This window comes from Thermomonospora sp. CIF 1, from assembly GCF_001896795.1.
Taxonomy (GTDB): Bacteria; Actinomycetota; Actinomycetes; order Streptosporangiales; family Streptosporangiaceae; genus Thermomonospora; species Thermomonospora curvata.
On record NZ_MOYN02000007.1, the window covers coordinates 1 to 115343 of the forward strand.

101 protein-coding genes and 2 tRNA genes (1 of these 103 running past the window's edge) are annotated in these 115343 nt (G+C 70.7%); 67 read left to right on the forward strand and 36 right to left on the reverse strand.

Annotation, left to right across the window (positions count from 1 at the left end; genetic code table 11):
- Positions 1–110: 110 nt before the first annotated feature.
- Together BUE48_RS02715 and BUE48_RS02720 are read left to right on the forward strand one after the other, a co-directional pair.
- Positions 111–183 (forward strand) — tRNA-Glu (locus BUE48_RS02715).
- Positions 184–1339: 1156 nt separating this feature from the next.
- Complete coding sequence (locus BUE48_RS02720; RefSeq protein ID WP_012850927.1) at positions 1340–2620, forward strand: NYN domain-containing protein; 1281 nt, start codon at positions 1340–1342, stop codon at positions 2618–2620.
- Between the two features lie 472 nt (positions 2621–3092).
- On the opposite strand, the gene BUE48_RS02725 is transcribed toward BUE48_RS02720, so the two are convergent.
- The gene (locus BUE48_RS02725) at positions 3093–3398 is read right to left on the reverse strand and encodes a hypothetical protein (RefSeq protein ID WP_148232905.1); all 306 of its coding nucleotides are present in this window, start codon (positions 3396–3398) and stop codon (positions 3093–3095) included.
- A 222-nt stretch (positions 3399–3620) separates the two neighbouring features.
- On the opposite strand from BUE48_RS02725, the gene BUE48_RS02730 reads away from it, so the two are divergent.
- The gene (locus tag BUE48_RS02730; protein ID WP_286988688.1) at positions 3621–4655 is read left to right on the forward strand and encodes a tyrosine-protein phosphatase; all 1035 of its coding nucleotides are present in this window, start codon (positions 3621–3623) and stop codon (positions 4653–4655) included.
- Positions 4656–4683: 28 nt separating this feature from the next.
- Here the strand turns inward: BUE48_RS02730 and BUE48_RS02735 are convergent, their stop codons facing one another.
- From BUE48_RS02735 to BUE48_RS02745, 3 genes are all read right to left on the reverse strand, one after another.
- Positions 4684–5802, reverse strand: a complete 1119-nt coding sequence (locus BUE48_RS02735) for a class I tRNA ligase family protein (RefSeq protein ID WP_012850930.1) — start codon at positions 5800–5802, stop codon at positions 4684–4686.
- A gap of 143 nt (positions 5803–5945) precedes the next feature.
- The gene (locus tag BUE48_RS02740) at positions 5946–7016 is read right to left on the reverse strand and encodes a class I SAM-dependent methyltransferase (RefSeq protein WP_286988690.1); all 1071 of its coding nucleotides are present in this window, start codon (positions 7014–7016) and stop codon (positions 5946–5948) included.
- A 143-nt stretch (positions 7017–7159) separates the two neighbouring features.
- Positions 7160–8023: a PhzF family phenazine biosynthesis protein gene (locus BUE48_RS02745; RefSeq protein ID WP_012850932.1), complete on the reverse strand. Its 864-nt coding sequence runs from the start codon at positions 8021–8023 to the stop codon at positions 7160–7162.
- Between the two features lie 189 nt (positions 8024–8212).
- On the opposite strand from BUE48_RS02745, the gene BUE48_RS02750 reads away from it, so the two are divergent.
- From BUE48_RS02750 to BUE48_RS02775, 6 genes are all read left to right on the forward strand, one after another.
- Entirely contained in the window at positions 8213–9055 is an 843-nt protein-coding gene (locus tag BUE48_RS02750) for an oxygenase MpaB family protein (RefSeq protein ID WP_286988693.1), read from the forward strand.
- Positions 9056–9075: 20 nt separating this feature from the next.
- Positions 9076–10659, forward strand: a complete 1584-nt coding sequence (locus BUE48_RS02755; RefSeq protein ID WP_286988695.1) for an AMP-binding protein — start codon at positions 9076–9078, stop codon at positions 10657–10659.
- Positions 10660–11068: 409 nt separating this feature from the next.
- The gene (gene qcrB / locus BUE48_RS02760; RefSeq protein WP_012850935.1) at positions 11069–12724 is read left to right on the forward strand and encodes a cytochrome bc1 complex cytochrome b subunit; all 1656 of its coding nucleotides are present in this window, start codon (positions 11069–11071) and stop codon (positions 12722–12724) included.
- A 380-nt stretch (positions 12725–13104) separates the two neighbouring features.
- Positions 13105–14247, forward strand: coding sequence for a GH25 family lysozyme (locus BUE48_RS02765; protein ID WP_286988697.1), 1143 nt, complete (start codon positions 13105–13107; stop codon positions 14245–14247).
- 529 nt (positions 14248–14776) lie between these two features.
- Positions 14777–16006, forward strand: coding sequence for a helix-turn-helix domain-containing protein (locus BUE48_RS02770; RefSeq protein ID WP_286988700.1), 1230 nt, complete (start codon positions 14777–14779; stop codon positions 16004–16006).
- Positions 16007–16218: 212 nt separating this feature from the next.
- Positions 16219–16410, forward strand: a complete 192-nt coding sequence (locus BUE48_RS02775; RefSeq protein WP_245536959.1) for a hypothetical protein — start codon at positions 16219–16221, stop codon at positions 16408–16410.
- Between the two features lie 306 nt (positions 16411–16716).
- On the opposite strand, the gene BUE48_RS02780 is transcribed toward BUE48_RS02775, so the two are convergent.
- A complete protein-coding gene (locus BUE48_RS02780; RefSeq protein WP_012850940.1) occupies positions 16717–16905 on the reverse strand; it encodes a rubredoxin in 189 nt (62 codons plus the stop codon).
- A 21-nt stretch (positions 16906–16926) separates the two neighbouring features.
- Entirely contained in the window at positions 16927–18117 is a 1191-nt protein-coding gene (locus BUE48_RS02785; protein ID WP_217265442.1) for an alkane 1-monooxygenase, read from the reverse strand.
- A gap of 160 nt (positions 18118–18277) precedes the next feature.
- Between BUE48_RS02785 and BUE48_RS02790 the strand changes: the two genes are divergently transcribed.
- Both BUE48_RS02790 and BUE48_RS02795 read left to right on the forward strand, forming a co-directional pair.
- Complete coding sequence (locus BUE48_RS02790; RefSeq protein WP_012850942.1) at positions 18278–18871, forward strand: TetR/AcrR family transcriptional regulator; 594 nt, start codon at positions 18278–18280, stop codon at positions 18869–18871.
- Positions 18872–18954: 83 nt separating this feature from the next.
- Positions 18955–19839, forward strand: coding sequence for a hypothetical protein (locus BUE48_RS02795; RefSeq protein ID WP_012850943.1), 885 nt, complete (start codon positions 18955–18957; stop codon positions 19837–19839).
- Positions 19840–19938: 99 nt separating this feature from the next.
- Here BUE48_RS02795 and BUE48_RS02800 read toward each other — a convergent pair whose 3' ends face one another.
- The 4 genes from BUE48_RS02800 to BUE48_RS02815 all read right to left on the reverse strand — a co-directional run bounded on the left by BUE48_RS02800 (position 19939) and on the right by BUE48_RS02815 (position 22498).
- Positions 19939–20868 carry an FAD-dependent oxidoreductase gene (locus BUE48_RS02800; protein WP_217265443.1) on the reverse strand — a complete coding sequence of 310 codons (930 nt, stop codon included), beginning with the start codon at positions 20866–20868 and terminating at the stop codon, positions 19939–19941.
- Positions 20869–21513: an NAD(P)/FAD-dependent oxidoreductase gene (locus BUE48_RS02805; RefSeq protein WP_245536960.1), complete on the reverse strand. Its 645-nt coding sequence runs from the start codon at positions 21511–21513 to the stop codon at positions 20869–20871.
- 35 nt (positions 21514–21548) lie between these two features.
- Entirely contained in the window at positions 21549–21758 is a 210-nt protein-coding gene (locus tag BUE48_RS02810; RefSeq protein WP_217265445.1) for a hypothetical protein, read from the reverse strand.
- Between the two features lie 128 nt (positions 21759–21886).
- Complete coding sequence (locus BUE48_RS02815; protein WP_012850944.1) at positions 21887–22498, reverse strand: TetR/AcrR family transcriptional regulator; 612 nt, start codon at positions 22496–22498, stop codon at positions 21887–21889.
- 122 nt (positions 22499–22620) lie between these two features.
- On the opposite strand from BUE48_RS02815, the gene BUE48_RS02820 reads away from it, so the two are divergent.
- The 7 genes from BUE48_RS02820 (at position 22621) to BUE48_RS02850 (ending at position 29625) form a co-directional block, all read left to right on the forward strand.
- On the forward strand, positions 22621–23181 hold the full coding sequence (locus BUE48_RS02820; protein WP_012850945.1) for a flavin-containing monooxygenase: 561 nt from the start codon (positions 22621–22623) through the stop codon (positions 23179–23181).
- 288 nt (positions 23182–23469) lie between these two features.
- Positions 23470–26571 (forward strand): DUF6531 domain-containing protein, encoded by a 3102-nt coding sequence (locus BUE48_RS02825; protein ID WP_083789752.1) that lies wholly within the window; start codon positions 23470–23472, stop codon positions 26569–26571.
- Between the two features lie 22 nt (positions 26572–26593).
- A complete protein-coding gene (locus tag BUE48_RS02830; RefSeq protein WP_169312982.1) occupies positions 26594–27211 on the forward strand; it encodes an RHS repeat-associated core domain-containing protein in 618 nt (205 codons plus the stop codon).
- A 278-nt stretch (positions 27212–27489) separates the two neighbouring features.
- The gene (locus BUE48_RS02835; protein ID WP_012850946.1) at positions 27490–27978 is read left to right on the forward strand and encodes a S1 RNA-binding domain-containing protein; all 489 of its coding nucleotides are present in this window, start codon (positions 27490–27492) and stop codon (positions 27976–27978) included.
- A 455-nt stretch (positions 27979–28433) separates the two neighbouring features.
- Positions 28434–28649, forward strand: a complete 216-nt coding sequence (locus BUE48_RS02840) for a hypothetical protein (protein ID WP_012850947.1) — start codon at positions 28434–28436, stop codon at positions 28647–28649.
- A 39-nt stretch (positions 28650–28688) separates the two neighbouring features.
- Positions 28689–28946: a hypothetical protein gene (locus BUE48_RS02845; protein WP_148232906.1), complete on the forward strand. Its 258-nt coding sequence runs from the start codon at positions 28689–28691 to the stop codon at positions 28944–28946.
- Positions 28947–29448: 502 nt separating this feature from the next.
- Positions 29449–29625 (forward strand): hypothetical protein, encoded by a 177-nt coding sequence (locus tag BUE48_RS02850; protein WP_169312984.1) that lies wholly within the window; start codon positions 29449–29451, stop codon positions 29623–29625.
- 576 nt (positions 29626–30201) lie between these two features.
- On the opposite strand, the gene BUE48_RS02855 is transcribed toward BUE48_RS02850, so the two are convergent.
- Positions 30202–30277: transfer RNA gene (locus tag BUE48_RS02855), tRNA-Lys, on the reverse strand.
- A 126-nt stretch (positions 30278–30403) separates the two neighbouring features.
- Entirely contained in the window at positions 30404–30886 is a 483-nt protein-coding gene (locus BUE48_RS02860) for a C40 family peptidase (protein WP_012850949.1), read from the reverse strand.
- Positions 30887–31827: 941 nt separating this feature from the next.
- Here BUE48_RS02860 and BUE48_RS02865 point away from each other — a divergent pair.
- Genes BUE48_RS02865 through BUE48_RS02880 form a run of 4 tightly spaced genes read left to right on the forward strand, consistent with a single transcriptional unit; the run spans position 31828 to position 33662 of the window.
- Positions 31828–32403, forward strand: a complete 576-nt coding sequence (locus BUE48_RS02865; protein ID WP_012850950.1) for a nucleotidyltransferase family protein — start codon at positions 31828–31830, stop codon at positions 32401–32403.
- The gene (locus BUE48_RS02870) at positions 32400–32654 is read left to right on the forward strand and encodes a BON domain-containing protein (protein ID WP_012850951.1); all 255 of its coding nucleotides are present in this window, start codon (positions 32400–32402) and stop codon (positions 32652–32654) included. Before BUE48_RS02865 ends, BUE48_RS02870 begins: the two co-directional genes overlap by 4 nt.
- The gene (locus BUE48_RS02875) at positions 32651–33415 is read left to right on the forward strand and encodes a metallophosphoesterase family protein (protein WP_012850952.1); all 765 of its coding nucleotides are present in this window, start codon (positions 32651–32653) and stop codon (positions 33413–33415) included. The genes BUE48_RS02870 and BUE48_RS02875 overlap by 4 nt, the downstream gene beginning before the upstream one ends.
- 49 nt (positions 33416–33464) lie before the next feature.
- Complete coding sequence (locus BUE48_RS02880) at positions 33465–33662, forward strand: hypothetical protein (protein ID WP_012850953.1); 198 nt, start codon at positions 33465–33467, stop codon at positions 33660–33662.
- A 14-nt stretch (positions 33663–33676) separates the two neighbouring features.
- Here the strand turns inward: BUE48_RS02880 and BUE48_RS02885 are convergent, their stop codons facing one another.
- On the reverse strand, positions 33677–34525 hold the full coding sequence (locus BUE48_RS02885; protein WP_286988708.1) for an SDR family oxidoreductase: 849 nt from the start codon (positions 34523–34525) through the stop codon (positions 33677–33679).
- 188 nt (positions 34526–34713) lie between these two features.
- Here BUE48_RS02885 and BUE48_RS02890 point away from each other — a divergent pair, with 188 nt between their 5' ends.
- The 5 genes from BUE48_RS02890 (at position 34714) to BUE48_RS02910 (ending at position 40081) form a co-directional block, all read left to right on the forward strand.
- Positions 34714–35487, forward strand: coding sequence for an SDR family NAD(P)-dependent oxidoreductase (locus tag BUE48_RS02890; RefSeq protein WP_012850955.1), 774 nt, complete (start codon positions 34714–34716; stop codon positions 35485–35487).
- Between the two features lie 17 nt (positions 35488–35504).
- Positions 35505–36269, forward strand: a complete 765-nt coding sequence (locus BUE48_RS02895; RefSeq protein ID WP_012850956.1) for a crotonase/enoyl-CoA hydratase family protein — start codon at positions 35505–35507, stop codon at positions 36267–36269.
- 142 nt (positions 36270–36411) lie between these two features.
- Positions 36412–37146 carry a response regulator transcription factor gene (locus BUE48_RS02900; RefSeq protein ID WP_012850957.1) on the forward strand — a complete coding sequence of 245 codons (735 nt, stop codon included), beginning with the start codon at positions 36412–36414 and terminating at the stop codon, positions 37144–37146.
- Positions 37143–38660: a sensor histidine kinase gene (locus BUE48_RS02905; RefSeq protein WP_286988711.1), complete on the forward strand. Its 1518-nt coding sequence runs from the start codon at positions 37143–37145 to the stop codon at positions 38658–38660. The genes BUE48_RS02900 and BUE48_RS02905 overlap by 4 nt, the downstream gene beginning before the upstream one ends.
- Before the next feature lie 116 nt (positions 38661–38776).
- Positions 38777–40081, forward strand: a complete 1305-nt coding sequence (locus BUE48_RS02910) for a S1C family serine protease (RefSeq protein WP_148232908.1) — start codon at positions 38777–38779, stop codon at positions 40079–40081.
- A gap of 28 nt (positions 40082–40109) precedes the next feature.
- Here BUE48_RS02910 and BUE48_RS02915 read toward each other — a convergent pair whose 3' ends face one another.
- Positions 40110–40940, reverse strand: a complete 831-nt coding sequence (locus BUE48_RS02915; RefSeq protein ID WP_286988712.1) for an oxygenase MpaB family protein — start codon at positions 40938–40940, stop codon at positions 40110–40112.
- A 143-nt stretch (positions 40941–41083) separates the two neighbouring features.
- Between BUE48_RS02915 and arfB the strand changes: the two genes are divergently transcribed.
- A complete protein-coding gene (gene arfB, locus BUE48_RS02920; protein WP_286988713.1) occupies positions 41084–41515 on the forward strand; it encodes an alternative ribosome rescue aminoacyl-tRNA hydrolase ArfB in 432 nt (143 codons plus the stop codon).
- 306 nt (positions 41516–41821) lie between these two features.
- On the opposite strand, the gene def is transcribed toward arfB, so the two are convergent.
- Both def and BUE48_RS02930 read right to left on the reverse strand, forming a co-directional pair.
- Positions 41822–42358 (reverse strand): peptide deformylase, encoded by a 537-nt coding sequence (def, locus tag BUE48_RS02925; protein WP_286988715.1) that lies wholly within the window; start codon positions 42356–42358, stop codon positions 41822–41824.
- Between the two features lie 124 nt (positions 42359–42482).
- Positions 42483–43460 (reverse strand): coiled-coil domain-containing protein, encoded by a 978-nt coding sequence (locus tag BUE48_RS02930; RefSeq protein WP_286988716.1) that lies wholly within the window; start codon positions 43458–43460, stop codon positions 42483–42485.
- 252 nt (positions 43461–43712) lie between these two features.
- Here BUE48_RS02930 and BUE48_RS02935 point away from each other — a divergent pair, with 252 nt between their 5' ends.
- The 5 genes from BUE48_RS02935 (at position 43713) to BUE48_RS02955 (ending at position 50805) form a co-directional block, all read left to right on the forward strand.
- Complete coding sequence (locus BUE48_RS02935; protein ID WP_041439267.1) at positions 43713–44252, forward strand: gamma carbonic anhydrase family protein; 540 nt, start codon at positions 43713–43715, stop codon at positions 44250–44252.
- Positions 44253–44455: 203 nt separating this feature from the next.
- Complete coding sequence (locus tag BUE48_RS02940; RefSeq protein ID WP_286988718.1) at positions 44456–48133, forward strand: AAA family ATPase; 3678 nt, start codon at positions 44456–44458, stop codon at positions 48131–48133.
- A gap of 194 nt (positions 48134–48327) precedes the next feature.
- The gene (locus BUE48_RS02945; RefSeq protein ID WP_012850966.1) at positions 48328–48510 is read left to right on the forward strand and encodes a hypothetical protein; all 183 of its coding nucleotides are present in this window, start codon (positions 48328–48330) and stop codon (positions 48508–48510) included.
- Positions 48511–49033: 523 nt separating this feature from the next.
- A complete protein-coding gene (locus BUE48_RS02950; RefSeq protein WP_012850967.1) occupies positions 49034–49651 on the forward strand; it encodes a DUF47 domain-containing protein in 618 nt (205 codons plus the stop codon).
- A complete protein-coding gene (locus BUE48_RS02955) occupies positions 49648–50805 on the forward strand; it encodes an inorganic phosphate transporter (RefSeq protein ID WP_012850968.1) in 1158 nt (385 codons plus the stop codon). The genes BUE48_RS02950 and BUE48_RS02955 overlap by 4 nt, the downstream gene beginning before the upstream one ends.
- 108 nt (positions 50806–50913) lie before the next feature.
- Here the strand turns inward: BUE48_RS02955 and pstB are convergent, their stop codons facing one another.
- From pstB to BUE48_RS02985, 6 genes are all read right to left on the reverse strand, one after another.
- Positions 50914–51690 (reverse strand): phosphate ABC transporter ATP-binding protein PstB, encoded by a 777-nt coding sequence (gene pstB, locus BUE48_RS02960; protein WP_012850969.1) that lies wholly within the window; start codon positions 51688–51690, stop codon positions 50914–50916.
- Positions 51691–51702: 12 nt separating this feature from the next.
- Positions 51703–52602 (reverse strand): phosphate ABC transporter permease PstA, encoded by a 900-nt coding sequence (gene pstA / locus BUE48_RS02965; protein ID WP_012850970.1) that lies wholly within the window; start codon positions 52600–52602, stop codon positions 51703–51705.
- Positions 52599–53585, reverse strand: coding sequence for a phosphate ABC transporter permease subunit PstC (gene pstC / locus BUE48_RS02970; RefSeq protein WP_012850971.1), 987 nt, complete (start codon positions 53583–53585; stop codon positions 52599–52601). Before pstC ends, pstA begins: the two co-directional genes overlap by 4 nt.
- Positions 53586–53694: 109 nt before the next feature.
- Positions 53695–54801: a phosphate ABC transporter substrate-binding protein PstS gene (gene pstS, locus BUE48_RS02975; protein WP_012850972.1), complete on the reverse strand. Its 1107-nt coding sequence runs from the start codon at positions 54799–54801 to the stop codon at positions 53695–53697.
- Positions 54802–55013: 212 nt separating this feature from the next.
- The gene (gene mshD / locus BUE48_RS02980; protein WP_012850973.1) at positions 55014–55907 is read right to left on the reverse strand and encodes a mycothiol synthase; all 894 of its coding nucleotides are present in this window, start codon (positions 55905–55907) and stop codon (positions 55014–55016) included.
- 67 nt (positions 55908–55974) lie between these two features.
- The gene (locus tag BUE48_RS02985) at positions 55975–56688 is read right to left on the reverse strand and encodes a response regulator transcription factor (RefSeq protein WP_012850974.1); all 714 of its coding nucleotides are present in this window, start codon (positions 56686–56688) and stop codon (positions 55975–55977) included.
- 148 nt (positions 56689–56836) lie between these two features.
- Here BUE48_RS02985 and BUE48_RS02990 point away from each other — a divergent pair, with 148 nt between their 5' ends.
- The 8 genes from BUE48_RS02990 (at position 56837) to BUE48_RS03025 (ending at position 61738) form a co-directional block, all read left to right on the forward strand.
- Positions 56837–57091, forward strand: a complete 255-nt coding sequence (locus tag BUE48_RS02990; protein WP_012850975.1) for a MoaD/ThiS family protein — start codon at positions 56837–56839, stop codon at positions 57089–57091.
- Positions 57092–57315: 224 nt separating this feature from the next.
- Complete coding sequence (locus BUE48_RS02995) at positions 57316–58014, forward strand: LmeA family phospholipid-binding protein (RefSeq protein WP_012850976.1); 699 nt, start codon at positions 57316–57318, stop codon at positions 58012–58014.
- A 33-nt stretch (positions 58015–58047) separates the two neighbouring features.
- Positions 58048–58605, forward strand: a complete 558-nt coding sequence (locus BUE48_RS03000) for a sigma-70 family RNA polymerase sigma factor (RefSeq protein ID WP_012850977.1) — start codon at positions 58048–58050, stop codon at positions 58603–58605.
- On the forward strand, positions 58602–59345 hold the full coding sequence (locus tag BUE48_RS03005; RefSeq protein WP_286988723.1) for an anti-sigma factor family protein: 744 nt from the start codon (positions 58602–58604) through the stop codon (positions 59343–59345). Before BUE48_RS03000 ends, BUE48_RS03005 begins: the two co-directional genes overlap by 4 nt.
- A 105-nt stretch (positions 59346–59450) precedes the next feature.
- Complete coding sequence (locus BUE48_RS03010; protein ID WP_502694592.1) at positions 59451–59825, forward strand: TlpA family protein disulfide reductase; 375 nt, start codon at positions 59451–59453, stop codon at positions 59823–59825.
- A gap of 264 nt (positions 59826–60089) precedes the next feature.
- Entirely contained in the window at positions 60090–60527 is a 438-nt protein-coding gene (locus BUE48_RS03015; RefSeq protein ID WP_012850980.1) for a DUF4395 domain-containing protein, read from the forward strand.
- Positions 60524–61363 carry a sulfurtransferase gene (locus BUE48_RS03020; RefSeq protein WP_012850981.1) on the forward strand — a complete coding sequence of 280 codons (840 nt, stop codon included), beginning with the start codon at positions 60524–60526 and terminating at the stop codon, positions 61361–61363. Before BUE48_RS03015 ends, BUE48_RS03020 begins: the two co-directional genes overlap by 4 nt.
- A 66-nt stretch (positions 61364–61429) precedes the next feature.
- Positions 61430–61738, forward strand: coding sequence for a DUF1416 domain-containing protein (locus tag BUE48_RS03025; protein ID WP_012850982.1), 309 nt, complete (start codon positions 61430–61432; stop codon positions 61736–61738).
- Between the two features lie 401 nt (positions 61739–62139).
- Here the strand turns inward: BUE48_RS03025 and BUE48_RS03030 are convergent, their stop codons facing one another.
- Positions 62140–62970, reverse strand: a complete 831-nt coding sequence (locus BUE48_RS03030; RefSeq protein ID WP_286988727.1) for a hypothetical protein — start codon at positions 62968–62970, stop codon at positions 62140–62142.
- A gap of 347 nt (positions 62971–63317) precedes the next feature.
- Here BUE48_RS03030 and mycP point away from each other — a divergent pair, with 347 nt between their 5' ends.
- The gene (gene mycP, locus BUE48_RS03035; protein WP_286988729.1) at positions 63318–64613 is read left to right on the forward strand and encodes a type VII secretion-associated serine protease mycosin; all 1296 of its coding nucleotides are present in this window, start codon (positions 63318–63320) and stop codon (positions 64611–64613) included.
- Positions 64614–64694: 81 nt separating this feature from the next.
- Here the strand turns inward: mycP and BUE48_RS03040 are convergent, their stop codons facing one another.
- Both BUE48_RS03040 and BUE48_RS03045 read right to left on the reverse strand, forming a co-directional pair.
- Complete coding sequence (locus BUE48_RS03040) at positions 64695–65315, reverse strand: hypothetical protein (RefSeq protein WP_286988731.1); 621 nt, start codon at positions 65313–65315, stop codon at positions 64695–64697.
- Between the two features lie 35 nt (positions 65316–65350).
- The gene (locus tag BUE48_RS03045; RefSeq protein WP_012850986.1) at positions 65351–69298 is read right to left on the reverse strand and encodes a type VII secretion protein EccC; all 3948 of its coding nucleotides are present in this window, start codon (positions 69296–69298) and stop codon (positions 65351–65353) included.
- Positions 69299–69820: 522 nt separating this feature from the next.
- On the opposite strand from BUE48_RS03045, the gene eccD reads away from it, so the two are divergent.
- The 11 genes from eccD (at position 69821) to BUE48_RS03100 (ending at position 80633) form a co-directional block, all read left to right on the forward strand.
- Entirely contained in the window at positions 69821–71227 is a 1407-nt protein-coding gene (eccD, locus tag BUE48_RS03050; RefSeq protein WP_012850987.1) for a type VII secretion integral membrane protein EccD, read from the forward strand.
- Between the two features lie 6 nt (positions 71228–71233).
- Entirely contained in the window at positions 71234–72637 is a 1404-nt protein-coding gene (eccB, locus tag BUE48_RS03055; protein ID WP_012850988.1) for a type VII secretion protein EccB, read from the forward strand.
- A 297-nt stretch (positions 72638–72934) separates the two neighbouring features.
- Positions 72935–73249 carry a WXG100 family type VII secretion target gene (locus BUE48_RS03060; RefSeq protein WP_012850989.1) on the forward strand — a complete coding sequence of 105 codons (315 nt, stop codon included), beginning with the start codon at positions 72935–72937 and terminating at the stop codon, positions 73247–73249.
- Positions 73250–73295: 46 nt separating this feature from the next.
- On the forward strand, positions 73296–73589 hold the full coding sequence (locus BUE48_RS03065) for a WXG100 family type VII secretion target (protein WP_012850990.1): 294 nt from the start codon (positions 73296–73298) through the stop codon (positions 73587–73589).
- Positions 73590–73764: 175 nt separating this feature from the next.
- Positions 73765–74157, forward strand: a complete 393-nt coding sequence (locus BUE48_RS03070; protein WP_286988736.1) for a DUF2563 family protein — start codon at positions 73765–73767, stop codon at positions 74155–74157.
- A gap of 33 nt (positions 74158–74190) precedes the next feature.
- Positions 74191–75564 (forward strand): WXG100 family type VII secretion target, encoded by a 1374-nt coding sequence (locus BUE48_RS03075; RefSeq protein ID WP_286988738.1) that lies wholly within the window; start codon positions 74191–74193, stop codon positions 75562–75564.
- A gap of 178 nt (positions 75565–75742) precedes the next feature.
- The gene (locus BUE48_RS03080) at positions 75743–77113 is read left to right on the forward strand and encodes a S8 family serine peptidase (protein WP_286988959.1); all 1371 of its coding nucleotides are present in this window, start codon (positions 75743–75745) and stop codon (positions 77111–77113) included.
- 263 nt (positions 77114–77376) lie between these two features.
- Positions 77377–77751, forward strand: a complete 375-nt coding sequence (locus tag BUE48_RS03085; protein ID WP_286988740.1) for a WXG100 family type VII secretion target — start codon at positions 77377–77379, stop codon at positions 77749–77751.
- Positions 77752–77816: 65 nt separating this feature from the next.
- Positions 77817–79178: a WXG100 family type VII secretion target gene (locus BUE48_RS03090; protein WP_286988742.1), complete on the forward strand. Its 1362-nt coding sequence runs from the start codon at positions 77817–77819 to the stop codon at positions 79176–79178.
- Between the two features lie 140 nt (positions 79179–79318).
- Positions 79319–80038 (forward strand): S8 family peptidase, encoded by a 720-nt coding sequence (locus BUE48_RS03095; RefSeq protein ID WP_286988744.1) that lies wholly within the window; start codon positions 79319–79321, stop codon positions 80036–80038.
- Entirely contained in the window at positions 80007–80633 is a 627-nt protein-coding gene (locus BUE48_RS03100) for a hypothetical protein (RefSeq protein WP_286988746.1), read from the forward strand. Before BUE48_RS03095 ends, BUE48_RS03100 begins: the two co-directional genes overlap by 32 nt.
- Before the next feature lie 172 nt (positions 80634–80805).
- Here the strand turns inward: BUE48_RS03100 and BUE48_RS03105 are convergent, their stop codons facing one another.
- The 6 genes from BUE48_RS03105 to BUE48_RS03130 all read right to left on the reverse strand — a co-directional run bounded on the left by BUE48_RS03105 (position 80806) and on the right by BUE48_RS03130 (position 87908).
- Entirely contained in the window at positions 80806–81972 is a 1167-nt protein-coding gene (locus BUE48_RS03105) for an amidase (RefSeq protein WP_286988747.1), read from the reverse strand.
- A gap of 83 nt (positions 81973–82055) precedes the next feature.
- Entirely contained in the window at positions 82056–83825 is a 1770-nt protein-coding gene (locus tag BUE48_RS03110) for a serine/threonine-protein kinase (protein WP_012850998.1), read from the reverse strand.
- A gap of 67 nt (positions 83826–83892) precedes the next feature.
- Positions 83893–84831 carry a trypsin-like serine peptidase gene (locus BUE48_RS03115; RefSeq protein WP_169312986.1) on the reverse strand — a complete coding sequence of 313 codons (939 nt, stop codon included), beginning with the start codon at positions 84829–84831 and terminating at the stop codon, positions 83893–83895.
- A gap of 160 nt (positions 84832–84991) precedes the next feature.
- Entirely contained in the window at positions 84992–85927 is a 936-nt protein-coding gene (locus BUE48_RS03120; RefSeq protein WP_012851000.1) for a DUF6177 family protein, read from the reverse strand.
- Complete coding sequence (locus BUE48_RS03125; protein WP_012851001.1) at positions 85924–86277, reverse strand: hypothetical protein; 354 nt, start codon at positions 86275–86277, stop codon at positions 85924–85926. Before BUE48_RS03125 ends, BUE48_RS03120 begins: the two co-directional genes overlap by 4 nt.
- On the reverse strand, positions 86274–87908 hold the full coding sequence (locus BUE48_RS03130) for a nucleotide-binding protein (RefSeq protein ID WP_286988750.1): 1635 nt from the start codon (positions 87906–87908) through the stop codon (positions 86274–86276). The genes BUE48_RS03125 and BUE48_RS03130 overlap by 4 nt, the downstream gene beginning before the upstream one ends.
- Before the next feature lie 282 nt (positions 87909–88190).
- Between BUE48_RS03130 and BUE48_RS03135 the strand changes: the two genes are divergently transcribed.
- Positions 88191–89636 (forward strand): LCP family protein, encoded by a 1446-nt coding sequence (locus BUE48_RS03135; RefSeq protein ID WP_286988752.1) that lies wholly within the window; start codon positions 88191–88193, stop codon positions 89634–89636.
- Between the two features lie 172 nt (positions 89637–89808).
- Positions 89809–90729 carry a glycosyltransferase gene (locus BUE48_RS03140; protein WP_012851004.1) on the forward strand — a complete coding sequence of 307 codons (921 nt, stop codon included), beginning with the start codon at positions 89809–89811 and terminating at the stop codon, positions 90727–90729.
- A gap of 4 nt (positions 90730–90733) precedes the next feature.
- Here the strand turns inward: BUE48_RS03140 and BUE48_RS03145 are convergent, their stop codons facing one another.
- Positions 90734–91858: an alpha/beta hydrolase gene (locus tag BUE48_RS03145; RefSeq protein WP_012851005.1), complete on the reverse strand. Its 1125-nt coding sequence runs from the start codon at positions 91856–91858 to the stop codon at positions 90734–90736.
- Between the two features lie 180 nt (positions 91859–92038).
- On the opposite strand from BUE48_RS03145, the gene BUE48_RS03150 reads away from it, so the two are divergent.
- The 4 genes from BUE48_RS03150 (at position 92039) to BUE48_RS03165 (ending at position 97296) form a co-directional block, all read left to right on the forward strand.
- The gene (locus BUE48_RS03150; protein WP_286988960.1) at positions 92039–93451 is read left to right on the forward strand and encodes a sulfatase family protein; all 1413 of its coding nucleotides are present in this window, start codon (positions 92039–92041) and stop codon (positions 93449–93451) included.
- Positions 93427–94944 carry a family 43 glycosylhydrolase gene (locus tag BUE48_RS03155; RefSeq protein WP_286988754.1) on the forward strand — a complete coding sequence of 506 codons (1518 nt, stop codon included), beginning with the start codon at positions 93427–93429 and terminating at the stop codon, positions 94942–94944. The genes BUE48_RS03150 and BUE48_RS03155 overlap by 25 nt, the downstream gene beginning before the upstream one ends.
- A 97-nt stretch (positions 94945–95041) precedes the next feature.
- Complete coding sequence (locus BUE48_RS03160; protein ID WP_286988756.1) at positions 95042–96352, forward strand: hypothetical protein; 1311 nt, start codon at positions 95042–95044, stop codon at positions 96350–96352.
- On the forward strand, positions 96349–97296 hold the full coding sequence (locus BUE48_RS03165) for a glycosyltransferase (RefSeq protein WP_286988757.1): 948 nt from the start codon (positions 96349–96351) through the stop codon (positions 97294–97296). The genes BUE48_RS03160 and BUE48_RS03165 overlap by 4 nt, the downstream gene beginning before the upstream one ends.
- Here the strand turns inward: BUE48_RS03165 and BUE48_RS03170 are convergent.
- The 4 genes from BUE48_RS03170 to BUE48_RS03185 all read right to left on the reverse strand — a co-directional run bounded on the left by BUE48_RS03170 (position 97229) and on the right by BUE48_RS03185 (position 101380).
- The gene (locus tag BUE48_RS03170; protein WP_286988758.1) at positions 97229–98248 is read right to left on the reverse strand and encodes a glycosyltransferase family 4 protein; all 1020 of its coding nucleotides are present in this window, start codon (positions 98246–98248) and stop codon (positions 97229–97231) included. The genes BUE48_RS03165 and BUE48_RS03170 overlap by 68 nt on opposite strands.
- A 182-nt stretch (positions 98249–98430) precedes the next feature.
- Complete coding sequence (locus BUE48_RS03175) at positions 98431–98874, reverse strand: hypothetical protein (protein ID WP_286988760.1); 444 nt, start codon at positions 98872–98874, stop codon at positions 98431–98433.
- 11 nt (positions 98875–98885) lie between these two features.
- Complete coding sequence (locus BUE48_RS03180; protein WP_286988761.1) at positions 98886–100115, reverse strand: hypothetical protein; 1230 nt, start codon at positions 100113–100115, stop codon at positions 98886–98888.
- Positions 100112–101380, reverse strand: a complete 1269-nt coding sequence (locus BUE48_RS03185) for a hypothetical protein (protein WP_286988762.1) — start codon at positions 101378–101380, stop codon at positions 100112–100114. Before BUE48_RS03185 ends, BUE48_RS03180 begins: the two co-directional genes overlap by 4 nt.
- 396 nt (positions 101381–101776) lie before the next feature.
- Between BUE48_RS03185 and glf the strand changes: the two genes are divergently transcribed.
- The 8 genes from glf to BUE48_RS03225 all read left to right on the forward strand — a co-directional run.
- On the forward strand, positions 101777–102946 hold the full coding sequence (glf, locus tag BUE48_RS03190) for a UDP-galactopyranose mutase (RefSeq protein WP_012851014.1): 1170 nt from the start codon (positions 101777–101779) through the stop codon (positions 102944–102946).
- Positions 102943–104919, forward strand: coding sequence for a glycosyltransferase (locus BUE48_RS03195; RefSeq protein WP_286988765.1), 1977 nt, complete (start codon positions 102943–102945; stop codon positions 104917–104919). The genes glf and BUE48_RS03195 overlap by 4 nt, the downstream gene beginning before the upstream one ends.
- Positions 104916–105779 (forward strand): ABC transporter permease, encoded by an 864-nt coding sequence (locus tag BUE48_RS03200; protein ID WP_012851016.1) that lies wholly within the window; start codon positions 104916–104918, stop codon positions 105777–105779. The genes BUE48_RS03195 and BUE48_RS03200 overlap by 4 nt, the downstream gene beginning before the upstream one ends.
- 6 nt (positions 105780–105785) lie before the next feature.
- The gene (locus BUE48_RS03205) at positions 105786–106574 is read left to right on the forward strand and encodes an ABC transporter ATP-binding protein (RefSeq protein ID WP_012851017.1); all 789 of its coding nucleotides are present in this window, start codon (positions 105786–105788) and stop codon (positions 106572–106574) included.
- 114 nt (positions 106575–106688) lie between these two features.
- Entirely contained in the window at positions 106689–109577 is a 2889-nt protein-coding gene (locus tag BUE48_RS03210; RefSeq protein WP_286988769.1) for a hypothetical protein, read from the forward strand.
- Positions 109578–109927: 350 nt separating this feature from the next.
- Positions 109928–110893: a glycosyltransferase family 2 protein gene (locus BUE48_RS03215; RefSeq protein WP_012851019.1), complete on the forward strand. Its 966-nt coding sequence runs from the start codon at positions 109928–109930 to the stop codon at positions 110891–110893.
- Positions 110890–112239, forward strand: coding sequence for a polysialyltransferase family glycosyltransferase (locus tag BUE48_RS03220; protein WP_286988771.1), 1350 nt, complete (start codon positions 110890–110892; stop codon positions 112237–112239). Before BUE48_RS03215 ends, BUE48_RS03220 begins: the two co-directional genes overlap by 4 nt.
- A 110-nt stretch (positions 112240–112349) precedes the next feature.
- On the forward strand, positions 112350–115343 hold the 5' portion of the coding sequence (locus tag BUE48_RS03225) for a bifunctional glycosyltransferase/CDP-glycerol:glycerophosphate glycerophosphotransferase (RefSeq protein ID WP_286988773.1). It continues 480 nt past the right edge of the window; only the first 2994 of its 3474 coding nucleotides appear in the window; it begins with the start codon at positions 112350–112352; the stop codon falls past the right edge of the window.

Consider the following 115343-nt stretch of genomic DNA (forward strand, 5'->3'; position numbering starts at 1 on the left):
CCACCACGCCCCCACCCGCGTCACCGACCCCCGGCCCGTCCCGCTAGAGTTTTTGTTTAGGCGTGAGGACAAGTTCTCCCCTATGCTGACGGAGACGACGCAGCCGTCAGGCCCCCATCGTCTAGCGGCCTAGGACGCCGCCCTTTCAAGGCGGTAGCACGGGTTCGAATCCCGTTGGGGGCACACACCGGGTGACTGCACGATCGCGGCCGGACCCCTGTGGTCGCTGTGGATATGAGCAGCGGATGCGGCTCTACTCGTTCGTGCGTGACTCGTCGCCGGGGGAGCATCTTGGCTTGCCGGGCTGCCACCTCTCCCATTGATGGATTTCCAGTCGGAATGCTTGGGACGGCTGCCTGAGCGGCGACTGGGCGCCCGGAGACGGGCAGGGTCGGCTGGATCTGCTTGGAGCTCCCGTCGTCCAGTGAATTCTTCGGCATGCCATGTTCACAGCTCGTATGCGGGTGTTGGGCGGGACGGCTGGAGTAGGTCCCTGCTTTGGGGATTGCACTGCCACTGGCGGTCTCGGCGGCTTGCCGGTTGAACGCACTGAACCTTTTCAACACGCCGTCTCGGTAGGTCGAGACGAGGACGTCGCGGTCAGGGGCGATGCCGTGACCTAGAAGGTCGCAGTACAGGGCCCTGTCGCGACCTTCTCGGTGTCTTGGGCCCGTATTGGCGAAGGTTCACCGGTTGGGGCGGGTGAATGATCTGCTCACGATCGGGATGCGCAGCGGCTCCGGTGGCAGAGTTCGCCTGAACGCTCCTTGTCTCCTGGCGGACGGGGCCGGGTGCGGAATCCCATGCGCGAGGTGTCCGCAAGGGCGTTCGCCGGGATCGAACCTGGCCGGTGCGGCCTTGAAGCCATCCCAAGATCTCTCTGAGACCCCAGCAGGTACCGTTCGGCCACGCCTTGCTTCGCCCAGTGGAATCAGGGCCTGAGGCGCACACTCTTCAGAGTCGCCGTCCAGCCTGCGGCCACGTGATCTCGTACCGGCTCCCAGACCATGATCCGCATTGTCAGGACCGTTCTTGTACGCCATTGCCGGTGGAACCCTCCTTGATCACCTGGACGGCTGGCCGGAGTCAACGCAAGCATGAGGTGAGTGATCTGTTCACTATGCCCGTGGCCGGCTCTTGTTCTTCTTCCGTGATCCTTTCTGGGCGGCCATCGAGTCTCCGGCAGGGGTGCCGGATTTGGGAATTCCCGTTCTGCTGTATACGGACGGCCAAAACAATGGAAGCTCGGAGTGGGGCCGCCAAGGGGCGGGTTCTTGTGGGTGGGGGTTTTGAAGAACTGGGCATTGATTTTTCTGTCATCCTGTTGTAGATTATTTTTGTGCGATACTCTCGGGCTGCATTTTATCTTGACTTTGATAATGTGTTCGGTGGGCTTTTTAAGCTGGATCCGGATGTGGCGATCCAGTTCGCAAGCAACCCGGGAGTATGGCTGCAACGTCTGTCGACCACGCTGACGGTGGATGCTCCGCGGCGTTGGCTGGTGCTGCGCTGCTATCTCAACCCGGCCGGCTGGGTGGATTACCATCCCCCGCTGGGAGAGCCGTCACGGCTGCAGTTTTTTCGATTCAGATCCTCGTTTATTAGTGCCGGTTTCGAAGTCATTGACTGCCCTCGCTACAACGCCACGAAGAACGGTGCGGACATCAGGATCGCCGTGGACGTCGTCGATGCGCTATCGGCCGACGTCACGTACGATGAGTTCGTCATCGCCTCCGGCGATTCCGACATGACACCATTGCTGCAGCGGCTGCGCAGGGCCGACCGGCGGACCGTGGTCATGTCATCGGTGGACGCGGCCGAGGCGTTCATTTCGATCGCCGACCGCACGATAAATGGTCAGCAGCTACTGGAGCTGGTTCAAGGCGAACCGGTCGGCGTCGAGGACGATGAGTACGATGCCGTGGCCGCCGAGCTCGATGGCATCGGCGGTGATCACACATACGCCGGTGCTGTGCCGAGCGACCATGCCAGGGCGTATGAATACTTCCGCTCAGTGGTCGCCGACAAATACAATAATGCTTCCGAGCCCCTGAACATGGCGAATTTGGCGGCCCAGCTGCGCAGTGAGCTGGGACCGGTGATCGACGAAACCGGCTGGTTCGGCTTCGGCGGTTTCGCACGGGCGGTGGAAAGTTTGAAACTTCCCAATCTGCGAATGTCGAAGCATGAGATATGGGATGAGAGTCGGCACTCTCCCCCCGCGGACGCGGTGGCCACGGTACCGCGCGTCACCCTGCCGGAGCCCGTGGAACGCCTGACGGCGTTGATCAATCTGCCCCGGCTGCCACAGGGCTGGTGGCCGATGATCTATCAGACGCTGGCCGACTATGCCAGTTCCCATCAGTTCAATTTGACGCAGTGCACGAGCTGGACGCGAGACCGGCTTCGGGAACAGGGGTTCGCCATCAATCGCAACAGCGTCTCCTTCGTTGTGCGGGGAGCCGCGTTCGGCGGATGCCCGCTGTACCGTCAGCCCCCGCCCACTGCGGCGGAGATCGGAGAGGCTTTCGTGAACAATGTTCTCACTCGCGTCGATGGGGAAATCTTGACGGAAGAAGAGATCGAGATGGTCCGGACCTGGCTTGGGGGATATTCCTAGAGTGAGGGGAATCTGTCGGGTTCTGAGCTCGGGGTAGACGGCTCTCACAAGGTGGCACTGAGGTGGCATTTTGTGGGCAACCAGAGGAAATGTGTGGAACGGTGCGGCGTTCACCCTGAGTGCTGTTGGGGTCGTTTGTCCTGCGAGGAATCCCATATCAGTGATCGCGGTCGCTCGCCCAAGCGTCATATTGGGCTGAGACGCCCGTCCATGCATGTATCGGAAAATCTGGCGCCACGACCGGTGGCCGTGCTCTCCCGGGGTGCCCGGCTTCACTCGGCCTCAAGAGCGACGCGGATCGGGTGCGCTTGAGATCGCTCCCGCCCTGCCCGGCGGCCCGTTTCGTCATCCGGCCCTACCTGGATGCAAGCGCCCTGCAGTGCTAGACCATGCCGAATAGCAGGGCGTTGAGGGTGTCGGTCGCCGGGGGATTTCCCGGAGAGCCATATGGCGGTGGACGCGGCGAGGTCGGTCATGATGAGCCGGGCGGCAGGGGAGTGGTGGGCTCGCCTGAGGCTTGGCCCTCGGCGACGATGCCGATGATGAGGTCGAACAGGGGCCGGTAGACGGCGTCACCGACCGCGGCGATGGTGCCTTCGGTGGCGAAGGCCAAGGCCATGGCGCGTGCGCCGTGATCCGCCGAGGTCCAGTGCTCGACCAGGATCCTTTGGGGAATGCGGTGCCGTTCGAGGGGCCCGAGCGGATTTTCCGTACGGGCAGCCTGTCTGTCGAGGACGCCGTGGACCGGCTCGGCAGCCCTCTCGTACGGGGGTGGCACGAGCCGGGTGATGCTGAGATGGCCGGCTCAACAGAGACGTATGTCGCGGTTTGTCTGCAAGGATCGTTCGTCTCGAGCGCCGGTGCGTCTGGCGCTTGCCGTTGCAGGCGGAATTTCCCGTGAGGGGGCGGAAGAGAGGAGACTGCAGTCGGTCGGGCGGTCGGGCCCGATCTGAGGTGTTTTCAACGGGAGGGTCGCGGAGCTCGCCAAGGCGGTGAACCGGTGGGCGAGTGCGGCCTGGGGAGGCTGATGCGGGCGATGGTGGTGCACGTCGAGGTCGTCGGGAACGGGCGGGGCGATCTTGAGGTGTCCTGGGAGCCCGCCTGGGACGGGCCGGTTGAGGTCGCGGTCGGGCCGTCGCCGGAGTCGATCCGCTGCGATGAGCCGGTGGCCCGTGTCGAGGGGGCCACGCGGGTGTCGCTGCAGGGGCTGGGGCCGGGGCGTCATTACGTGTCGGTGGCGCCGGTCGGGGGTGCCGCGGTCGTGGCCGCTGAGCGGTTGCTGAGAATGGAAGGGCTCAGCAATTTCCGTGACCTCGGGGGTTATCGCACGGCCGACGGTGGGCGCGTCCGCTGGGGGCTGGTCTACCGGTCGGACGTCCCGCACCTGCTGACCCCGGCCGATCTGGAGGTCATCGCCCGGCTCGGGCTGCGCACCGCCTACGACCTGCGTACCGACGAGGAACGAGCGCACGCCCCTTCGGCGCTGCCGGAGGGCGTTCGCCGGGAGTGGATCGCCATCAGCGGGGCGGCGGCGAAGACCGAGCAGATCGTTCAGGAGGTCATCGCGGGGCAGAGGACGGCGCTGCCCGGCGATTTTCTCGTCCGGGTCTACCACGCCATGGCCGAGACCGAGGCGGCGGCGTTCGGGCGGCTGCTGACCGGTCTGGCCGAGCCCGGTGGGCTGCCCGCGCTGATCCACTGCACCGCGGGCAAGGACCGCACCGGGATCGGGGCGGCGCTGCTGCTGTCGGCGCTGGGCGTCGATGAGCGGACGGTGCTGGACGACTATGAGCTCAGCGCCGTCTACTACAGCGCGCCCCAGCTGGAGCAGCTGCGGACGGCGCTGGCGGGCACCGGCATCGACGTCGAACGCTTCCGCGCCGCCCTCGACACCTCCCGCCAGGCCATGGCCGCCGTGCTGGCGACGCTGAAGGAACGGCACGGGACGATCGAGAACTACCTGCTGCGGGAGGCGGGCGTGTCCCCGGACGTTCTCGCCGGGCTGCGGGCGCGCCTGGTCCAGCGGCCGGGCTGACGGCGGCCGTCCGCGGGCACCGGCGGGCTCACTCCAGGGCGAGGACGCTCAAGGCGGTGCGGGCGGTGCGGCCGCCTTCCTGTTCGGCGATGTTCAAGGCGGCGTCGACGTTCAGGTCGTCCAGCAGCGCGGCGGTGACGGCCTCGTCGGCGGCGGGGGAGGAGCCTGGGCGGCCGGCCGCGGTGTGCAGGCGGTCCAGGCGGGCGGCCGCGGCCGACAGGTCGCCCGGGGTGTAGTGCCACTCCTGCGCCCACGGGGTGGACAGCAACGCCAGCCGCAGCACCGAGGCGGGGTGCTCTTTCAGCAGGTCGGCGACGAAGACCAGGTTGCCGGTGGACTTGGCCATCTTGGCGCCGTCCTTGCTGACCATGCCGACGTGCAGCCAGGCGCGGGCGAAGGGCCGCACGCCCGTCATCGCCTCCGCCAGGGCGCTCTCGTAGGCGTGGTGGGGGAAGCGCAGGTCGGCGCCGCCGGCGTGCAGGTCCAGGGCGGGGCCGAAGATCGCCAGGGCCATGGAGGCGCACTCGGCGTGCCAGCCGGGGCGGCCCGCGCTCCACGGGCTGGGCCAGGCGGGCTCGCCGGCTTCGGAGGGACGCCACAACGCGATGTCGAAGGGGTCGTCCTTGCGCGGGTCCTCGGGGTCGTCGCCGTACTCGGCCAGCAGGTCCAGGGCGGTCTGCCGGTCCAGGCCGGCCTGCCCGGGCACGTGCGCCCCCCGGAAGTAGACCGCGCCCTCCCGCAGGTAGGCGTGGCCGAGGTCGAGCAGGGCCTGGGCGAGCGCGATCGTCTCCCGGATGTAGTTGTGGGCGCGCGGCTGGTGGGTGACCGAGTGCACGCCGAGAGCGGCCATGTCCTGCTCGAAGTAGTACTGCTGGACGGCCGCGAAGCTGTCATACGGGCTGCCGGCCCGCTGCGCGGCGCGGGTCAGCACGTCGTCCACGTCGGTGACGTTGCGGCAGACCTTCACGGTGTTGCCGGCGTGGCGGAGAACCCGGGCGGCCACGTCGGCCCACACGAACGTCCTGGCGTGGCCGAGGTGGGTGGTGTCGTACGGGGTGATCCCGCAGACGTACATCCTGGCGTGCCCGATGGCGGGCAGCGGCCGCCCGCCGAGCCGCAGCGATGGGACGGTGGAATCTGGACGCACCGGCGATCTCCTTTTGCACACGGCGAATGCCCTCTCCCCACCGTACGTCCCGCATCGCCGCGGCCCGGCATCCCCCTCGCGGACGTGGAACATCGGCGGCCGGGAGCCCCGCACCCGGCCGCCGATGGGGCTTGCGGGCCGCTTTAGGGGTTGAGCCGGTACAGGCGGAAGAAGTCGTTGTCCACGTCCAGGATCTGCACCTGGGAGTAGCCGGCCTCCTCGGCGAGGCGGCGCAGGGTGCTCGAGCGCAGGACGGTGCCCAGCGCGGCCGAGCCCGGCTCGGCGAGCTGGCTGGGCAGGCAGTGGGTGACGCTCCAGCCGTACATCATGCGTTCCACCTCATCGCCGGGGGCGGTGAACTCCTCGGCGACCCGCTCGTCCACCACCAGCACGGCGCCGCCGTCGGCGAGCGCGGCGCGGGCGGCGCGCAGCGCGTCCACGGGACGGGCCATGTCGTGCAGGGCCTCCAGGATGACGATCAGGTCGTAGGGGCCGTCGGCGAGCTTGGCGGCGTCCTCGCAGCGGAAGCGGAGCCGGCCGTCCAGCCCGGCCTCGGCGGCGTGGCGGCGGGCGTCCTCGATGGAGGCGGCGTCGGCGTCGATGCCGTCCACCCAGGCGTTGGGGAAGGCGCGCGCCAGCGCCAGGCTCGACCAGCCCTGGCCGCAGCCCACGTCGGCGATGCGCGGACGGTCGGCGCCGTTGATCCGCTCCGCCACGTCGGGCAGCGCGGCCAGCCAGGAGGTGGGCAGCTCGTGGGTGAAGGCGGGCCGGTTGATGCGGCCCTGCCCGTGGCGGAAGGCGGTCCCGTAGGACTCGTACGGCACCCCGCCGCCGGTGCGGTAGGCCTGGACGACTTGGGGCAGCACCCCGCCGATGCCGGCCAGCATGTGGGCGAACGGCGCCACGTGCGACAGGTCGTCGGCGTGCAGCAGCACCCGGGCGTGGTCGGGGGCCAGCAGGTAGCGGCGCTCGCCGGAGCCGGGGGCGAGGTTGAGCAGCCCGGCGACGGCCTGCTGCTCGAGCCATTCGCGGGCGTAGCGGGGGGCGATGCCGGTGCGGTCGGCCAGTTCGCCCGCGGTGAGCGGGCCGTGCTCGGCGAGGGCGGCGTACAGGCCCAGTTCGCCGCCCAGGTAGATGGAGTAGAGCTCCAGGGCGCCGAGCGCAGCACTGAACAAGCGCTCGACCAGGGCGTCGCTGCGGTCGGTCGTGGTCATCGCGGTGTCTCCTTGCCGGAAGCGGTGTCACAAGGTCGGCACCTACGACGATTCCGCAGCTCAGGGACGGTTCGGTAGCGGTGAGCACCCCTAAAGAACCCCCTAATTCGGGCGGTGCCCGCCCCTATGTTTGAAGGGGCGCTTCAGCGGGGGATGCGGACGGCCGTGCCCGACACGCGTACTCGCCGGTCCCCTTCGTGCAGGTCCACGCGCAGCAGGGCGGGGCGTCCCATGTCCTGTCCCTGGTGCAGCGTCACCGTGGCCGTTGCGTCCACCAGTCCCAGTTCGCGCAGGTAGGCGCCGAACGCCGCGGCGGCGGAGCCGGTCGCCGGGTCCTCCCGCACGCCGCCGACCGGGAAGGGGTCGCGGACGTGGAAGACGTGCTTCGACTCCCGCCAGACCAGGTGCAGCGTGGTGAGGTCCCGGGCGGTCATGAACGCCCGCAGGGCGTCGAAGTCGTAGTCCAGTGCGGCCAGCCGCGCCCGGGTGGCCGCCGCGAGCACCAGGTGCCGGGCTCCGGCGAAGGCGATGCGCGGCGGCAAGGCGGGGTCGAGCTCGTCCGGCCTCCAGTGCAGGGCGGCCAGCGCCTGGGACACGTCCTGGTCGGGCACCTGTTCCACGTAGGGCTCGACGCTGGTCAGCGTGGCCCGCAGCGTCCCGTCGGCCTCTTGTTCCACCTCGACCGGGACGGGGCCTGACCGTGTGGCGAACTCCAGCGGGCCGGGTCCGATCCGTTCGGCCAGGGCGACCGCGGCGGCGACGGTGGCGTGCCCGCAGAACGGCACTTCCGTTTCGGGGGCGAAGTAGCGGACGGTGAAGGACCGCCCGGGGCCGTCCGGCGGGGCGGTCAGGAAGGCGGTCTCGGAGTAGCCCACCTCGGCGGCGATGGACAGCATCTCCTCCTCCCGCAGGCCGGCGGCGTCCGGCACCACGCCGGCCGGGTTGCCGCCGGCGGGGTCGCGGGTGAAGGCCGCATACCGCAGGACCTGGGGCCGTGTGCCGTCCATCTCCTCCCTTTCTTCGGAAACACCGTCAGGCAAGCACACCGGGCGCGGCGTGTCGATCCGGCGGCCGTCCGGCATGGGGGAGGTCACGTTGACAGCGCCGAGACCGGTGAGACATTTTTGAGTAAATGTCCACTTACCTTCCTGTCGGATGAGCCCGCCGCCCGCGGCAGTACCGGAAAGGCCTGCAAGGTGCCCTCGACCGAAGTGACCCCGCTCGGCCCGGACTCGCTGACCTGGCGGTTCTTCGGGGACACCCGGCTGCTGCTGGTCGGTCCCCGGGCCGCCGTGCTGCAGAACATGCTGCCCGCCCTCGGCCAGGGCGTGCTGGAGCACTCGGTGTTCTTCTCCGAGACCTTCGCCCGGCTCAAGCGCTCGGCCGGCCCCATCCTCAACACCGTCTACGGCGGCGAGGACGCCCCCGCCATAGGACGGCAGGTCCGCGACTACCACCACCACGTCAAGGGCGAGCTGCCCGGCGGCGGCCGCTACCACGCCCTGGACCCGGAGACCTACTACTGGGCGCATGCCACGTTCGTCGACCACATGATCTACGGGGTCGAGACGTTCATCCGTCCCCTCGACGAGGCGGAGAAACGGCGGATCTACGAGGAGTCCAAGACCTGGTACCGCATGTACGGGGTCAGCGACCGGCCCATGCCCGAGGACTGGGAGGGCTTCCAGGCGTACTGGAAGCACATGCTCGAAGAGGTCCTCATCGCCCACAAGACCGCCCGCTACGGCGTCGGCTACACCACCAAGGGCCTGCCCGCCCCCCGCCGCTTCCCCAAAAAGCTGTGGCGGGCCGTCAGCCCGCCGCTGAACAAGGCCGCCTCCTTCCTGACCATCGGCGGCCTGCCGCCACGGGCCCGCGAGCTGCTGGAGCTGCCCTGGAGCGCCGAGGACGAACGCCGCTACCGGCGCTTTGCCGCCCGGGTGCGGCGCGCGGGCCGCCACTGGCCGCTGCTGCCGGAGGCGGTGCGCTACTTCCCGCAGGCCCGCAAGGCCTTCGCCCGCGCCCGCGCCGCCCGCTGAACGTCCGGAAAGGCCCGTCCATGTCCCGCATCCGCCAGGTCCTCGAAGGGCTGACCGCCGCGCGGCGAGCCGGGCTGCTCGGCCTGCCGCCGCGGGCGGTGGCGCCGTCGATCCGCGCGCTGCGCGCCTACGGGCCGCTGGGCGCGGCCGCCACCATGAACGCGCTGCGCTTCGGCTCCCGCACCGCGCTGGTGGACGAGCACGGCACGCTCACCTTCGCCGACCTGGAACGCCGCTCCAACGCGCTGGCGAACGCCTGGCGGGCGCGCGGGCTCGGCCCCGCCAGCCGCGTCGGCATCCTGTGCCGCAACCACCGCGGCCTGCTGGACGCCATGACCGCCGCCGCCAAGATCGGCGCCGGGGTGCTGTTCCTCAACACCGACTTCGGCGGCCCGCAACTGGCGCAGACCGTCGAACGCGAAGGCGTCACCGCCCTCGTCCACGACGAGGAGTTCACGCCGGTGGCCGCCGGCGCCCCCGCCCCGCAGGGCCGTTTCGTCGCCTGGACCGACCGGCCCGGCGGCGGCGATCTGGAACGGCTCATCGCCGAAGGCGACCCGGCCCCGCCCCCCGCCCCCGGCCGGCACGGCTCCCTGGTCATCCTCACCAGCGGCACCTCCGGCGCCCCCAAGGGCGCCCCGCGCTCCTCCGGGCCGAGCGCGGCGTGGCTGCCCGTCGGCATCGTGCACCGCATCCCCTTCCGCCCCGGTGAGAGCGTCTTCGTCGGGCCGCCGATGTTCCACGGCTGGGGCCTGACCGCCATGCTGGTCACCCTGGGCACCGGCTCGGTGCTGCTGCTGCGCCGCCGCTTCGACGCCGACGCCGTGCTGGACCTGCTGGAACGCCACCGGGTCCGGGCGCTGGTGGCGGTGCCGGTGATGCTGTCGCGGCTGCTGGCCGCCGACGCCCGCCGCGAGAACCGGCCGAGGCTGCGGCTGCGGATCATCGCCACCGGCGGCGCCGCGCTGTCCCCCGCCCTGGCCGAACGGGTCATGGCCCGCTTCGGCCCGGTGCTCTACAACTTCTACGGCTCCACCGAGGCCTCCAGCATCAGCATCGCCACCCCCGAGGACCTGCGCGCCGCCCCCGGCTGCGTGGGCCGTCCCACCCTCGGCACCACCGTGAAGATCCTGGACGCATCCGGCCGGGAGGTGCCGCCGGGCGTCACCGGGCAGATCCACATCGACAGCCCGCTGCGCTTTGCCGGCTACACCGGCGGCGGGACCAAGCCCACGGCCGGGAAGCTGATGGCGGTCGGCGACCTGGGACATCTGGACGCCGCCGGGCGGCTGTTCATCGACGGCCGCGCCGACGACATGATCGTCTCGGGCGGGGAGAACGTGTACCCGGCCGAGGTCGAGGAGCTGCTGGCCGGCCACCCCGGCATCCGGGAGGCCGCCGTCGTCGGCGTCCCCGACGAGGAGTTCGGGCAGCGCCTGCGCGCCTATGTGGTCGCCGCCGACACCGCGCTGGGCGAGGAGGAGGTGCGCCGGTACGTCTCGGCCAACCTGGCCCGCTACAAGGTCCCCCGCGACGTGGTGTTCGTCGAGGAGCTGCCCCGCACCTCCACGGGCAAGGTCCTCAAGCGGCTGCTGCCCCGGTGAGGGGGCCTCGACCAGGACGTCCCGCCCCCTGCCCGCGGGAACGGCAAGGCGGTGAGTGCTCCCCGCCGTTCCCGCGGCCCGGCCCGGGATCGCCGGAGCCTACGAACCCGGACGCCGGAAAGGAGGCGGTGACGCGGGGCCGGCGGGCTTTCACGGGCGGCCCGCCGGCCCCGTCCCGGCGACTCTTTGCCGGTCGCAGAGAAAACGATGACCTTCCGGATCTGCGAACGGGCACCGCCGCGGCCGTTCCGGAAAGGGCGCCGGCAAGGGACGTTCCCGCGCCTGCGTGTTCCGGCGGCGACTTTCGGTGACGGTGGCGTGTTCGGTCCCCTCCCGGTCCGGGTAGGAGGCGAAAACCGCGGTGCTCCGCAGGCCGCGGCCACGTATCCGCAGGTCGGGAGGGGCTGGCGTGACGAATCCGCAAAAGCCCGGACAGGCCCCCGCGGCGCTGAGGGGCATGGGCCGGGCGATCGATGACCGGCTCGGCGGTGGACGCTGGGGCGTCAAGGCGATCAAGAAGGCGTTCCCCGACCACTGGAGCTTCCTGCTGGGGGAGATCGCGCTCTATTCCTTCGTGATCGTCCTGCTGACCGGGGTGTTCCTGACGCTGTTCTTCAAACCCAGCATGGCCCCGGTCGTCTACGAGGGCTCCTACACCAAGCTGCGCGGGGTGGAGATGTCGGAGGCCTATGCCTCGACCCTGCACATCTCCTTCGACGTGCGCGGCGGGCTGCTGATGCGGCAGATCCACCACTGGTCCACCGTCATCTTCATCGCCGCGATCCTGGCCCACCTGCTGCGCAACTTCTTCACCGGGGCGTTCCGCAAACCCCGCGAGCTCAACTGGGTGATCGGGGTGACGCTGCTGCTGCTGGTGATGCTCAACGGATTGTTCGGCTACTCGCTGCCGGACGACCTGCTGTCGGGCACCGGCCTGCGCATCCTGCACGGGGTGGTGCTGGGCATCCCGCTGGTCGGCACCTACCTGGCGATGTTCATCTTCGGCGGCCTGTACCCCGGCGAGGAGATCATCCCCCGCCTGTACGTGGTGCACATCCTGCTGATCCCGGCCCTGCTGCTGGCGCTGATCCCGCTGCACGCGGTGATCTTGACCTGGCGGCAGACCCACACCACCTTCCCCGGCCGGGGCGCCACCAACACCACGCAGCGGGGCTACCCCTTCATGCCGGTGTTCATCGCCAAGACCACCGCCTACCTGTTCTGGACGTTCGCGGTCGCCGCGTTCATGGCGACGTTCTTCCAGATCAACCCGGTGTGGCTGTACGGCCCCTATGACCCGGGCGCCATCAGCGCCGGTTCCCAGCCGGACTGGTACATGGGGTTCCTGGAGGGCTCGCTGCGGCTGATGCCGGCCTGGGAGATCACATTGTGGGGGCACACCGTGCCGCTGAGCGTCCTCATCCCCGCGCTGGTCGTGCCCGGTGTGCTGTTTGTGGGGCTGTATCTGTATCCGTGGATCGAACGCTGGATCACCGGCGACCACGGGACCCACCACCTGCTGGACCGGCCCCGCGACGTGCCCGCCCGCACCGGCATCGGCATGGCCGGGGTCACCTTCTACGGACTGCTGTGGCTGGCCGGCGCCAACGACGTCATCGCCGACCGGTTCAACTTCAACCTGTACGGCACCACCTGGTTCTTCCGGTTCGCGATCTTCATCGGCCCGGTGCTGGCCTACATCGTCGCCTACCGCGTCTGCCTGGGCCTGCAGCGCCGCGACCGGCAGCTCATCGAGCACGGCCTGGAGACCGGCGTCATCCGCATGGCCCCCGAGGGCCGCTTCAGCGAGCTGGAGGTGCCGCTGTCGAAGGAGGCCGCCTCGCCGATCACCGACGAGCGCCCGCCGGCGGCGGTCCCGCTGGAGGCCCCCGCTCGTGCCGGCGTCCGGCCGCCCGCCGAACGCGGGCGCATCGGCAGGCTCAGGCTGAGCCTCAACCGCCACTTCCTGCGCGACCTGTACAGGCCGGTCGCCCCGCACCCCAACGGCGACCGGGCCGTCCGCGAGGAGGAACGCCGCGCCGAGCAGCGGGCACTGAAGGAGTGACCCACCCCGTCCCGAAGCGTCGGGGAGCGGAAACCTCCGTGGCGTCCGACCGGCTGGTTTGCGCGTTGCGGCGCTCCCGGTGGATCTCATGCGGCCGCCTCGCCGGCGCCATCGGGGCCGCCCGTGGCAGGGCGGCGGTAGCACGTCGTCTGTAGGCGGTCGTCCCGGATGCCCGGATTCCGGACGGCCGCATCCGGCCGCCGTACGGCCGCACTTTTCGCATAAGTTTCATTACTCTTCAATCGTCACAGGTTCATCGCTCCTGGCATCTCTCGCTCAGCGGGCGCCGGTCTTCGGCGGCCGGCGGGACCTTGCGTCCATTCGGGCCGTCGCCCCGCAGGCCCGGAGCGGTTCATGGTTCCCCGACGATTGGAAAGTGGATGAAGCGTCTGACAGCCGTTGTCGCCATGGGCGTCTCCGCCGCCGTCATGGCGGCCGGTGCGGCGGCCGCCGCGCCGACGCCGGGGCACGGGCTGCGTCCCGGTGAGGCGTACGCCGGGGCCGGCAACCCCGAGCGACGGGCCGGCGGGGTCGGGGCCGCGCAGGTCCCGGCCGGGCTGAAGGGCGTGGACGTCTCCAGCTACCAGGGGCCGAACGTCGACTGGGCGGCGCTCAAGCAAAGCGGCGTGCGCTTCGCCTTCGTCAAGGCCACCGAAGGCGCCAAGGTCAAGGGCGACCCCGACAGCGGCTACGTCAACCCCTACTTCAAGGACCAGTACAACGGGGCGCGCAAGGCCGGCCTGATCCGGGGCGCCTACCATTTCGCCCTGCCGCACAAGTCGGGCGGCGCCCGGCAGGCGGACTACTTCATCAACAACGGCGGCGGCTGGAGCACGGGAGGCGGGACGCTCCCCGGTGTGCTCGACATCGAGTTCAACCCCTACGACAACGGGCTGGACACCTGCTACGGCCTCAAGCCCGCCCAGATGGTCGGCTGGATCCGCGCCTTCAGCAATCGTTACCGCAAGCGCACCGGCCGTTACCCCATCATCTACACCAACGCCTACTGGTGGAACAAATGCACTAACAACAACACCAGTTTCGGCAACCACCCCCTCTGGCAGGCGCACTACGGCTCTGGGCCCGTCACCCCGCCCGCCGGATGGAAGACCTACACCTTCTGGCAGTACGCGGCCGGCACCGGCGCCACCGGCAACCCGAGCGTCTTCAACGGCTCCCTGAAAGCCCTGCGCAAGCTCGCCGCCCAGGCCCGCACCGGCTTCACCAAGGTGAACGCCGGCCCCGAGCCCAGGAAGAAGGGCAAGAAGCTGACCGTCGTGGGCCGGCTTCACTACCACAACGGCACCGCCTGGCGTCCCCTGGCCAAGCGGAAGGTCTCCATCTGGTTCCGGGCGCGCGGCACCTCCAAGTGGGTCCGCAAGGCCGTCGTGACGACCAACGGCAAGGGCTGGTTCCGCCGGAAGTTCATCGCCCGGAAGGACGGCTACTGGCGCGTCAAGTTCGCCGGCGGCCCCAAGTTCTTCGGCGTCACCAGCGGCAGCGACTACGTCGACGTCCGCTGACGCCCGTTCCTCAGCCCCCCGGTGGACGGCGCCGTCCACCGGGCGGACCGAACCTTTTTCAACATGTGCCCTCCCGCGCTCTGGGCGCGGGAGGGCACTGCCCGATTCTGCATCGTCCCAGGTCACGGCGTTGTTCCGGGTGCGGTGACCGGTACGGGCGAAGCATGGAAAGAAACCAGTTATCCACAGCCTGTGGATTTTTCGGGCATTCATGACAAGAGCGTGGCGCCCGGCCCCACTCACCCGCCTCGGTGGCCTCGCGCAACGCATCAGTGAGCCTGATAACGGGCTCACACCGGGGTGAAGACGACGTGCCGCATGCAGGGCACCGTAAGGAGGGCAGGCGCCCACCCGGCTGGGCACCTGGGTGCCTGACTCACTTGAGCTGCGATTGTGCACAGGCCTGGTGCGGCGGGCGGTAAGGACCGTGCTCTAGCCCCTTAGGCCGCCTCCCCGCGAGGCTCTAACACAAGCGAGGTCCCGACCCTACGGTGAGAAATGCGCGACTCTCACCGAAGGGGCGGGACCTATGCGTGACCGTAGCACCGAACCGGTCGATCCGAACCTGCCGGTCGGCAAACGAATCCAGTACTACCGGACCAAGCGGGGCATGTCCCGCGAAGTGCTTGGCGGGCTGGTCGGCAAGACCGGCCGGTGGGTGCGGGCAGTCGAATCCGGCCGGCTTCAGACGCCCAAGCTGCCGGTCCTGCTGGCGATCGCCGAAGCGCTCAAGATCCGCGACCTCGGGCAGCTCCTCGGCGGGCAACCCATGCCGACCAGCACCTTCCGCGGCCCCGGTCATCCGGCGCTGCCGGCCGTCCGGGACGCGATCAACGCCATCGGCGTACCGGACACCGCCCCACCCCGCCTTGACCACCTGGCCGCACGGGTGGCCGCCGCATGGCGGGCCCGGCACGCCGCCCCCGACCATCGCACCGTGCTGGGCGGGCTGCTGCCGGAGCTGATCCGCGACGCCCGGCACGCCGCTTACGCCTACGGCGGAGACGACCGCAGACGGGCTCTGGCACTGCTGGCCGAGGTGTACAACCTCACGCAGTTCTTCGTCGCCTACCAGCCCGACAGCGGCCTGCTGTGGCGGGTGGCCGAGCGGGCGCTGCTGACCGCGCAAGAGGCCGAGGAACCCCGGACGATCGGCGGGGCGGTGTGGCTGCTGGCCGAAGCCCACCGGGACGCCGGCGACCTGGATGCGGCCGAACAGGTCATCCGTGACGGCATGGAGCTGCTGCGGCCACGTCTGGAGCAAGGGGGCGATGACCTTCGCGCCATGTGGGGAGCGCTGCACGCCGCCGCCGCGTACACCGCGGCCCGGGCCGGGCAGAAGGGCACGGCGTGGGGCTGGTGGGACCGGGCAGAGGAGATCGCCCGGTCCCTGCCCGCCGACCATTACGACCCGCTCACCTCGTTCTCCCGGGTGGTGATGGGCGCCCACGCCGTCACGCTCGCGGTGGAGCTGCGGCAGAGCGGAGAAAGCCGCCGCCAAGCGGCCCGGCACGCCGCCGCCGCGATCCCCTCCCAGCCCCGCCGCGGCCGTCACCTGGTCGAAGTGGCGCGCGCCTGGCAGACGGCCGGTGACCACGCCGCCGCGGTCGATGCGCTGGCGGACGGGTACGCGACCGCGCCGGAGACGATCCGGTTCAACGGCTACGCCCGGCAGATGATCACCGAGTACGCGGGCAAGCCCGGCCCGCTGCGGGCACCGGCGCGGGACCTGGCCGAACGGGTGGGACTGCTGGTGTGACCTTCAGGTGCCACGAACCATGGCACTCCGTGGCCAATCGGAAGCGGATTGTGTTGTGAGACACAAGCGACCCCGGCCCGCTGGGCGGACAGCGGGGAACTCCGGGACCTGGCCACGAATGGAGGTCGTGGTTGAGTACGACGGTACCCCACACCAGATCACCAGCCCATGCCCCTGAGCCCACCGCCGCAGACGCATGTGGCCCGGATGTGTTGGCTGATCTGCAGCGTCAGATCGGCAGGCAGTGGCTGGTCTGGTACGGGCACCACACCCGCCATTGGTGGGCGATGCCCCGCCCGCCCTACCCCTGGTTCGGGCTGGTCGAAGGCCGCACCCCGGCTGATCTGCCGGCCCGGGTCCGCGAGGTCCAGGCCTACTACGGGCCCAGCCGGGGGATGCGATGACGGCTTCTCTCGACGGGCTTGAGCTGTTTCCGTGGGAAGTCCGCGGCGAGGACGGGGAGATCCACGAAAGCGGAGTATCGAGCGACTGGGCGGCGTCCCGGGCGGCGATCCGGGCACTGGAGACCCGGCCGGCGGGCTGGACGGCTTGCGTCTGGTCGGCCCGCCTCAATCCCCTGGAGTACGACTACCGGAAAGTGATCGGCCGGGGGAGCGGCAAGCAGGCTCGGCCGGGGTCATCTGGAGGACCGGCCGGGGCGGCGGCCCGGTTCCCGACTCGCCGGGCCGCCGCCCCGCAACGTCGCGGGATCAGGCGCGGGTGATCTCGACCATCTCAAAGTCGGACTTGGCCATCTGGCAGTCCGGGCAGCACCAGTCGTCGGGGATGTCCTCCCAGCGGGTGCCGGGCGGGATGCCCTCCTCCGGCCATCCTTCGGCCTCGTCGTAGATCCAACCGCACCCCAGGCACTGCCAGGTCCGGTAGGGCTGCTCGCTCATAGGGGGACCTCTTTCGTTCGATCAGCGGGCGGCGGCGGCGCCGTAGCGGGCCATGAGCTTCTCGCGCTTGGCCGGGTGGACGTTGCAGCGGGTGATGTCGCCGTCGTAGTGCTCCAGCAGCCGCTTGTCCATGACGCGGAACCACCACGGCGGCACCAGGGCCCGCAGGATCATCGTGGCGTAGCCGGCCGGCAGCTGCGGGGCCTCGGGGAAGTGCCGCAGCATCTGGTAGCGGCGGCCGGGGTTGGCGTGGTGGTCGGAGTGCCGCTGCAGGTTGTACAGCAGCACGTTGGAGGCCACCCGGTTGCTGTTCCAGCTGTGGGCGGGGGTGGTGCGCTCGTACCGCCCGCTGGGGAGCTTCTGCCGCAGCAGCCCGTAGTGCTCCAGGTAGTTGACGACCTCCAGCATCATGAAGCCGAGGACCGCCTGCAGGATCAGGTAGGGCAGCAGCTCGATGCCGAAGGCCAGGCACAGGGCGCCGAACAGCGCGGCCGTCGCCAGCCAGCCCTGGATCATGTCGTTGCGCAGGCTGATCGGGCCCTTGCCCTGGCGGGCCAGCCGCTTCTTCTCCAGCTGCCAGCAGGAGCGCAGGCCACCGAAGACGGTGCGGGGCAGGAACCGGTAGAACGACTCGCCCATCCGGGCGCTGGCCGGGTCCTCGGGAGTGGCCACCCGGACGTGGTGGCCGCGGTTGTGCTCGGCGACGAAGTGGCCGTAGCCGGTCTGCGCCAAGGTGACCTTGGCCAGGAAGACCTCGACCTTCTCCTTGCGGTGCCCCATCTCGTGGGCGGCGGCGATGGCGATGCCGCCCACCGCGCCGATGGTGGTGGCGAACCCGATCCGGTCGATCACCGACATCGAGTCGCGGACCAGGATCGCGCAGCCGACGATCAGTGAGGCGTACTGGATCGGGATGTACAGGAGGTTGGCCCACATGTAGAAGCGGTCGTTCTCCAGCCGCTTCATCGCGCTCTCGGGCGGGTTGGTGGGGTCCTCACCGAAGAACCAGTCGAAGAACGGGAAGATCACGAAGATCGCTATCAGCCCGAACCACCAGAACAAATCCAGCCCGGTGAGGTTGACCAGCCCCCACGCCCCGAAGGGGATCGCCGGGACCAGCAGGCCGAGCAGCCACAGGTACCGCTTGGGGTCCTTCCATTCGCCGTCGGCCGCGCCAGAACCGCGCACCTCGACGTCGGCGGCCACCGTCATGACCATCACCTGCCTTACAGGTTTGAAATTTCTGTCCAGAAACTAGACATCTGCCTAAAAAGTGTCAATTGTGACCCTGGTCACAACGGTGGGCTGTAAGCAGGCGGTCTTCGCTCGTCACCAGGGACGTGATCGGCCGGGCGTCTACGATGGCCGTGAGATGACGCGCTACCGAGAATCGGTCCGATCGCTGCTCCGCGAGCGCCTGCTGGACGCCGCCTATGAACTGGTGGCCGCCGACGGGTGGGACAAGATGCGGATGACGCGTCTGGCCATCGCCGCGGGGGTGAGCCGGCAGACCGTCTACACCGAGTTCGGCAGCCGGGAGGCGATCGGCGAGGCGCTGATCATGCGCGAGGTGGAGCGCTTCCTGGTGGGCATCCAGGAACAACTGGACGCCAACACCGCCGACCTGCGCGCCGCGATCACCGCCGGAGTGCGCTTCACCCTCCAGCAGGCCGCGGACAACCCCCTGATCAAAAGCGTCCTCACCAACGCCCGAAGCGGCAACGAGGGCCTGCTGGCACTGCTCACGGTCCGCTCCGACCAGCTGCTGAACGCGGCGCAGACCATGCTCGACGCCTACGTGGCCGACGTCTGGCCGGAGATGGACCCCGCCTCCCGCAGCCTGGCCATCGAAGCGGTCGTCCGGATCACCCTCAGCCACATCGTCCAGCCCGGCGGCTCAGCCGAGGAGACCGCCCGCCGCACCGCCGAGATCGTCATGCGGGTGGCCCAGATATCCGACGACTGACCACCCGCGTCCGGGAGGTTCTCACCCGGGCGGGGTCCGGTGCCCACGGGACGTCCGCAGGCCCGTGGGTATGTGCAGAGATCATGACCGAAGTGGATTTGTCCGCGGCCGCGTCCTTCATGGCCGCGCACGCGCGCATCCTGGACCGCCGCCGCTTCCAGTTGATCACCGGGGAGGGCGACCCGTCCGCCGTCCTGGCCGCCCTCGACGGCTACCGCAATCCCGACGGCGGCTACGGCTGGGGACTGGAACCCGATCTGCGCTCCCCCGAAAGCCAGCCCGCCGGCGCCCTGCACGCCCTGGAGGTCTACGCCGACGCGGCCCCCGCCAAGTCCCCGCATTCGGCGGCCCTGTGCGACTGGCTGGAAGCGGTCTCGCTGCCGGACGGCGGCCTGCCCTTCGCCCTGCCGGTCACCGACCCCGCAGGCTGCGCCCCCTGGTGGGTGCGGGCCGACCCGGCGACGTCCTCGCTGCACATCACCGCCGCCGTCGCGGGCATGGCCCACCGGGTGGCCGCCACCGACCCGGCCGTGGCCGAGCACCCCTGGCTCGCCCGCGCCACGGACTACTGCCTGCGGGCCATCGACGCCATCGACACCGCCCCGCCGGCCTTGGAGCTGATGTACGCCCTGCAGTTCCTGGACGCCGTCCACGACACCCGCCCCGAGGCCCCGCCCCTGCTGACCCGCCTGGGCGCCTACCTTCCCGCCGATGGAATCCTGCACGTCGAGGGCGGCACCGAGAACGAAGCGCTGCGGCCCCTGGACTTCGCCCCCCTGCCCGGACGTCCCGTCCGGGCACTGTTTCCCGCCGAGGTCGTGGCCGGGGAGCTGCGCCGGCTGGCCGCCGCCCAGCAAGGCGACGGCGGCTGGCCGGTCGAGTACACGGTCTTCTCCCCGGCCTCCGGTCTCGAATGGCGCGGCTACCTCACCGTCCGCGCCCTATGGCTGCTCAGCCGCAACCGCTGAACGCAGCAGGGCGTCGTGGCGGCTGTGGGTGCTGTCACCGCGCTGCTCGCGGACCATGCGGCGGCCAGGGCGGTGCGCTGCCCGTACAGGAAGGGGCGGTCAGCGGGGGACGTGCGGGTCCCAGATGTCGAAGACATTGGGCTTGCCCGCGGCGAAGCGGGCGTCGTCATCGTCGTGGAGGGGCTTGAAGACATTGGGCTTCCACGGCTTGTACAGCTTGGCCGGGGGCTCGGAGACCCCGGAGGCCTCCAGGACGGCGTTGGCGGCCTTGCGTCCGGCCTCGTTGGCGCCCTCCATGGTGGCCAAGTTGATGTCGGCCTTCACGTAGTCGGAGGCCAGGAACAGGTTGGGCACCTTGGTGGCCGCCTCGGGCCGCAGGTACCAGGAGCCGGGCTTGTTGATCAGCAGCGGCTCGTCGTTGGCGACGTGCGGGGTGCCGTTGCCGGTGATGGCCGGGTCGAGGAAATAGGAGTGGATGTTGGAGTCGGTCAGCCGGAGCCGGCCGAACGGGATGGCCCGGCGCAGCTGCTCGACCACCTCGTTGAAGATCTCCTCGGTGGTGCAGTCGCGGGCGGGCTTGCGGTAGATGACGCCGGGCACGTCCCAGGCGGAGATGTCGATGGACAGGCAGTCGTTGACGTTGCCGTCGCCGTAGGTGGTGCCGAACTTCTCCTTCCAGAACTGGGCCTGGCTGGTGGAGGTCAGCGCCCACGGCTGGGCCGCGTAGGCGACGTGGCCCTTGGCCAGGTCGATGGGCTTCTTCAGGTAGATCATCAGCCCGTTCATCCAGTCCACCGACAGCTCCCGCAGGGTGCGCAGGCTCGGGTCGATGGCCAGGATGTCGTCGTTGAGCAGCGGGACGGCGCGTTCCAGCGGCACCGCCAGCACGTGGTGGTCGGCCTGTACGGTCTCGGTGCTGCCGTCGGCCCGGGTGATCTGGGCGTCGCTGATCTTCCCGCCGGCGACGTTGAGACGGGTCAGCGTGGCGTTGATCTCGAACTTGACGCCCAGGGAGCGCAGGTAGGCCACCTAAGGGTCGATGAGCGCCTCGTTGGTGGGGCCGTTCAGCAGCCGGTCGGGCGCCTCGTAGCCGCCCAGGCCCAGGGTGCTGTAGACCCATGCCTCGGCCATCAGCCCCATGGTGTGGGCGTTGGCCTTGTCGGCCTTGGCCGCCACCAGGGCGGTGGTGAACATGTCGACGAGGAACTCCTTGTACCCCTTCGACTTGCCCTCGGTCTTGACGAAGTCGTAGAAGCTCATGTGCTCCCACTGCTTGAGCCGGCGCTGCGGCCCGCCGGCGACGAAGGCGATCATCTTCTGCAGGAAGAACGCCGCCTCATGCGCCGGGATGAAGGTGATGACCGAGACCGCCGAGCGCAGGAACTGCAGGGATTCGGGGCTGAGGGTGCCGATGATGCTGCCGTGCGCCGGGATCGGGATCTTGATGCCGTTGTAGAAGGCCACGACCTCCTTGCCGGCCACGAAGTTGTCGTAGGCGGTCCCGCCGCCGGGCAGCGGGATGCGCTTCATGGTGTCGGGGATGTTCTGGTAGAAGCCCGGGAAGAAGCGGAAACCGTGCTCGGCGGGCAGGTCCTTGCGGCCGCCGGAGCCGGTGCCGGGGGCGGGGAAGCTGCGGCATTTGCCGCCCCAGGCCTTGCGTTCGTAGATGGTCACCGCAAAGCCGCGCTCGGCCAGCTCGTGGGCGACGGTCAGACCGTCATCCCACCGCCGAACACCGCCACGCGGTGGCCTGCGGCGGTCTTGCACCGGGAGCGGGCCAGGGCCGGGGCGGCCTGCCCGATGCCCAGGGCACCGGCCGCGGTGAGGGCACCGGCGGCGGCCAGCGTGCCGGTGACGAACTTGCGGCGGCCGATCTCGCCCGTGCCTTCGGTCGATCCGTTCGGGGTGTGGTCGTCCACAGCACACTCCTCACAGGGGGCGGATAACCGACACTGATGTCGGTTATGGAAGGGTGCGCCCCACTATGAAGAAGCCGCCGCGGCGCGTCAAGCCCCGCGGCGGCCGCCGAAGCCGAGCAGAGGCGGACCTAGCGGACGTTGCCCAGCCCGGTCCACAACAGTCGCATCGCGCCCTCCACCAGCATCGATCTGGGCATCTCCGGGTGGCGCTCCCACCACTGCGCCACCCCGTCCAGACCGGCGATGAGGAGTTCCACCATCGCCTCGGCGATCGGCTCTTTGGGGTCCACGCCGACTGCGCGCATGTCGTTGGCCAGCAGCGCCGTGACCACCTGTGCGTGCGATTCGCGGATGCCGCGCCGGACGGTGCTGATCTCCGGATCGGCCTCGTCCGCCTGGCCGAACAGCAGCTTGCGAGCCTCTGGACGGCTTTGCGCGAAGCTGAAGAACGCATCGATCGTCGAGCGCATCCGCTCTTCGGGGGTGCCTGAGCCGGTGATGCGGGCGCCCACGTACTCCATCAGCGCCGCGTTCTGCTCCTGCATGACCGCCAGCAGCAGCACCCGCTTGGAGGGGAAGTGGTCATACAGCACCGTCCGCGCCACCCCGGCCACTTTGGCGATCTCCCCCAGCGAGGCGGCGTGGTAGCCCTTGCCGGCGAAGACCTTCAGCGCCGCCTCGATGATCGTCGCCCGGCGGGCCGGCGCGCGCAGCCGCGACTTGGACGCGGTTTCCCCCATGCTCTTGACTCCCTCTCTCCGTTGAGTCCACCCTAACCGACACATCTGTCGGTTAAGACACGTCCCGCCGGGGGCGGCACGACCCGGCGCCGGGTTGTGCGTGGACGCCGAGGGAGCCGCGCATGAGGCGCAGGAACTTGTCGATCGCCATCGTCGGAGCCGGGTTCAGCGGCATCTGCCTGGCCATCGGCCTGAAGAAAGCGGGCTTCGCCGACTTCGTCATCTTCGACCGGGGGAATGGCCCCGGCGGGGTCTGGCGCGACAACACCTACCCGGGCGCCGCCTGTGACGCCCCCTCCCACCTGTACTCCTTCTCCTTCGAACCCAACCCCGACTGGTCGCGCCGCTTCGCCGAGCAGCCCGAGATCCTGGACTACCTGCGGCACTGCGTCACCAAGTACGTGCTGACGCCGCACCTGCGGCTGCGCACCGGGGACGGCGAGACCGGCGAGTACGGCCTACTGGTCGCCGCCTGCGGACAGCTCAGCAACCCCGCGGTGCCCGAGCTGCCCGGCATGGACGCCTTCACCGGCACCATGTTCCACTCGTCCCGCAGATCCGCGCCGACTCACCAAAGGCACTCGGTCGGCTGCCGGGAGCGACGCGGGGCGGCGCCGCTTCGCCCGGCCGGGTGTGCGGGAGCCCGCACCATTAGGGACGGTACATCGCCGCATTGGTGGTGACCGAAAAGACACTCCCGGTGCCTGCCGTGCCGGCCTTCTCGCCGCCGAATTGCAGCGCCGCGGCTACCCGCTTGACTGCACCCCGGCCGCTGGCTTGGCCCTGAGGCCGGGGATCGGGAGCAGGTGGAACCCAGGGGCCGGTCGGTGCGCTAGAGCGCACGTCCCAGCGAGGCGTCGAAATGTCCCCGCTGAACAGCGTTTTCCGGTAAGTTCTTCCCTCTGTCAATAAATGTCCACTATTTGTGTCGGCTGGTACTTGTATGCCGGGCACTCGAGTGAGTCTTCACCATGGGTAAGCCGAGAGGACCCCGCTTTAGCGGCAGGCGGGATGGCAGAAGAGGCGGCAGGGAAGGCGGCCCGGGAAGCACCCTCTTTGAGAAGGCCGCAGGCGAGCTGTTTTCGACCCCCAGGCGCAGCGGAAACGGCGGCGGGCCCTCCCTCCCGCCTCCCGGATCTCGGCCCAAGCCGACCGGACGCCCTCCGGGGACCCCGCGCCGGGGAGGCTCCCCGCAGTCGCAAGCGCGCCCCATCGACCGGACCCCCAAGGGCGGGGACCCGATCAGCATCGTCACCGGCGACGTACTGCTGGCGCAGCGGGACGTGGCCTGGCCGGCGGTGCTGCCGCTGGTCCTGGAACGGGCACACGTGTCGTCCTACCGGGCGGGGCGCTGGTTCGGCCTCTCCTGGGCGTCCACCCTGGACCAGGCGCTGGAGATCGACAGCCAAGGGGTGCACTTCCTCGGCGCCGGCGCGACTGTCTGCAGCTATCCGCACATTCAGGCTCCAGACGCGGCGGCCATGCCGAGCGCCGGCCCCCGGCACCCGCTCACCCTGACCCCGGACGGCGGCTACCGCCTCACCGATCCCCGCTCGGGCCGTACGCTGCACTTCCCACCGCCCAGTGAGGAGACCGGCTGGTCGCGGCTCCCCCTGACGGCCATCACCGACCGCAACGGCAACCGCATCGACCTGATCTACCGGGACCGTCTCCTCGCGGAAGTCCGCCACTCGGCCGGTTACCGGATCCTCATCGACACCGCCCCCGTGGGGCGGCACGGCCATCGCATCACCGCGCTGCGCGCCGCCGACGGCACCACCCTGGTCCGCTTCGGGTACGACCCGGACTCCGGCGACCTGACCGAGGTGACCGACTCCTCCGGCATCCCCCAGCGCTTCTCCTACGACGCCGAACACCGCCTGACCGGCTGGATCGACCGCAACGGCCACTGGTACCGCTACACCTACGACGAGCAGGGACGGGCCGTCCGCGGTGAGGGCTCCCAAGGCAGGCTGAACGCCGTCTTCTCCTACGACGTCGGCAACCGCCGCACCGTGGTCACCGACGCACTCGGCCACAGCACCGTCTACCGCTACAACGAGCGCGACCAGATCGTCGAGGAGACCGACCCGCTGGGCGCGGTGACCCGTTTCGAATGGGACGAGTACGACCGGCTGCTGTCGCGCACCGACCCGCTCGGCCACACCACCCGCTTCCGCTACGACGACCGCGGCAACCTCCTCCAGGTGCGCTACGCCGACGGGACGGTGTCGGCCGCCGAGTACAACGAGCTGAACTTGCCGACGCGCATCGTCCAGCCCGACGGTGCGGTCTGGCGGATGGAATACGACGACCGCGGCAATCTGACCCGCCAGACCGATCCCACCGGGGCGGTCACCGCGTTCACCTACGACGACCGCGGCGGGCTGCTCTCAGTCACCGACCCCCTGGGCCACACCAGCCGGGCCGAGCTCAACGCCGCTGGCCTGCCGCTGACGATCACCGACGCCCAGGGCGGCATTTCCCACCGGTCCTATGACGCGATGGGACGCCTTGTCCGCTACACCGACCCCACGGGAGCGGTCACCGCGCTCTCCTGGACGGTCGAAGGCCGCCTGACCTCACGGACGCTGCCTGACGGCACCGTCGAGCACTGGCGCTACGACGGGGAGGGCAACCTGGTCGAGCACACCGACCGGCTCGGCCAGACCACCCGCACCGAGTACGGCCCACTGGACCTGCCCGCCGCGGTGGTCCGCCCGGACGGCTCTCGCCTGACTTTTGAGTACGACGGTGAGCTGCGCCTGACCACCGTCACCACTGACACCGGGCTGACCTGGCGCTACACCTACAACGCGGCCGGCCATCTGGTCGGCGAGACCGACTTCAACGGCCGCAGCATCGCCTACACCACCGACGCCGCCGGACGGCTGATCGCCCGCACCAACGGCGCCGGTCAAACGGTCGGCTACGTCCGCGACCCCTTCGGGAATGTCGTGGAAAAGACCGCCGACGGCCGCACCACCACGTTCGCCTACGACGCGATGGGCCGGTTGGTCCGCGCCTTCGGCTCCGGCATCGAGCTGAAGATCCACCGCGACCTGCGGGGCCGGGTCCTCGCCGAGACCTGGAACGGGGCCACCACCGCCTACACCCGCGACGCCGTGGGCCGCGTCATCGCCCGGCGCACTCCCTCGGGAGCCCAGACGGCCTGGTCCTACACCCCCACCGGCCTGCCCGCTGTGCTGCGGACGGGCGATCACACCCTCACGTTCGCCTACGACGCCGTCGGCCGGGAGACCCAGCGCGTCATCGACGCCGCCGTCGTCCTCGCCCAGCAGTGGGACGTCGTCGGTCGCCTGACCGGCCAGACACTGTGGGGCGCCCCCGCCCCCGGCACCGACCGGGCGCGCTTGCTGCAGCACCGCACCTATGCCTACCGCCCTGACGGCAACTTGACAGGTGTCACCGACCGCCTCGTCGGCGACCGCGTCTACAGCCTGGACGCCAGAGGTCGCATCGCCGCGGTCACCGCCCATGGCTGGAGCGAACGCTACGCCTACGACGACATGGGCAATCTCACCCATGTCGCCGGCTCGGCCGCCGTCCCCGACCAACAGCCGGAGACGGGAGCGCGCGAGTACACCGGCACTCTCGTCCGTACGGCCGGCCGCACCCGCTACGAGCACGACGCCCAGGGCCGCGTCGTGCTCCGCGAGCAGGTCACATTGTCGGGCAAACGCCGCCGCTGGCGTTTTCACTGGGACGCCGACGACCGTCTCAGCGCCGTGGACGTCCCCGACGGCTCCCGCTGGTACTACCACTACGACCCGCTCGGCCGCCGCGTCGCCAAACAACAGCTCACCGCCGACGGCACCACCGTCCTGCAGTCCTACACCTACGTCTGGGACGGCACCCGCCTGGCCGAGCAGACCCACCGCGTCCACGACCCCCGCCGTCCCACCGTCCAGGCCACCACCTGGACCTACGAGCCCGACTCCCACAGGCCCGTCACCCAGACGGAGCGCATTCCCGCGGCCACCGCCTCCCAGGAGTGGATCGACCGCCAGTTCTACGCCATCGTCACCGACCTCGTCGGCACCCCCCACTGAGCTGGTCGCCTCCGACGGCACCGTGGTCCCCACCCCCGCCACTCCGTGGGGCACGGCCCTGACCCGGCACCCCTGCTCGCTCCGCCTGCCCGGCCAGTACTACGACCCGGAGACCGGCCTCCATTACAACTACCTTCGTTACTACGACCCCGTCACAGCCGGTTATCTCTCTCCCGACCCCCTGGGACTCACTCCCCAGCCCAATCCGCACGCTTACGTCCTCAATCCCACGACCTGGTACGACCCGCTGGGGCTCACTCCGCACGACTACGGCTTGAATGAGCCCATCAGGCTCTACCGGGCCCCGCAGAGAGCGAATCAAGAAAGAGAGAGGTACGGACCCGATCCCCGCAACCATATGGGTGGTGATGGGCATGCGTACTTCGGAGGACAACCAGAGGTCGCGCGACAATATGCCGGCAACGGGGGGCGCGCGGACGGCTTTTATGAATATGAGATGAAGCCGGGATTTTTGGAGGAGTTTCCACCAGGAAAATATATGCGCGTGCATGATGGCAAGGAGGGGCAGACCGAGTGGTTCATTCCATGGCATGAGATTGAGAAGTTCAATTCCTATATCAATAGGAGTAGGTGGCACGACAGCGTTGGGGAATGGTCTCTTCCGAGAGAAGAGTGGTGATGTTTCAGTGACTTGTTCCTGGTGGTGGGGCGAATGCTTAGCGCTCTGCGGATGAGTTGTGAGTCGGAGTGGTGCGAGGCATGACATCGCCAGTGCCTTTGTTTTCAGAAATTTGGGGTTCACGCTGGAATATTTGCCCCGTGTGCTCCGGTCACGGGGAATGAACTCTGATGTCGTGCTGTCTTGTTCGGCTTCAAGGAGGGGCGCTGTTCGCGATCGCCGTTTTCGATGTTCCGCTCGCCGACATGAGTTCAAGGTTTTTCGGAAGGAGAGATTTCATGGCCGATTTGGAGCGTCTGAAGTCTTACAGGGCGGGCATGATCGTCACCGGCAGGGTGAGATCCCTGGAGCGCTTCGGTGCCTTCGTGGATCTCGGAGGCGTCGAGGGGCTGCTCAAAACCCACAATATTTCCTGGCGTCCCATCGAATATCCCTCCGATGTGCTTTCCGTTGGGAAAGAGGTGACGGTCAAGATCCTCGATGTGGATCTCCAGCGAGGACAAATCTCGCTCTCCTTGAAGGATCTGCAACCCGACCCCATGATACCGCTCAAGGAAAAGGTTGGTTCCGTGGTGACCGGAAAGGTCGTCAAGATAGTTCCGTTCGGTATTTTTGTGCAGATCGAAGAGGGGCAGCTTGGTCTGCTCATGAATTCGGAGTTCACCGGCCCGGGAGCGCCCCCTCGTCCCGAGATCGGGGAGGAGATCCAGGTGAGAATAGCCGATGTCGATCTTGATTCGCGGCGTATCAGGCTCTCCCTGCCATGACCCCTTTCCCGGCACTTTCCCCGGCCCCCGGTGCGAGGCGGTGCGCTCACAACCGAGCGGCATGGACAACCGACGATCCCGAAGATCTACGCGTGACCTCGGGCATCGCCCCGACTGCAAGGCCTCCGCATGCCACCTGCGAAGATGGCGTGTTGGAAAAGATTCATCGTCGCCCTGGCCTGAGCGCTGGAAGTCTCGGCGGCCGATCTGCTCGGGGGGCCGGCCCCGGCAACGGGAGTTCGGCGATGTGGTCAACCTGCGGAAGCTCTGCTGGAGTCCGGTGGGCGATCCGGCGGATGTGCCCGGCTCGGCCGCTGGACACCTTGGCGGACCCGGCGGCCGGACCGATCGCGCACGTCGGCGGGCCGCTGACCATGCGGCTCTGACGACGGTGTCGCCGGGGCGCTGGCCGAACCCCAGGTGCACGCCGCCACCGGAGACAGCGAGCCAAGGCGTTGCGGCTGCTGATCGGTCTGCTGACCTGGGCGACGTTCACCCTGCGGCACCTGGAGCGGACCGCCGCGGAGCGGGCCATGCAAGCGGCCCGTACCCGCAATGACCCGGTGATGGGCGGCGCGGCGACGTTCGCTCGCGCCCACTGCCGGCCGTCCGCGGCGCTGCCGCGGACGCTGCGAGGCGCGGCCGCAGCGGCGGACTGCTTGGAATCGTGACTGAGAGCCGAAGAGCGGTACGGCTTCGAAATGCCGGGGATGCTGTGGCTGGGCGAGGCTGAAAGCGCAGATCGCGGCGACCATGCCCGCGCCGCCGATCAGGCGGACGTCCGGACGCCTTTTAACGGTTCGGACCCGGCAATGGGCACGTGGCGGGCGATGCTCGCGGTCGAGGCCGGTGACCCGGAGCGGACGTTGCAGGGCGCCGCGAAGGCCGATCCGGCCCGGATCGTCAGCCGAGGCCACCGAGCCGCATCGGCGATCGAGCCGGCTCGTGTGGGTCATGCTGGGCGATGAGAACGGCGCAGCAGGGGAACCTGTGCCGGACCGAGCGGCTCGAGGCGGCCCGCGCCCACACAAAACGCCCTCGTGCGGGAACCGGTGGCCGACCTGTTCGACGAGGCGCTCAGGTGCGACCTGCGCGGACTGACGTGGCGCATGAACCTGATCTGAAGTGGGTTTCCGCGCGGAAACACCGCTCCCGCCATCGGCGCCTATCGCGCCCAGAACGAGCGGCCCTGGACGATGCCGTGCCCCTCGTGTCCAGGCCTAGGCCCGGACGTGGGGGTCCGAACCTTCACAACGAACGCATTCCAATTCAGAACACCAGCCCATCTTCCGGCCCATACCGCCGTCCCCACTGCCGTGGATGCGTTCGGCCTGGACGCCCTGGCTGATCTGCAACGGCGGAGTGGCACTCAGTGGATCCTCGGCACGGTCGGCGCACTCTTTGGTATGCCGTGTCCTGCACGGCGATGAAGGCGGCGTTCACGTCTACTGCTGGCAGAATGAGCAGAACGTGCCGGGAATCCCGGCCTACCGGGGAAAGATCGATGTTCCCTCGGGGGTGCTCACTCTCGGTGACGCGGTGGGCGAGCGGACGGTGCGGGCGGACGTGGGCGCCGGTACGCACGATGTGGCGGTCTATATCGACCGGCCGGCCGAGGCCACGCGGGTGGACGTCGTCTTGAGCTGAGGTTTTCTCAACGAAAGTCGCCGCCGGGTGTCGCCCGGCAAGCAGGACGGCTTGGACGAGGGTGCCGATCCGGCCGGGACTCCAGGCGCTTGTTGCAGGGCGCGCCGGCGTCGTTCGAGGCGTGCGGCGGCGCGGGATGCGGATACCGGCGCCCCATCGCAGAAGATGAGCATCCCCAGTGGCCCTGTGACTCGCCGCTTCGGCCCGGCGATGGACCGGCACGTGGTGCGAAGCGAACGCCTCAGGAGGCCGCGGCCACGGTGGCACGAGGAGTGGTCGTGCCTCGAAGATCGGTGTGAAAGCAGCCGCCCAAGGGGAACGGTGAGCGCGTGGGAGTCGCTGCCGTCTCCGGGCTGTGGCGGGGCGCGGGATGAGCCGTGCTTCCGTGTGACCGCTCAGAGGCGGGCGCTTGCTGTGCGCAGCGGTGAAACAGGGAGCGCTCAACCGCCGGCCGGGCGAGCGCGATGAGGCGCCGTGGAACCGGCGAGCCGCCCTGCGCGGCGGGAGGGCTGTCAGGCGACCTGATGGGAGGTAAGCCTGCGGCCCGGCGGGAGGCCCGAGAGGCGGCCGGTGGGTTGGTGGGTCGCGTGGGACTCGAACCCACAACCTACGGATTAAAAGTCCGGAGCTCTGCCAATTGAGCTAGCGACCCGCAGCCAAGGGTACCGAGACTGCGCGGAGGTTCGCACCAGGGTATTCGGCGGGCGGCGGTGCCGTGGGCGGGCGGGGTCGCACCCACGGCACCGCCGGGGGAGGCGCCGTCGCCGGGAGGAGGGGACTACAGGCCCGGGCGGACGGCGCCGTTGAAGTGCCGCTTGTAGTAGGTGCTCAGCTTCACCTTCTGGACGCGCTTGCCGGAGCTGGGGGCGTGGATCATGTAGCCCTTGCCCACGTAAATGCCCATGTGGCTGCGGCCGCTGTAGAAGAAGACCAGGTCGCCCTTGCGCAGCTTGCTGTAGCGGACCTTGCGCTTGACGTGCGCGTAGATCTGGTAGGTGGTCCGCGGCAGCTTCACGCCGGCCTTGCGCCAGGCGCCGCCGGCCAGGCCGGAGCAGTCCCAGGCGTTGGGACCGGTGGCGCCGTAGCGGTAGGGGTCGCCGATCTGGGCGTAGGCGAACTTGACCGCCTTGGCGGCGCGCTTGCGCTGCTTTTTGATCTTGCTCGCCTTCTTCGCGGCGGCCGCCTTGGCCGAGGCGGCGGGCGCCTGTGCGGCCGCCGGAGCGGCGGGGAGGGCGGCGGCCTCAGCGGGGACGGCCGTCACCAGGACGGCGGTGGTGCTCAGGGCGATTCCGCCCAGCGTGCAGCGAACAATACGGGGGGTATACAGGACGACTCCTGACCTCGCGGGTGGGTGCCTACCGGGCAGCCGAAAGCGCCGGACGGAAATGGCCGTCCGTGGCTTGGCTGAAATGGCTTTCCCTGAAACCGCGTCGCTGCGGCGGGCTTTCCCGGCTCCGTGCCTCCGGTCTGCACGGATGCGGCGGTCCGGCGATGACGGCCGAGGCGGTGGAATGGTCGCTCACCGACGGCCGGGCCGGCTGTGTTCACTTGTCGGGCGGCGATCGGGGGCGCCGCTGGACGGGCAGAACGCTAACCACACTTCGCTGAAATCGGCAAATGTCGTCTTGTCACGCAGCGTGCAGAACGGTGTGATCAAGAAATTGATCAAGCTCTGACCTGCGGTTTCGTGGGGTATGTGATCATAATGTGATATGGGTCTCAGTGTGTTGCAGGGGGTGAGACCGGTGTGACCCGGGCCTGGAACCGATACCCGGCAAGGGTATTTCGGGAGGGTTAAGTGATGTTGATCACGAGATGATCACGGAGCGATCGTGTTCGCCGGAATGTTTCCGACATTGACCGATCTGTGATCTGACAGGATGTTTTCCTCTTACCGCTTGGAGATGAGTAAGTCCCTCCGCGAATGCGGCGACCAGCCTGGTCGGACGGCTCGGCGGGCGGGTTTTCCGGGGCGCCCCGGGAAACGGCCGTCCGTAAATCCCCGAGGCGCCCGTGCAGAGCGGTGAGCGGGCGTTGTCCCCCGCGGGAGATGGACTTGTCACCCCGGCGTCCGGGCGTGCCGCCCCGGCCGGGCGCGTCCGGCGCGCATGGGGGACGGACATGCGGGTACTGCGTCGCAATGTCCATCGACGGTGCCCGCCGATGGCGTCCGATCGCTCACTGCAAGCCCCAGGGGTGCACATGTCTCAGGCGGATCCGGGGATCGACGGCGGCGCCCTGATCTCCACCCTGAAGCGGGCGGCGGGCGTGCTGCGGGACGCGGGAGTGGAGTTCGCACTGGCCGGCGGGTTCGCCGCCTACGTGCGGGGCGCGGCGATCTCCACCCACGACGTCGACTTCGTGCTGCGCGAGCAGGACGTGGACGCCGCGGTGAGCGCGCTGACCGCCGCCGGGATGCGTCACCGGGAGTGCCCGGAGGAGTGGCTCACCAAGGTCTACGACGGCGACCGGCCCATCGACTTGATCTTCCGGCCGTCCGGGCGCCCGGTGGACGGCGGGATGCTGCAGCGGGCCGAGGAGCTGCCGGTGGCGGCGGTGAGCATGCCGGTGCTGCCCGCCGACGACCTGGTGATCATGCGGCTGCTGGCGTTCACCGAGACGGCCTGCGACTTCAGCGACTTCCTGCACGTGTGCCGGGCGCTGCGCGAGCAGGTGGACTGGCCGAAAGTGGCCAAGGAGACCGCGCACTCCCCGTACGCCTACGCCTTCTTGACGCTGCTGCACCGGCTGGACGTGATCGAGGGGGGATTCCTGTGAGCAAGGCCGAGGACGAGCCGCACTACATGGCCGCCCGCATCCGCGAACGGGTCGCCGAACGAGCGCACGAGCTGGGCATCCAGGTCGACGTCCGCGGGGAGGTGATCTACCTGCGCGGCGATGTGGCCTCCGAGCAGCGCCGCCGGGACGTGGAGGAGGCCGCCCGGGCCGCCGCCCCGGACCGCACCGTCCGCAACGAGCTGTCGGTGGTCTCCTCGGGGGCGCCGGAGGGAGAGGAGCGCCTGTCATGATCCGCGTGGCGGCGGTGGGGGACATCCATGTCGGCCCGGACGTGGCGGGCCGGTACCGGGAGCAGCTGGCGGGCCTGGCCGGCCACGCCGACGTGCTGCTGGTGGCCGGGGACCTCACCCGGCACGGCACCGTCGCAGAGGGCCGGATCGCGGTGGAGGAGCTGAGCGCCTGCCCGGTGCCGGTGATCGCCGTGCTGGGCAACCACGACTACCACTCCGACGCCCAGGAAGAGATCACGGCGCTGCTGCGCGAGGCGGGCGTCACCGTGCTGGAGGGGGACTGGACGGTCCTCGAGTGCGCGGGCGTCCGGCTGGGCGTGGCCGGGGGCAAGGGCTTCGGCGGCGGCTTCGCCGGGCGCAGCGCCGGGGAGTTCGGCGAGCCGGAGATGAAGGAGTTCGTCCGCCACACCCGCGAGTTCAGCGAGCGGCTGCACGCGGCGCTGACCGCGCTGGACGAGCACGGCGCGGACGTCAAGATCGCGCTCACCCACTACTCGCCGGTCAAGGACACCCTGGCCGGGGAGCCGCTGGAGATCTACCCGTTTTTGGGCAGCTACCTGATGGCCGAGGCCATCGACCGGGCGGAGGCCGACCTGGCGGTGCACGGCCATGCGCACCGGGGCGCCGAAAAAGGCATGACGGCGGGCGGCGTGCGCGTCCGCAACGTCGCGCTGCCGGTGATCCGCCACGCTTATGCGGTGTACTCCCTGGATGAGACCACGCTGGGACGGCCCGTCCGGTCCGCGTCTCTTTCCCGCTGAGACCCCCGGCGCACGGGTTTAAAACCTCGCCACCGGTCAGGTAGGGGACATGACCGATAAACAGCAGCCCGATCGTTCCAAGTCCCTGGCCGACCGCCGGGCCGAGGCCGGCGCCCCGGTCGATTCCGGCGACGAACCCGACCTGGCCGGCGAGTGGGAGCCCGGCCCCACCGACCCGCCCAACGCCGAGGCCGAAACCCCGGGCGGCGAGGCGGAGGGGTACTCTCCGCAGACCCGCATCCCCTGACGCCGGGCGCGTCCTTACCCCGGGTGGATCTCGCCGCCGGCCGGGACCAGGGTCTGGCCGGTGTAGTAGGACGACATGCGGTCGCTGGCGAAGAAGACATAGGACGGGGCGATCTCATCGGGGTCGGCGGCACGGCCCATGGGCGCCTGCCGGCCGAAGCCCTCCACGCGCTCTTTCGGGAAGGTCGCGGGGATGAGCGGGGTCCACACCGGGCCGGGGGCGACGCAGTTGACCCGGATGCCCTTGTCCATGAGGGTCTGGGCCAGGGACTGCACCAGGTTCATCGCGGCGGCCTTGGAGGCGGCGTAGTCGATGAGCGTCTTGTTGCCGCGCAGCCCGTTGATGGAGCCGGTGACGATGATGGACGAGCCTTCGCCCAGGTGCTCCAGCGCCGCCTGCACGATCCACAGCAGGCTGAACACGTTGACCTCGAAGGTCCGCCGCAGGTGCTCTTGATCGATCTGCCGGACGTCCTCCACCGGGCGCTGGGTGCCGTGGTGCAGCACCAGGACGTCCAGCCCGCCCAGCTCGCGGGCGGCGTGCGCGACGACGCGGCGGCAGTGGCCTGCTGCGGCCAGGTCGCCGCCCAGGGTGAGGCAGCGGCGGCCCTCCCGCTCGACCAGCTCGGCGGTGCGGCGGGCGTCGGCGTCCTCCGACAGGTAGGCCAGCGCCACGTCGGCGCCCTCCTTGGCGAAGGCGACCGAGACGGCCCGGCCGATGCCGGAGTCGCCGCCGGTGATCAGGGCGCGCCTGCCGGCGAGCAGGCCGCGGCCGCGGTAGTCGCGCATCTCGTCCCGGGGCTCAGGTGTCATATCCGGGGTGCGTCCGGGGTAGGGCTGGGTCTGTGCCGGTCGTTCGCTCATGGGGTCCCCTGGGGATGCTCAGATCCGAGACAGTCCCGGTGGTGTTTCTTCTCACCCGGGTGCGAAGAAACGAGACGTTGTGCGTCAGGCGCGTGCCCGGTGGGTGGGGACCCAAACATTCCCGGTAATTTGACCTCTGGGTAACATCAACCCGAACCACATTCGGTCCCTGACGTAAGGTGCTGCTTATGGACCTGAACGGAGTCTCCGCCGTCATCTCCGGGGGCGCCAGCGGCCTCGGTGAGGCCACCGCCCGCGACCTGGCCGCCCACGGCGTCAAGGTTGTCATCGCCGACCTGAACGAGGCCAAGGGCAAGGCGCTGGCCGACGAGATCGGCGGCGTGTTCGTCAAGACCGACGTCTCCGACGAGGCACAGGTGCAGGCCGCCGTCCAGGCCGCCGTGGACACCGGCGCCCCGCTGCGGATCATCGTCAACAGCGCCGGCATCGGCTGGGCCAGCCGCACCGTCAACCGTGACGGCAGCCCGCACGACCTGGCCTCCTTCCAGAAGGTCATCCAGGTCAACCTGGTCGGCACCTTCAACCTGATGCGGATCGGCGCCGCCGCGATCGCCAAGACCGAGCCCGCCGACGCCGACGGCCTGCGCGGCGTGGTGATCAACACCGCCTCCGTGGCGGCCCTGGAGGGCCAGACCGGTCAGGTCGCCTACTCGGCCTCCAAGGGCGGCATCGTCGGCATGACGTTGCCGGCCGCCCGTGACCTGTCGGCGATCGGCGTCCGCGTCAACACCATCTGCCCGGGCATCATCGACACCCCGATCTACGGCGAGGGCGAGGCCGCCGAGGCGTTCAAGGCCAAGCTGATCGCGCCGGTGGTGTTCCCCAAGCGGATGGGCAAGGCCGCCGAGTTCGCCCACCTGGTGCGGGCCCTCATCGAGAACGACTACATGAACGGTGAGGTCATCCGCTTCGACGGCGGCATCCGCTTCCAGCCCAAGTGAGTCGGGAGACCGCATAGATGTCCGATGCAGTTCTGACCGAGACCGAGGGTGCGGTCCTGGTCATCACCATCAACCGGCCCGAGGCCAAGAACGCGGTGAACGCCGCCGTGGCGGAGGGCATCGCCGCCGCCATCGATGAGTTCGAGGGCCGCAAGGACCTGTCGGTCGCGGTCCTCACCGGCGCCGGCGGCACCTTCTGCTCCGGCATGGACCTCAAGGGCTTCCTCAAGGGCGAGGCCCCGTGGGCCGCGGGCCGCGGCTTCGGCGGCATCGTGGAAAAGCCCCCGGTCAAGCCGATCATCGCCGCGGTCGAGGGCTACGCGCTGGCCGGCGGCTGTGAGATCGCGCTGTCCTGCGACATGATCGTCGCCTCCCGGGAGGCCAAGTTCGGCCTGCCCGAGCCCAAGCGCGGCCTGGTGGCGGCGGCCGGCGGCCTGATGCGGCTGCCGCGGCGCATCCCCTACCACATCGCCATGGAGATCGCCCTGACCGGCGACTTCTACGGCGCCGAGCGCATGGCCGAGCTCGGCTTCGTCAACCGGCTCACCGAGCCGGGCGGCGCGCTGGCCGCGGCCAAGGAGCTGGCGCTGAAGATCGGCGAGAACGCCCCGCTGGCCCTGGCGGCCACCAAGCGGATCATCGTCGAGTCGCCGTACTGGTCGGCCGAGGAGATGTGGCAGCGCCAGAACGAGATCTCCGGCCCGGTCTTCGCCTCCAAGGACGCCCAGGAGGGCCCGAAGGCCTTCGCCGAGAAGCGCAAGCCGCAGTGGACGGGCGAGTGACCCTCACCTGAGGGAACGCACACCGGGGCGCCCGGCACCCGCCGGGCGCCCCTTACCGTGTCCAGGCGGCCGTGAGCACGCTTTCAGCTTTCCTTCAGCTTTCTCCCCCACTCTTACGATGAGACATGGGGGGAGCAGGCCATTGACCGATCGCACCGCGCACCGGCCGCGGCCCCAGCGGGCCGCCGGGGCCCGGCTGCTGGTCGTCGAGGACGACGCCAACATCCGGGAGCTGCTGGCCGGCAGCCTGCGCTTCGCCGGGTTCGAGGTGGTCACCGCCACCAGCGGCACCACGGCGGTGGAGGCCGCCCACCGGCACCGGCCCGATCTGATCGTGCTGGATGTGATGCTGCCGGACTTCGACGGCTTCGCCGTGGTGCGGCGGCTGCGCTCGGGCGGCACCCACACCCCCGTGCTGTTCCTGACCGCCCGCGACGCCGTCGGCGACCGCATCACCGGGCTGACCATCGGCGGCGACGACTACGTCACCAAGCCCTTCAGCCTGGAGGAGGTCATCGCCCGCATCCACGCCATCTTGCGCCGGGCCCGGGGCGGCGCCGCCGAACCGTCCCCCCGCATGGTGTTCGCCGACATCGAGCTGGACGAAGACAGCCACGAGGTCTGGCGGGCCGGCAAGCCGATCTCGCTGTCGCCGACCGAGTTCAAGCTGCTGCGCTACTTCATGGCCAACGCCGGCCGGGTGCTGTCCAAGGCGCAGATCCTCGACCACGTGTGGAACTACGACTTCCGCGGCGACGCCGGCATCGTCGAGTCGTACGTGTCGGCGCTGCGGCGCAAGGTCGACAACACCGAGCCGAGGCTGATCCACACCCTGCGCGGGGTCGGGTACGTGCTGCGTCAGCCGCGGCGCTCATGACCGGGCCTGCGGCGCGCCGGGCGGGCGGCCCGCTCGGGACGCTGCGTTCGCTGCCGGACCGCACCCCGCTGTGGGTCAAGCTGATCGCGGCGGTGCTGCTGCTGGTCACCGCGGGGCTGACGGTGACCGGCGTGGCCGGGGTGTCGGTGCTGCGCGGATACCTGGTGGACCGGGTCGATGAGCAGCTGGGCCAAAGCGCCCGGCGCCTGGCCGGGCAGATCGCCCGCCCGCCGCCCGGCCCCGCCGGCGGCCCCATCGTGCTGCGCGTCCCCGGCGACATGTCCCTGCAGATCCGCGACGCCGACGGCACCGTCCGCAGCGACACCCAGGCGCAGGACGCCGACGGCGGCCCCCGCATCCCCGCCGAGCTGGCAGGGCGCTACGGGACGCCGTTCACCGTGCCGGATGTGCGCTCCGGCCCGTCCTGGCGGGTGCTGGCCGTCCCGCTGAAGGACGGCTCCAGCATGATCGTCGGGATGAGCCTGGGGGAGACCGAGCGCACCGTGGACCGCCTGATCGCCATCGACCTGCTGGTGGGCCTGGTGGTCTTGGTGGTGCTGGCGGGCCTGGGCGTGTGGGTGGTGCGCGTCAGCCTGCGTCCGCTGACCGGCATCGAGCAGATCGCCGGGGCCATCGCCGCCGGCGACCTGTCCCGCCGCGTCCCGCAGGCCGACCCGCGCACCGAGGTGGGCCGGCTGGCCGGCTCCCTGAACGGGATGCTGGCCCAGATCGAGGCCGCCTTCCGGGCCCGCGCGGCCTCCGAGCACACCGCCCGGGAGTCCGAGCGGCGGATGCGGCGGTTCATCGCCGACGCCGGGCATGAGCTGCGCACCCCGCTGACGGCCATCCGCGGCTTCGCCGAGCTGTACCGGCAGGGCGCCGCCCGCGACGCGGCCGAGATCGACCGCCTGATCGGCCGGATCGAGGACGCCGCCTCCCGGATGGGCCTGCTGGTGGAGGACCTGCTGCTGCTGGCCCGGCTGGACCGGCAGCGGCCGCTGGAGCGCCGCCCGGTGGACCTGCTGGCGGTGGCCGCCGAGGCCGTCCAGGAGGCCCGGGTGCTGGCCCCCGACCGCGACATCGAGCTGTCGGTGGAAAGCGGCATGGCCTACCAGGTGCTGGGGGACGAGCCGCGGCTGCACCAGGTGCTGAGCAACCTGCTCACCAACGCCGTCCGGCACACCCCCGCCGGCACCCCGGTGCGGGTGCGGCTGCGTCCCGGCACTCCCGCCGAGGAGCGGGCGCTGCGCGAGCGGGGCGCAGCGGCGGGCACGTCCGCCGTGGTGTGCGAGGTCGCCGACAGCGGCCCCGGCCTGACCCGCGAGCAGGCCGAGCGGGTCTTCGAACGCTTCTACCGGGCCGATGAGTCCCGCAGCCGCGAGGACGGCGGCACCGGCCTGGGCCTGGCCATCGTGGCCGCCCTGGCCGCCGCGCACGGCGGCCTGGCCCAGGTGGAGACCGCGCCCGGCCGGGGCGCGACCTTCCGGGTGCTGCTGCCGCAGGCCCCGGACTGACCCGCCGATATCCGGGCAGACCTCCATCCCGGGCGGCGCGGGCGCGCCTTCAGACGTTCAGCGGGCTTTCAGCCTCTCTGCAGTAAGGCCGCAGCCCCGGCGCCGACGCTCAAAGGGTGAGCGAACGACTGGGGGACCACATGAACGCCGACAAGCCACACCGCGACACCGGCCACCGGTCACCGCACGTCGCCCCCCACGGCCCCGGCCGGCGGCCGGCCGAAGCCGAACCGGGCGTCCGCCCGGCCGGCGTGCACGCCTCCCGGGGCGGTCCGCAGACCTCCGGGGCCGGTGCGGACGCTTTTCAGCCGGGGGCGCGGGGAACAGGAGCCGACATGAGCGGCTCCCAGGAGGCCCCCGCCGGTTCGGGCGTCGGTCATGTGCAGGCACCGGGCGCTCACCCGGCCGGTCCGCAGGCGTCCGGGGCCGGTTCGCACGTTCCGTGGACGGGAGTGCAGTGGGCGGGCGGCCACGTGGACCGGCCGTGGGCCGGCCTGGACGGTGCGCAGGGGCGGGCGGCGGGTGTGCGGCCCGCCGCCGGGCCGCCGGGGGTTGTGAGCGGTGAAAGCGGCCCCTGGGGGCCGCCGCAGGCGCCGCCGGGGTGGACGTTGCGGCGCAGGCTGGTGACCTTCGGGGCCGCCGTGCTGATCGCCGCCGGGGCCGGAGGGGCCGGGGCGGCGGCCGCGGTGGCGTTGCTCGGGGACGGCGGGGCGGCCGGCCGGTCCGCGGCGTCCTCATCGGCGGTGGGCGCCGCGCCGCGGTCGGTCGCCGAGGTCGCGGCGGCCGTGCAGCCGAGCGTGGTATCCATCCGGGCCGTCTCGCGGTCGGCCGAGAGCGAGGGGTCGGGGGTCGTGCTGCGGGCGGACGGGACGATCATCACCAACGCCCACGTGGTCTTTGGCGCCGCGCGCATCCAGGTCAAGTTCAGCGACGGCAGGACCGCCACCGCCGAGGTGGTGGGCGCCGACGCCGAGCACGACATCGCGGTGATCAGGGCCCAGGGGGTGTCGGGGCTGCAGCCGGCCCGTATCGGCGACAGCGGTGAGCTGGCGGTCGGCGACACGGTGCTGGCCGTGGGCAGTCCGCTGGGCCTGGACGGCTCGGTCACCGCCGGCATCGTCAGCGCGCTCGGCCGCACCCTGCAAAGCGGCTCCCAGCCGGGGCCGGGCGGCCCGCCGCCCGGGTTCGGCCGCCGGGCCCGGCAGGAGCAGACGACCACCATCGAGAACGCCATCCAGACCGACGCGGCCATCAACCCGGGCAACTCCGGGGGCGCGCTGGTCGATGCGGCCGGGCGGGTCGTGGGCATCAACACCGCCATCGCCACCACCGACCAGGACGGCGGCAACATCGGGGTGGGCTTCGCCATCCCGATCAACGCGGCGATGGAGTCCGCGAACAGGATCATCGCCGCGTCCTGAGGCGGCCCGAGACGACCGCGGCCGCGCCTCAGGCGGCCCGGGAGCTCACCTTCAGGCGGGGCTTGTCGAAGGCCCGGTTGCGCAGCATCTTGCGGATCTGGTGCAGGTAGAAGTCGCGCGGCAGGGTGCGCACCCGTTTGGGCAGCCTGGGGTAGACCAGGGCCAGAAACTCCATCAGCAGGTGGAACTGGATCTCCCGGAACAGGTTCCACTTCCAGCCGTACTGCTCGCGGATCGGCGGGGGCATCATCCCGTAGGTGATCAGCCGGATCGGGATGAGCCCCGGCCGCATGAACCACGGCAGCTTCTTGGGGTGCAGCACGCCGTCGGCGACGTACCGGGAGGCGTCGTTGATCTTCAGCGTGTTGACCATGCGGGCGTAGTACTCGCGGAACTCCGGGTAGGTCGCCGGCATGCGGTCCTCGGGGCAGCCGAGGATCGTCGCGTAGATCTTGGACTGCTGGTAGTACTCCTCCAGCTCCTCGGGCGTGAACTTGCCGAACAGCCGCTGGTAGAGCTGGGCCGCCACGGCGAACAGCGTGGAGGCCACCCACACCTGCAGCTCGGGGTCGTTGGCTTGGTAGCCGGGCCCGGTGACCTTGTCGTGCATCCGGGTGACGATCGCGCTGAGCCGGTCGGCCTCCTCCTTGGTGCCGAACACGACCGTGTAGACCCAGCCCATGGTGTTGCGCAACCGGGCCGTCGGGTCGTCAAAGGTGTAGCTGTGGTCGTGCACGCCCTGCCCGACCTTGGGGTGGGAGGTCTGCAACAACGAGGCCACGCCGCCGCCGGCGATCAGGATGCCCTCCTGGGCGACGCGGCAGATGATGTCGTCGTCCTGGAAATACCTGTCACTCATGCCCACGAGTGTAAGTAACCACTTGCTTAGGTTCCAGTGTGACGTGTCGCACGAACATGCACATGCAGATGCGCATGGGGCACGGCGTCCACCGGAGAAAAAACCGGACGACATGCTCAAACCCGCCGGGAATAATCAGGCCCATGCCCCCCGCGATCCGTGTCCGCGGCTCGGTCACCATCCCCGAGACCGAGCTGCGCTGGCGTTTCTCCCGGTCGTCGGGACCCGGCGGGCAGCACGTCAACACCAGCGCCACCGCCGCCGAACTGTCCTTCGACGTGGCCGGCTCGCCCTCGCTGCCCGAGCCCTACAAGCGCCGCGCCCTGGAACGCCTGGCCGGCCGGCTGAACGGCGGGGTGCTCACCATCCGCGCCGAGGAGCACCGCTCCCAAAAGCTCAACCGGGACGCCGCCCGCGCCCGCCTGGCCGCCCTGCTGACCGAGGCGACCGCCCCGCCGCCCAAGAAACGCCGCCCCACCAAGCCCAGCCGCCGCGTCCACGAGCGCCGGCTGGAGAACAAACGCCGCCGCGGCGCGCTCAAACGCGAACGCTCAAGCCGCTGGCACTGGCACTGAGCAGATCTTCCCAACGCGCCGCCTCCGCGGCCGAGACGGAGGCGGCGCAGGCAAAGACGATGCCGTGACCTGTGATGAGACGGCACCGGACATCGCCCGGGACCGCGTGCGAGATGCGGACCGGTCTTTCCCGGCGCGTTGTTCCCGCAGGTCAACACGGGCGGATCGGGTCAGGAACGATGCGGTGGCCCAGAACGCCACGGCACCTGAGGTCACGGCCGGAAGGCCTCGGTGAGCCGGTGCCGCTTGCGCCGCAAAGGGCGCGCACGTCCCGGCCGGGCCCGGCGGGCGGCGGATGCGAGGGGATCAGGACAGACCGGCGGAGCGGATGGCGCGCATGGCCTCACGGCGGGTCTCGCCCTTGAGGACGTCGATGTAGACGCCGCCGCGCAGATGGTAGGTCTCGTGCTGCAGACAGCGGGCGAAGTAGCCGGTGCCCTCGATGCGCAGCGGCTTGTTGTCCAGATCCACGCCCTCCACCACGGCGTGCCGGTAGCGGGGGGTGGGAAAACGCAGGCCGGGCACCGACAGGCAGCCCTCGTCCTCGACCACGATGTCGCCGTCCTCGGCCACCAGCACCGGATTGATCACATGCCCGACGTGGCGCCGGCCGAGATCGTCCTCGCAGTCGTAGACGAAGACCTGCAGCGACACCCCGATCTGATTGGCGGCCAGACCGGCGCCGTTGGCCGCGTACATCGTGGCGAACATGTCGTCGACCAGGCGGCGCAGCCCGGCGTCGAAGGTGCGCACCGGGTCGCACTCGGTCCGCAGCACCGGGTCGCCCAGCCGCCGGATCGGCCGCACCTCGCCGCGGCCCTTTGAGGATCGGGTCACGGCCATAGCCTAATCAAGATCGGTATCGGTCTTCCGGTCGTCTCGGCGCGAGCGGGCGTCCGCCGCGTCACCGCCGCGGCGGACGCCCAGCGACAGGGCCCCGACTCCCGGTCCGACGACCGGCCCCTTATCAGCCCTCGCCCACTCCGGGGGCCGGCGCCTGAGGAGGCACCGGCGACAGGGGCGCGGCGGGCTTGCCCGGCTCGGCCGCCTCGTCGGCGGCCTGCGCCGGCAGCGGCACCGCGGGGGCCGGCGGGTCGGCCGGGCGGACCGGCTCGGACGGGGCGGGCGCGACGGCGTGCTTGGGCGCCGGCGCCGGCTTGGCCGGGGCGGCGGGTTTGGCCGAGGCCGCGGGCTTGGCCGGGGCGGCGGGCTTGCGCGCTGCCGGGGCGACCTGCTTGACGGCGTCGTCGACCATCTTCTCCAGCGGGCCGGCCTCGTTCTCGGCGCGCAGCAGCGCCGCCAGGGTCTCGCTGATCTCGGTGAGCCGCTGCAGGGCCTGGGTGTGGTTGCGGGTCAGCTGGTCGAGCCGCTGGGTGGCGTCCTCGTTGATCACACCGGCCCGCCGCTCGGCCGCGGTCAGCGTGCGCTCGGCCTCCAGGCGGGCGCTGGTGACGGTCTGCTCGGCCTCCTGCTTGGCGGCCGTCAAGATGGCCTCGGACTCCTTCTTGGCCATGCCCAGCACGTGGTCGGCCTTCTCCTGGGCCTCGGCGAGGTTCTTTGCGGCGGCCTCGCGGGCCTCATTGATGATCCGCTGGGACTCGGCCTCGGCCTCCTTGCGGATCTGGGCGCCCTTGGCCTCGGCCTCGGCGACCTTGTCGCGCGCCTCGTCCTCGGCCAGGTTGATGATCTGGCGGAGCCGCTCGCTCAGGTCGTCGCCGGTGGGCTTGCGCGACTCGCGCAGCTCGGCCATCTCCCGGCGGGTGCGCTCGACGTCGTCGAGGGCGCGGGCCAGCCGGGCCTCCAGGTCGCGGATCTGGTTCTGGTACTGGGTCTTCAGATCGCGCAGGCGGTCCTCCACCTGACGGCGGTTGTAACCGCGCATCACGATCTCGAACTCCTCCTCCTCGCGGAGGAGGTTCGGCACGATCTCAGTTTCGTTGCTCATGGGCCTAACGGGGTCGTTGGCGGGCCGGGCCCGTCAAGGGGTTCGGAGTCAACGTCGGGCGGGGTGCAGTCCCGCTCGGGGACTTGTCCTAGCACACAGATGTCAAGAGTCGACTCTCGCCCTGCAAGGCGCCTCCGCGCAACCGGAATGCCCGTTCTCGCTGCGATTTCTTCGTCACCTGGGGTTCTGCGGCCACTCCGGGCGGCGCCGCCCGGTCGGGGAGCGCCGGTGCCGGTTCCGTACCATCGCGCCATGAGCATGAGCTATGTGGGATCCCTGGGGGAGGCCGAGCCGGACATCCACCCGCAGGCGTGGGTCGCGCCGGGCGCGGTGGTCATCGGCAAGGTGCGGCTGGGCCGGGGCTCCAGCGTCTGGTACGGGTCGGTGCTGCGCGGCGACGACGAGGAGATCATCGTCGGCGAGGACTGCAACATCCAGGACCTTTGCTGCCTGCACGCCGACCCCGGCACCCCGGCCGTCCTGGAGGACCGGGTGAGCCTGGGGCACAAGGCCATGGTCCACGGCGCCCACGTGGAGACCGGCGCGCTGATCGGCATCGGCGCGATCGTGCTGAACGGGGCGCGGATCGGCGCCGGCACCCTGGTGGCCGCCGGCGCGCTGGTCGGGCCGGGCAAGAAGATCCCCTCCGGGGTCCTGGTGGCCGGGGTCCCCGGCCGGGTGGTCCGCGAGCTCACCGACGACGACCGGCTGGTGCTGGAGCACACCTGGCGGATCTACACCAAGAAGGCCGAGCATCACCGCACCGCCGCCCGCTGGCGGACCGGCACCTGATTTCCATCGTCCCTTGAAAACCCGCTGACCTGGGCGAAGGGATTCCGTGAAGCCGAGCGGGGGAGTTCGGGGGGCCGGGGCGGAACTACCATGACCTCGTGGTGTGGGGAGCGGGATACGGCGCTCCGCCCCCGATGGCAGGGCAGGGCCCGGCGCCTCAACCCCCGATGGGCCGGGATCCGTTCACGGCGGCGGAGCACGACATGCGGGCCATGGTGTCCGCCGGCTGGTGGCCGTCGGCGCCGCCGCAGCAGCGCCAGCACGTGATCGCCGGGCGCATGCTGGTGCTGCCCGACGGCACCTGGTGGCTGTTCGGCGCCTGGGCCCGCTGGTACCGCCTGCACCCCTCCGACGGCCAGTGGTACCTGTGCCCGCCGCCGCAGGCCCCGGCCACCCGGATGGCGGCGCGGCCGGCCCCGCAGACGGGCCGGCTGCCGATGCTGCCGCCGCACGTGCTGCCCGCCGGCCCCGACTTCACCTTCCAGGCGCCCGCCCCGCTGCCGTTCGTCGGGCACGGCATCTCCCCCGAGGTGACCGACCGGGTGCGCGCCACCATCGAACAGGCGGCCGCGCTCCCGGCCGCCGACTACCCCCACTGGTGGGCGCTGTTCTCCTCCGACGTCCCCAGCACGGTCGCGGCGACCTGGGGCGTGATGCTGTGGTGCGCCGTCGCGCCGGTGTTCGACTCCCGGCTGGACGAGCAGATGCTGCGGCTGTGGGAGCCGTACCGCGCCCGGCCGCTGCCGGAGGTCGACGGGCCCCGCTGGCTCACCCCGCCGCCGCTGGAGGCGCTGGTGGGGCTGTATGCCGAACGGCTGCGCGCCGGCCGGGTGGACGCGGCGGTGTCGGTGCTGCGCACCATGTGGGCGATGGCCGGGGCGCTGCGCGACGACCCGCGCTTTCAGGCCCGCGCCGACGCCCTGCTGGCGATCTTGAACGCCACTTTGGCCAACCCCCAGATGGACTACGGCGTGCTGCCGTACGGGGACCAGGCGCTCGTCCAGCAGTGGCTGACCCGCTGCCCGCCGAGCCTGGCGCCGGCGCTGCGGCACGAAAGCTCACCCGGCGACAACGTCCGGCACGCCTACTACGAGTTCGCCGAGGCCCTCGTCCCGATCGCCGGGGACCCGGCCGACCCCGCCTACATCGAGCCGCGGCTGGTGGCCGCCGCGCTGCTGGCCGCCGACCTGGCCAAGGTGCGCCAGGACGTGGCCGCCCAGGTGGTGCCCTGGCTGGACCCGGAGATCCGCTACACCATCCAGGCGGTGCAGGGGCAGACCGGGCACCCGCTGCGCCGGCTGTGGCCGCAGGACGCGCGGCTGCCCGAGCAGCTGCGCGCCGGGCTGGAGGGCGGCGAGCGGGCCGAATCGCTCCTGGCCTCCGCCTACGCGCTGGATCTGGCCTGGTGCCGCCTGGTGGGCATCCCGGCCCGGCCGCGGGGCTTCCCGATGCCCACCGCGATCCTGGGCGAGATCATCGGGGCGAGCCGGGCGCGGGCCGCGGTGGCGGCCGCCCCGATCACCCCGCCGCCGGGGGTCTCCCAGCCGCTGCAGCAGGCCGGCCGCCCCGGGCAGCCGGGCACGCCGCCCGGGGGGATGCCGGCGGCGCCGGCCGGCCCGGTCGGCCAGCCCGGCGGGCTTCCCGGCGCCCCGGCCTCCGGCAGCGTCCATCCCGCGGGCCGGCAGCCCGAGCCCGGTCAGCCGTTCATGCAGGCGCCCGCCGAGCCCCCGGTGGCGAACCCGGCCGGCGGGCAGGGGTTCGTCATCGAGCCGCCGCAGTCCTTCCAGCCGCCGGAAGGGGACGGGGAGGCCGGCGACGGTTTCGTCGTCCCCTACACCCGGCTCGGTTTCGTCCGCCCGGACGGCCCGCCGCCGCAGCAGCCGGCGGCCGAGAACCGTTCCCCTGCGCCGGAGCCGGCCGGGCGGGAGCTGCCCTTCGACCCGGCGGCCACCCGCCTCGACGACGGCGCGGGTTCGGCCCGTCCCGCCGCCGGCCCGCCGCGCACCCGCATCCTCGGCCAGGACGACATCCTCGGCGATGTCCCCGGTGAGACCCCCGGTGATGGGCCCGACGGCGAGGCCGCCCGGCAGGGGCCGCCGGTGCCGCCCGCCCCGAACCCGGCCCTGGGCGGGGGCACCCGGATCATGTCCGAGACCATGATCGCGGACTTCGACTACCTGGACGAGGCCCCGATGCCGCAGGTGGAGCAGATCGCCCCGCCGCCTGAGCGGCCCGGCGGCGACGACGGGCGGGTGGTCGAGCGCTATGGGATCAGCTTCCTGTCCGGCCGGGAGGACGTGACCGTCCTGCTGGAGGAGCTGCGCACGCACCCGGCCTGGTCGGCGGGCGCCGCCGACATGGAGGCCACCCGCATCGACGGCCGTCCGGGGTCGGGGCCCCCGCCCAGCGTGCTGCTGGTCGGCAGCCCGCACACCGGGCAGCGCCGGCTGTCCCGCATGATCGCGCTGGCGTTGGCCGAGATCGGGATCGGCGACGGGGCGATCCGCACCGCCGACGCCGCCGACGTGCGCGGCGCCGCGCCCGAGCAGCTGGCCGCGGTGCTGGAGCCGGGCGGCCCGACGCTGCTGTTCGAGCGGCTGGACGTGGCGATCCTGGAGGCCGCCGACCCGGAGGCGATGGTGCGCTCGGTGCGCTCGGTGCGCACCCGGCCCGGCCCCACCACGCTGATCGCCACCTGCGAGCCGCGGCACTTCAAGCGGCTCTCCCAGGACCATCCGGAGCTGATCGAGCTCTTCCGCGTCTACCGGCTGCCGGATCTGACCCGCCCGGAGACCCGGATGAGGCTGCTGTACCTGCTGGCCGACGAGCGCCGGGTCACCCTCGACGCCGACGCCCTGGAGGCCGCCGAGGCCGACCTGCGGCGGCTGCGCGGCCCCGGCGACCTGGTCAACGCCCGCCTGGTGGAGGCCTACCTGGACCAGGCGTGCCAGCGGGGCATGGAGCGGGCCGGCGCCGCGCAGAGCCGGCTGGTGCTGTCGGCCCAGGACTTCGCCGGGGTGGCCGAGGCGATCGAGCCGGCGCTGCGCCCGCCCGGCGACATCGACGGCTACCTGCGGCAGCTGGACGCCCTGCTGGGGCTGGAGGACGTCAAGGCGGCGGTGGAGGAACTGGTCGCCGAGGCGCAGATGGCCGCCGAGCGGATCCGCCACGGGGTCGCTCCCGGCACGCAGGGGCGGCACCTGCTGTTCCTCGGCCCGCCCGGCACCGGCAAGACCACCGTGGCCGGGCTGGTCGGCGGCATCTACGCCGCGCTCGGGTTGCTGAGCTCGGGGCACGTGGTGGCCTGCCGCCCGGTCCACCTGGCGGGCCGGGACGCGGTGGACACCGACAACCGGGTGGCCGCCATGGTCGAGCAGGCGATGGGCGGGGTGCTGCTCATCCAGGAGGCCTACCGGCTGGACCGCGTCCCGCAGGTGGTGGAGGAGCTGCAGCGGCAGCTGGCCGACTGCGGCGACAGGCTGCTGATGATCTGCACCAGCCCGGCGGCCGAGATGGAGGGCTTCTTGGCCGGGCACCCCTCCTTCCGCGCCCACTTCGCGCGGACGCTGGAGTTCCAGGGCCTGGACGACCGGCAGCTGGTCCAGCTCTTCCAGAGCTACGCCGAGCGGGACCTGTACCTGCTGGACGAGGAGCTGCGGGTGGAGCTGCTGACCCGGTTCGAGCGGATGCGCCAGGACCCGTCGTTCGCCTACGCCCGCACGGTCCGCCAGATGTTCGAGCAGACCGTGGCCCGGCAGGCCGCCCGGCTGGCCGGCATGGACGTCAACGCCGCCACCGTCGCCCGGCTCACCGTCCGTGACCTGCCCGAATCCCCGCTGGAGCGGATGCTGGGGAACTTCCAGCGCGACCCGCGGGGCTGAAAAGAGGAAATGATACTCGGGTGGTCAACGTGCCCCCTGTGGGCGGTGCGGCCCATGCCTCTTAAGGATGGCTACCGAATGACACTCTTGGGTCATGCGCCACAAGACGACCGGCGAGTAGCCTCGGCTATGGGTGTGGGGAACCGAGGAAGACTGCTTCCCCGCAGGCGGGAATCATCCTGGAGGTGGACGCGGTGCGACAGCAGATCGACCTGCGCGTCCACGACCGTGTCGCGCTGGACGAGATCGAACTCTACTCCGAGATCCTGAGCGCGGTGGCCACGGCCGAACGGCCGCTGACCATCGACGAGATCGACACGGTGCTCGGGGTTCGGCGTGAGGACGGGACCGGTCGTCGTGAGTCGACGCCACAGTAGGTAGTTCTTCCGAAGCGGCCGGTGCACCCCCGCGGGGTGCACCGGCCGCTTCGTGTTCGGCGCACCTTAAGGGATTCACCAAGGGCGTTCAACTTCCGTATGCGCAATGTTCATCCATTGTTCACTTTTCCGTCGGGATGAGTTCACCGGCCGATGAGGTGCTGGGCGCAGATGCAAATCGCGGCTGGTTTGTAATCAATCTCACTTCCAGGGGCATCGCAGGGTGCGCTCTCCGGCCCCTCCTTCATACCCCTCACGGGTATTTGGCGCCGATCCGGCGCCCGTTCCCCGGCACCCCCGATGACGTGGGAAAACGCGGGAGCTGTGAGGTCATCACAGCCAGATGCGGCGCTATGTGAGCCTTGGCCCTAAGTCTCCCGTCCGGAGTGTGCTCAGGGTGCTTCGGGGCAATCTGCAAGGTGAGGAGGTGGGCACCGAAGGGAGAAGAACGGGGGAAGGTTCTTTTTCCGGCTGGTAACGCCTACGATCCTTCCGGATTGTTCCGGCACTTCAGGAGTATGACGTGCGACTGCGTCTCACGCCTCGTGAGGACAGCTTCTACGACATGTTCGCCGCCTCGGCGAACAACCTGGTCACGGCAGCCAGGCTGCTCGTGGAACTCATCAGCGACGGCGCCGACCGAGAAGCCATCGCGGAGAAGCTGCGCGCCTGCGAACACGCAGGCGACGAGGCGACTCACGCGATCATGCACCGGCTGAACGAAACCTTCATCACGCCGTTCGATCGGGAGGACATCTACCGGCTGGCGTCCCAGATCGACGATGTGATGGACGACATGGAAGAGGCCGCCGACCTCGTCGTGCTCTACAAGATCGATCAGTTGCCCAAGGGGGTCGTGCAGCAGGTCGAGGTGCTGGAGCGGGCCGCCGAGCTGACCGCCGAGGCGATGCCGCGGCTGCGCTCGATGAAGGAGCTCAACGAGTACTGGATTGAGATCAACCGGCTGGAGAACCAGGGCGACCAGATCTACCGGCGGTTGCTGGCCCACCTGTTCAACGGCTCCTACGACACGCTGACGGTGATGAAGCTCAAAGAGGTCATCGACCGGCTGGAGGGCGCCACCGACGCCTTCGAGCACGTGGCCAACACCGTCGAGACCATCGCGGTCAAAGAGTCATGACCGAGGCGCGTGAGACCGTCCTGAACCCCCCGCCCCCGCCCGGGGACGAGCCGCCCCCGCTCAGCGAGCAGGCCTCCCGGGTATCGATCAAGGCCTGGCTGGGGCTGCTGGCGCTGGTGCTGGTGGTGATCGGCGCCGGAGCGCTCGGGCTGCGCTCAGACGCCCAGACCGCGGTGCTGGTGCTGGTCGTCGTGATCGCCCTGGGCTTCGACTACACCAACGGCTTCCACGACGCCGCCAACGCCATCGCCACCTCGGTGTCCACCCGGGCGCTGACCCCGCGCGCCGCGCTGCTGATGGCCGCGGTGATGAACCTGCTGGGCGCGCTGCTGGGGGTGGAGGTCGCCAAGACCGTCAGCGAGGTGATCACCCCGCCGGAAGGGCTGCACGGGCTGACCGTGGTGGCCGCCGGGGTGCTCGGCGCCATCACCTGGAACATGATCACCTGGTACTTCGGGCTGCCGTCGTCGTCCTCGCACGCCCTGATCGGCGGCGTGGTGGGCGCGGGACTGGCCTCGGCCTCATCGGTGAGCTGGGGGACGGTCGTCGACAAGGTCGCCATCCCGATGGTGGTCTCCCCGGTCGTCGGCTTCTGCCTGGCCTACCTGGTGATGGTGGCCATCTTGTGGATCTTCCGCCGGGCGCACCCGCGCAAGATCGGCCGCCGGTTCCGCATCGCCCAGTCGCTGTCGGCGGCGTCCATGGCGCTGGGGCACGGCCTGCAGGACGCCCAGAAGACCATGGGCATCATCGTGCTGGCGCTGGTGACCACCGGGCACGCCGACGGCCAGAGCGTGCCGCTGTGGGTGATCGTGGCGTGCGCGAGCGCGCTGGCCGCCGGCACCTATGCGGGCGGGTGGCGGATCATGCGCACCCTGGGCCGCCGGGTGATCGAACTGGATCCGCCCAAGGGTTTCGCCGCCGAAGCGACGGCCTCGGCGATCCTGTACGCCACCGCCTACATCTGGCACGCTCCAATCTCCACCACCCACACGATCACCTCCTGCATCATGGGCGTCGGCGCCACCAAGCGGCTGTCGGCCGTCCGCTGGGGCGTGGCGGGCAACATCGTGATGGCCTGGGTGCTGACCATGCCGATGGCGGCGCTGGTGGCCGGCGTCGTCTACTGGTTCGTCCACCTGTTCGGGGCATAGCCGCCCTCGGCAACGGCGAAAAACGCGCCGGGCGCTCGCTGAAGCGCCCGGCGCGTTGCTCGTTGGAGCCCCCGGAGACGGCCCGTCCCGGGCGGCTGCTTCCTCCGCTCAGCCGAACCGGCCGGTGATGTAGTCCTCGGTGGCCTTCTCGGACGGATTGGTGAAGATCTTGCTGGTGTCGCCGATCTCGACCAGCCGGCCGGGCTTGCCGGGGCCGGAGATGTTGAAGAAGGCGGTGCGGTCGCTGACCCGGGCGGCCTGCTGCATGTTGTGGGTCACGATCACGATGGTGTACCGGTTCTTCAGCTGAGAGATCAGATCCTCGATCGCCAGCGTGGAGATCGGGTCCAGCGCCGAGCACGGCTCGTCCATCAGCAGCACCTGCGGTTCGACCGCGATGGCGCGGGCGATGCACAGCCGCTGCTGCTGACCGCCCGACAGCCCGGCGCCCGGCCGGTGCAGCCGGTCCTTGACCTCGTTCCACAGCCCGGCGCCGCGCAGCGACCGCTCGACGACCTCATCCAGCTGGGACTTGCGGCGCACTCCGTTCAGCTTCAGCCCGGCCGCCACGTTGTCGTAGATCGACATGGTGGGGAAGGGGTTGGGACGCTGGAAGACCATGCCCACCACCCGCCGTACCGCCACCGGGTCGACGCCGGGTCCGTACAGGTCCTCAGAATCCAGCAGCACCTTGCCCTCGACGCGGGCGCCGGGGATGACCTCGTGCATCCGGTTGAGGGTGCGCAGGAAGGTGGACTTGCCGCAGCCGGACGGGCCGATGAAGGCGGTCACCGAACGCGGCTCGATCGTCATGGAGATGTCCTCGATGGCGCAGACCGAGCCGTAGTAGGCGTGCAGCCCGGAGACCTCGATGCGCTTGGCCATGGGGCGAAACTCCTAACGGGAGACGGGCTTGCGCAGCCGGGCCAGCAGCCGCGCGCCCAGGTTGAGCAGCATGATGAGCAGGATCAACGTGAGCGCGGCGGCCCAGGCCCGCTCGATCGCCTGCGGGTTGGGGTCGCCGGCCTGGTACCAGATGAAGGTCGGCAGCGAGCCCTGCGGCCCGGCGAAGGGGTTGGCGTTGATGGCGTCGGTGACGAAGATCAGCAGCAGCAGCGGGGCGGTCTCGCCCATCACCCGGGCCACCGCCAGCATCACCCCGGTGACGATCCCGGTCAGCGCGGTGGGCAGCACCACGAAGCAGACCGTCCGCCACCGCGGCACCCCCAGCGCGTACGAGGCTTCGCGCAGGTCGCCCGGGACGAGCTTGAGCATCTCCTCGGTGGCCCGCACCACCGTCGGCAGCATCAAGATGGCCAGCGCCAGCGACCCGGCGAACCCCGAGTACTCAAAGCCCAGCGCCACCAGCCAGAAGGCCATGACGAACAGGCCCGCCACGATGGAGGGGATGCCGGTCATCACGTCCACGAAGAAGGTGATGACACGGGCCAATCGCTTGCCGTCACCGTATTCGACCAGGTAGATGCCGGTCAGGACGCCCAGCGGCACCGCCATGGCCGTACTCAGCCCGACCTGCTGCAGCGTGCCCACGATCGCGTGGTTGGCGCCGCCGCCCTCGTCCCCGCTGGACAGCCCGTTCATCGAGTACGTCAGGAAGGTCAGATCCAGCCGGGCCAGCCCGCGGGTGAGGACCATCCACAGCACCGACGCCAGCGGGATGACCGCCAGCACGAACGCCGCACAGACCAGCACCCGCACGGTCAGGTCCGCGGCCCGGCGCCGGGCCGAGACCTTCGGCAGGCCGCCGGGCGGAGAACCGGTCGCCGTGATGCTCATGCGAACTCCCTGTGCCGGGCCACGATCGCGCGGGCGGTCATGTTGACGATCAACGTGATCACGAACAGCACCAGCCCGGAGGCGATCAGCGCGCCCCGGGCGGTCTCGCCGGCCTCGGCGAAGCTGTTGGCGATGTTGGCGGCGATGGTGTTGCCGCCGTCTTTGAGGATGTGGATGCTGATGCCGCCGGCGGTGGACAGCACCATGGCCACCGCGATGGTCTCCCCCAGCGCCCGGCCCAGCCCCAGCATCGCGGCGCTGATCATGCCGGAGCGGCCGAACGGCAGCACCGCCATCTTGATGACCTCCCAGCGGGTGGCGCCCAGCGCCAGGGCGGCCTCCACATGGGCGGTGGGGACCTGCAGGAACACCTCGCGGGTGAGCGAGGAGATGATCGGCAAGATCATGATCGCCAGGATCACCGAGGCGGTGAGCAGCGACCGGCCGCCCACGCTGTCCCCGCCGAACAGCGGGATCCAGCCGAAGTAGGTGTTCAGGAAACGGCCGACGTCGTCCATCTTGGTGCTGAAGTAGTGCAGGCCCCACAGGCCGTAGACGATGCTGGGCACCGCGGCCAGCAGATCGACCAGGTAGCCGAGGGCGGCGGCCAGGCGGCGGGGCGCGTAAAAGGAGATGAACAGCGCGATCCCGAACGCCACGGGGGTGGCCATCAGCAGCGCCAGAAACGAGGTCATCACCGTCCCATAGGCCAGCTGCGCGATGCCGAACACCGGCGGATCGGCGTTGGGGTTCCACTCCTGCTCGGTCAGGAAGTTGGCGGTGTTGGCCTGCAGCGCGGGGATGGCCTTCCAGATCAGGAACACCGCGATGGCCGCCATGACGGCCAGCAGCGCGATGCCCGATGCCCGGGACGTCAGCGCGAAGATCTGGTCGCCCCGGCGGCCGGTGCTCATCGGCCGGCGGACCGCCCGGCTGCCGGCGGCGATGTCGGCCGCCCGGCCGATATCTGCCTCGCTGGTCACGAAACTGCCTCCTTGGGGGTGCCGGGTGCCGAACCCGCGACGGCCCCGCCACCGGTGCGCGTGGTGGCGGGGCTGCGCGGGGCTCGTGCCTTGCCGTTCAGGACGCTGCTCAGGACAGGGCCTCGACGGCTGCGCGGACCTTGGCCGCCAGGGCGGGCGACAGCGGTGCGTAACCGGCGTCGGTGAGCACCTTCTGGCCGTCCTCGCCGGCGGTGTACTTCAGGAAGGCCTTGACGAACGCGGCCTGGTCGGCCGGCAGGCCCTTGGAGCAGACCACCTCGTAGGTGACCAGGAAGATCGGGTAGGCGCCGGCGGCACTGGTGTTGTAGTCCAGCTTCAGCGCCAGGTCATGGCCCTGGCCGACGATCTCGGCGCTGTCGAGGGCGTTGCCCACGCTCTGCTCGGAGACCTCCACGTACTCGCCCGAGCCGTTGGCGATCTTGGCGGTCTGCAGGCCGTTCTTCTTGGCGAAGGACATCTCCACGTACGAGATGCCGCCCTCGGTCTGCTTCAGGACGGTCACCACGCCGTCGGACTTGGGCGCCCCCTGGCCGCCGGCCTCGGTCGGCCACTTCTTCTCCGGCTCCCACTTCCACTCGTCACCTGCGACGTTGCTCAGGTAGTCGGTGAAGTTCTCGGTGGTGCCCGACTCGTCGGAGCGGTGGATCGGCTTGATGTCGGTGTCCGGCAGGTCGGTGCCGGGGTTGTCGGCGGCGATCGCCGGATCGTTCCACTTTTTGAGCTTGCCGGCGAAGATCGCCGCCAGCGTCTTCGGCTTCAGCTGCAGGCCGTCCACGCCGGGCAGGTTGTAGATCACCGCGACCGGGCCGACCACCATGGGCAGGTTCCAGGCCGGGTTGCCCTGGCAGCGCTGCCGCGCCCGGGCGGCCTCCTGCTCATCCAGTGCCGAGTCCGAGCCCGCGAAGGCCACCTGGCCGGCCAGGAACGCCTGGATGCCGGCACCCGAACCGGCGGGGTTGTAGTTGAGGGTGGCGCCCGCGCACTGCTGGGCGTAGATCTTCTTCCACTCCTCGATGGCGTTCTTCTGCGAGCTGGCGCCGGCGGCGTTCACCGTGCCCTTGACGCAGTCGATCTTGCCGGTCGGCGCGTTGGACGCGCCGGCCCCGACGTTGTCGTCGGAACCACAGGCCGACAGCGCCAGCGCGCCCGCAACGACCACGCCACCGAGGGCGGCGAGTCGAGAGCCGTTCTTCACCGGGGATTCTCCTCTTGGTCGTCGTGCGGCGGACCCCCGTGGAGATGGCAGGCATGGGGTCCACCGTCGCAGGCGACGCTAAGGAGGGCAGGTGTCCAGCCACCCTGATCCAGGTGAACGAACGGTGAAGTGAAAGGGACACCGCCGCGAAAGTCGCGTCGACCGGGCGTTGACGTGCGGTAAACGCCACTGGTCACGGCGATGTCCGGGGATCAGTGCGGCGGCGGGCTCTGGTACATCACGTCCACCGCATACCGGGTGAAGCCGAGGGACTCGTACAAACGCAGCGCCGGCCGGTTGGACTCGTCCACATACAGCATCACCGCCGGCAGCCCCCGGTCCCGCAGATGGTGCAGGCCGATCAGGGTCAGCACCCGGCCCAGTCCCAGTCCTTGGGCGGAGGGGTCCACGCCCACCACGTACACCTCGCCGATGGGGTCGGGGTGGACCTTCGTCCAGTGAAAACCGATCAGTCGGCCGTCGCGTTCGGCCAGGAACAGCCCTGCGGGGTCGAACCAGGGCTCGGCCTGCCGGGCGCGCAGGTCCTCGAGCGTCCAGGCGCCCTGCTCGGGGTGATCGGCGAAGGCGCGCCCGTTCACGCGCAGCCAGGCCGTCTCGTCGCGGCCGGGTTCGAAGGTGCGGATCGTCACCCCGTCTGGGACGGTCACCTCCGGCAGCGGGGAGTCCTGCAGCGGCCGCCGCATCTGCAGCAGCACCCGCACCCGCGCCATGCCCTCGGCGGCGGCCAGCGCCGCGGCGGGGGCCAGGTCGCCGTGCGCCCACACCCGCAGCGGGCCGCGGGCGCGCTCGCGCAGCGCGCGCAGCAGTGCCCGGCCGTGACCGCGCCGTCGCCGGCCGGGGTGGACGACCACCTCGCCTGAGGCGCCCGCACCGTCGGGGGCGGGGTCGAGATGGGCGTAACCGGCGATGACGCCGTCTTCCAGCGACAGCAGGGAACGGGACCGGCCGGCCCGCAAGGTCAACAGCGCCTGCTCCGACAGCGGAGCCACGCCGTCATGCCGTGTCGCGGCCTCCGCCAGCGCCAGCACCTGGCTGATCTGCGGGTCGGTCAGGCCGTCGGAGAAGACCAGGGCACGCTCGTCCATGGGCGCCACCCTAGTCTCGCCCGATCCGCCGACATCCTGCCGGGATGTCTTGCGGACCGTTCCAAAATCAAGAACGCACGGGCTCCCGGGTCTCCGATTCGCCCGGCCGGTGGTCCGGGACGAACCGGTAGCCGACGTTGCGGACCGTGCCGATCAGCGACTCGTACTCGGCGCCGAGCTTGGCCCGCAGCCGCCGCACGTGCACGTCCACGGTCCGGGTGCCGCCGAAGTAGTCATACCCCCACACCTCCTGCAGCAGCTGGGCGCGGGTGAACACCCGTCCCGGATGCTGCGCCAGGTACTTCAGCAGCTCGAATTCCTTGAAGGTCAGGTCCAGCACCCGGCCGCGCAGCCGCGCGGTGTAGGTCGCCTCGTCGATGGTCAGGTCGCCGTTGCGGATCTCGCCCGGCACATCGTCGGCCTCGCTCGCGGCCGCTCTGCCGATGGCCAGCCGCAACCGGGCCTCGACCTCGGCGGGTCCCGCGGTCTGCAGCAGCACGTCGTCCAGTCCCCACTCGGGGCTGAGCGCGGCCAGACCTCCTTCGGTGACGACGGCCAGCAGTGGGCAGTCCAGCCCGGTGGTCCGCAGCAGCCGGCACAGGCTCTTGGCCTGCACCAGGTCGCGGCGGGCGTCGACCAGCACCACATCGGCCGGTGGGGCGTCGATCAGTGCGGATGCCTCCGCAGGAGCGACGCGTACTGAGTGCAACAGCAACCCCAACGCGGGGAGCACCTCATCGGAAGGTTCCAGTGCGTTGGTGAGCAAGAGCAAACTGCTCAAGGGCCGCCTCCCGCCCTAAAAAGACGTCAAGGACCCGGGTGGCCTCGTCGCCCGGATCCCTCGGGTATGAGGATATCCGAGGTGTCCAATGAGGCAATGGCAAGTGTCTGCCGGGTTTCGGCTGTTGCGAGAATGAGATCCTGAGATCATGGCGAGGGGCACCATCAGGTACTGGGCGGCGGCGCGCGCCGCCGCGGGGGTCGAGGAAGAGCCCTATGAGGCCGCGACGCTGGCCGAGGCGCTGCACAACGCCCGGCGCGGCCGGAGCGGCGACTTCGCCCGGGTGCTCGAGCGCAGCTCATTCCTGATCGACGGCGCCCCGGTCGGCACCCGCCCGCACGAGGGCGTCGCCCTGGCCGAGGGCGCCGTGATCGAGGTGCTGCCGCCGTTCGCGGGTGGCTGATCTCACATCCCTCCGAGCCGGATGTGATTTCCCGGACGGTTTTGGAATCTCGTTTGCGAGTTTTCAACTTCGGTCTACGATCCGATGGCGCCGTCCGTATATCGGCTTATATTCCAGACCCGTTCCCCGTGAGCCGAACGCCGGGAAGGCGCGCCTTGGGGAACATGGCGGGGCCGGGACGCCGTAATGTGGGCGCACCCCGGTCCGCGGCGTGAGGAGAGTGCATGCGCAAGGCTCTGGTCGTGTTCCTCGTCCTGCTGGCGGGCGGGCTGATCGCGGCGGACCGCATCGGCGTGCTGCTGGTGCAGCGGGAAGTGGCCGAGCGGCTGGCCGTCCAGTACTCCCTGCCCCAGCGGCCGGAGGTCACCATCCACGGGCTGCCCTTCCTCACCCAGGCCATCGGGGGCGAGTACCGGCAGGTCGACGTGGCGATCGGCGACTTCACCCGGCAGGAGGTCACGCTGCGGGACGTGCGGGTGCGCATCGAGAACCTGCGGGCGCCGCTGTCGGAGGCGATCAACGGCGACACCAGCGGGGTGGTGGCGGGCACCGCGACCGCCTCGGCGATCCTGCCCTACGACCTGATCAAGCGCCACGCCCCCGCCAACGTCACCCGGATCGGGGCCAGCGGCTCGGACCTGGAGGTGGAGCTGACCGGCTCGCTGCTCGGCTTCACCCTCAACGGCACCGCCGTGCTGTCGGCCGAGGTCTCCCGCGACGGCATCCGGATCACCCCGCGCTCCGTCGCCACGCAGGGCCTGCGGGTCCCGCTGGGCGCGCTGCGCGGACCGCTGTCATGGACGGTGCCGGTGCCGGAGCTGCCGCTGGGCTCGCGCATCAGCCGCGTCGAGATCACCGAGGCCGGCATCCGCGTCGGCGCCACCGCCCACGACGTGGCCGTGGGAGAGCTCGCCGGCCGGTGAGCCCCCGCCGGTCCCGCAGCGGGAAGAAAACCGTTGACCGCCGGTGAACCGGACCGGGAGGGCGTACGTGTCACCGGCGTGGGACCCACCGCCGACGAACGGTTGCTGCGCTCGCTGTACGCCGAGCACGGCGGTCCGCTGCTCGGATACGCCCTGCGGCTGACCGGCGGGGATCGCCAGCAGGCCGAGGACATAGTGCAGGAGACCCTGCTGCGGGCCTGGCGGCACCCGGAGGCCCTCACCGGCCGGCCGGTCCGCCCCTGGCTGTTCACCGTGGCGCGCAACCTCGCGGTGGACGCCCACCGGGCCCGGCGGTCCAGACCGCCGGAGACCGGGCTGCACGAGTACGCCGCGCTGCCTGCCGGGAACGACGACATCGACCGGGCCCTGGAGTCCTGGACGGTGGCCGAGGCACTGGCCGACCTGAGCCCGCAGCACCGCGCAGTGATCCTGGAGACCTACTACCGGGGCCGTTCGGTGGCCGAGGCCGCCCAGGTGCTGGGCATCCCCCCGGGCACCGTGAAATCGCGAACCTACTACGCGCTGCGCGCGCTGAAGCTCGCCTTGGAGGAGCGGGGGTTGGCGCCATGAGCACCGAATGCGAAGAGGTACGCATCTCCTTGGGGGTGTACGTTCTCGGCGCCATCGACCCGGCCGAGCGCGCCGCGGTGGACGCGCACCTGAGCGTCTGCCCGTCCTGCCGGGACGAGCTGGCCGGCATGGCCGCCCTGCCCGCGCTGCTGGGGCGGGTCAGCGAGGCCCAGATCGCCGCGCTGGCCGAGCCTCCCGGCGAACTGCTGGAGACGCTGCTGGCCCGGGCCGCCAGCGACCGCCGCCCCTCCTGGCGCCGGCGGTGGAGCGCACGCTGGAAGGCCCTGTGGAGCAGCCGCTGGACGCCGCTGGTCGTCGCCGCCGCCGTGATGCTGGTGGTGGGCGCGCTGTTCGGCGGCCTGCTGGACGACCGGTTCGACGGCTCGCCCCCGGTGACCGCCCCCGGCCCGTCCCAGACCGGGGAGGGCCCCTCCCCGTCCACGACCGGTGAGCGGCTGCAGGCCCGCGACGCCGATACGGGGGTGTCGGCCGAGCTGCTGCTGTTCGCCAAGAACTCGGGCACGCAGGCCGAGCTGCGCCTGAGCGGCGTCTCGGCGGGCAGCCGCTGCCGGCTGGAGGCGATCAACCGGCAGGGCCGGCACGACATCATGGGCAGCTGGCGGCTGGACCACCCCCAGGCCACGTTCGTCGGCTCGACGATGTTCCGGCGCGCCGAGGTGGCCTCCTTCCAGGTCGTCGCCGACGACGGGCGGCCCTTGGTGACCATTCCCGCGGAATGACCGCCCCGCGGGGAAGAGCCGGGCGGTCCGGTAGGTTGTGCCATCACGATGACAGGTGCGTTCGTCGCGGCCTTCGTGCTGCTCGCCGCCACGGTGTTCGGCCTTGTGCGCCGCCACCGTGACGGCCGGCTGCGCCCGGCGAGAGGAGGGGACGTGCCAGAGGCCGCCACCGACCGGCTGGGCCCCGCGGAGCTGGGCGCCGCCCTGGGGGAGCGGGCGACGCTGGTGCAGTTCTCCACCGCCTTCTGCGCCCCCTGCCGGACCACCCGCCGGGTGCTGGCGGAGGTCGCCGCCATGGTGGAGGGCGTGGCGCACATCGAGATCGACGCCGAATCGCACCTGGACCTGGTCCGCCGGCTGGGGGTGGTGCGCACCCCCACCGTCCTGGTCCTGGACGCCGCCGGGAACGTGCGGCGACGCGCCACCGGGGCGCCCCGCAAGGCCGACGTGATCGCCGCCCTCGGCGCGGTGATCGACTGAACGCGTCGCTCCCGGGCCCGCAGGGGAGAGACGGACCTCACCGTCTCGAAAGCCGATACGGGAGTGACATTCTGCGAGACAACACTTACCATCGTGGCGTGCGTTACTGGACAGAGCAGCTGCTCACGAAGCGTCGCGCGGTCGACTTCTGCCGCGTGTCCGCGTCGCTCTGTCGCCTGGTCTGAGGCATCGAGCCGTAGCTAGCAGAGTCATCTCGACTCCCCTCCCAGCTCGCATCCCAGTCTCAGCACCTGGAGCACCCCAATGCAGGTCGATCCGCGTGGGCAGCGCGTGTCCGCGGGCATCACGACCGCTGTCCTGGTGGTCGTACTGATAACGGGAAGCTGGGAACTGCTCGCCGCCCAGGCCGTGGTGTTCGCCGTCGGAGCCCTCATCGGCCTGCGCTATGCGCCGTACGGACTGATCTACCAGGCCCTCATCCGGCCCCGGATCGGTCCGCCCCGGCAGCTGGAAGACGCCGCGCCGCCCCGTTTCGCCCAAGGGGTCGGCCTGGTCTTCGCCCTGGTGGGAGTAGTCGGTTACGTCGTGGGAATCGAGTGGCTCGGCATCGTTGCCACAGCTCTCGCGCTGGGGGCGGCCTTCCTGAACGCGGCGTTCGGGTTCTGCCTCGGCTGCGAGATGTACCTGCTGATCCGTCGCGTGATTCCAAAAAACCGCTCCGACAGGGAGGTTCCAGCATGAGCCGCTCCGACGTCCTGGTGGACGCAGACTGGGTGCAGCAGCACCTGGACGACCCGGGCGTGGTCCTCGTCGAGGTCGACGAGGACGTCTCCGCCTACGACAAGGGTCACATCCGCGGCGCCATCAAGATCGACTGGAAGAACGAGCTGCAGGACCCGGTCCGGCGCGACTTCGTCGACAAGACCGGTTTCGAGGAGCTGCTGTCCCGCAAGGGCATCGCCAACGACGACCTGGTGATCCTGTACGGCGGCAACAACAACTGGTTCGCCGCCTACGCCTACTGGTACTTCAAGCTCTACGGCCACGAGAAGGTCAAGCTGCTGGACGGCGGCCGCAAGAAGTGGGAGCTGGACTCCCGCGAGCTGGTCACCGAGGTGCCGCAGCGCCCGGCCACCCAGTACAAGGCCAAGGACCAGGACCTGTCGATCCGCGCCTTCCGCGACGAGGTCGTGGACGCGATCGGCAAGAAGAACCTGATCGACGTCCGCTCCCCGGACGAGTTCACCGGCAAGCTGCTGGCGCCGGCCCACCTGCCGCAGGAGCAGGCCCAGCGCCCCGGCCACGTGCCGACCGCCCGCAACATCCCGTGGTCGAAGGCGGCCAACGACGACGGCACCTTCAAGTCCGACGAGGAGCTGCGCGCCCTCTACGAGGAGGCGGGCGTGGACTTCAGCAAGCCCATCATCGCCTACTGCCGGATCGGTGAGCGCTCCTCGCACACCTGGTTCGCGCTGCGCGAGCTGCTGGGCCTGTCGGACGTGAAGAACTACGACGGCTCCTGGACCGAGTACGGCTCGCTGGTCGGCGTCCCGATCGAGCTCGGCGAGGCCAAGTAAGGGGCCCCGGGTCCCTCCCCACCCACTGACGACGGTCCCGCTGCCAAGCGGAGATTGGAGTAAGACATGACCCAGGGTTGCGCTGCACCTGCCCAGACCACCCGCCTGCCCGCCACCGTCGACCTGTCCAACGAGGCGGTGATCCAGGGGACGGTGACCCGTAACGGCACGCCGGTTCCCGGCGCCTACGCCCGGCTGCTGGACTCCACCGGCGAGTTCACCGCCGAAGTGGTGACCGGCGATGAGGGCGTGTTCCGTTTCTTCGCCGCCGACGGCGACTGGACGGTGCGGGTGCTGGCCGCCGGTGGCGTCAGCGTCGACACCCAGGTGACCGCCAAGGTCGGTGAGGTCGCCCAGGTCGAGGTCGCCATCTGACCTACCCTGCCCTGCTCGGAAGCGGCCCCGTCGCCTTCATACGGTGGCGGGGCCTTTCCGTGCGCGGGCAGCGCCTTGGGCGCCTCACTTTCCGGAACGTTGAATCCAACGGTCGATTCTCTGCAGGATTTCCTGCTTCGCCCCCGGAGGAAGGGCACCGAGCCAGATGGGGACGACGTCCTCGCCTTTGCGCCAAGCGGCCGGCAGACGGCCACGACGATCGGGCGGACGATGGACCGCCCGAACCCCGATGAACGCCGCAGACGCACATCCGCTTCGCTGGGATGCCGCATAGGCGGTCTCCTCATTTCTCTCGGCCCGGCGCACCCGGCTTTGTGCGCCCGAGCGACCGGGACGGTACGAGTCGATGCCCACGCCCACCGGCCCGGGATGCGGCATTGTCAGCCCAGACAGCCGGTGCAGCCCTGCAGCGCGGTCACCACGGCGCGGGCGGCGGCCGTGGCGCCTTCGAAGGCGGCGGTTTCCGCCAGCGGAACGGCGCCGCCGTCGGAGCCTGCGAAGACCACTTTGAACATCGCGTTGGCATAGCGCGCCCACACCGTCACCGATCCGGTGCGTCCGGCGGCGGACTGGGCTTCGGCGTACATCGCGAAGGCGTCTTCGCCGACGTCCGGCACCCTCCGGAAGGTCCCGTACCGCAGCACTGAGCCGCCGGCGTTCTGAACGGAGGTGCCCGCGCGCTGCCGCATGGTCCGGCGGGCGGCGTTCATCCAGGTCGTGGCCTTGTCCACGCCGGCCCGGCCGCCCTGATCGGCGCGCAGCACCACCCGGACGGTCAGCGCCCGCTGCCGGGGCGCCTGCGGGTTCGCGGTGCTCCACCGGCAGCCCGCCGCATGCCCGTCCTGGCCCGGCCGCCCGGACGGACCGGCCCGGCGCGCGTTCATCGGAGGCGGCATGAAGGACCTGCGCACCGGCCGCGGGACCAGCCGGCAGGGCGCGGTGATGGTGACGAACCGGGGGGCCTGCGCGGCGGGCGTTCCCGAGCCGGTGGGAGTCGCCGAAGCGGTGGACATGGGCGCCGGAGGCTCGGCCGCGTTCCCGCCGCCCCCGCCGCGCACGACCACCGCCAGCACCGCCCCCACCACGAGCACGGCGGCCAGTGCCAGGGCCGGCAGCAGCCACGGCCGCCGCCGCGACCCCACCGGGCCGGGCGGAGGCGGCAGCGGAGCCCACTGCTGGGGATTCACCGGTGCGTTCTGCCCGCTGTTCACCTGGACCTTCCCTGGTAACGCGCATTGCCGGCGGCCTTGAGAGCCGGTCTGTGAGCGGCGGTGACTCGCCGGCGGCCCGCAACGCCGGCGGCCTGTGCGCGGCCGCGGTGCGATCGGCGAGCGCGCATGAGGTTATCGGAACCCCATGACCGTGAAACCGGACGGTGCGCGTTCGGCGGCCGTCACGGACGTGGAAAAAAAGGCGACAGGTCTTTGCCGCAGGTCGCCCGTCACTTCCCGGGATACCGGTGGCCTGCTGCTTTTCAGCATATGCCCGGCTGGAGTGGAATGCTCTAAAGTTTGGTCCGGCGACTTGACGGAAGGCCGCACACGGGGAGGAACGGGACGTGAAGGCTCGGCGAGTGGCCTGGGGGGCGATTGCACTCGTGGCCGTGCAGCTCCTGACCTGCCCGGCGGCTCTGGCCGCCCCTTCTCCGGACCCCTCCCAGCGCAGTACGCCCAAGCCCGGCGGGACACCCGAACCGAAACCGTCCAAGAAGAAACGCCCCTCTCCGCAGCCGCCGCCGCAGCGCGAGACCAAGCAGGAATGCGAGATCAAAACCGGGATTCCGGCCGGTCAGCTCCAAGAGGAGCCCTGGGCGCAAAAACGCCTCGGATTCACCGCGGTGTGGGAGCTGACCACCGGCAAAGGCGTCACCGTCGCCGTGGTCGACAGCGGGGTGGACGCCTCGCACCCCCAGCTGAAGGGCCGGGTCCGCACGATCGACGTCACCGGCACCGGCACCCGTGACTGCCTGGGCCACGGCACCCAGGCGGCCGGCATCATCGCCGCCCGCGACATGCGCCGCCGGCAGGTGCCGTTCCTCGGCGTCGCCCCCGGCGTCCGGCTGCTGTCGATCAAGGCCGCGGTGCAGCAGAGCGGCAACGACCCCGGCTGGACCGCCAAGGCCATCCGCGAGGCCGCCGACCGCGGCGCCAAGGTCATCAACGTCTCCTCGCAAAGCCCCGACTATCCCAGCCTGCGGGAGGCGGTGAAGTACGCCCAGCGCAAGGACGCCGTGATCGTGGCGGCGGCCGGCAACATCCAAGACGAGCAGCGCGGCACCCAGACCCCGGCCTACCCGGCCGCCTATCCCGGGGTGGTCGCGGTCGGCGCCGTCGGCGAGAGCGCCACTCTCAGCTCCTTCTCCAACACCGAAACCCCCGTCACCGTCGTCGCACCGGGGGAGAAGATCGTCTCCACCTGGCCGGGCGGCGGTTACAACATCGATCAGGGCACCAGTTTCGCCACGCCCTTTGTGTCCGGGGTCGCCGCGCTGGTCCGCTCCTACCACCCCAAGCTCAGCTACAAGCAGGTCAAACGCCGTCTGGAGGTGACCGCCGACGGCGGCAGCGCCAACGGCACCGGCGGCGGCATGGTCAACCCCTTGCAGGCCGTGACCGCCGTCCTGGACGGCGAGGAGGAGGGCGAGGAGGCACCCTCCCCCCAGGCCCTGCCGGTCTACATTCCCCGCCCCGAACCGGAGGACCGCTTCGGCCGCATCCTGGCCCTGTCCCTGACCGGAGGCGCCCTGGCCCTGGCCGCCTCAGCCGTCGCGGCCGGCATCATCATCCCCGCCGGCCGTCGCCGCAACTGGCGCCCCTCCCGCCGTCAGCCCTCCACAGAAGGCCCCACCGGCTGAGACACGCCGGCCCGCCCCGGCGCGGCTTTGAGGCCCTTGCACGCTCGGGAGCAGGAAGGAACGCCCCCAGGCCACTGCAGATCACTTAGGGGGATAGCCGCTCTTGCGGGGGTCGAAGCAGTGGTAGCCGCACAGAAAAGCGATGCATAGAACCTGCACCGTCTGAGGCAGCCCGACGTCGTTCAGTTTCAGTTCGTCCCAGATCTCGACGGTGCTGCCGAAAGGAGTTCCGCCCCACCCCAGGACCGTATCGAGCCGTTCGGTGACGCCGCCCATCCGTTCACCGCCCGGCCCGGTGATGGCGTATTCCTGCTCGGACAACGGACGAACCGCCAGCATCTCCGGCCCGGTGGCGGGAATCAGCGCATACCTTCGGGTGAAACTTGCGTTGAGGTGATACCAGCGCAGCAGCGACCGGATGACGCCCACCGGAGTCCCGTCGGCCAAGACCACGGTCGCCTCCTTGCTCCTCTTCGGCTTGTCGAAGACGAACCAGGCACTGCCGTCGGAATGGCGCACGTCCAGTGTGGCGACCATGTCTTTGACCGAGCCCGCCCCTTTCCCATCGGTCCACCTGCGGATCTCGCCGAACGGTGACAGGGGACGGCGATTGACCGTCCCGACCAGCTCACCGGCACCGGAACGCAGCTCCAGCCCCCGCCTGATCAGATGCAGGCCCGGCACAGGCATAGCGGACGACATGTGCGCTCCTCACGGCAAGCTGAGACACCCCTCTGTCAGCTCTCCCGGTAGGCGGTCTGGATGAGGCGGGTGCCGGAGCGGCGTTCCACGAAGTAGCCGCGGCCCTGCGGGAGTTTGTGCGGCTTGACGTTGCCCAGCAGGATGCCCTCGTCCTTGTTGCCGGACATGACCAGGCCCGGGGAGGCCATTTCCTTGATCCGCTGGATGATGGGCTCATAAAGGGCCCGGCCGGCGCCGCCCATGGAACGGGCGATGATCAAGTGCAGGCCGATGTCGCGGGCCTGGGGCAGCAGCTCCGCCAGCGGCCGCAGCGGGTTGTCGGACGTGGCGACCATTTCGTAGTCGTCGACGACCAGGAACAGCTCGGCACCGGTCCACCAGGAACGCGACCGCAGCTGCTCGGGGGTCAGGTCGGGGGGCGGCAGCCGGGCCTCCATGGCGCCCTTGATGTCGCGGACCAGGGAGGAGGCCGCGGTGGAGGACGCGGCATAGCCGATCTGGTGCTCGGTGGTGGCCACATCCAGCAGCGACCGGCTGTAGTCGATGAAGATCAGCCGGGCCTGCTGGGGGGTGTAGCGCTCGATGATCCCCGCGGTGATCAGGCGCAGCAGGTTGGACTTGCCGCACTCGGTGTCCCCGAACACCAGGAAGTGCGGGTCGGTGTTGAAGTCCAGGTAGACCGGCGACAGCGAGTCCTCGTCGATGCCGATCGGGATGCGGGTGCCGCTTTCGGCCGCGCTCGGCAGCTGGGCGGCCGGCAGCACGTTCGGCAGCATCCGCACCGGCGGGGCGGTCGGGCCGTGCCAGGCCTCGCGGATGGTCTTGACCGTGGTCGCGATGCCCTCGGTGAGCGTCTCGGCGGAGGTGTCGCCGTCGATGCGGGGCAGCGCGGTCAAAAAGTGGTAGCCGTCCCGCGTCAGGCCGCGGCCGGGGCGGTTCTCCGGCACGTTGGCGGCCTTCTTGCGGTCCACCTCCGACTCGTACGGGTCGCCCAGCCGCAGCTCCAGCTTGGTGCCCAGCAGGTCGCGGATGCTGGTGCGGAACTCCGACCACTTGTTGGAGGACAGCACCACGTGGATGCCGTAACCCAGCCCGCGGGCGGCCAGCTGGGTGATGGAGTCCTCCAGCGCCTCATAGTCCTGGCGCAGGGTCAGCCAGTTGTCCACGACCAGGAACACATCGCCGAACCCGTCGCCGGCGTACTCGCCGGTGGCGCGCAGGCGCCGGTAGGTGGCCATGGAGTCGATGCCGCGCTCGGTGAACTCCTGCTCCCGCTGCTCCAGCAGCGCCGAGACCTCGGCCACCGTGCGGCGGATCCGGTCGGCGTCCAGCCGGGTCGCCACCGAGCCCACATGCGGCAGCTCCGCCAGTCCGGCCAGCGTGCCGCCGCCGAAGTCCAGGCAGTAGAACTGCACCTCCTGCGGGGTGTGCAGCAGCGCCAGCGAGGTGATCAGGGTGCGCAGCATGGTGGACTTGCCGGTCTGCGGACCGCCGGCCACCCCCACGTGCCCGGCGCCGCCGGACAGGTCCAGCCAGTACGGGTCGCGGCGCTGGTCGAAGGGACGGTCCACCAGCCCCACCACGGCGTGCAGCCGGCCCCGCCACTCCCAGCCGTCGGCGGTGTAGCCGTGCGCGGCCGACGGCGACAGCGGCGGCAGCAGCTCATCCAGCGTGGGCGGGACGTCCAGCGGCGGCAGCCAGATCTGGTGCGGCTCGGGCCCGTGCCCGGCCAGCTGCCGCACCACCACGTCGAACAGCGACTCAGAGCTCTTGTTCTCCTCGGCCCGCTGCTCGGGCTGCGGCTGCTCGACCACCTGCGGGCGGATGTAGTCGGTCAGGTACGGCAGCACCTGCCGGACGATCTGCGGGCCCTCGGAGCGGGTCTGCGGCTCCTCGTCCACCGGGCCGGACACGTAGGCGGCCTTGAACCGCACCAGCGGCTCGGTGGCGAACTTCAGGTACCCGTTACCGGGCGAGGGCGGCAGCTCGTAGGCGTCCGGCACGCCCAGCACCACCCGCGACTCCATCGCCGAGAACGTCCGCAGACCGATCCGGTACGACAGGTGGGTGTCCAGGCCGCGCAGCTTGCCCTCCTCCAGCCGCTGGGACGCCAGCAGCAGGTGCACCCCCAGCGACCGGCCCAGCCGCCCGATCATCACGAACAGCTCGGCGAAGTCCGGCTTGGCCGACAGCAGCTCGGAGAACTCGTCCAAGACGATGAACAGCGTCGGCATCGGCGGCAGCGGGGCGCCCTCCATCCGGGCCTTCTCATAGTCGCGCAGCGAGGCGTAGTTGCCCGAGTGCCGCAGATGCTCCTGGCGCCGGACCATCTCGCCGTGCAGCGCGTCGTACATCCGGTCGACCAGGGGGAGCTCTTCCTCCAGGTTGGTGATGATCGCCGAGACGTGCCGCAGCCCCTCCATGCCCAGGAAGGTCGCGCCGCCCTTGAAGTCGACCAGCACGAAGTTGAGCACCTCGGGGGAGTGCGTCATCGCCAGCGCCAGCACCAGCGTGCGCAGCAGCTCCGACTTACCGGACCCGGTGGCGCCGATGCACAGGCCGTGCGGCCCCATGCCGCCCTGCGCCGACTCCTTGATGTCCAGCTCCAGCGGGCGCCCGTCGGCGTCCAGCCCGATCGGCACCCGCAGCCGGTTGCGCTGGGGACGGGGCCGCCACAGCACCGCCGGGTCCAGGTTGTAGGGGTTGTCGATGTGCAGCAGCGAGGTCAGCGTCATGTTCGCCGACAGCACGTCCTCTTCGGGCTCGTCGGCGGCGCTGGTGCGGAAGGGGGCCAGCTGCCGGGCCAGCGCCTCGGCCTCGGCGATGGACGCCTGGTCGGGCCGGCCCACCGACGACAGCACCTCTTTGCCGGCGCGGTCCCGCTTGACCACATAGACCCGTTCGGGCGTCACCCGCAGCCGCAGCATGGTGGCCTCGTTGGTCTCCGCCACGCTGCCGGTCAGGTCGATGACGCACACCCCGTCGATGCCGTCGGAGGCGATCTGCGAGTCGTAGGAGGCCTGCCCGCCGTCCACGATCACCAGGTGGAAGGGCTCGGCGGGGGCGCGGGAGGCGCCGAACATCCCGCGGTCCTTGATCTCCGGCCCCAGCATGCTCTCCAGCTCCACCAGGCTGTGGGTCAGCAGCCGCACCTGCCCGGCGGCGTCGTACTCGGTGGGGTGCAGCGAGTGCGGCAGCCACTTCATCCACTGCCACTGCGGCATCCGCTCCCGGGACGCGCACACGGTGATGCGCACATCGTCGGGGGAGTGGAACGCCGCCAGCTGCATGATCAGCGCCCGGACCATGCCGTAGACCGCCTTGGGGTCCCCGTCGGGCAGGATGCGCGCGAACGAGCGCAGCGAGATCGCCACCGGCAGGTCCGGCACGGTCGAGTGGGCGCGCAGGAAGCGGCGCAGCGCGCCGGCGCTCATCGGCTCCAGGTCCTCCACCGGCTTGGTCTCCGGCGGGATGAGCTGGACGGCCAGCCGCTGCGGACCGGCGCCGATGCGGACCTGGGCGAAGTCGGCGTCACTGCTGCGCCGCTCCCACAATCGCGGGCTCATCACCATCGACCACAGCCGGCCGGGCGCGGGGTTGTTCCACTCCAGGGCCTCGCGCTGCTGCTTGGCGGCCTTGCGCACCCGCTGCCGCACCTGCCCCAGGTAGCGCAGGTAGTCGCGGCGGGCGCTGTTCAGCTTGGTCTTGCGTTCGCCGCTCTGCTGGCTGAGCTGGCCGAACATCATGCCGAACATCGACAGGGCGAACATGCCCCCGGCCACCAGCTGCAGGGTGTTCCGGTGGTTGAGGAACGTGAACACCATGGCGGCCGAGCCCGCCGCCATGGGCAGGTACATCAGGACGTTCTGGAACGAGTTGGTGACGACCTCGGGCAGCTCCGGCGGGGACTCCAGCAGGATCTCGCCCCGTGGCATCTGGGGCGGCTGCCTGCGCTCTTTGCGCCGCACGAGTACGGTGCTCACCCGATCTCCCCCTTGGTACCGCCCTGGCGGTCCGGCCGCTCATGCCGGATCTGGTGAAATTTGTGCCGTCATTTTAGGGAGCGCCGCCCCGCACCTCCCACCCGATGAACTGAAGTGCACCGAAAAATCCCTGGTCACGGCCGGGACAGTGGTACGGTCGGCGGGCTTGGGGCGCCGCTGCGTCCGGATGCCGGGACGTCAGGACGCCTTGACACATACGCTCCTGTGTCCAGTCACAACACACCAGGTCAGCCGTTTAGAGAGGCACTAGCGGAGGTGGGGCGTCGGCAGGGGTGTCGGTGTGGGTTGCTAGTCTGCGTTGCTTGGTACGCAAAAGCCCGGCCAACGAGCCACAGATTGCAGGCCGGTTGCGCTATTCACTCGCCGCATACGACGGGGGGACATCAGATCGACTGGCGACCGCTCCCGCTTTCAGCCATGCTATGGGCCTGCCGACCGATTCACGGGGATTGATCCAGGCTCGGCGGTATCGCTGAGCCCGTCGTTTGTGAGGGACGCGAGTTGAGTCCGACTACGGGAACCGACCTGTGCCGGGTCACGGTGGTCGGCCCGCAGCGCAGAGTGGACATCTCCCTGCCCACCGACGTGCCGTTCGCCCAGCTGTTCCCGGCGATCCTGCACTACCTGGGGGAGAACCTGGCCGAACAGGGGCTCGCCCACGGCGGCTGGGTGCTGCAACGGCTGGATGAGGCCCCCTTCAGCGGAGACATGACGCCGGGGCAGGCCGGCCTGCGCGACGGCGAGCAGCTTTACTTGCGGCCGGGCATGTCCCAGCTGCCCGAACCGTCCTTCGACGACGTCGCCGACGTGGTGGCCACCGGCGTCAACGAACAGCCCGACCGCTGGCGCATCGAATGGACCAGGGTGTTCGGCCTGGGCGTGGGCGCCGGCGCGGCGGCGGTCGCGGCCGTGATCTTGCTGCTGGCGGGCCCGCCGGACGCGTCGTGGATCGTCCCGTCCGTGGCCGCCGCGGTGATCGCCCTGCTGCTGCTGGCCGCCGGCGCCGCGGTCTCCCGCGCGGTCGGCGACTCGGTGGCCGGGGCCGTGCTCGGCTTCTCCGCCCTGCCGCACGCCTTCCTCGGCGGGCTGCTCGGCCCGGCCCGCTCCACGCCGCTCACCGAGCTGGAGGCCTTCCACCTGCTGTCCGGCTTCGCCGCGGTGGTCCTGGTCTCGGCGGTGGCCGCGGTGGCCGTCGCCGACGGGCTGCCGTTGTTCGTGGGAACCGGAGCGGCCGGCCTGGCCGGAACCCTCGGCGCGGGCGCGGGAATGCTGCTGGAGGGGGTGTCGGCCGCGGGCATCGCCGCCGTCACCACGGTGGTGTTCATGACGCTGATCCCGCTGGCCCCCACCCTGGCCTTCCGGCTGGCCCGGGTGACGCTGCCGCCCCCGCCGGCCAACGTCGAGGAACTGCGGCGCGACACCCTCCCGGTCGACGGCCGCACGGTACGGCAGCGCACCGTGCGCGCCGACCGCATCATCACCGGGATCACCCTGGCGGTCGGGGCGGTCGGCCTGGTGGCGGTGGTCCCGCTGGCCTTCGACGACGGCTGGCTGGGCCCCATCACCGGCGGTTGCATAGCGCTGGCGCTGCTGCTGCGCTCCCGGCTGTTCCGCGGCCGCTACCAGCGGCTGAACCTGATGGTCTCCGGCATGGCCGCCTTCGGCGTGCTGGCGATCGCCATCGCCGCCGACGCCTCCCAGCCGGTCGTGCTGCTGGGCGCGGTGGCGCCGCTGCTGGTGGGCGCGGGCATCGTCGTCGGCACCGGGCTGTGGCTGCCCGGCCGCAAGCTCTCCCCGTTTTGGGGACGGGCCGCCGACGTGTGCGACTTCACCGTGGTGCTGGCGCTGATCCCGCTGTCGCTCGGCGAGGCCGGCCTGTACGGCTGGGTCCGCGGGCTCGGAGGGTGAGCGAGCGTGCAGACCCGCAAGGACCTGCTGCAGGCCCACCGGCTGATGACCCAGCGGGCGGCGCTGGCGCTGATTCTCGGCCAGCCCGACACCGCCGAGGCGCCGATGCGTCGGCTCAACGTCGCCGCCTTCAGCGGGGTCATGATCACCGTGGTGGTGATGGCCATCTTCGGCATCGTCGGCATCCTGCGCCCCGGCGGGGCCAAGCGGCTGCAGGAGCCCGGCACGCTGATCATCGAGAAGGAGACCGGCGCCCGCTACGTGTGGTGCCAGGACCCGCCGAAGCTGTGCCCGGTCGCCAACTACGTCTCCGCGCGGCTGCTGGCCGGCCAGGACGCGGGGAAGCGGCGGACGGTCTCGCGCAACTCGCTGCGGAACTTCCAGCGCGGCCCCCTGATCGGCATCCCGGAAGCCCCCAACACCCTGCCTGAGGCCAAGCACCTGGTGAAAACGCCGTGGTCGGCGTGCGTCCGCACGGTCGAGCTGCCCACCCGCGGCCGCACCTCGCTGGCCACCATGGTGGTGGGCACCCCGGTCGGCGGGCAGTCGCTGCGCGATGACCAGGGGCTGGTCATTCGCTCCGCCGGCCAGACCTGGCTGATCTGGAAGAACCAGCGCCTGCGCATCCCAGAAGAGCTGGTGCCCGCCCTGGCCCCCAACCCCGCCAGGGTCACCCCCAAGTGGCTCAACGCGCTGCCGCCCGGCCCCGACTACAAGGCGCCCTCGATCCCGAACCTGGGCCAGGAGGTGCCCGGGCCGGAAGGCGGCAAGGCCAGGGTCGGCCAGTTCTACGCCGTCGAGACCGGCTCCACCACCACCTGGTACGTGCAGCTGGCCGACGGCCTGGCCCCCATCAGCGAGATCGAAAAGGAGCTGCTGCGGGCCGATCCGGCCATCTCCCAGAAGGCCTACAGCGGCCGCCCGGCCCAGGAGATCGCGCTCCCGCCGTACGTGCTGAACTCGATGCAGAGGTCGTCCCGGCGGATCTCCAAGCAGGAGCTGCAGGGCGCGCCACCGACGATCATTCCCTATGCGGACAGCACGCCGCTGTGCGTGATCTACGACGATCCCACCGGTGAGCGCCGCGGTTATGTGACGCTGAACGGCCGGTTGCCGGACCCGCCGCAAAGCACCACCCCGTTCGGGGTGGACCAGCTGGTGTTCCCGCCCGGCGGGGCGGCCCTGGTCGGTTCGATGCCCGCCCCCGGAAAAGGAAGCGAGGTGAACTCGTATTCCCTGGTGGCAGAGGGACGGCGCTATCAACTGGAGTCTCCTGAGGTCGCTGAGCTACTCGGTTACGAGATCTCCCAGGCGGTGCCGGTGCCGTCCGCTGTGCTGAATCTCATTCCCACCGGCCCGACGTTGGATCCCGACGCGGCGTCACAGCAGCTCACCGGCGGTCCGCGTTAACAACCGGTTAAAAAACCAAGGTGGCCGATGTCGGCCACCTGTGGTTCGGAACTTCTTTCACCGCGGATGCGTCTAAGCGGTTTCATGACTGACTTCTATAAGATTAGTCGGCGGTGGACATAGCATAATTTCTTCTCTACAGTTATGTACCCGCGGCGATGTTTTCTGGGCTTCCAGCTGGCGAGATCGCCGTGCACGAGATACGGCTCACGGTGACGGAAGGGGCGCCGAGTTCGGGGTCCGGCTGAGGAAACCGGTGGGCCGGCGACGCCGACGAAGACGATGAGGAGGTCGCAGATGGCGCCACAGTCAGCTGTCGACAGGGCTGCAATGGCCCAGGCGGCACAGGACATCGAGCAGTCCGCGAACGCCATCCGGGGAATGCAGAACCAGCTCGCGAGCGCCAAGGACCAGCTCCGCAGCCACTGGGAGGGCGACGCCTCGATGGCCTTCGAGGCGGTCTTCAACCGCTTCAACGAGGACTTCAGCCGCGTGCTCAAGGCACTGGACGGCATGCACGAGAGCCTCGTCCAGACCAGGATCACCTACGAGGCCCGGGAGGAGGCGGCTCAGCAGTCCGTCAACAGGGTGCAGGCGCTGCTGAACGGCTGAGCCTCGCCCATCAGCAGGTGACCCCGAACGGACGGAGGAGTGAAAGGTGAGCGACTACACCAGGGCTAATTTCGGTGGCCTGAGCGAGGGCGAGGCCCAGTTCAGCATGACCGCCCGGGCGCTGCTGGACGAGCTGACCGACCTGGAGGGCAAGCTCCGCGCCAAGCTGGACCGCTGGGACGGCGACGCCCAGGCCGCCTACTGGAACTACCAGAAGGAGTGGGACGCCGCGGCCAAGGACATGCAGAACGTGGTGGCCCAGCTCGGCGTGGCGATCCGCGAGGCCCACGACAACTACCAGGCCGCCGAGCGCGCCAACACCAGCATCTGGGCGGGCTGATCCCGCACCGCCGGCGATCGCCGCTGAAGGGCTCGCACCAGCGAGTGCAGGCGGGCCCTGGCAGAGCGCGAGTCGCCAGGGCCCGCGGGCCCGGGGTCGTGGGGTCGCAGCCGAACTCGTGTGTTCCCGGGGGCCGTGAGATCGCGCGGCGGCGATCCACAGGAGGTGAACGAAGATGACTGACCACGCGGGACGGCCGTCCCAGATCCCGCAGCCCGGCAGCAAGGAGATCGAGGTCGATCCGGGGTACCTGCGGAACTTCGCCAACCAGATGCAGGCCGACCTCGACAGACTGGTCAAGGGGCGCTACCGGGAGCGACTCCAGGACGCTCTGCCCAACGCCGGCTCTCTGGGGAACTACCAGGCCGGCCGTTCGCTCTACACGACGATCAAGAACGGCCACGAGTCGATCGGTTTCACCTTCCAGCAGTTCACCACTGTCTACCAGCAGGTGATCGACGCACTGCGGCAGTGTGCGAGGAACTACGAGAACGCTGAGCAGAGCAACGTGGCCACGGCCCGTAACGTCTACCGCGGTGCCGACTCCGGTGGCGGCACCCTCATCTAACAGTCGACTTGGTGGAAAGGAGGTGGAACTCCAGTGTCTCCCCCCGCCCGGAATGTGATTAGGAACCAGCAGTTCTCCACCGGAGACGAGGGCATCAGCGGCTGGACCAACAAGCTGCAGATCTGGGAAGACCACTTCAACGACCTGAAGGCCATCGTCGACGGGATGAACCCGTGTGAGCTGCAGACCAGCAGCCTGGCCTTCCGCACCCTCGCTGAAGCGATGAACGACACCCTGGATCTGCTCAGCGACGTTGCGGGCAAGCTGGCGAAGAACTGGGGCGGCCAGGACGCGCAGGCGGCCGTCGCCCAGATGAACAAGGCCTACCAGCAGGCCCTGGAGATCCAGAACAAGAGCCAGCAGGTCGCCAAGGCCACGGCGGAGCACGCCGACAAGCAGACCGAGTGGAAGCAGGCCTACGGGACGGGTTCGCCCACCGACAGCTGGGTCCGCAAGGTCGCCCGCTGGGCGACTCTGCCCGCAGCCCTGGGCGGTCCCACCTCGCCGGCCGCTGTGACATCCTTCCTGGCCAACAACATGGGCGCCGAGGACGCCCTGAACAAGATCAACCAGGGAACCCGGCAGTCCAACGAGAGCTATCCGCCAGAGATCAAGGTGGATATGCCCGACCCTCAGGTCACTCCCTTCGATGCTGCGCCGGCGAGCCCCGGGGCAGGAGGCGGCGCGCCTATGCCAAGCATGCCGGGCGGTGGTGCGGGAGGAGGCGGTGCGGGGAATCCGCCGGGTTCCCCCGGCCTGCCAGGTCCCGGCGGAGACGCTGGTCCCGGCGGGGGCGCGCCCAACCCCTTCCGGGATGGCGGAGTTCCTGGACCTTACCCCCTTGGCGATCCGCCCGGTGGGGGGTTCGGCGGTCCCGGTTATCCCGGCCCGGGTGGCGGCGGCTCTGGTTACTCCGGTGGCGGTGGCTCCGGCTCAGATCTAGCTGGACTGCAGCCCGGCAACCCCGGCACTCCCGGCCCCGGCGGGGGCTTCGGCGGAGGCAACGGCCTGCCTGGTGGGCCCAACGGGCCTGGAGGCCCGCCCGGGGGGCCCAGTGGTTTGCTGCCCGGTGGGCCCGGTGGCCTTCCCGGAGGTCTTCCCGGCGGAAGGGGCGGAGGTCTCCCCGGTGGGAGAGGCGGCGGCCTTCCGGGTGGAAAGCCGGGTGGCCTACCTGGTGGTATCGGTGGTGGCTCGCCTCGAGGCTTCAACGGAGTGCTCGGCGGGCCGAACGCTGCGGGCAGAACCGGAGTCGGGGCCGGGCCGGGTGGCATGGGCATGGGAATGCCCATGGGCGCCGGTGCCGGTCACGGCGGCAGAGAGGAAGAACGCGAACGCGCCTTCTGGCTTCCTGAGGATGAGGAGTTCTGGAACAACGACCAGGAAGCCACCCCGCCCGTGATCGGGTGACCCAGTCGCATCAATGAGCGGCCATGGCGTGGGCAGAACGGGCACAAGTGCCCGTTCTGCCCGTATCTGTTTCCACCTGGACTTTCAACTGATCGGTTACCTCATGCGCAGACGAGTGCTCCGGCGGCGAAAGCAAAGTGTCGTCGCGTTCGTCCTGGCGATGCTCCTAGCTGCGGCGATGGCTGCACCGGGTGGCGCGGCTGTTCACACTCAGCCGCATCCGGCGCAGTGGTGGTTCACCACATGGGGGGTCGAGGATCTGCTGTGGCCGCATAGTAAGGGCAAGGGAGTAACTGTCGCCGTTATAGATACCGGTGTACAAGCCAATATTCCGGAACTGGCCTCAGCGGTGCTGCCAGGTGCCGACTTTAAGCACGAAAATGGTAACGCCCGCGTCGACTGGGATATTGTGAACCATGGGCACGGCACCGGGATGGCTTCGCTGATCGCCGCTAGGGGGGGCAGGAACGGCTTCTATGGTGTGGCTCCAGAGGCCAAGATCCTTCCAATAATCGCTGATACAGATGAAGCCTACTCCAAGGCGATCCCATTCGCGGTTGATCGCGGCGCTAAGGTAATAAATATCTCCCAGGCAGGGCCGGGAGAGTGCGACCCTCGGCTTCAGCAAGCCATAAGGTACGCGATAGATCGCGATGTGATCGTGGTTGCAGGGGCAGGTAATGATGGTGCGGGAAGCAATCTTTCTCTTTCCCCTGCGAACTGTAAAGGTGTGGTGGCTGTCGGTGGTTCGACCAAGCAGAACACACCATGGCATAAATCGCAGCGTCAGCCCTATGTGACTTTCGTAGCCCCCGCAGAAGGCGTTGGGAGCGTACTCAAAGATGGGCAGTTCCATACTTCTGAGGGGGGTACAAGTAGCGCTACTGCGCTCACTTCGGGTGCCATCGCGTTGATCAGATCCAAGTTCCCGCAGATGACGAACCGGGAGGTCGTCCGGCAGCTTATCGCCTCGGCTCTGGACATCGGCCCTCCCGGCTGGGACGACCAGAGCGGCGCCGGCATCATCCGGCCGCGGCTGGTGCTGAACGGGGAGATCCCGAAGAACACTCCCAACCCCGTCTTCGAAGAGTACGACAAGTGGCTGGCAAGTCAGCCTGATTCGAAATCGCAAGGACAAGAGCGGGAGGAAGAGAAGTCGGGATCGTCGGCGGGCGGAGCCGGAGACTCAGAGGGCGGAATCAACGGCCCCTTGGTGATCGCTCTCGCCGCCTTGGTGGGCGGTGGGTTGTTGATCGCCGCCTTCGTCTACTTCCGTGTTCGGGGCAGGCGTGCGGCCGTGGCCGCTTCTCATCCGCAGCCAGGTCCTTATGGGCCGCAGTCCGGGATGGGGCCTGTCCCGGGGCAGACCGTTGGCGGACCGCCTCCGTCCATGGGCGCCCCGATGCCTCCGCAGCAACAGTGGCGAAGTGCGTCGTCCCAGAGCGGTGGACCGTATTCCGGGGCGCACGGGCAGCCTCCAGGGCCGTCCGCCCCGGGGCGGCCTCCCGGGGGCACGGGACCGCAGCAGTTCCCGCCGCCCCAGGGCTGAAGGGCTGCGGAAAAGAGCAGCGATGCCGAACCGTCAAGGCAGTGGATGCGTCGCAACCGGATGGCAGGTCTTGTGCAGGGGGCCGATGAAGAGCTCTGCGGACCGCCCGGAGCTCAAGATTCGGCTGTACGGAGCCGCCATGGTGGCGACGGGCAGATCAATGAAAGGAAACCGGGCCGAGGGCTGCGGTGTAAGAGAGGGATTCCGCAGCGTTTTGGGGTTTTGAACCGCTGCGACGGCGACTGAACGGAGAGGAGACAGGAATGCCGCCGGGTGAAAAGCCGCCGCCTTATCTGCCGTCTGCGCGCAGCGAGGAGATCCAGATCGCTCCGGGAAAGCTCCGGGATCTGGCCAAAGAGCTCGAGAAGGATCTCGACAAGCTGAAAAAGGGTCATCACGCCGAGAACATCCAGGAGTACTCGCCCAAGGATTACGCCTTCGGCGATTACGACGCGGGGCAGTCGCTCTATGTGTCGGTCCGAAACGGCCGGGATCGCATCAGTGAGACCTTCCAGACCTTCATAGAGGCCTACGAGCAGCTGATCGAGTCGCTGAAGCGAAGCGCCGACAACTATGAGCGCGCCGAGGATGCCAACAAGAGGAATGTGGGCGGCGTCGGCGGCGGCGCCTACCGGTGACATGAGCTTCTGAAGGGAGGCGGTGGTGCATGACGCAGGTCAGGCCCACATACCCCGGGTCGGGCATGAACAGCCCGATCAGGAATGAGGCTTGGCAGGAGAGCACCGAGGGACTCGGCATCAGAGATCTCGGTATCTTCAAGGTCTGGGAGGACAACTTCGAAAAGCTGAAGACCCTGGTCAACAGCATGAAGCCAGATCAACTGGAGAGCGGAAGCAAGCACTACCAGAATCTGGCCAAGGACATGAACGGCACCGTCACCCTGCTCCACCGGGTCGCCCAGGACATGGTCAAGCAGTGGGGCGGAAAGGACGCCCAGGCCGCCTTGGAGCAGATGAACAAGGCGTACCGGCAGGCCCGGGAGATCCAGCAGACGAGTCAGCAGGTCGGCCAGGCGATCAGCAACCATGCCGCCAAGCAGAAGGCATGGAAGCAGGCATATGGACCCGGCTCGCAGACCGACAGCTGGGTTCATGAAGTCAAGCGGTGGGCGGGCGCCATTTTCGCCGCCAACCCGGCGACCCTGCCTGCGGCCCCCGCGACCATAGTCGGGGGATTTCTGAAGAACAACTGGGACGCCCGGCAGGGCATGCTGGAAATCAACGAGGGGACGGCGGCCTCCAACCGGCAGTTCCCCGAGGGCATTCGTGTCGACATGCCCACCACGAACCCCGGAGAAATCTGGGAGAAGGAACGGCCTTCTCCTGGCGGCGGGGTACCTAAGACACCGGGTATGCCGGGTGGCGGTCCTGGCGGTGGAGGCAGCGGGCTTCCCGATGGCCCGAGCTATCCGGGGCCTGGCAATCCCGGTGGGCCGAACACCCCGGACCTTCCGGGACCCAACCATCCTGGCGGTCCGAATTACCCCGGCCCCGGCGGAGGGGGTACCAATCCTCCTGGCGGTGGTCCCGGTGGGCCGAATTACCCCGGCGGCCCCAATTACCCTGGCGGGCCGAATTATCCCGGTGGGCCGGGCTATCCCGGCGGCCCGAACTACCCGGGCGGCGGCGGTTCAGGTTCAGACTTGGCCGGTCTTGAGCCTCGCGTTGATCCTTATGGCGCCGGTCCCGGTGGCTTTGGCCCTCCAGGCGGCGGTGGTGGAGGCCTTCCCGGCGGCGGTGGCGGTGGCGGTGGCCTTCCCGGAGGAGCCGGAGGTCTTCCCGGTGGTATGCCGGGTGGTGCGGGAGCCGTCGGCGGGATGCCCGGAGCCATGGGCGGCATGCCCGGAGGTCCGGGCGGCGCCGGAAGGGGCCGGGCCGGAATGGCTGGAATGGCCGGGATGGGCGGCATGGGCATGGGAATGCCCATGGGCGCCGGCGGTGGTCACGGCGGCAGGCAGGAAGAACGCGAACGCACCACCTGGCTCGCCGAAGATGAGGATGTCTGGATCGGCGATGAAGAAGCCGGTCCATCAGTGATCGGCTGACCCGGACCCAGCAAGCAGACGGCTATGGTATGGGCAGGCTGGAGGTGCACCTCCGGCCTGCCCGCCCCCGTTGAACGATCGGTTGCACGATGTCGATACCGCTGAACCATCGCACGTTGCGGTCGTTGATCATCTCTTCCATGGCTGTGCTGATGGTGGTCGGGACGGCCTTGCCGGGCATGGCCGCGACGGCCGTCCGGCATCTGCCGCAGCAATGGTGGTTCGACGCGTGGTTCATCGACACCAAGCTGTGGAAATACAGCAAGGGGCGTGGGGTCACAGTCGCCGTTCTCGACTCAGGAGTCCAGGCCGATATTCCAGAGCTCTCCGGGGCAGTGCTCCCTGGGGCGGATTTTATGTACGGCGGCAGTGATGGACGCAGAGACACGGACACCAACCTGGGCGGGCATGGCACCGGAATCGCAGCTCTCATCGCTTCACGTGGTGGATCGAGTGGCTTTCTCGGGGTAGCGCCAGAAGCTCAGATACTTCCGGTTATCACGCGATCGACGGCTGCCTACGCTCAAGGAATCCGTTTCGCAGCTGATAACGGTGCGAAGGTCATCAATCTTTCACAGGCTCTTGCCGGCCCTTGCCCCGCCTACCTGCAGGATGCGGTGAGGTATGCGATAGAGCGCGATGCCGTCATCGTCGCCGGGGCGGGAAATGACGGAAACTCCCTCAACTCATCTATGCACCCGGCTAACTGCAAGGGGGTTCTTGCGGTTGGAGCAGCGGATTCCCAGGGCGGCCTCTGGAGGAAGACACAACGGCAGCCATATGTCGATCTAGCAGCCCCGGGAGTTTCCGCAGCGACCATCATCCGGAATGGCAGCCTCGCCGAACCTGAGCAACCGTGAGGTCGTGCGGCGGGTCGTGGCCTCGGCGCGGGACATCGGCGAGCCGGGCAAGGACGACCGCAGCGGCCACGGCCTGTTCCGGCCCTACCGGATCTTCGAGGGGCTGCTTCCGAAGAACCCGCCGAACCCCGTCTTCGAGGAGTACGACAAGTGGCTGGCGACCCAGCCGAAGTCGGCACGGGAGCCGGAGACGGACTCCAAGGAATCGGGCCCCTCGCCGGCAGGTGCGCCCTCCTCGGGCGACGATGAGGTCGCCTGGCCCGCCATCGTCGCCGCCGCCTTGCTGGTGGGCGGTGCCTTGACGGTTTCCGCCGTCATCTATGGACGGGTCAATCGCAGGCGCACGGCCATGGCCGTCCCTTACGGCCGCTACGGGCCACCGCCCGGTCCACCGGGAATGGGCCCGCCCCCCGGGCAGTACCCCACTGGGGGGCCGCCCCCTTCCATGGGGGCGCCGATGCCTCCGCAGCAGTATCCGGGAGCGCCGCCTCCGGGCGGCGGCCCCCACTTCCTTCCTCCGGCACCGCCCCAGGGCGCAGGCGGACCCCAGCCGCCGCAGGGTCCTCCCCAGCCACCGCCTCCGCCGCAGGGCTGAGGGACGGGCCCGCACAGCGGGATTCGAGCAGGCCGACCCTGGGCCGTGTCACGCGGGCGGCCGGCCGAATGCCGGCAGGACGCCCCGAACGGGCCCTAAACCCACGGGGACGGACCGTCCGGAACGCCGGTGTCACGACCGCGGGCCATCCGGACCTCCCGGTGCGTCCTCATCAGGCATCTGCGATGACCGGTACCGGCCACGGGCTCAGCCGTTCCAGGTCGGCGGCGAGCCGCAGCAGCACGTCCTCCCGGCCGTGCCGGGCGATGGCCTGCAGCCCGACCGGTGTGCCGTCGGCGGCGCGGCCGGCCGGGATGCTGATGGCCGGGTGGCCGCTGATGTTGAAACCCCAGGTGAGGTCGACCGGCATCGTCTCCCCGGGCCCGTCGTGACCGTGCGGCGGCAGCGGGGTCGTGGGGGTCAGCAGCACGTCCGCTTCCGCGAACACCGCGCGCAGCCGATCGTCGTTGGCCCGGCGGATGCGCCGGGCGTTCTCCCGGTCGCCGCCCAGCTCGCGCAGGGCGTGCCAGGCGGGCCCGGGGTCCAGCAGCCGCACCGGATGGTCCCGCCACACCAGCCGCCCGGCCCGGTGCAATCGCTCGGCGGCGGTCCGGGCGAGCGCGGCCTGCTCCGGGTCGACCTGCGCGAACCCCAGCGAACCGGACCAGACGGCCCGCAGCGGCTCCGGCCCGGCGGGCGTGATCTCCTCCCCCAGCAGCACCGAAAGGTGCAGCGCCGCATCCCGCGAGGTCCGCACCAGCGCCCCGGGGACGTTCAGCCCGGCGGCGTCGTGGCCGCGCACCCGGCCGTTCGTGGGTTTGAGGCCGAGCACCCCGCACCAGGCCGCGGGAATGCGGATCGATCCGGCCCCGTCGCTTCCGGTGGCCAGCGGCACCACCCGGGCCGCCACCGCGACCGCCGACCCGGCCGAGGACCCGCCGGGCGTCCGGTCGGCGCGCCAGGGGTTGACGGTGGGGCCGCGCTCGGTGCGCCCCCAGGTCTGCCAGGGGGTGTGCGGGCCCGGGACGGAGGTCAGCCCGATGACGACGCACCCGGCCCGCCGCAGCAGCACCGTCTGTGGCGCCTCCAGCCCGTCCCAGGCCTTGACCGCGATCGGCACCCCCGCCAGCGGCAGCCGCTCGCCCCGGGCCACCGCCCGGTCCACGGCCTGCGCGTCCGCCATCGCCTGTTCGGCCAGGACCCGCCGGAACGCGCGCAGCACCGGTTCGACGGCCGCCAGCCGCTCCAGCGCCGCCCGCACGACCTGCACCGCGGACGCCTCTCCCCGGCCGACCGCCTCCGCGATGCCGGTCGCGTCCGATTCCAGGTACTCCAGCACGCCTCACCATTCCCGTCTCAGGTATCCGGGACGTCCCGCCGCGTGCTCGAGCCGGTCCCGTGCGGCCGTTTCTCCGGCCGGGTCTAGCGGAGCTCGGCGATGACGGCGCGGACCAGGCGGATGGCCTCCTGCTTGGCCGTCTGGTAGGGCAGTCCCGTGCCCTTGAGGACCCGGTCGCCCCGGACGGCGGGCGGGTAGTCGGCGGCCTCCCAGTTGACCTCGATCACCACGTTGGCGTACCGGGCGGTGAGGTCCACGCCGCTCATCCAGTAGCTGCGCAGCCGGCTCTCATCGGGGCCGGCGATGGTGGAGCTGTCCAGCTTGGCGGAGACGGCCTCGTCGCCGACCCCCGACAGCCGTTCCCTGCCGGAGTGGTACTCCGACTCGCCGAGGTACTCCCAGTCGCTTTGCACGTCCTCGCGGGCCCGCTGCTCGCCGCTTTTGTCGCCGATGGTCTCGTGGCGGGTGACGGTGACCGTCAAGTCCAGGGCGTGGTCGGAACGCCGCCGCTCCCAGCTGCAGATCTGCATGTTCGAGTCGTTGTTGTCGCCCTTGTCCAGCGGCACCCCGCGGGCCTTGGCGGGCAGCACCCTGCCGAGCGGGGTGCACAGCTCAGGGAGCCGGGTGATCCGTTCACCGTTGACCGTCTGGGCGCTGGGGGAGCCGGCGGGCGAGATGGGCTCCGCCGGCGGCGGCTCGGCGGAGTCGCCGTCCTTGCGGTTCAGCGCGTAGACCACGGTGCCCAGCACCATGACGGCCATCAACGTCGCGGCGACGACGACCGCGATGATCGCACCCGGTGACCTGGACTGGGACGGCGGTGGGGCCGCCGGGGGCGCGGGGGCCGCGAACGGGGGCGGTGTAGCGGCCACCGGTCCCGGCGGGGCGCCCGGGGCGGGCGCAGGCGCCGGCGGGGGCGTCACGGGCGGCATCGGGAACGGCGGCGGGGTCACCGGCGGCGGCGCGGGCTGGGCGAACACCGCCGGGGACAGCGAGTTCGGCGTCCAGGCGGAGGTGACCAGCCGCTGGGCCCCGGTCTGCGGGTCGGTCTCGTCCCCGACCAGCGCCACCACCAGTTCCTCGGCGGTCGGGCGGCGGGAGGGGTCCGGGTCCAGCGCGGCGGTGATCAGCGGGCGGAGTTCCTCGGGCACCCCGGTCAGGTCGTGGGCGCCCTGGTGGGCCTTGGTGGCCAGCACCATCAGGTTGCCGGTGCCGTAGGGGTGGCGTCCGGTGGCGGCGAAGGCGATCAGCGATCCCCAGGTGAAGATGTCGGCGGCGGTGCCGACCTTGCCCTCGAAGACCTGCTCGGGCGCGATCCAGCCGGGGCTGCCCACGATGAAGCCGGTCTGGGTGTGGTGGGAGGAGGAGTCCACGGCGCGGGCCACGCCGAAGTCGATGACCCGGGGACCGGTCGCCGACAGCAGCACGTTGGACGGTTTGAGGTCGCGGTGCACCAGCCGCACCCCGTGGATGGCCACCAGCGCGGTGGCGATGCCCACCGCCAGGGCCCGCAGCGGCTCCAGGGGCATCGGGCCGTGCTCTTGGACGTACTCGCTGAGCGAGGGTCCTTCGATGTACTCGGTGACCAGGTAGGGGGAGCCGTCGGCCTCGCCGTGGTCGAGCACCTGCGCGGTGCAGAACGAGGCCACCTTGCGGGCGTTGCTCACCTCGTCGGCGAACCGGGCCCGGAAGCCGGGGTCGGCGGCCAGCTCCTTGCGGATGACCTTCACCGCCACCGGCCGCCCGTCGGGCCCGGCGCCGTAGTAGACGGCGCCCATCCCGCCCTGGCCGAGCCGTCCCAGCAACCGGTAGTGACCCACCACGGTGGGATCGCCGGGGGCCAGTGGCTGCATGGTTTGGGTGCTCAGGAGCGCTCCTCCTTCGAGCCTCGCCGGGGCTGCGGACCCGGGGGACCCGCCCTCAGGCGTGGTCGTTGGCGTACGCCCGCAGCTTCAGCACGTCCTTGTCGAAGTAGGCGGCATAGGAGATCCAGTGGACGTTGCCGCCGCGCCGGTAGCCGCCGAGCACGCCGTTGATCGTCCCCTTGTGGGTCTTGGTGTTGTAGTTCAGCAGCCAGGGGCTGCCGCTGACACCGCCGTAGAAGCCGTTGCAGGCCATCTTGATCTGGAACCTGGAGTGCTTGGCGGTCTTGGTCCGGCACCAGATGGGCCGGTCGCGCGGGTCGCGGCGGACGCTGGGGTAGCCGGTCACGTTGACGATGTTGACATACCCTTTGTTGACGGCCATCTTGTTGCCGCCGCCGACCGCGGGCTGGATGCGGCGGCCGTCCTTGGTGTGCAGCGAGACGAACCCGAAGTCCAGGTCGGGGTCGCTGCGCTTGGCCCAGCCCTTGGGGACGAACATCTTGCGGGCCGTCCAGATGCCGTACGGCTTCTTGCCCCGGTCATAGCGGGGGACGAAGGCGATGTTCTTGAAGTAGCCGCGTCCCTTGCCGCCGTGGATGCAGTGCGCGGCGGTGATGATCAGCCGCTTGGACCGGCTGTTGACCACCGCGGCGGTGCAGTAGTGGTCGCCGGCGCCGTTGTTGAAGAACAGCGCCCCCACCGAGGGGATGCCGCTGTAGGCCTTGGCGGTCCTGGCGGCGCCGCCGGTCGCGGCGACCTCTCCGGGGTCGGCGGGCGCGCCGACCGGACGGGCCTTGGCCATGCGCTCGGCGGTCCAGTAGGCCTCGACGCCGCGGGCCGCGCCGGCGCTGACCGCGCCGCTGGAGGCGACCTGCTGTACCCGGACGGCCGGCTCGTCGTTGTTCCTGACGAATGCCACTACGCCGACAGTGGTCGCGGCCACCGTCAGGCCCGATCCGATCGCCAGCCACAGCTGCATACGTCCCAAACGCATTCCCCGAAAACTACCGACCTCCCCCATCGCACAGCAATCTCAAACATCACGAAACGATCACTATGCCTTTGGTGCGGATCACCGTCCGGGGTGGACGCCTTCGGTGATCTGGCAGGTCGGGCCGCGGGCCACCGCGCCGGGCCCGGCCGGCCGGAGGGGGTCAGGAGGTCAGATGCCGCAGCAGTTCGCGGTGCCGCCGCCAGCCCTCCGGGGAACGCCCGTCGCCCAGTTCGAACCAGGTCATCGGGGTCTGCCCGGAGCCCGCCGGGCGGGCCGGGATGCCGGGCGGGCCGGGACGCTCCCCGGCCACCGCCATGCCCAGCGGGGCGGGGGCGCCCGTCCAGCGGGGCTCGTAGGTCGCATCCGCCCGGCCGGGGCTCAGCTGGGCCAGCAGGGAGGCCACCGGGTGCTCGGCCACCAGCGACTCCACCAGCGCCGGCAGGTGCGCGACCGGCGGCGGATCGGCCGGGGGGTGTCCCACGGTCAGCGTGGTGACCTCCAGGGTGCCGCCTTGGGAGAACTCGGCCACCGCCAGCGCGCTGCGCCCGCCGCCTGCGCCCACCACCACCAGCCGGACGGCGGCGTTGCCCCGTTCGCGGACGTGAGAGGTCAGCTCGGAGCGCTGCCAGGGGTGGGCGACCGGTTCGGCCGGCCCCCAGCCCGCGGGGGGACGCCCGGTCAGCATGGTGAACAGCCGTTCCAGCTGCCCGCCCAGCACGCTGTGCCGGGTGTGCCGGGCCCGGTAGGTCAGTGTGAGCTGGGCGCCCAGCGGCCCGCTGGGCGGGGTCAGGTAGCCGGGCGCGTAGTCGCGGGCGTCGGGGACGGGGCTGAAGGCCCCGCCGTCCCAGCGCAGCGGGCGCCCGGTCAGCCCTTCGTAGTAGCCGTCGCCGTCGCGCACCACCCACTGGGCGGCCGGCCCGGCCAGCTTCAGCGGCATCGACAGCCGCGAGGACGGCGAGGTCACGATCTGCAGGGCGCGGCCCGACCCGGCGCACTCCTCCAGCGCCGCGGCCAGCCACGGGGTCAGCGCCACCACGGGGCGGTCCTGCAGCACCACCATGGCCTGCGCCGTCATCACATCCAGTACCGCGCTCACCGGCCCGCTCCCGTCCACATCGCGCCGCCGTGCCGGGCCACCAGTTCCTCGGCGCAGGCCCGGGCGATCCGCGCGGCATCGGCCAGGTCGGCGGCGGCGCGGATGTCCACCCACCACACCGGCGGGGCGGCCTGCACCCCGCCTCCCAGCAGTCGTTCGATCTCGCCGGGCACGCCGATCAGCACCGGCTCGGGAATGTGCACCACCAGCCGGCCCGCCCCGTCGTAGACCCGGCAGGCCCCGCCGTGGGCGCTGACCGCCATCGGCAGCTGCAGCCGCGCCCCCAGCCCTTCCAGCACGGCGCCCACGTCGGGACGGTCCTTGGTCAGCGCGACCACGTCGGTGCTCACTGCGTGCCTCCGGTGAGCGAACGGGCGAAGACCTCGGCGGCGATCCACGACACCGCGGTGCGGACGCCGCCGCTCACCCGGCCGGGGGTGATGGCCGTCCCGGTGGCCAGGTGCCGGTCGTAGGGGACCACCACCACCGGCAGCCCGCCGTCGCTGAGGATCTGCCGGGCCCGTTCCAGGTCGGCGTCGCCGTCGGCGTGGGGGGAGTGGGTGACCAGTGTCACCACCGTGCGGGACAGCAGCTGCTCATAGCCGCTGCCGACGAACCAGCTGAGGGTGTGGCGGGCGCTGAGCGCCCCGTCGACCGTGCCGGGGGCGACGAACACCTGGGCGTGCGCGGCGGCCAGCACTCCCCGCTGCAGCCGTTCCACGATGCCGGCCCCGCAGTCGATCACCGCGGCGGAGAAGTAGCGGCTCACCCCGGAGGCGGCCGCCTGGAAGGTCTCCAGGTCCAGTTCCGAGACCCGTCCGCGGGCGGTGCCCGACATCACCCACAGTCCCTGTTCGGTGCGCGACAGGTAGGGGGCGGTCTCCTCCCAGGAGCGGGGACGGGCGGCGGCCAGGTCGTGGATGGAGCGTTCGGGGCGCACGTTCAGCCGCAGCGCCAGCGAGCCCAGCCCGGAGTCGGCGTCCATGGCCAGCACCCGGTCCTCGCGGTGCTCGGCGATCACCGAGGCCAGCAGCGCCGCCACGGTGGTCTTGCCGGCGCCGCCGCGGATGGAGGTGACGGCGATCCGCCGGCAGGAGGGCACCGGCGACTGCAGCCGCTGCACCATGCCGGTCATCTCGCGCATGTCGCCGGCCGCCGTGGCGCCCACCATCTTGCGCACCCCGCGGCCGACCCGGCGCAGCGCCGAGTCGCCGTGCGCCTTGCGCCGCACCAGCGCCTCGGCCGACACCTCGGCGTCACCGGCGGGAGCGGGCGGCTGCGGGGCGGCGGGACGGGGAGCCTGCGGCGGCGCGGGAAGGGGGTGGGCCGCCGCGTCGTCGCCGGGCCGGTCGGGGACGCCCGTGACGGGTGCCGCGGGGGCCTCACCGCCGGCCGGCGTGGGCGTCCATGCGGGGCCGGGCGCGTTCTCGCCCGCCGCCGGGGGCTGGGCGTCGCCGGATGCCGCCGGGCGTCCGAACAGCGACGGCGGGGGCGGCGGGGGGGACGGCGCGGCGGGTTCCGCGCCGGTGGCCTGGGCGTGCGCCGCCATGACCTCTTCCCAGGACGGCGGCTCGCTCGGCCCCGCCTGGGCGGGGACGGCCCCGGCCACGTGGCGGTCGGCCGCCGTCTCGTGGGAGGGGGCGGGGCCGGGCGGCTGCGGGGCGGCGTGTTCCGGTCCCGCGGGGGGCGGCTGCGATTTCTTAGGGGGCAGTTTGAAGGTCGCCGTCGGCTCGCGTCCCGGGGGAGGCGGCGCGCTCAGGACCGGGGGAGCGGTCCCGGCGGCGGGTTCCTCCCCGCTCACCACTCCTTCGGGGTACCAGGCCGAAGGCGAGGTGCCGCCGGTCCGCTGCGGCTGTGGCTCTGCGGCGGTCGCCGCCGGGGCGGGCGAGGGCACAGGACCCGGTGGCCGAGGATCGGCGAGGCCGGCTTCGGCGGCACCGAGCTCGCGCAGCACCGCATGCTGCCAGTCCCGATCGGACACCGGTCTCCTCTCAGCGGCATGACTGATCGGACGAACACCCTGGATGCGGCCCGAGTCTAGTCCTGTCGGGGCAACTGGGCGCGCTGCGACAAAGTCACAACAGAGCGATGGGACCGGCGAGGAATTTCGAAACGATGTCATCCTCGCCCACGGCCGGGACGTCCACTACGCAAAGGACATACTGGTGCGAACCCGACGCCGAGACCAGTGGGACAAAGGTCGTCATACCGAGTTGATCGTGACGGCCGTGACCGGTGTCCCGGCTGTGATGGAATACGACGGATGGAAGGTTTGGTCACTTCGGAGCGCGAAGCCACCCGGGCCGCGCCGCCGCCGTCGCCGGCCCACGACCGGCGCTGGCGCCTGCTGGGGTGGGCGTCCATCGTGCTGTCTGCGCTGATGGTGCTGGCCAGTCTGACCGCCTACGGGTTCTACCGGAGCGTCAACGGCGCGATCGAGCGGGACAACATCGACGACCAGCTCGCCGCCGACCGGCCGGAGAAGCTCAACAACTCCCTGAACATCCTGCTGCTGGGCTCTGACAGCCGGGAGGGCGACAACAAGCGGTTCGGCAGCGACCAAGGCGGTGGTTCCGACACCACCATCCTGATGCACATCTCCCCGGGCGGAGAACGGGCCATCGGCATCAGCTTCCCCCGCGACTCGATGGTGCAGATCCCCGAGTGCAAGAAGAAGGACGGCACTCGCGTCCCCTCCCAGTTCGGCCAGCTCAACTGGGCCTATTCCTTCGCCGGCCCGGCCTGCACCTGGAACCTGATCGAGTCGCTGACCGACATCCGCATCGACCACTACGCCGAGATCGACATGTCCGGCTTCATCGAGGTGGTGGACGCCCTCGGCGGAGTGGAGATCTGCGTGCCCAAGCCCATCCGGGACCCCAAGGCCGACCTGGTGCTCAAGAAGGGCCGGCAGGTGGTGATGGGCAAGCAGGCCATCGGTTATGTGCGCACCCGCACCGGCGGGCTGGGCGACGGCTCGGACCTGTCGCGGATCAAGCGCCAGCAGGCGTTCATGGGCTCGGTGGTCAAGAAGGCCACCAGCAGCGGGCTGCTGAAGGACCCCGCCAGGACTTATGCCTTCCTGCAGGCGGTGGCCAAGGCGGTGAAGGTGGACGACCGGCTGACCCTCGGCACGATGCAGAAGCTGGCCGCCAGCCTGCGCGGGCTGAGCGCGGGCAAGGTCACCTTCGTCACCGTCCCGGTGACCGCCTACCCCGCCGACAAGAACCGGGTGCAGATCGACATGGCCCGGGCCAAGCCGCTGTTCGACGCCATCCGCGAGGACAACGAGCTGCCCCCCGAGGAGCCCAAGCAGCCGGCCAGGCAGAACGGGGGACAGCCGCCGGCCAAGCCCGCGGAGACCAAGGTCGCCGTCTACAACGGGACCACCACCGACGGGCTGGGCCAGCGCACCGCCGACGGGCTGACCGAGCAGGGCTTCCAGATCGTCAAGGTGGGCACCAAGCAGCAGTCCGCCGACATCCCGACCCGGATCCTGTACGGGCCGGGCGCCGAGCGGCAGGCCGCCGCGCTGGCCGCCAAGCTGCAGGCCGCACCCCAGCCCACGGCGTTCCCCTCCGGACGGCCGGGACTGGTCTACCTGATCATCGGCAAGGACGGCGTCCGGCTGCGGGGCACCGGGACCCCGCTGCCCAAGATCGCCGGGGAGCGGCGCGCCGACCAGGACGTGTGCAGCCAGACCACCTGACCCGCCCGCGGCGGGCGCGACCAGAAGGGAGCGAGCAGGCACGGACCGATAGCGGCCAGGCGCGATCGGCATATGGGACGAGCCGGTATCTTGGCCGCGCAGCGTCGATAAACCCGATAAAGGCAAGTGAACCGATCGGGCATCGGTTCGCTCCGGTCACAGAGATGGACTCATGGCCCCCGAACCGTTCTCACTGCTTTTGACCGTCTACGGCGGTGACCGTGAGGAGTACATCCGGGCGGCGTTTCGCAGCGCGGTGCACGACCAGCAGTTGCGGCCGGACGAGGTGGTGCTGGTCCAGGACGGGCCGGTGTCCGCGGAGATCGCACTCTGCCTGAAGGAGCTGGTGGCCACCAGCCCGGTGGAGGTCAAGTTCCTGCAGCTGGAGCACAACCGGGGATTGGGCCCGGCGCTGGATGCGGGACTGGCCGCCGGCAGCCACGACATCGTGGCGCGCATGGACGCCGACGACATCGCCATGCCGCACCGGTTCAAGCGGCAGGTGCCGCTGGTGCGCGCGGGCGCCGACCTGGTCGGGGCCGGGCTGCTGGAGTTCGGCGCCGACCTCAACGACATCGTGGGCCGCCGGATCCCGCCCAGCGACCCGCTGGACATCGCCCGCTACTCGCGCCTGCACGACCCCTTCAACCACCCCACGGTGGTCTACCGGCGCAGCGCGGTGCTGGCCGCCGGCGGCTACGGCGACCTGCCGCTGATGGAGGACTACTGGCTGTTCGTGCGGATGATCGCCAACGGCGCCAAGGTGGTCAACGTGGCCGAGCCGCTGGTGTACTACCGGGTCAGCGCCGGGGCCTATGAGCGCCGGGGCGGCCGCGCGCTGCTGAACTCCGAGCTGCGGCTGCAGCGGGAGATGCTGCAGCACGGCTTCATCACACGCACCCAGTACCTGCGCAACGTGGCCCTGCGCGGCGGCTACCGGCTGGTCCCGACCTCGATCCGGCGGCCCTTCTACCGCATGCTGGTGGCCCCCTACGGGGCCCGCCGCAACCGGTCCCGCGAGCGCATGGCCGCCTCGGCCGCGAAGGCCGCCGCGTCCGGCGGACGCTCCCGGGGCGGCCTCCGCAAGGGCTGAGCCCTTACTTCACCTGCAGCTTGCCGCTCATCCAGCGCAGCGTCTGGGGCCACAGCCGGGCGAAGGTCTTGAAGTTGTGCCCGCCCTCCGGCAAGTAGGCGGTATCGACCTGCATGGGCGGCTTGACCAGCGAGACGAACTTCTCGGCCTCGGGGAACTTCTTCTCGCCCTTGCGGGCCGAGGCCACCAGCACCGATATCGGCGGGGGCGGGCGGTTCTCCAGCCGCCAGATCAGGTCGTTCTCGTTGCGCAGGGCCTCGCTGCCGTCCCACAGGTCGCCGGTGGTGGCGTCCTTGATGGCGGTGAAATAACCCGACACCGAGCCGGCGGCGGCGAACTCATCGGAGTGCCGCATCGCCAGCTTGACCGCGCAGTAGCCGCCGCTGGAGGGGCCCATCAGCCCCCAGCCGTCCCGGGTGGGGGCGACCCGGTAGGAGGCGCGCAGCACCTCCGGGACGTCCTGGGCGAAGAACGTCTCCACCTGCGGGCCGCCCGGCACGTCGGTGCACTCGGTGTCGCGCGGCGGGGCCACGGTGGACTGGACGAAGACGTAGATCATCGGCTGGACCCGCCCGGCGCGCAGCTCCTCCAGCGCCAGCTTGGGCATCTCCTGCCGGCCGACCAGCAGCTTGGGGTCGCCCGGGTAGCCGGTGAGCACCAGCACGACCGGAAAGCGCCGCTGGGCGGCCTCCGGCTTGAAATAGTCGGGCGGCAGGTAGACGAACGCGTCGGCGCGCAGGCCGGTGCGCGGCCCTTCGATGACGGTCTGCTCCAGCAGCCCGTCGCGCTTTCGGTCCGTGATGCCCAGGTCCGCGCTCAGCTCCGAGGCGTCGCGCTTCAGCAGCACGGTGCGGGGGATCTTGCGGGTCTCCCCCTTGCGGACCTGCGCGCCGCCGTCGGCGTCGGCCAGCAGGTCCCCCCAGCTGGCATAGAACAGGAAGTAGGCGTTGACCCCGGCGGCGAGGGCGAGCACGATCATCAGCTGGCAGGCCACCAGCAGTCCCAGGCGGGCGGCATAGTGCCGCAGCCCGCCTCCGGCCACCTTGGGCATCAGCCACACGGTCGCCACGACCGCCGCCACGGCCAGTGCCGCAAGCAGGCCGATGAAACTCGTATCGGTGAGCTGCACGCTACTCTCCTCGCGGGCGAAGGGCGCCCGGGTTTGGCCAGACCTTCCGATTATGCCGGGGACATCCGCTACCCTGGGCATGCGTATTGCCGGACTTGATCCGGTGTGGGCTGTTGTAGAAAGCTGGGAGTTCCTGCCGTGGTTCCAGTTCGGCGTACACGCAAGGTCATGCTGTCTGTCATGACGCTGGCCTTGGTCGCCGGATGCGCAACGAGTTCTCAGGAAAAGCCCCAGGAAACGGCCCAGCAGGCGAAAGCCAGGCCGAATATCATCGTCATCATGACCGACGACCAGGATCTGGCGTCGATGTCGGTCATGCGCAATGTCCGGCGGCTGCTCGCCGATCAGGGGACCACGTTCAGCAACGCCTATGTCAGCTATTCGTGGTGCTGCCCGTCCCGCGCCACCTTCCTGACCGGGCAGTACGCCCACAACCACAAGGTGCTCAGCAACAGCTCCCCCGACGGGGGATATCAGGCGCTGCCCAAGCAGACCCTGCCGATGTGGCTGACCCAAAGCGGTTATGACACCGTTCACATCGGAAAGTACCTGAACGGTTATGGGCGGCACGGCAGCGAGATCCCGCAGGGCTGGAAAGACTGGTACGGCCTGATGGGGCCGTCCACCTACAGCATGTGGGGTTACACCCTCAACGAGAACGGCAAGCTGCGCAAATACGGCAAGAAGAAGGGCGGCAAGCCGGCCAACTACCAAACCGATGTGCTGGCCAGAAAGGCCGTGGCCTATTTGAACAGGCCGACCACCGGAAAGCGCCCGTTCTTCATGTGGTTCGCGCCGCTGGCCCCGCATCTGGAGGCCCCCTGGAACAAGAAGATGGGCGACAAATGGGGCGGCCCCCGGCCCGCCCCGCGCCACCGCAACGCCTATGACAACGCCGTCATGTGGCGTTCGCCCTCCTTCAACGAAAAGGACATCAGCGACAAGCCGCGCCATGTGCGCCGCAACAAGCGGTTCGGCAAGAAGAAGATCGCCAGCATCCAGGCCGAGTACCGCAACCGGCTGGAGTCGCTGCTGGCGGTGGACGAGGCGGTCGCCAAGATCTACCGGGCGGTCAAAAGGCGCGGCCAGCTCGACCGCACCCTGTTCGTCTTCACCTCCGACAACGGCTACATGCTCGGCCAGCACCGCTTCGCGCACCAGAAGATCCACCCCTATGAGGAGTCGGTGCGCATCCCGCTGATCGTACGGGGCCCCGGATTCCCCAAGGGGCGGAAGGTGCGGACGCCGGTCAGCAACGTCGACCTGCCGGCGACGATCCTGGCGGCGTCGGGGGCCAAGCCGGGACGGCGCCAAGACGGCCGCCCGCTGCAGAACTTCCTCCACGGCGACCGGAAGCGTGACATCCTGCTGGAGACCGGTCCGCGCGTCCGGGCGCGCTGGTACGCGGCGCTGCGCACCGACCGCTACCTGTACGTGGAGCACTCGGGGGGTGAAAAGGAGCTGTACGACATGTACACCGACCCCTACCAGCTCAACTCCCGCCATGCCGACCCGGCCCTGGCCTCGGTGCGCAAGGAACTGGCCAGGCGGCTGAAGGCGGTGCGCCGGTGCGCCGGGGCCAGCTGTCCGTGAGGGGCGCCGAGCTTCGTGCCCTGGCCGGCGCCGCGGCGGTGTCGGCGGCCGTGGTGGCGGTGGCCATGGCGACCACCGACCGGGCGGACGGGCAGGCCCGGCACGCCCAGGCCGTCCGGCCCGCCGTCACCGCGCCGCCGGCGACGGCCTCCCCGCCCGAACCCGTCGAGCCCACCGGCTCCCCCGAGCCCTCTGCCTCGCCCGGCCTCGGCGAGCCCGTCGCCGAATCGCGCAAACCCCAGGCCACCGGACCGGCCATCGAAGGCAACTTCCCCGACCCCGACGTCCTGCGGGTGGGGGAGACCTACTACGCCTACGCCACCAACGCCCGGGGACGCAACGTGCCCGTGGCCACCGCTCCCTCGATCGACGGGCCGTGGCGGGTGCAGCCGGGGGACGCGCTGCCCGAGCTCGGCCGGTGGGCCAGGAGCGGGAACACCTGGGCGCCGGAGGTGGTGCGCCGCCCCGACGGCGTGTTCGTGCTCTACTACACCGCCGAATCCCGCACCAGCGGCGACCAGTGCATCGGCGTGGCGACCTCGCAGTCGCCCACCGGGCCTTTTCAGCCGGTGGGCGACCGGCCGCTGGTGTGCTCCGAAGAGGGCGATGCGATCGACGCCGCCTTCTTCCGCGACCGCGACGGCAGCGCCCACCTGCTGTACCGCAAGGACATCGCCGGGCCGCGCCCGACCGCCATCTTCATCCGCCCGCTCGGGCCGCGCTGGCTGAGCTTCACCGGCCCCGCCACCCGCATCCTGACCTGGGACGACTCCGATCCGGTGCTGGTGGAGGCGCCCGCGCTGGTGCGGCGCGGCGACAAGTACGTGCTGCTGTATTCGGCGGGGGTGTTCTACAGCGACCGCTACCGCACCAGGTACGCGATCGCCGCCGAACGCACCGGCCCCTACCGGCGGGCGCCCGAGCCCTTGATGAGCAGCACGTCGTTCGGCCGCAAGATCGTCGGCCCCGGCGGCGCCGACATCGTCGCCGACCCGGCCGGTGACCACATCGTCTTCCACGGCATCACCGACTTCCTCGGCGGCGAGCGGGTGCGGCGGGCGATGTACGTGGCGGACCTGGGCTGGGACGGCGCCCACCCGGTGGTGCGCGGGTCCCGGCGGCGCTATGAGGCCGAAGCCGGCACGGCCGCCGGCGGGCGGGTGGTCTCCGGCAAGGGCGCCTCCGGCGGGCGCGCCGTGCGGATCCGTCCCGGAGCGCCCGGCGGGCTGGAGATCCGGGTGCCGGCCCCGGAGGCGGGCGTCTACACCGTCCGCCTGACCTACCGCACCGTCCGGGGGAAGACCGGCGAGGGGCGGCTCGTGGCGCGCCCGGAGAGCGGGGCGGCCGGGATGCTGGGGCTGCGCCTGGACTACCGCAAGTCCAGCCGGTGGCGGACGGTGACCGTGGAGGTGGCGCTCGCCCGCGGCTGGAACACCCTGACGCTCACCCAGCAGGGCGCCCCGATCGACATCGACCACCTCGAAGTGTCCTGAAGCAGGCAGGCGGGGCGCGAACGGCCCGCTTGCGGGCCTATGGGACCGTAGACTGCAGCAATCTCCACAGAATCGATCATGGAGAGGGGTGCGACCGATGGTGAGCTTTGGACCCGGCTCGCAGGCGGCCGGGGGCCGGGGCCGCGACCAGGTCGTCTATCTGCATCTGGGCACTCCCAAAAGCGGCACCACCTACCTGCAGAACGTGATGTGGCGCAACCGGGAGCGGCTGCGCAAGCAGGGGGTGCTGTACCCCGGCGACGCCTACCCGGCGCACTATTGGGCCACGCTCGACCTGCAGGAGGCCGACTACCTGGGGCACAACTACCCCGAGGTGCCGGGCGCCTGGGAGCGGCTGGTGGCCGAGGCGCGCAGGTGGCGGGGCACCACCGTCATCAGCCACGAGCTGCTCACCCGGTCCACCGCCGAGCAGGCCGAGCAGGCCCTGTCCGACCTCGCCTTCGCCGAGGTCCACCTGGTGCTGACCGTCCGGGACCTGGTCCGCCAGATCCCCGCGGCCTGGCAGGAGACCGTCAAGAACCGCTTCGGGGTGCCGTTTTCGGTCTTCGTCGAGCAGCTGCGGGACCCCGAGGGCAGCGAAGGCGACCACGGCCGGGCCTTTTGGCGCATGCAGGACCTGGTCGGCATCCTCGACCGGTGGGCCGGCGGCATTCCCGGCGTTCCTCCCGAGCGCGTCCACATCGTGACCGTCCCCTCCGGCGGCGGCCCGCAGGACCTGCTGTGGCGGCGCTTCGCCGAAGTGATCGGAGTCGACCCCGAGCAGATCCCGCCGCCCCCCGTGGAGGCCAACTCCTCCATCGGCGCCGCGGAGACGGCGTTCCTGCGCCGCCTCAACCGGCGACTCAAGGGCAGGATCGACTGGCCGACCTATGAACGGCTCATCAAGCACCACCTGGTGCCCAAGGTGCTGGGCGGACGCAAGGCCGCACGCCGCATCGTCCTGTCGGGTCCGCAACTGCAGTGGGCCGTGGAACGCAACGAGCGCATGCTGGCCGAGGTCGCCGGGCGCGGCTATCACATCGTCGGTGACCTGTCGGAGCTGAACCCCGTCCTTTCGCAGCAGCAGGAAGAGCGGCATCCCGACGACGTGACCGCCGACGAGCTGGTCGATGTGGCGCTGGACGCCGCCCGCGGCCTGGCGGAGGCCGCCGCCGAACGCTCCGGCCGCCTGCAGGAACTGGAGCAGCGGGTCCGGGAGCTGGAACGGCAGCTGGCCGAGGCGCAGCGGGAACGGGACGAGGCCTGGCAGGCCATGCGGGCCGCCTATGAGCGGCCCGTGCTGCGGCACATGGCCCACCGGATCGGGCAGCGCGAGCCGCTGGTGATGAAGACCATGGAGAAGATCGTGGAGATCCGCGACGAGCTGCGGCAGCGGGGGGCCAAGTGACCGCGACCGGCCGCATCGCGGCGGTCGTCGTCACCTACAACCGCCGCGAGCTGCTGCGCGAGGCGCTGGATGCGGTCATGGCGCAGACCCGCCGGCCCGACCTGGTGGTGGTGGTCGACAACGCCTCCGACGACGGCACCGGCGAGCTGCTGGCCGAACGCGCCGGCGAGGTGGACCTGGTCGCGCTGACGCACAACACCGGCGGGGCCGGCGGGTTCGCCGCCGGCATCGCCCGGGCGCTGCAGCGCGGCGCCGACTGGGTGTGGCTGCTGGACGACGACACCGTGCCCACCCCCACCGCGCTGGCCGAGCTGGCGGCGGTCGCCGACCCGGCGGCGCTGGTCGCCAGCGCGGTGCGCTGGACCGACGGCCGGCCGCACCCGATGAACACCCCCCGGCCCAAGCCCGGCGCCTCGGCCGCCGAACGCGCCGCCGCCCGCGCGCTGGGCTGCGTGCCCATCCGCTCGGCGTCCTTTGTGTCGGTGCTGGTGGACGCCCGGGCGATCCGCGAGAGCGGGCTGCCGATCGCCGACTACTTCCTGTGGAACGACGACTTTGAGTTCACCACCCGGATCCTGCGCGGCCGGCGGGGCCTGCTGTGCCCGGCCAGCGTGGTGATCCACAAGACCCGCACCTTCGGCTCCACCGACGCCGACCCGGGGGAGCGGTTCTTCTACGAGGTGCGCAACAAGGTCTGGCTGTTCACCCGCAGCCCCGGCCTCGCCCCGGCCGAACGGGTGCTGTATGCGGGTTCGACGGTGCGGCGCTGGGCCAAGACGTTCATCCGCTCCCAGGACCGGGCGACCCTCCGCAAAGGGCTGGCCGCCGGGCTGGTGGCGGGACTGCGGTCGGGGCCCAGGCCGAACCGGCAGGTGCTCAGCCGGGCGGGATTCCCCGCGCGGCCAGCAGCTCGGCGAACAGCTCCTCCCACTGCCGGGCGATGATCTCCGGGCGGTACCGTTCGGCCTTGCGCCGCCCGGCCGCCCCCAGCTCGGCCCGCAGTTCAGGCGAGTCGATCAGCTTGCCGACGGCCGCGGCGAGGGCGGCCACGTCCTGCGGCGGCACCAGCAGCCCGGTGCGGCCGTGGTCGATGATCTCGCCGGGGCCGTGGGGGCAGTCGAAGGCCACCACCGGCAGCCCGTGCGCCATCGCCTCCAGCAGCACCAGCCCGAACCCCTCATAGCGGGAGCTGAGCACCAGCAGTGAGCTTTTGGGGTACTCGGCGTCGAGGTCGTCGCTCGGCCCCATCAGCAGCACGTGGTTGTACAGGTGCCGCTGTTCGATCATCGAGCGCAGCGCGGGCTTGAGCGGCCCCGCCCCGTAGATGCGCAGCTGCCAGTCCGGGTGCGCGGCGGCGACCTGCTCGAACGCCTCGATCAGCAGGTCGAAGCCCTTTTCGTGCTGCAGCCGCCCCACCGCCGAGATCACCGGGCGGTCCAGCGGCGCCGGGGGGAATCCCCAGCGGTGCAGGGCGTTGGGGATCTGCCGGATCACCGGTCCGCCCCGGTCGGCGGGGAAGGCCCTGCGGTAGGCGGCCGCGTCGGCGGCGGTCAGCGTCACGATGGCGTCGAGCTTCCCGAAGTGCTCGGTCATCAGCTGCCGCATGGACTGCCCATAGAAGTCGTAGTTGACGTGCTCCTGGGCGATGTGCACGAAGTGCGGAGACCCGTAGCGGATGGCGAACAGCGACAGCGGCGGCTGCGTGGTGACGAGCACCCCGTCCCGCAGCTCGCCCACATAGCGGGCGCATTCGCGTTCTTCCAGCTCGGAGAAGCGCTGGGGAGGCTTGAGGCGGGCGTGTCCCGAGCCCAGCAGCGGCGCCGAGCGCTCATCCAGCGCCGCCGCCGTCTCCCACCAGGAGGGGTCGCGGTCGAAGTCATCGATCAGCGGGAACATCCGCACCCGCGGGTCGAGCCGGAAATGTGGCCGCTCACTGTGGCGCCGCAGGCTGACCACCTCGACCTGGTGCCCGGCGGCCGCCAGGGCGTGTTGGCCTGGGTGATGACCGACCTGGTGATGCCGTTGATCCCGTAACCGAACCGGACCAGGTAGCGAATTCTCACGTAAATGGGACGACTTCACGCTGATTGTGGTTTACCACAACGGACGGATAGATGATCATCGGGTGTGTAGAAGGGGCGGATGACGAATTCGTCGTTCTCCCCGGCGCGCTGGGCGGGGTAGACGAAGACCTCGGCGCGGTTGGCGATGTCGTCCAGGTGCCGCCCGGCCCGCACCCGCAGTCCGTCCCGTTCCCGCACCAAGAAGACGTCCCACACCTGCCGGGTGCCCGGTGCGGCGGCCCGCAGCCGCGGGGTGATCAGCTCGGTGATCGGGAACGCGAAGTCGAAGGCGCCGGCGGTCACGCGCACCGGGAAGCGCAGCACCCTGTTGGGGTCGCGGCGCCCCCGCAGCTCGGCCGTCCAGCGGTCGCCGGCCGTCCCGGTCACCTCGTGCAGCCGGCCCTCGATCCGGATGCGGCCGTCGCGCGGCCAGACCCGCTCGACCTCGGCGTGCCCCATGACGCTCCCCGCTACACCCGGCGGCGGCCCAGCAGCCTGCCGGTCAGCCGCCAGGCCGGGTGAGGCTGCGCGGAGGTCTCGGCCAGCCGCTTGAGCTGGTCGCGGACCTGGCTGAGCTCGTGGTTGAGGTGGGCCATCTCGGTCTGCTGGACCATGCCCGTGATGCCCACCAGCAGGGACTCGATCACCTCGATGCCGGCCTCCAGCATCTGCTCGGCCGGCGCCAGGTCGGGCCGCCCGCCCTCCCCGAAGCGGGGGGCCAGCTCCGACAGGTCGCCGATCACCTGCCAGCCCTCTTCGGAGATCGTGGTGATCATCTCCTGGGCCAGCTCGCGCACCCGGCCGTAGTGGCGCTCGGGCAGGCCCACGGGCACCGGGTCGCGGCGCCGCGCCAGCACCGGCCGCACCACGTGCTCGCCGATCAGCCGCTTGTAGGTGTCGCCCAGGGCGGGGCCGACCCGCTTGTTGAGCATGCTCAGCAGCCCGGCCTCCACGGCGCCCAGCCAGACGGTGTCGTCCACCCCGGTCAGGTCGCACCAGGACAGGTCGATGCCGGTCAGCTCGGCGAAGCGGATCCACAGCCGCTCGTTGCGGTCGTCCCCGTGCGGCAGGGTGATCAGGTGCAGCCGCTCCGGCGGCACCGCCGTCTGCCACCGGCGCAGCACCCGCACCGGGTCGTGCATGAGCCAGAACGCCTTGCCGGGGCCGTCGACGGCGTCCCGGTCCGCCAGCGTCTGCTCCACGAACTCGGCGAAGTCCAGGGCGTGGCCCCGGATGAGGCGCTGCTGCCACTCGGCCACCAGCTGCCGCGCCGGGTCGCCGGCGGTGAAGACCACATGCACCCGCTCGGCCGGCAGCGTGGACAGGGCCCGCCGGATCTGCTCGGGGGTCGCCGCCGCCAGCCGCTCGTCGGAGAAGATCGCCGTCTGCCCGCGGCGGCGGCCGATCCGCTCGGCCACCGCGTCCCAGGCGCCGCTCCAGGCCGGGTCGCGGTGCCCGTCCCAGGCCATCTCCCGCAGGTCCATGGCCGCGGCGAAGTGCTCGTCGCGGCTTTCCAGCGGGTAGTGCACGCCGCGCTCGGCCAGGGTGTGCCGGTTGTGCCACAGCGCGCCCTGGATGATGCCGGTTCCCGCTCGCAGGGCACCGACATGCAGGAAGACCCTGCCTTCCCGGCCGCTTTCGGTCACCCGGTTCTCCCTTCCGGCGTCGTCGCCGATCTCGTGCGCGGAAACATCCGTCATGCGCGGGCGTCATCCCCGGCGGACACGTATCTCCAGTAGGACTGCCGCAGCCGCATCACCGCCGGGTAGCGCTCGCTCAGCCGGCGGACCACCCGGCGCGACAGCGGGGTGGCCCGCTCCACCAGCAGGCTCGCCGCCTCACGCAGCTCTTTGGCCTTCAGTTGCGCCTGCACCCCCGCCTCGGCGGGGGCCGCGTCCATCCGGGCGTCCAGCTGGGCGCGGTGCTGCAGCAGCCAGCCGATCGCGTCGCAGGCCCCCTCCAGCATCTCGGCCGGCGAGGGCGGGAGGGGCTCGGGCGAGCCGCCGGCGTCGGGCGGCGGCACCAGCAGCTCCTCCAGGTCGCCGACCACGTGGTAGCCCTTGCCGCGCAGCGGCTCCACCAGCTCCCGCGAGCGGGAGGCCACCCACGCGCGCCGGTCGGCCGGCAGCTCGATCTTGGTGCCCTTGCGCCGGGCCAGCACCTCCTGGGCGATGTGCCGCTTGACCAGCAGGTTGTGCTGCTGCCAGGAGATCTTGTAGCGGACCGCCTCGTTGATGCGCCGCACCAGCTCGGCCTCGGCGGCGCCCAGCGAGGCGTTGGCGAACACCTTGCCGGTGTCGCAGCGGGCCGCGTCGATGCCCACCACCGAGCAGAACCGCTCCCACAGCAGCCCGCGCGGCGCCCCCGGCGGCGGCACCGTCACCAGGTGCACCCGCTCGGGCGGGATGCCGGCGGCCCACAGCCGCAGCACCCGCGCCACGTCCTGGGTCTGCCAGAACGCCTTCACCGGCCCGCTCCAGCTGGACGGCGGCCCCTGCAGCGCGGTCAGGAACTCCTCATACGGCTGCATGGAGCGGTTCTTGACCGTCTCCTGCCAGGCCGCCGGCAGCTGGCGGGCCAGGTCGCGCACGGTCAGCACGATGTGCACGTCGGCGAAGTCCAGCGACGCCAGCGCCCGTTCGACGTGGTGGGGCAGCGCCTGCGACAGCAGCTCCTGGGAGATGATCGCCGGGCCGCGCCGCCAGGCGCGCACGGCGCCGACCATCCGGTCCCAGGCGCCCCGGTTGGCGGGGTTGGGACGGCCCTCGAACGAGGTCTCCCGCAGGTCGAAGGTGGCCTGCACGTGGGCGTGGCGGGTGTCGCCGGGATAGAGGACGCCCTGCTCGCGCAGCCGGCCCCGGTTGCGCCACAGCACGTTCTGCAGGTAGGTCGTCCCGCTCTTGGGAGTCCCTATGTGCAGGTACACCTGCGGACGGGCGGGCGAGGGGGGCTTGGCAGACGCCAACGGAACGTGCTCCTAGGGCGGTTTCGCGGGCGGCGCTCCCTAGATGGGGCGATTGGCTCGGTACATGATGGTCGAGCGTGCATTGTAGCGAGGGGCCTGAGCGGGCGGCACCGCTCGCCGCGGCCGGCCCGTCCGGGAAGCGGATGCCGGGCCGGGCACTTGGCCCGAACCCGGCCGCCTGCGGGGGCATCTCAAGGTAAGGTGCAAAGGCGCCCGGTACATCCGCAATATCGCCTTATGACGGCGGCTGTCGCTGCTCGGGGGAATTCGGCGCCTCGCCTCCGGAACGTTGTGACGGTGCCGGGCGTGCCGGGAGACCGTCAGCCCCGGCCATCCCACCCAGGGGCGTGCAACTCCGTCGCCGGCCCAGCGGCCGGCCCGACAAGAAGGACGCACGTGGACGCTGATCTCGTGGTCGTCGGATCGGGCTTCTTCGGGCTCACCGTCGCCGAGCGCTGTGCCAACCTGTTCGGGACTCGCGTACTGGTCCTGGAGCGACGCGATCACATCGGCGGCAACGCCTACAGCGAAAGCGAGCCGCAGACCGGTATCGAGGTGCACCGGTACGGTGCCCACCTGTTCCACACCTCCAACGAGCGGGTCTGGGAGTACGTCAACCGGTTCACCTCCTTCACCGACTACCGGCACCGCGTCTACACCAACTTCAAGGGCCAGATCTACCCGATGCCGATCAACCTCGGCACCATCTGCCAGTACTTCGGCCGCGCCTTCACCCCCGATGAGGCCCGGGCGCTGATCGCCGAGCAGGCCGCCGAGGTCTCCTCTCCGCGCAACCTGGAGGAGAAGGCGATCTCCCTGATCGGACGCCCGCTGTATGAGGCGTTCATCCGCGGCTACACCGCCAAGCAGTGGCAGACCGACCCCAAGGAGCTGCCGGCGGAGATCATCACCCGCCTGCCGGTGCGGTACACCTTCGACAACCGCTACTTCAACGACAAGTACGAAGGGCTGCCGGTGGACGGCTACACCGCCTGGCTGGAGCGGATGGCCGACCACCCCAAGATCGAGATCCGGCTGAACACCGACTTCTTCGACCTCAAAGACGACATCGTCGGCAACGTCCCGGTCGTCTACACCGGCCCGCTGGACCGCTACTTCGACTACGCCGAAGGCGAGCTGGGCTGGCGGACGCTGGACTTTGAGATGGAGGTCAAGCCCACCGGGGACTTCCAGGGCACCGCGGTGATGAACTACGCCGACGAGGACGTGCCCTACACCCGCATCCACGAGTTCCGGCACTTCCACCCCGAACGCGACCACTACCCGCCGGACAAGACGGTGATCGTGCGGGAGTACTCCCGCTTCGCCGGCCGGGACGACGAGCCCTACTACCCGATCAACACCCCCGACGACCGGGCCCGGCTGCTGCGCTACCGCGAGCTGGCCAAGCAGGAGGACGGGGTGCTGTTCGGCGGACGGCTCGGCACCTACAAGTACCTCGACATGCACATGGCCATCGCCAGCGCCCTCAACATGGTCGACAACCGGCTGAAGCCGCACTTCACCGAAGGCGCCCGGCTGGTCAGCGGAGGAATGGACGAATGAGCGAGCAGATGCGCGTCCTGCAGCGGGTCGTGATGCCCCTCGACCGCGACCTGGACGTGGTCCGGCTCTACCTGGACGACCGGATCGGCAAGGGCCGCCCGGAGGTCGAGCCGACCGGCAAGAACAAACAACAGGTCGTCGAGGACGAGGGCGGCGCGCACGAGCCGCTGCTGTCCATCGACGTCGACACCATGACCCGCCGCGGCGTCACCGTCCCGATCGGCCGGCGGCTGTCGCTGTGCACCTACTTCAACGCCTTCCCCGCCGGCTACTGGCGGCGCTGGAGCGTGCTGGAGGAGGTCCGGCTGCGGGTGCGGGTGCGCGGCGAGGGCACCCTGATCGTCTACCGCTCCAACGCCAAGGGCCACGTGCAGCGCGTCACCTCCGCGCACGTGGACTCCACCGAGGTCTCCGAGCACCGCTTCAAGCTGCCGCTCAAGCCGTTCATCGACGGCGGCTGGTACTGGTTCGACCTGGTCGCCGGGCAGCGGCCGATCGAGCTGGTGGAGGCCGAGTGGCTGACCGCCGAGGCCGGCGGGCGGCGCCAGGGCCGCATCAACATCGGGATCACCACCTTCAACCGTCCCGCCTTCTGCGTCGACCAGCTGGCGGCGCTCGCCCGCGCCGAGGAGGTGCTGGAGGTGATCGAGGAGATCCTCATCATCGACCAGGGCACCCAGCGGGTGGCCGACCACCCGGGCTTTGCGGAGGCGGCGCAGGCGCTGGGCGCCAAGCTGCGCATGATCGAGCAGCCCAACCTGGGCGGCTCCGGCGGTTTTGCCCGCGCCATGGAGGAGACCGCCCGCGCCGATCGCGCCGACTATGTGCTGCTGCTGGACGACGACGTCATCACCGAGCCGGAGGGCATCCTGCGCGCGGTGACGTTCGCCGACCTGGCCCGCACCCCCACCATCGTCGGCGGCCACATGTTCAGCCTCTATGACCGTTCGGTGCTGCACGCCTACGGCGAGACGCTGGAGAAGTACCGCTGGTTCTGGGGGCCGGCGCCCAACACCAAGCACGGCCACGACTTCGCCGCCCGGGGCCTGCGCCAGACCCCCTGGCTGCACCGGCGCATCGACGTGGACTACAACGGCTGGTGGATGTGCCTGATCCCCACCGAGGTGATCCACAAGATCGGCCTGCCCATGCCGATGTTCATCAAGTGGGACGACGCCGAGTACGGCGTCCGGGCCGGCAAGGCCGGTTTCCCCACCGTCTCGCTGCCGGGGGTGGCCGTCTGGCACGTGCCCTGGCACGAAAAGGACGACACCATCGACTGGCAGGCCTACTACCACGAGCGCAACCGGCTGGTCTCGGCGCTGCTGCACTCCCCGTACGAGCGCGGCGGCAACCTGCTCAAGGAGAGCCTGTTCGTGTCCATCAAGCACGCCCTGGCCATGCAGTACTCGGCCGCCGAGCTGATGCTGATGGCGATCGAGGACGTGCTGAGCGGGCCGGAGCACATGCACCGGCAGCTGGCCACCAAGCTCCCGGAGATCCGCGAGTTCCGCAAGCGCTTCAGCGACGCCCGGGGCGTGGAGCGCATCGAGCAGCTGCCGCCGGTGCGCAGCAAGCCGCCGCGCAAGGGCCGCATGCCCACCAAGCCGGGCAGCCGGCTGGGCATGATCCGCAAGGCCGCCGTCAGCGGGCTCAAGCAGTTCCGCCCGGTCGACCCCAAGGCGCGCGTCAACCCGCAGGCCATCGTCCCGCACATCGACCTGGCCTGGTGGCGGCTGGCCGACCTGGACAGCGCGCTGGTGTCGGCCGCCGACGGCACCGGGGTGTTCTGGTACCAGCGGGACCGCAAGGAGTTCCGCAGCCTGCTGCAGCGGACCTCCGCGCTGCACGCCCGGCTGCTGAAGGAGTGGCCGGAGCTGTCGCGGCGCTACCGCCAGGCGGTGCCGCAGCTCGTCGCCCCGGAGAGCTGGTGGGACAACTTCCAAGCCGCCCCGAAGGCCGGTGATCGATGACGCAAGCCCCCTCGCTTCCCCCACTGCTGGAGCCGGACGCCTCCGGAGGGCTGCTGGAGGTCTTCCGCCGTCGTTACCTGCTGCGGCTGCTGGTCCGGCGGGAGCTGCGGGCCCGTTACAAAAGCTCGGTGCTCGGGCTGGGCTGGTCGTATGTGCGGCCGGCGGTGTACTTCTGCGTCTACTTCTTCGTCGTCGGGTACGTGCTCGGCGCCGGGCGCAAGCTGGAGAACTTCGGGGTCTACCTGTTCTCCGGCATGGTGCTGATCAACTTGTTCAACGAGATCCTGCACTCGTCCACCCGCTCGGTGACCGGGCACGCGGCGCTGGTCCGCAAGATCTTCCTGCCCCGGGAGCTGTTCCCGGTGGCCTCGGTGCTGGTGTCGCTGGTGCACTTCGTGCCGGGGCTGGTGATCCTGCTGGCGGCCACCACCGCGCTGGGCTGGCGGCCGGATGTGGCCGCGCTGGGCGGGGCGCTGGCCGGCTTCGTCATCATCGTGCTGCTCGGCCTGGGCGCCGGGCTGCTGCTGGCCGCCGGGAACGTGTTCCTGCGGGACCTGGAACAGGCCGTCGACGTCACCGCCGTGGTGTTCATGTGGTCGGCGCCGATGATCTACCCGTGGACGTTCGTGCGGGACGTCGCCCCGGGCTGGGTGCTGGACCTGTACCTGCTCAACCCGCTGGTCACCGCGGTGTCGCTGTTCCAGCGGGCGTTTTGGGCCCCGGGAATCGAGGGGCAGTTCACCTTCCCGCCCGACCTGGCCCTGCGCACGGTGGGGTCACTGGCGTTCGCGCTGGTGGTCTTCTCCATCGGCCAGCAGGTGTTCGCGGTCGCCCAGCGGCGTTTCGGGCAGGAGTTGTAAGGGGCCATGACAACAGCCATCGTCGTCGACTCGGTCACCAAGGAGTTCCGGCTCCGCCACGCGCGCTCGCTCAAGGACCTGGCGGTGCGCACGATGCGCCGGCAGTCGCTGGCCGAGCGCTTCCTCGCGCTCGACAACGTCAGCCTGACCGTGCAGCAGGGCGAGGCGGTCGCGCTGATGGGGCTGAACGGCTCGGGCAAGAGCACCCTGCTGAAGATGATCTCCGGGGTGATGCGGCCGGACCGCGGCACGGTGCGGGTGCGCGGCCGCATCGCCGGGCTGATCGACGTGGGCGCCGGACTGCACCCGGAGCTGACCGGCCGGGAGAACATCTTCCTCAACGGGGCGATCCTCGGCATGAGCGAGGCGGAGATCCGCCGCAAGTTCGACTCGATCGTCGAGTTCTCCGGGGTGGAACGCTTCCTGGACGGCCAGGTCAAGTTCTACTCCTCCGGCATGTTCATGCGGCTGGCGTTCTCCATCGCCGTGCACACCGAGCCGGATGTGTTCCTCATCGACGAGGTGCTGGCGGTCGGCGACCCGCCGTTCCGCCGCAAGTGCCAAGACCGCATCCGCGCGCTGCGCGCCGAGGGCCGCACCATGGTGATCGTGGCGCACGACATCAAGATGCTGACCGAGCTGTGCGACCGCGGGGTGATGATGCGCGGCGGCCGGGTGGTCTTCGACGGCGATGTGAACGTGGCCGGTCAGATGTGGCGGGAGGACCGCCGGGCGCGCCGCCAGGGCAAGGCGGTGGCCGGCCAGGCCGGCCGTCCGCTGGCGCCGCGCGGCTGACCTGCGGCATATCGGGACGTCCGGAGGGTCCGGATACAATCCCCCCACCGCATCCGGACGAGCGACGACCCGCCACGGACGGGCCGTGGCGAAGTGGTGAGTGGGGAGAACACGGTGGCCCAAGCCGGTACGGGGGATGACAACGCCGACGGCCGGGTGCCCGACGGTCCGCCGCCCGCCCCGTGGGGCTCGAGCGCGCAGGATGCCGGACAGCAGGATCCGGCCGGCCCCGCTTCGCAGGAGCCGCCGGGCTTTCCGGCGCCGCCGCCACCGCCCCCGTTCGCCCCGCCGGGCCCGGGACTGCCCCCGCCGCCGCAGTGGGGACGGCCCGCCGACGATCCCGCCGCCGCGCTGCCGCCCGCCCCGTGGGCGGCCCCGATGCCCGAGCTGCCCGGGGAGGCGCTGCCGGCGGCCGGCGACCCGGAGGCCACGTCCGTCGATCCACGCCCTGCGGGCGACCCCGCCGCCGGGCCGCCGGCCGCCCTGGGCGATCCGGCGACCTCCCCGCCGCCGATGGGTTTCCCGGTGCCGCCGCCACCGGTGGGCACTCCTCCCATGCCGCCGCCGGGCGCGCCCGGTGCCGTGCCGCCGCCTCCTCCTTTCGCGGCGGCCCCGCCCGCGCCTCCGCTGGGCGGCCCCGGCGCGCCGCCCGCCGCCGAACCGGAGGCGGGACGTTTCAGGCCGCGCCCCCCGCAGCAGCCGGACGAGCCGTGGCGGCTGCCCGCGCCCCGGCGGCAGGGTCCGCGCCTCCCCCGCAAGGCGGTGCTGATCGGGGCGGCCGGCCTGGCCGCCGCCGCGGTGATCGCGGCCGGCGCCGTGGTGCTGTGGCCCGAGGGCGAGCAGCGGCCGGCCGCTCCGGCCGCGGCGGCGCATCTGGCCTCCGACGCCTTCGCCACCGACCCGGCCGTCCGCTCCGACGGCCGTGACCAGCAGCTCACCACGGCGGACGCGGCCGGCGACACGGTGGTGGCGGCCGGCGGCGACGGCGACGGCACTGCGGTCCGGCCCTACTTCCTGGTGTCCACCGACGGCGGCCGCTCGTTCCAGCGGGCCACGGTGCACGACGACGGCCTCGGCGGGGTGCCGCGCCAGGTGGCCGGTTCGGCCTCCGGCTGGGCGGCGCTCGGGGAGGCCCCCGACGGCTCGGCGCTGGCCTGGACGAGCCGCGACGGCCGGCAGTGGACGGCGCATGCACTGGGCGAGGAGAGCTTCAAAGACGGCGACCGGGTGCTGTCGCTGACGGCCCACCCCTCCGGCTTCCTGGCCGTGGGCACCACCGCCGCCAAGGGCGACCTGCGCGACGGGTCCCCGCTGGCCTGGGTGTCCTCGGACGGGCGCTCCTGGGAGCGCCTGGACGCCGGCGATCTGAAGCTGACCAAGGGCAAGGAGACCCTGTCGCTGCTGGAGGCGACGACGCACGGCTCCACCGTGATGGTCAAGGGACGGTGGGCCAAGAGCGAGAAAGGCGCCCCGCGCAACCGGGTGTGGCTGTCCGGAGACGGCGGCCGCACCTGGGAGGAGAGCAAGCCGCCCTCCCCGAAGGGCACCCGCGGCATGCGGATCGGCTCCGGCCCCTCGGGTCTGCTGGCCGTGCGCGACGTGAGGCGCGCCAAGAAGAGCTACGCCACGATCTTCGCCTCCGCCGACGGCAAGGACTGGACCGAGACGGCCGAGGTCGAGCTGGGCAAGGGCATGCGGCTGCAGGCGGTGACCGGCTCCGAACGCGGCGCCTTCGTGGTGGCCGGAGCCGGTGACCGGGTGCAGGTGGTGCGCAGCGGCGACGGCCGCTCCTGGCAGGCGACGGACCCCTTCACCCGTCCCGCCAGGCTGCTGCCGGGCACCGCTGCGGCCGGGGACCGGCTGGTGATGGCCGGCTGGGTCCGCAGCGGCGGCGACCTCAACGGGGTGCTGCTGGCCCAGGACGCCACCGGCCGGCTGGCCCGCCCCGAACTGCCGGCCGCCCCGGTGGACCGGACCGTCGCCGCGCTGACCACGGCGGGAAACCAGGCCGTGGCCGTGGGCAGCACCAACGGCAACGCGGCGATCTGGAGCTCGGCCGACGGCCGGACCTGGCGGCGCGGCAGGCTGACCGGCGCCGGGTTCGGCGGCCCGGGGCTGCAGCGGCTGCACGGCGTGGCCGGCGGGAGCACCGGATGGGTGGCGATCGGCTCCGACACCCGTCCCCAGCAGCAGCCGCGTCCACTGGTGGCCATCTCGCAGAACGGCACGGAGTGGAGCGCGGTCGGCGGCGGCACCTTCGCCGACGGCAAGGACGGCCTGCGCGTCTACGGGGTGGCGGCCGGCCGCTCCGGGCACGTCGTGGTCGGCGAGGACGGCTCCTCGGCCGTCGTGTGGGCCTCCTCCGACCTGCGCACCTGGCAGCGGGGGACCGGCGTCAAGGGCGCCCTGAAGGGGAGCAAGGGCACCAACCGCTGGATGCAGGCGGTGGCCGCGACCGCCGACGGCTATGTGGCGGTGGGCGGGAGCAAGAAGAACGGCGTCCACGCGCCCGCCGTCTGGACCTCCCCGGACGGTCAGGAATGGACGCTGCGCGCCACGCCGCGGCTGCCGGAGGACTCCTCCGGCTACCTGCGGCACGTGGCCGTCTCGGGCGCCACGGCGGTCGCCGTGGGGGAGCGCCGCGACGCGGACGGCACCCGGCGGGCCTTCGCCTTCCTGTCCACCGACGGCGGCGCGACCTGGCAGGAGAGCCCGCTGCCGGAGATCACCGGCGCGGATGCGGTGCGCGGGGTGACCGCCGCCGGCGCCGCGTTCGCCGTCTTCGGCGAGATCCGGCAGTCCGGTTCCGCCGACGTGGCGGTCTGGACCTCCCGCGACGGCCGTTCCTGGCAGGCCGCGCACCCGCGCGGCACCGCCCTGTCGGGCGCGGGCGATCAGCGCCTGACCGGCCTGGTCGCCTTCCGGGGCGAGCTGCTGGGCGTCGGTGAGAGCACCGAACGCCAGAGCGCCGAGCCCGTCCTGTGGCACCGCCCGCCGCTGTGAGCCGGGTCGCTCCCTGGGGGCGGCCAGCCATGCGGTGGCCGATTCCGGACTCTGACAATTCGGTCGCAGTCCGGCAAAGGCGAACGCAAGGTGACACGCCGGGGTGTGCGTTCAGGTAATCTTCCTGAACATTCCCCCGTAACGTACGGAACGCCCCACCCCGCAGGGGAGTTCCCTCAGCGATGAGGAAGTCCTGTGCGTGTGGCCCGTGTCGACCCTGTCCGGGGCGGCTGTGCGGGGATTCCGCCGCGGCGGTCCCCGGTGGCCGGCGAGGCGGCCGGCGGGGGCGTTCCCCCAGGTGAGGTGGGCCGCGATCGGCTCCGCCGCCCGACGTCCCGAACGGAGACCGCGTGACCACCCTCTCGGTCATCGTGCCGGTGCACAATGTGGCCCCGTACCTTCCGGACCTGCTGCGGAGTCTCACCCGGAACGCGCGCGCCGACTTTGAGTTCATCTTCGTCGACGACGGCTCCACCGACACGTCGGCCGAGATCGTGGAGGACCACCGGGCGAGGCTGCCGGGCTTTCAGCTCATCCGCCATCCGCGGGCGCGCGGGCTGAGCGCGGCCCGCAACGCCGGTCTGGCCGTCGCCTCGGGCCGCTACATCACCTACGTGGACGGCGACGACTGGCTCGCCCCCGGCTACCTGCCGGAGGCGGTCGAGGCCATCGACTCGCTCGGCTGCGACTTCATCAGGATCGACCACGTCCAGGCCCACGGACGCAAACGGGAGATCCACCGCGCCCCCCACGGGGTGCGCGGCAAGGTCCTCAACCCGCGCGACGGGTTCCTGCCGGTGCACGACCTGGCGATGGTGGACTACCCGTACGCCTGGGCCGGCGTCTACCGCCGCAGCCTCGCCGAGGACGGGCTGCTCACCTTCGACGAGGAACTGCTGACGGCCGAGGACCGGCCCTGGATCTGGCGGCTGCACCAGCGCGCCGCCAGCTACGCGGTGATCTCACTGTTCGGGGTGTACTACCGGCGCGGCGTGCCCACCTCGCTCACCCAGATCGGCGACGAGCGGCAGCTGCACTTCTTCGACGCCTTCGACAAGATCCTGACCGCGCTGCGCACCGACCCCGACTGGGACCGCATCAAGTACAAGTTCGTCCGCGCCTACTGCGTCCTCATCGCCACCCACGAGGAGAAGAAGGAGCGGCTGAGCCCCACCCTGCAGCAGCGCCAGCGGCTGCGGGCCGGCCGGACGCTGCGCGCCCTGCCCCAGGAGGTGCTCAAAGCGGTGCTGCCCGGCATGCGCCCGGCACGGGCCGCCCTGCTGACCGAGCTGATGGCGGCCGGAGGTGCCCGGTGAACCAGTTGTTCGTCTCCTCCGGTCCCATCGCGACCGCGCTGTTCGCCGCCGCGATCGACACCGGACGCCTGGGGGCGCGGCCCGGTCGGCGGATACTGCTGGTCAGCGACGAGACCGCCGGCGCCGAGCTGGCCCCGCCGCTGCCGGAGCGGGCCGACCACGCTGCGCTGTACGACCGCTTCGATGAGGTCGTCTCGCTGAACGAGCTGCTGGCGCCGATGCATCCGCAGGACTGGCGGCCGGCCCTGGAAGAGCAGCCGATGCTGGAACGGCTGCTGCGCCGCCACTGGGGGCTGGGCGACGAACCGGTGGAAGTGATCGTGGAGACCCTGGAGACCGCCCCCGCCCAGACCCTGGCGGAGGTCTTCCACGACGCCCCGGTGACCGTCTGCTGCGGCACCCTGGAGGTCTACGGCCCCGTCCGGGCGCTGCTGCCCAGGGGAGTGGGCAGCCGGGTCGAGCGGCTGCTGCACCTGGATCTGGTGCCCGGCCTGCCGCCCCGGCTGCTGTCGGATTACGGGGTCGCGCCGCAGATCGTGGCCCAGGACGCCTTCGCCAAGGCCTTCGAGGAGGTCAAGGCCGGTGCCGAGACCCTGCTGGCGGGCCGGCTGCCCGCCGGCGCCGACCGAGCGGTGCTGATCGTCGGCCAGTGCCTGACCGACCTGGGGCCGACCGGGGAGCAGGAGGAGCGCATCCACCTGGAGATGCTGCGGGGCCTGGTCGCCCGGGGGAACCGGACGGTCGCCTTCGTCCCCGCCCCCGATGGGCAGACCGCCCTGGCGGCGGCACTGGCCGCCGAGGCCGGGCGGCTGGGGGCCGAGCTGGTGATCCTGGACGAGCCGGTGCCCGCCGAGGTCTGGTGCGCCCTGCTGCGTCCGGAGGTGGCCGTAGGGGTGTTCCCCCCGGCGCTGGTGCGGGTCTCCCACCTGCTGGAGGTGCCCGTGATGACGCTGGGCACGGTCCGGGTGCTGGAGCGGCTGAACCCCTACGACAACGCCGCCCGGATTCCGGCGACCGTGGTGGACGCCACCTTCCCCCGCCTGACCGACGAGGGCGACGCCATTCCGCCGCCGATCGCCCGGCACGAGATCAAATCGCGGCTGGTCCCTTTGCTGGCCGCCGTCACCTATTGCATGCAGCCGGGACGTTATCCGGAAATGCGCGCGGCCACGGCCGAGTACGTGGACGCTCTCCCGCCCGGCCCGGCGCTGCGCCGCTATTTCAGAATGCAGCGGCTCATCACTTTGGGATTGGCGCAGCCGCCCCCGCCCGCCCCTGCGGAACCGGTCGGGACGCTGCAACGGGTCGCCGATGTCACCAGGCGCCTGAAAGGACGGCTCAGATGACCGCCGCCGGATCTTTACGGGTTTTCCACCGTCGCTGACGCCGGTCTGGTCATGTGACCGGGACGTCCCACCGGCCGCCTTCCCGATGTTCGGACGATTGCGAGAAGGACATGCCCCCACTGCTGAGCATCGTTGTACCGGTTTACAACGTGGAGCCCTATCTGCAGGAGTGCCTGGAGTCCCTGCAGAACCAGACCATGGATGACTTCGAGGTCATCATGGTCGACGACGGCTCAACCGACGGCAGTGCGGCCATCGCCAAGGAATTTGCCAGCCGGGACGGGCGGTTCCGGCTGATCCAACAGGAGAACCAGGGTCCGGGGCCGGCTCGTAACACCGGGGTGCGCCATGCGACAGGCACCTATCTGGCCTTTGTCGACGGTGACGACGTGGTGCCCCCGAACGCCTACCAGCGGATGATCAATTCGCTGGAGAAGAGCGGATCGGACTTTGCCTGCGGTGGGGTACGCCGATTCAGTTCCAAGGGAATTTACCCCTCGAAGATGCACGCCGACATTTTTGACCGGCCGGCGAAGAAGACCCACATCTCCCGCCGCCCGGAACTGGTCGGTGACCGCACGCCTTGGAACAAGGTGTACCGCAGGTCGTTCTGGGACGCCCACAACTTCCAGTTCCCCCGCGGGCTGTATGAGGACCCGACAGTGGCCATTCCCGCTCATGTGCTGGCGGAAAAGGTGGACGTGTTGTCCATCCCCGTCTATCACTGGCGGGTGCGTGAGGGCGGTGAGCGCTCCATCACCCAGCGTCGTACCGAGCCGGGCAACCTTGAGGACCGGGTGACGGCCATCCGCCGGGTCTCGAAGTTCCTGCGCGAGCACGCGCCGGAGCTGATGCGGGAATACATGTCGCGGGTGTTCGCCGACAAGCTGCCGATGTACATCGAGGTGCTGCACGAGGGGAGCGAGCATTATCGGCAGCTGCTGCAGAAGGCCGTCGAGGAGTTCGCCGCCGAAGCCGACGAGGAGATCTTCCAGGAGCTGCCGGCCCTCAAACGGCTCAAGTACCACTTGCTGCGGCGGGGCATGATCGACGAGCTTCTCGAAGTCCTGGTCTTTCAGCAGAGGGAGATCATCACCACCGACGTGGTGCTGCGAGGCGGCCGCTGGTATGCCCGCTATCCCTACTTCGACGACCCGGAGCGGGGCATTCCCGATAGCGTCTACGACATCACCGATGAGGTCACCCTGCAGGCCGGTGTGGACCGGGCCTACTGGCGTGAAGGGCGGCTCTACATCGAGGGATTCGCCTACATCGCCCGCATCCCGGTGCCCGACCCCTACACGGGCTCCATCCGGCTGTGGCTGCGGCACCCCGAAGAGGAGAACGTCGTCGAGCTGCCGGTGGGACGCATCTACCGGCCGCGCACCTCGGCGGACGCCAAGTGGGCCGCCGCCTGCTACGACTGGGCCGGTTTCTCGGCCGTGCTGGACCCGGCGACGCTGGGACAGCGCCGCTTCGGCTTCCAGCGCAGGTTCCGTCCCGGCCTGTGGCGGCTGGAGGTGGAGGTGACCATGCCCGGCGGGGTGCGGCGCAGCGGCCCGCTGCGCGGCTCGACCCGCGCCGACCAGCGCTGGCCGTCCGGCCATGACGTCGCCCCCGGCGTGTCGATGCGGGTGTCGCCCTCCCGGCAGAGCTTCGGCCTGGAAGTGGTGGACGTGGGCGCGCGGGTGACCGCGGCGCGTCCCGTCGAGGGCGCCATCGAGATCGAAGGCCATGTGGTGGGCGGCGGCAAGGCCACCGAGCTGCTGCTGTCCCGCCCCAACGGGACCAGCGAGATCCGGCTGCCGATCCTGGCGCATGGCAAGGGCCGCTTCCTGGGCCGCATCCCCATGGACGTGCTGCCGGAGTGGGAGGAGACCCCGGGGCAGGACCGGCTGCCCTGGAACGTCCTGATCACCGTGGCCGGCCGCCAGGAGCCGATCCAGCCGGTGGCCGCCGACCATGTGGAGACCTGGCAGGCCAAGGGTTCTCATGAGGCCGCCCTGACCCGGATCGACGGCGGGTACCTGCGGGTGATCCAGCGGCGCTGCCGGCCGGTGCTGACCGAGGCTCGCTGGACCGACCGGGGCGTGCTGCGGCTGCGCGGCCGGATGACCGGCGATCGGCGGCCCGCGGAGCTGGTGGCGCGCTGGCGCGCCGGGGCCGGCGAGCGCCGGATGCCGCTGAGCTGGGACGGCGAGGAGTTCACCGCCGAGCTGCAGCCCATGGAGCGCACCTGGTACGGCGATGAGCTGCCGATGCGCAGCGGGCGCTGGGACCTGGTCGCCCCTCTCGGTGAGGACGACGAGGTGAGCGTGTACGTCGCCCGCTCCGCCTGCGTGAACCTGCCGGAGCCCCACGTGGTGGGCATCCACGAGTTCCACCTGCTCATCGAGGGCATGGAGGAGCCGTGGGTGTGGGTGCGTCCGGCCCACGACCCGACCGAGCGGGGGGCCTACGGCATCAAGCGGATGTCCACCGAGGACTACCCGGTCTACCGCCGGTCGCCGATCCGCGACATGGCGCTGTTCGAGTCCTTCCAGGGGCGGCAGTTCTCCGACAGCCCGCGCGCCATCTTCGAGGAGCTCCGCCGCCGCCACCCCGAGTTCGAGTACGTGTGGGTCACCAGCGACGGCCGGTTCCAGCCGCCGGAGGGCGTCCGCACCCTGCTGCGGGGCACCCGCGAGCACCTGAAGGCGATGGCGCAGGCCCGCTTCCTGGTCTCCAACGACCCCATGCCGTACTGGATGGAGAAGCGGCCCGAGCAGATCTACCTGCAGACCTGGCACGGCACGCCGCTGAAGAAGCTCGGCTATGACATCGAGCGGCCCGCCCACCGCAACCCCCAGGACTACCTGCGCCGCTTTGGCAGGGACATGGCGCAGTGGAACGCGCTGGTCTCGCCGAACCCGTTCAGCTCGCCCATCTGGCGGCGGGCCTTCCGCTACGAAGGCGAGCTGCTGGAGATCGGTTACCCGCGCAACGACATCCTGTTCCGTCCCGAGCAGGCCGAGCGGATCCGCCGGCGGCTGGGGCTGCCGGAGGGCAAGCGCGTGGTGCTGTACGCCCCGACCTGGCGGGACGACCGGATCGTCAGCAACGGG

Excerpts from the sequence above, each read along its gene's own strand:
- BUE48_RS02795 (WP_012850943.1), top strand. The coding sequence starts at position 18,955 with ATGACCGAAGTGGATTTGTCCGCGGCCGCGTCCTTCATGGCCGCGCAC.
- BUE48_RS02740 (WP_286988690.1), bottom strand. The coding sequence starts at position 7,016 with ATGACCACGACCGACCGCAGCGACGCCCTGGTCGAGCGCTTGTTCAGT.
- mshD (WP_012850973.1), bottom strand. The coding sequence starts at position 55,907 with ATGGACGAGCGTGCCCTGGTCTTCTCCGACGGCCTGACCGACCCGCAG.
- pstB (WP_012850969.1), bottom strand. The coding sequence starts at position 51,690 with ATGGCCAAGCGCATCGAGGTCTCCGGGCTGCACGCCTACTACGGCTCG.
- BUE48_RS02815 (WP_012850944.1), bottom strand. The coding sequence starts at position 22,498 with ATGGGGGAAACCGCGTCCAAGTCGCGGCTGCGCGCGCCGGCCCGCCGG.
- BUE48_RS03095 (WP_286988744.1), top strand. The coding sequence starts at position 79,319 with ATGGCTGTGCTGATGGTGGTCGGGACGGCCTTGCCGGGCATGGCCGCG.
- BUE48_RS03070 (WP_286988736.1), top strand. The coding sequence starts at position 73,765 with ATGACTGACCACGCGGGACGGCCGTCCCAGATCCCGCAGCCCGGCAGC.
- BUE48_RS02785 (WP_217265442.1), bottom strand. The coding sequence starts at position 18,117 with ATGACGGTGGCCGCCGACGTCGAGGTGCGCGGTTCTGGCGCGGCCGAC.
- BUE48_RS02745 (WP_012850932.1), bottom strand. The coding sequence starts at position 8,023 with ATGGACGGCACACGGCCCCAGGTCCTGCGGTATGCGGCCTTCACCCGC.
- def (WP_286988715.1), bottom strand. The coding sequence starts at position 42,358 with ATGGCCGTGACCCGATCCTCAAAGGGCCGCGGCGAGGTGCGGCCGATC.
- BUE48_RS02915 (WP_286988712.1), bottom strand. The coding sequence starts at position 40,940 with ATGAGTGACAGGTATTTCCAGGACGACGACATCATCTGCCGCGTCGCC.
- BUE48_RS03090 (WP_286988742.1), top strand. The coding sequence starts at position 77,817 with ATGAACAGCCCGATCAGGAATGAGGCTTGGCAGGAGAGCACCGAGGGA.
- BUE48_RS03140 (WP_012851004.1), top strand. The coding sequence starts at position 89,809 with ATGGCCCCCGAACCGTTCTCACTGCTTTTGACCGTCTACGGCGGTGAC.
- BUE48_RS03060 (WP_012850989.1), top strand. The coding sequence starts at position 72,935 with ATGGCGCCACAGTCAGCTGTCGACAGGGCTGCAATGGCCCAGGCGGCA.
- BUE48_RS03205 (WP_012851017.1), top strand. The coding sequence starts at position 105,786 with ATGACAACAGCCATCGTCGTCGACTCGGTCACCAAGGAGTTCCGGCTC.
- BUE48_RS03025 (WP_012850982.1), top strand. The coding sequence starts at position 61,430 with ATGACCCAGGGTTGCGCTGCACCTGCCCAGACCACCCGCCTGCCCGCC.
- BUE48_RS03195 (WP_286988765.1), top strand. The coding sequence starts at position 102,943 with ATGAGCGAGCAGATGCGCGTCCTGCAGCGGGTCGTGATGCCCCTCGAC.
- BUE48_RS03085 (WP_286988740.1), top strand. The coding sequence starts at position 77,377 with ATGCCGCCGGGTGAAAAGCCGCCGCCTTATCTGCCGTCTGCGCGCAGC.
- BUE48_RS03160 (WP_286988756.1), top strand. The coding sequence starts at position 95,042 with ATGGTGAGCTTTGGACCCGGCTCGCAGGCGGCCGGGGGCCGGGGCCGC.
- BUE48_RS02880 (WP_012850953.1), top strand. The coding sequence starts at position 33,465 with ATGACCGATAAACAGCAGCCCGATCGTTCCAAGTCCCTGGCCGACCGC.
- BUE48_RS03020 (WP_012850981.1), top strand. The coding sequence starts at position 60,524 with ATGAGCCGCTCCGACGTCCTGGTGGACGCAGACTGGGTGCAGCAGCAC.
- BUE48_RS02995 (WP_012850976.1), top strand. The coding sequence starts at position 57,316 with ATGCGCAAGGCTCTGGTCGTGTTCCTCGTCCTGCTGGCGGGCGGGCTG.
- BUE48_RS03175 (WP_286988760.1), bottom strand. The coding sequence starts at position 98,874 with ATGGGGCACGCCGAGGTCGAGCGGGTCTGGCCGCGCGACGGCCGCATC.
- BUE48_RS02930 (WP_286988716.1), bottom strand. The coding sequence starts at position 43,460 with ATGAGCAACGAAACTGAGATCGTGCCGAACCTCCTCCGCGAGGAGGAG.
- BUE48_RS02755 (WP_286988695.1), top strand. The coding sequence starts at position 9,076 with ATGTCCCGCATCCGCCAGGTCCTCGAAGGGCTGACCGCCGCGCGGCGA.
- BUE48_RS02765 (WP_286988697.1), top strand. The coding sequence starts at position 13,105 with ATGAAGCGTCTGACAGCCGTTGTCGCCATGGGCGTCTCCGCCGCCGTC.
- BUE48_RS03015 (WP_012850980.1), top strand. The coding sequence starts at position 60,090 with ATGCAGGTCGATCCGCGTGGGCAGCGCGTGTCCGCGGGCATCACGACC.
- BUE48_RS02935 (WP_041439267.1), top strand. The coding sequence starts at position 43,713 with ATGAGCATGAGCTATGTGGGATCCCTGGGGGAGGCCGAGCCGGACATC.
- BUE48_RS02905 (WP_286988711.1), top strand. The coding sequence starts at position 37,143 with ATGACCGGGCCTGCGGCGCGCCGGGCGGGCGGCCCGCTCGGGACGCTG.
- BUE48_RS02990 (WP_012850975.1), top strand. The coding sequence starts at position 56,837 with ATGGCGAGGGGCACCATCAGGTACTGGGCGGCGGCGCGCGCCGCCGCG.
- BUE48_RS03110 (WP_012850998.1), bottom strand. The coding sequence starts at position 83,825 with ATGCAGCCACTGGCCCCCGGCGATCCCACCGTGGTGGGTCACTACCGG.
- BUE48_RS02875 (WP_012850952.1), top strand. The coding sequence starts at position 32,651 with ATGATCCGCGTGGCGGCGGTGGGGGACATCCATGTCGGCCCGGACGTG.
- BUE48_RS02835 (WP_012850946.1), top strand. The coding sequence starts at position 27,490 with ATGGCCGATTTGGAGCGTCTGAAGTCTTACAGGGCGGGCATGATCGTC.
- BUE48_RS03200 (WP_012851016.1), top strand. The coding sequence starts at position 104,916 with ATGACGCAAGCCCCCTCGCTTCCCCCACTGCTGGAGCCGGACGCCTCC.
- BUE48_RS02770 (WP_286988700.1), top strand. The coding sequence starts at position 14,777 with ATGCGTGACCGTAGCACCGAACCGGTCGATCCGAACCTGCCGGTCGGC.
- BUE48_RS02820 (WP_012850945.1), top strand. The coding sequence starts at position 22,621 with ATGAGGCGCAGGAACTTGTCGATCGCCATCGTCGGAGCCGGGTTCAGC.
- BUE48_RS02940 (WP_286988718.1), top strand. The coding sequence starts at position 44,456 with ATGCGGGCCATGGTGTCCGCCGGCTGGTGGCCGTCGGCGCCGCCGCAG.
- BUE48_RS03100 (WP_286988746.1), top strand. The coding sequence starts at position 80,007 with ATGGCAGCCTCGCCGAACCTGAGCAACCGTGAGGTCGTGCGGCGGGTC.
- pstA (WP_012850970.1), bottom strand. The coding sequence starts at position 52,602 with ATGAGCATCACGGCGACCGGTTCTCCGCCCGGCGGCCTGCCGAAGGTC.
- BUE48_RS03005 (WP_286988723.1), top strand. The coding sequence starts at position 58,602 with ATGAGCACCGAATGCGAAGAGGTACGCATCTCCTTGGGGGTGTACGTT.
- BUE48_RS02890 (WP_012850955.1), top strand. The coding sequence starts at position 34,714 with ATGGACCTGAACGGAGTCTCCGCCGTCATCTCCGGGGGCGCCAGCGGC.
- arfB (WP_286988713.1), top strand. The coding sequence starts at position 41,084 with ATGCCCCCCGCGATCCGTGTCCGCGGCTCGGTCACCATCCCCGAGACC.
- BUE48_RS02865 (WP_012850950.1), top strand. The coding sequence starts at position 31,828 with ATGTCTCAGGCGGATCCGGGGATCGACGGCGGCGCCCTGATCTCCACC.
- BUE48_RS02790 (WP_012850942.1), top strand. The coding sequence starts at position 18,278 with ATGACGCGCTACCGAGAATCGGTCCGATCGCTGCTCCGCGAGCGCCTG.
- BUE48_RS03080 (WP_286988959.1), top strand. The coding sequence starts at position 75,743 with ATGGCTGCACCGGGTGGCGCGGCTGTTCACACTCAGCCGCATCCGGCG.
- BUE48_RS03135 (WP_286988752.1), top strand. The coding sequence starts at position 88,191 with ATGGAAGGTTTGGTCACTTCGGAGCGCGAAGCCACCCGGGCCGCGCCG.
- BUE48_RS02885 (WP_286988708.1), bottom strand. The coding sequence starts at position 34,525 with ATGAGCGAACGACCGGCACAGACCCAGCCCTACCCCGGACGCACCCCG.
- BUE48_RS03180 (WP_286988761.1), bottom strand. The coding sequence starts at position 100,115 with ATGACGGATGTTTCCGCGCACGAGATCGGCGACGACGCCGGAAGGGAG.
- BUE48_RS02955 (WP_012850968.1), top strand. The coding sequence starts at position 49,648 with ATGACCGAGGCGCGTGAGACCGTCCTGAACCCCCCGCCCCCGCCCGGG.
- BUE48_RS03040 (WP_286988731.1), bottom strand. The coding sequence starts at position 65,315 with ATGTCGTCCGCTATGCCTGTGCCGGGCCTGCATCTGATCAGGCGGGGG.
- BUE48_RS02895 (WP_012850956.1), top strand. The coding sequence starts at position 35,505 with ATGTCCGATGCAGTTCTGACCGAGACCGAGGGTGCGGTCCTGGTCATC.
- BUE48_RS02845 (WP_148232906.1), top strand. The coding sequence starts at position 28,689 with ATGCTGTGGCTGGGCGAGGCTGAAAGCGCAGATCGCGGCGACCATGCC.
- BUE48_RS02825 (WP_083789752.1), top strand. The coding sequence starts at position 23,470 with ATGGGTAAGCCGAGAGGACCCCGCTTTAGCGGCAGGCGGGATGGCAGA.
- BUE48_RS03170 (WP_286988758.1), bottom strand. The coding sequence starts at position 98,248 with ATGTTCCCGCTGATCGATGACTTCGACCGCGACCCCTCCTGGTGGGAG.
- BUE48_RS02780 (WP_012850940.1), bottom strand. The coding sequence starts at position 16,905 with ATGAGCGAGCAGCCCTACCGGACCTGGCAGTGCCTGGGGTGCGGTTGG.
- BUE48_RS03115 (WP_169312986.1), bottom strand. The coding sequence starts at position 84,831 with ATGCGTTTGGGACGTATGCAGCTGTGGCTGGCGATCGGATCGGGCCTG.
- BUE48_RS03150 (WP_286988960.1), top strand. The coding sequence starts at position 92,039 with ATGACGCTGGCCTTGGTCGCCGGATGCGCAACGAGTTCTCAGGAAAAG.